General features: G+C 50.9%; 99 protein-coding genes, 3 tRNA genes and 1 pseudogene (1 of these 103 running past the window's edge). 53 read left to right on the top strand and 50 right to left on the bottom strand.

All coding sequences use genetic code 11. The features are described 5' to 3' along the window. From FIM25_RS00510 to FIM25_RS00480, 7 genes are all read left to right on the top strand, one after another. Positions 1-242, top strand: the 3' end of a protein-coding gene (locus FIM25_RS00510) for an SLC13 family permease (protein WP_139445068.1). The gene continues 1222 nt to the left of window position 1, outside the view; 242 of the gene's 1464 nt are visible here — the last part of the coding sequence; the start codon falls outside the window, past its left edge; the stop codon is at positions 240-242. An 18-nt stretch (positions 243-260) separates the two neighbouring features. Next, a complete protein-coding gene (locus FIM25_RS00505) occupies positions 261-518 on the top strand; it encodes a hypothetical protein (RefSeq protein WP_139445066.1) in 258 nt (85 codons plus the stop codon). A 163-nt stretch (positions 519-681) separates the two neighbouring features. Continuing rightward, positions 682-1125 (top strand): response regulator, encoded by a 444-nt coding sequence (locus FIM25_RS00500; protein ID WP_139445063.1) that lies wholly within the window; start codon positions 682-684, stop codon positions 1123-1125. Positions 1126-1389: 264 nt separating this feature from the next. After that, the gene (locus FIM25_RS00495) at positions 1390-3390 is read left to right on the top strand and encodes a diguanylate cyclase (protein ID WP_139445061.1); all 2001 of its coding nucleotides are present in this window, start codon (positions 1390-1392) and stop codon (positions 3388-3390) included. Positions 3391-3689: 299 nt separating this feature from the next. Next, positions 3690-5777, top strand: coding sequence for a methyl-accepting chemotaxis protein (locus tag FIM25_RS00490; RefSeq protein ID WP_139445059.1), 2088 nt, complete (start codon positions 3690-3692; stop codon positions 5775-5777). A 52-nt stretch (positions 5778-5829) separates the two neighbouring features. Next, a complete protein-coding gene (locus FIM25_RS00485) occupies positions 5830-7116 on the top strand; it encodes an EAL domain-containing protein (protein ID WP_139445057.1) in 1287 nt (428 codons plus the stop codon). 59 nt (positions 7117-7175) lie between these two features. After that, positions 7176-8444, top strand: coding sequence for a PAS domain-containing protein (locus FIM25_RS00480; protein WP_139445054.1), 1269 nt, complete (start codon positions 7176-7178; stop codon positions 8442-8444). Here FIM25_RS00480 and FIM25_RS00475 read toward each other — a convergent pair. Both FIM25_RS00475 and FIM25_RS00470 read right to left on the bottom strand, forming a co-directional pair. Continuing rightward, positions 8428-8847: a type II toxin-antitoxin system VapC family toxin gene (locus FIM25_RS00475; RefSeq protein ID WP_139445053.1), complete on the bottom strand. Its 420-nt coding sequence runs from the start codon at positions 8845-8847 to the stop codon at positions 8428-8430. The two genes, FIM25_RS00480 and FIM25_RS00475, sit on opposite strands and share 17 nt — an antisense overlap. Further along, the gene (locus FIM25_RS00470; protein WP_139445050.1) at positions 8844-9098 is read right to left on the bottom strand and encodes a type II toxin-antitoxin system Phd/YefM family antitoxin; all 255 of its coding nucleotides are present in this window, start codon (positions 9096-9098) and stop codon (positions 8844-8846) included. The genes FIM25_RS00475 and FIM25_RS00470 overlap by 4 nt, the downstream gene beginning before the upstream one ends. A gap of 198 nt (positions 9099-9296) precedes the next feature. Here FIM25_RS00470 and FIM25_RS00465 point away from each other — a divergent pair, with 198 nt between their 5' ends. The 9 genes from FIM25_RS00465 to FIM25_RS00425 all read left to right on the top strand — a co-directional run bounded on the left by FIM25_RS00465 (position 9297) and on the right by FIM25_RS00425 (position 21389). Then, positions 9297-10055, top strand: a complete 759-nt coding sequence (locus FIM25_RS00465; protein ID WP_139445048.1) for a hypothetical protein — start codon at positions 9297-9299, stop codon at positions 10053-10055. Between the two features lie 319 nt (positions 10056-10374). After that, positions 10375-12243: a methyl-accepting chemotaxis protein gene (locus FIM25_RS00460; RefSeq protein WP_246051929.1), complete on the top strand. Its 1869-nt coding sequence runs from the start codon at positions 10375-10377 to the stop codon at positions 12241-12243. A gap of 438 nt (positions 12244-12681) precedes the next feature. Continuing rightward, entirely contained in the window at positions 12682-13080 is a 399-nt protein-coding gene (locus tag FIM25_RS00455) for a hypothetical protein (protein ID WP_139445046.1), read from the top strand. Positions 13081-13083: 3 nt separating this feature from the next. Further along, positions 13084-14880: a sensor histidine kinase gene (locus FIM25_RS00450; protein ID WP_139445044.1), complete on the top strand. Its 1797-nt coding sequence runs from the start codon at positions 13084-13086 to the stop codon at positions 14878-14880. Between the two features lie 23 nt (positions 14881-14903). Continuing rightward, on the top strand, positions 14904-15338 hold the full coding sequence (locus FIM25_RS00445; protein WP_139445041.1) for a response regulator: 435 nt from the start codon (positions 14904-14906) through the stop codon (positions 15336-15338). Beyond that, the gene (locus FIM25_RS00440) at positions 15338-15712 is read left to right on the top strand and encodes a response regulator (protein WP_139445039.1); all 375 of its coding nucleotides are present in this window, start codon (positions 15338-15340) and stop codon (positions 15710-15712) included. Before FIM25_RS00445 ends, FIM25_RS00440 begins: the two co-directional genes overlap by 1 nt. A gap of 4 nt (positions 15713-15716) precedes the next feature. After that, complete coding sequence (locus tag FIM25_RS00435) at positions 15717-16880, top strand: sensor histidine kinase (protein ID WP_139445037.1); 1164 nt, start codon at positions 15717-15719, stop codon at positions 16878-16880. 70 nt (positions 16881-16950) lie between these two features. After that, positions 16951-19002: a SulP family inorganic anion transporter gene (locus FIM25_RS00430; RefSeq protein ID WP_139445035.1), complete on the top strand. Its 2052-nt coding sequence runs from the start codon at positions 16951-16953 to the stop codon at positions 19000-19002. A gap of 809 nt (positions 19003-19811) precedes the next feature. Next, a complete protein-coding gene (locus FIM25_RS00425; protein WP_139445033.1) occupies positions 19812-21389 on the top strand; it encodes a SulP family inorganic anion transporter in 1578 nt (525 codons plus the stop codon). A gap of 448 nt (positions 21390-21837) precedes the next feature. On the opposite strand, the gene FIM25_RS00420 is transcribed toward FIM25_RS00425, so the two are convergent. The 9 genes from FIM25_RS00420 to purE form a co-directional block, all read right to left on the bottom strand. Next, positions 21838-22704, bottom strand: coding sequence for a thiamine pyrophosphate-dependent enzyme (locus FIM25_RS00420; protein ID WP_139445030.1), 867 nt, complete (start codon positions 22702-22704; stop codon positions 21838-21840). 1 nt (position 22705) lies between these two features. Further along, the gene (locus FIM25_RS00415; RefSeq protein ID WP_139445028.1) at positions 22706-23878 is read right to left on the bottom strand and encodes a transketolase C-terminal domain-containing protein; all 1173 of its coding nucleotides are present in this window, start codon (positions 23876-23878) and stop codon (positions 22706-22708) included. 122 nt (positions 23879-24000) lie between these two features. Beyond that, on the bottom strand, positions 24001-24189 hold the full coding sequence (locus tag FIM25_RS00410) for a 4Fe-4S binding protein (RefSeq protein WP_139445026.1): 189 nt from the start codon (positions 24187-24189) through the stop codon (positions 24001-24003). A gap of 2 nt (positions 24190-24191) precedes the next feature. Next, positions 24192-24881: a 2-oxoacid:ferredoxin oxidoreductase subunit gamma family protein gene (locus tag FIM25_RS00405; protein ID WP_218961206.1), complete on the bottom strand. Its 690-nt coding sequence runs from the start codon at positions 24879-24881 to the stop codon at positions 24192-24194. Continuing rightward, positions 24878-25732: a thiamine pyrophosphate-dependent enzyme gene (locus FIM25_RS00400; RefSeq protein ID WP_139445024.1), complete on the bottom strand. Its 855-nt coding sequence runs from the start codon at positions 25730-25732 to the stop codon at positions 24878-24880. The genes FIM25_RS00405 and FIM25_RS00400 overlap by 4 nt, the downstream gene beginning before the upstream one ends. Beyond that, positions 25729-26871 carry a transketolase C-terminal domain-containing protein gene (locus tag FIM25_RS00395; RefSeq protein ID WP_139445022.1) on the bottom strand — a complete coding sequence of 381 codons (1143 nt, stop codon included), beginning with the start codon at positions 26869-26871 and terminating at the stop codon, positions 25729-25731. Before FIM25_RS00395 ends, FIM25_RS00400 begins: the two co-directional genes overlap by 4 nt. After that, positions 26868-27452, bottom strand: coding sequence for a carbon monoxide dehydrogenase beta subunit family protein (locus tag FIM25_RS00390; protein WP_139445020.1), 585 nt, complete (start codon positions 27450-27452; stop codon positions 26868-26870). Before FIM25_RS00390 ends, FIM25_RS00395 begins: the two co-directional genes overlap by 4 nt. Continuing rightward, complete coding sequence (locus tag FIM25_RS00385) at positions 27449-28594, bottom strand: 5-(carboxyamino)imidazole ribonucleotide synthase (protein WP_139445017.1); 1146 nt, start codon at positions 28592-28594, stop codon at positions 27449-27451. Before FIM25_RS00385 ends, FIM25_RS00390 begins: the two co-directional genes overlap by 4 nt. Continuing rightward, positions 28591-29106: a 5-(carboxyamino)imidazole ribonucleotide mutase gene (purE, locus tag FIM25_RS00380; RefSeq protein WP_139445015.1), complete on the bottom strand. Its 516-nt coding sequence runs from the start codon at positions 29104-29106 to the stop codon at positions 28591-28593. Before purE ends, FIM25_RS00385 begins: the two co-directional genes overlap by 4 nt. 212 nt (positions 29107-29318) lie before the next feature. On the opposite strand from purE, the gene FIM25_RS00375 reads away from it, so the two are divergent. From FIM25_RS00375 to FIM25_RS00360, 4 genes are all read left to right on the top strand, one after another. Continuing rightward, the gene (locus FIM25_RS00375) at positions 29319-30245 is read left to right on the top strand and encodes a LysR family transcriptional regulator (protein WP_139445013.1); all 927 of its coding nucleotides are present in this window, start codon (positions 29319-29321) and stop codon (positions 30243-30245) included. 593 nt (positions 30246-30838) lie between these two features. Further along, positions 30839-31336, top strand: a complete 498-nt coding sequence (locus tag FIM25_RS00370; RefSeq protein ID WP_139445011.1) for a SulP family inorganic anion transporter — start codon at positions 30839-30841, stop codon at positions 31334-31336. Next, positions 31231-31563 (top strand): STAS domain-containing protein, encoded by a 333-nt coding sequence (locus FIM25_RS00365; RefSeq protein WP_139445009.1) that lies wholly within the window; start codon positions 31231-31233, stop codon positions 31561-31563. The genes FIM25_RS00370 and FIM25_RS00365 overlap by 106 nt, the downstream gene beginning before the upstream one ends. Before the next feature lie 565 nt (positions 31564-32128). Then, complete coding sequence (locus FIM25_RS00360; RefSeq protein ID WP_139445007.1) at positions 32129-33418, top strand: L-lactate MFS transporter; 1290 nt, start codon at positions 32129-32131, stop codon at positions 33416-33418. Between the two features lie 110 nt (positions 33419-33528). On the opposite strand, the gene FIM25_RS00355 is transcribed toward FIM25_RS00360, so the two are convergent. Then, positions 33529-34347, bottom strand: coding sequence for a DUF4198 domain-containing protein (locus FIM25_RS00355; protein ID WP_139445005.1), 819 nt, complete (start codon positions 34345-34347; stop codon positions 33529-33531). A gap of 685 nt (positions 34348-35032) precedes the next feature. Here FIM25_RS00355 and FIM25_RS00350 point away from each other — a divergent pair. The 6 genes from FIM25_RS00350 (at position 35033) to FIM25_RS00325 (ending at position 42301) form a co-directional block, all read left to right on the top strand. Then, entirely contained in the window at positions 35033-36262 is a 1230-nt protein-coding gene (locus FIM25_RS00350) for a DUF4198 domain-containing protein (protein WP_139445003.1), read from the top strand. A gap of 70 nt (positions 36263-36332) precedes the next feature. After that, positions 36333-37352: a 4Fe-4S binding protein gene (locus FIM25_RS00345; RefSeq protein WP_139445002.1), complete on the top strand. Its 1020-nt coding sequence runs from the start codon at positions 36333-36335 to the stop codon at positions 37350-37352. Next, a complete protein-coding gene (locus FIM25_RS00340; RefSeq protein ID WP_139445000.1) occupies positions 37349-38725 on the top strand; it encodes a 2-hydroxyacyl-CoA dehydratase family protein in 1377 nt (458 codons plus the stop codon). The genes FIM25_RS00345 and FIM25_RS00340 overlap by 4 nt, the downstream gene beginning before the upstream one ends. 88 nt (positions 38726-38813) lie before the next feature. Further along, positions 38814-39614 carry an acyl-CoA dehydratase activase gene (locus FIM25_RS00335; protein ID WP_139444998.1) on the top strand — a complete coding sequence of 267 codons (801 nt, stop codon included), beginning with the start codon at positions 38814-38816 and terminating at the stop codon, positions 39612-39614. Continuing rightward, positions 39611-40258 (top strand): urease accessory protein UreH domain-containing protein, encoded by a 648-nt coding sequence (locus FIM25_RS00330; RefSeq protein ID WP_139444995.1) that lies wholly within the window; start codon positions 39611-39613, stop codon positions 40256-40258. Before FIM25_RS00335 ends, FIM25_RS00330 begins: the two co-directional genes overlap by 4 nt. Positions 40259-40453: 195 nt before the next feature. Next, a complete protein-coding gene (locus FIM25_RS00325; protein WP_139444993.1) occupies positions 40454-42301 on the top strand; it encodes a TonB-dependent receptor plug domain-containing protein in 1848 nt (615 codons plus the stop codon). Positions 42302-42538: 237 nt separating this feature from the next. Here the strand turns inward: FIM25_RS00325 and FIM25_RS00320 are convergent, their stop codons facing one another. From FIM25_RS00320 to FIM25_RS00300, 5 genes are all read right to left on the bottom strand, one after another. Next, a complete protein-coding gene (locus tag FIM25_RS00320) occupies positions 42539-43261 on the bottom strand; it encodes a nucleotidyl transferase AbiEii/AbiGii toxin family protein (protein ID WP_179953059.1) in 723 nt (240 codons plus the stop codon). Positions 43262-43362: 101 nt separating this feature from the next. Then, the gene (locus FIM25_RS00315) at positions 43363-43959 is read right to left on the bottom strand and encodes a type IV toxin-antitoxin system AbiEi family antitoxin domain-containing protein (RefSeq protein WP_139444989.1); all 597 of its coding nucleotides are present in this window, start codon (positions 43957-43959) and stop codon (positions 43363-43365) included. A gap of 207 nt (positions 43960-44166) precedes the next feature. Further along, on the bottom strand, positions 44167-44706 hold the full coding sequence (locus FIM25_RS00310; RefSeq protein WP_139444986.1) for a bacterioferritin: 540 nt from the start codon (positions 44704-44706) through the stop codon (positions 44167-44169). A 170-nt stretch (positions 44707-44876) separates the two neighbouring features. Next, positions 44877-45695 carry a phosphate/phosphite/phosphonate ABC transporter substrate-binding protein gene (locus FIM25_RS00305; protein WP_139444984.1) on the bottom strand — a complete coding sequence of 273 codons (819 nt, stop codon included), beginning with the start codon at positions 45693-45695 and terminating at the stop codon, positions 44877-44879. Between the two features lie 48 nt (positions 45696-45743). Then, positions 45744-46736 carry a HAMP domain-containing protein gene (locus tag FIM25_RS00300; RefSeq protein ID WP_139445676.1) on the bottom strand — a complete coding sequence of 331 codons (993 nt, stop codon included), beginning with the start codon at positions 46734-46736 and terminating at the stop codon, positions 45744-45746. A 313-nt stretch (positions 46737-47049) separates the two neighbouring features. Here FIM25_RS00300 and FIM25_RS00295 point away from each other — a divergent pair, with 313 nt between their 5' ends. Continuing rightward, positions 47050-48003, top strand: coding sequence for an AraC family transcriptional regulator (locus FIM25_RS00295; protein ID WP_139444982.1), 954 nt, complete (start codon positions 47050-47052; stop codon positions 48001-48003). A gap of 198 nt (positions 48004-48201) precedes the next feature. On the opposite strand, the gene FIM25_RS00290 is transcribed toward FIM25_RS00295, so the two are convergent. The 3 genes from FIM25_RS00290 to FIM25_RS00280 form a co-directional block, all read right to left on the bottom strand. After that, a complete protein-coding gene (locus tag FIM25_RS00290; protein ID WP_139444980.1) occupies positions 48202-48780 on the bottom strand; it encodes a cysteine hydrolase family protein in 579 nt (192 codons plus the stop codon). A 67-nt stretch (positions 48781-48847) separates the two neighbouring features. Then, positions 48848-49462: a DUF4276 family protein gene (locus tag FIM25_RS00285; RefSeq protein ID WP_139444977.1), complete on the bottom strand. Its 615-nt coding sequence runs from the start codon at positions 49460-49462 to the stop codon at positions 48848-48850. Then, on the bottom strand, positions 49453-50610 hold the full coding sequence (locus tag FIM25_RS00280; protein ID WP_139444975.1) for an AAA family ATPase: 1158 nt from the start codon (positions 50608-50610) through the stop codon (positions 49453-49455). Before FIM25_RS00280 ends, FIM25_RS00285 begins: the two co-directional genes overlap by 10 nt. Positions 50611-50941: 331 nt before the next feature. On the opposite strand from FIM25_RS00280, the gene FIM25_RS00275 reads away from it, so the two are divergent. From FIM25_RS00275 to FIM25_RS00255, 5 genes are all read left to right on the top strand, one after another. Then, positions 50942-51529 carry a hypothetical protein gene (locus tag FIM25_RS00275; protein ID WP_139444973.1) on the top strand — a complete coding sequence of 196 codons (588 nt, stop codon included), beginning with the start codon at positions 50942-50944 and terminating at the stop codon, positions 51527-51529. 158 nt (positions 51530-51687) lie between these two features. Further along, entirely contained in the window at positions 51688-55797 is a 4110-nt protein-coding gene (locus FIM25_RS00270; protein ID WP_139444971.1) for a hypothetical protein, read from the top strand. 576 nt (positions 55798-56373) lie between these two features. Further along, positions 56374-57891: a methyl-accepting chemotaxis protein gene (locus FIM25_RS00265; RefSeq protein ID WP_179953058.1), complete on the top strand. Its 1518-nt coding sequence runs from the start codon at positions 56374-56376 to the stop codon at positions 57889-57891. A 189-nt stretch (positions 57892-58080) separates the two neighbouring features. Then, positions 58081-59910 carry an ATP-binding protein gene (locus tag FIM25_RS00260; RefSeq protein WP_139444968.1) on the top strand — a complete coding sequence of 610 codons (1830 nt, stop codon included), beginning with the start codon at positions 58081-58083 and terminating at the stop codon, positions 59908-59910. Next, a complete protein-coding gene (locus FIM25_RS00255) occupies positions 59882-61246 on the top strand; it encodes a sigma-54-dependent transcriptional regulator (protein ID WP_139444965.1) in 1365 nt (454 codons plus the stop codon). The genes FIM25_RS00260 and FIM25_RS00255 overlap by 29 nt, the downstream gene beginning before the upstream one ends. Before the next feature lie 59 nt (positions 61247-61305). Here FIM25_RS00255 and FIM25_RS00250 read toward each other — a convergent pair whose 3' ends face one another. The 9 genes from FIM25_RS00250 to FIM25_RS00210 all read right to left on the bottom strand — a co-directional run bounded on the left by FIM25_RS00250 (position 61306) and on the right by FIM25_RS00210 (position 70774). Next, positions 61306-61878 carry a manganese efflux pump MntP gene (locus FIM25_RS00250; RefSeq protein WP_139444963.1) on the bottom strand — a complete coding sequence of 191 codons (573 nt, stop codon included), beginning with the start codon at positions 61876-61878 and terminating at the stop codon, positions 61306-61308. A gap of 50 nt (positions 61879-61928) precedes the next feature. Beyond that, entirely contained in the window at positions 61929-62504 is a 576-nt protein-coding gene (locus FIM25_RS00245) for a manganese efflux pump MntP (protein WP_179953057.1), read from the bottom strand. 177 nt (positions 62505-62681) lie between these two features. After that, positions 62682-63764, bottom strand: coding sequence for an ABC transporter ATP-binding protein (locus FIM25_RS00240; protein WP_139444960.1), 1083 nt, complete (start codon positions 63762-63764; stop codon positions 62682-62684). Further along, the gene (locus tag FIM25_RS00235) at positions 63761-65455 is read right to left on the bottom strand and encodes an ABC transporter permease (protein ID WP_139444958.1); all 1695 of its coding nucleotides are present in this window, start codon (positions 65453-65455) and stop codon (positions 63761-63763) included. Before FIM25_RS00235 ends, FIM25_RS00240 begins: the two co-directional genes overlap by 4 nt. Further along, positions 65419-66456: a thiamine ABC transporter substrate-binding protein gene (locus FIM25_RS00230; RefSeq protein ID WP_139444956.1), complete on the bottom strand. Its 1038-nt coding sequence runs from the start codon at positions 66454-66456 to the stop codon at positions 65419-65421. The genes FIM25_RS00235 and FIM25_RS00230 overlap by 37 nt, the downstream gene beginning before the upstream one ends. Before the next feature lie 40 nt (positions 66457-66496). Further along, on the bottom strand, positions 66497-67684 hold the full coding sequence (locus FIM25_RS00225; RefSeq protein ID WP_139444954.1) for a pyridoxal phosphate-dependent aminotransferase: 1188 nt from the start codon (positions 67682-67684) through the stop codon (positions 66497-66499). A gap of 31 nt (positions 67685-67715) precedes the next feature. After that, on the bottom strand, positions 67716-68837 hold the full coding sequence (gene tgt, locus FIM25_RS00220; RefSeq protein ID WP_139444952.1) for a tRNA guanosine(34) transglycosylase Tgt: 1122 nt from the start codon (positions 68835-68837) through the stop codon (positions 67716-67718). Between the two features lie 421 nt (positions 68838-69258). Continuing rightward, the gene (queA, locus tag FIM25_RS00215) at positions 69259-70317 is read right to left on the bottom strand and encodes a tRNA preQ1(34) S-adenosylmethionine ribosyltransferase-isomerase QueA (protein ID WP_139444950.1); all 1059 of its coding nucleotides are present in this window, start codon (positions 70315-70317) and stop codon (positions 69259-69261) included. A 268-nt stretch (positions 70318-70585) separates the two neighbouring features. After that, the gene (locus FIM25_RS00210) at positions 70586-70774 is read right to left on the bottom strand and encodes a DUF2065 domain-containing protein (RefSeq protein ID WP_139444948.1); all 189 of its coding nucleotides are present in this window, start codon (positions 70772-70774) and stop codon (positions 70586-70588) included. A gap of 213 nt (positions 70775-70987) precedes the next feature. Here FIM25_RS00210 and gatB point away from each other — a divergent pair, with 213 nt between their 5' ends. Beyond that, positions 70988-72421, top strand: a complete 1434-nt coding sequence (gatB, locus tag FIM25_RS00205) for an Asp-tRNA(Asn)/Glu-tRNA(Gln) amidotransferase subunit GatB (protein ID WP_139444946.1) — start codon at positions 70988-70990, stop codon at positions 72419-72421. Positions 72422-72807: 386 nt separating this feature from the next. Here the strand turns inward: gatB and FIM25_RS00200 are convergent, their stop codons facing one another. Beyond that, positions 72808-74139 carry a hypothetical protein gene (locus FIM25_RS00200; RefSeq protein WP_139444943.1) on the bottom strand — a complete coding sequence of 444 codons (1332 nt, stop codon included), beginning with the start codon at positions 74137-74139 and terminating at the stop codon, positions 72808-72810. A gap of 297 nt (positions 74140-74436) precedes the next feature. On the opposite strand from FIM25_RS00200, the gene FIM25_RS00195 reads away from it, so the two are divergent. The 3 genes from FIM25_RS00195 (at position 74437) to FIM25_RS00185 (ending at position 78475) form a co-directional block, all read left to right on the top strand. Next, the gene (locus FIM25_RS00195) at positions 74437-75894 is read left to right on the top strand and encodes a hypothetical protein (protein ID WP_139444941.1); all 1458 of its coding nucleotides are present in this window, start codon (positions 74437-74439) and stop codon (positions 75892-75894) included. Positions 75895-76181: 287 nt separating this feature from the next. Continuing rightward, the gene (locus FIM25_RS00190; protein ID WP_139444940.1) at positions 76182-77549 is read left to right on the top strand and encodes an OmpP1/FadL family transporter; all 1368 of its coding nucleotides are present in this window, start codon (positions 76182-76184) and stop codon (positions 77547-77549) included. Between the two features lie 317 nt (positions 77550-77866). Beyond that, positions 77867-78475 (top strand): hypothetical protein, encoded by a 609-nt coding sequence (locus tag FIM25_RS00185; protein ID WP_139444937.1) that lies wholly within the window; start codon positions 77867-77869, stop codon positions 78473-78475. A 143-nt stretch (positions 78476-78618) separates the two neighbouring features. Here FIM25_RS00185 and FIM25_RS00180 read toward each other — a convergent pair whose 3' ends face one another. From FIM25_RS00180 to hisI, 4 genes are read right to left on the bottom strand one after another with little or no spacing between them, the layout of a single operon-like run. Further along, positions 78619-78924, bottom strand: coding sequence for an HNH endonuclease (locus FIM25_RS00180; RefSeq protein WP_139444934.1), 306 nt, complete (start codon positions 78922-78924; stop codon positions 78619-78621). 25 nt (positions 78925-78949) lie between these two features. Continuing rightward, positions 78950-79846, bottom strand: coding sequence for a GTPase Era (gene era / locus FIM25_RS00175; RefSeq protein WP_139444932.1), 897 nt, complete (start codon positions 79844-79846; stop codon positions 78950-78952). Between the two features lie 50 nt (positions 79847-79896). Next, a complete protein-coding gene (gene yihA / locus FIM25_RS00170) occupies positions 79897-80496 on the bottom strand; it encodes a ribosome biogenesis GTP-binding protein YihA/YsxC (protein WP_139444930.1) in 600 nt (199 codons plus the stop codon). Positions 80497-80515: 19 nt separating this feature from the next. Beyond that, a complete protein-coding gene (gene hisI / locus FIM25_RS00165; RefSeq protein ID WP_425456368.1) occupies positions 80516-80890 on the bottom strand; it encodes a phosphoribosyl-AMP cyclohydrolase in 375 nt (124 codons plus the stop codon). A 218-nt stretch (positions 80891-81108) separates the two neighbouring features. On the opposite strand from hisI, the gene FIM25_RS00160 reads away from it, so the two are divergent. Further along, positions 81109-83499, top strand: coding sequence for a penicillin-binding protein 1A (locus FIM25_RS00160; RefSeq protein WP_139444927.1), 2391 nt, complete (start codon positions 81109-81111; stop codon positions 83497-83499). 9 nt (positions 83500-83508) lie between these two features. Here the strand turns inward: FIM25_RS00160 and FIM25_RS00155 are convergent, their stop codons facing one another. The 7 genes from FIM25_RS00155 to tig form a co-directional block, all read right to left on the bottom strand. Then, positions 83509-84528, bottom strand: coding sequence for an elongator complex protein 3 (locus FIM25_RS00155; protein WP_179953056.1), 1020 nt, complete (start codon positions 84526-84528; stop codon positions 83509-83511). Positions 84529-84639: 111 nt separating this feature from the next. Further along, positions 84640-84716 (bottom strand) — tRNA-Asp (locus FIM25_RS00150). A 6-nt stretch (positions 84717-84722) separates the two neighbouring features. Next, positions 84723-84798 (bottom strand) — tRNA-Val (locus FIM25_RS00145). 81 nt (positions 84799-84879) lie between these two features. Then, complete coding sequence (gene lon, locus FIM25_RS00140; RefSeq protein ID WP_139444923.1) at positions 84880-87225, bottom strand: endopeptidase La; 2346 nt, start codon at positions 87223-87225, stop codon at positions 84880-84882. A gap of 146 nt (positions 87226-87371) precedes the next feature. Beyond that, entirely contained in the window at positions 87372-88625 is a 1254-nt protein-coding gene (gene clpX / locus FIM25_RS00135; RefSeq protein WP_139444922.1) for an ATP-dependent Clp protease ATP-binding subunit ClpX, read from the bottom strand. Next, a complete protein-coding gene (gene clpP / locus FIM25_RS00130) occupies positions 88626-89243 on the bottom strand; it encodes an ATP-dependent Clp endopeptidase proteolytic subunit ClpP (RefSeq protein ID WP_425456367.1) in 618 nt (205 codons plus the stop codon). Positions 89244-89332: 89 nt separating this feature from the next. Next, positions 89333-90679 (bottom strand): trigger factor, encoded by a 1347-nt coding sequence (gene tig, locus FIM25_RS00125; protein WP_139444920.1) that lies wholly within the window; start codon positions 90677-90679, stop codon positions 89333-89335. A 409-nt stretch (positions 90680-91088) separates the two neighbouring features. On the opposite strand from tig, the gene FIM25_RS00120 reads away from it, so the two are divergent. Both FIM25_RS00120 and FIM25_RS00115 read left to right on the top strand, forming a co-directional pair. After that, a complete protein-coding gene (locus FIM25_RS00120) occupies positions 91089-91772 on the top strand; it encodes an N-acetylmuramoyl-L-alanine amidase family protein (RefSeq protein ID WP_139444918.1) in 684 nt (227 codons plus the stop codon). A 72-nt stretch (positions 91773-91844) separates the two neighbouring features. Then, a tRNA-Pro gene (locus tag FIM25_RS00115) sits at positions 91845-91921 on the top strand. Positions 91922-91999: 78 nt separating this feature from the next. On the opposite strand, the gene FIM25_RS00110 is transcribed toward FIM25_RS00115, so the two are convergent. Further along, the gene (locus FIM25_RS00110) at positions 92000-92311 is read right to left on the bottom strand and encodes an STAS domain-containing protein (RefSeq protein WP_139444916.1); all 312 of its coding nucleotides are present in this window, start codon (positions 92309-92311) and stop codon (positions 92000-92002) included. Between the two features lie 90 nt (positions 92312-92401). On the opposite strand from FIM25_RS00110, the gene lnt reads away from it, so the two are divergent. From lnt to thiL, 3 genes are all read left to right on the top strand, one after another. Continuing rightward, complete coding sequence (lnt, locus tag FIM25_RS00105) at positions 92402-94006, top strand: apolipoprotein N-acyltransferase (RefSeq protein WP_139444915.1); 1605 nt, start codon at positions 92402-92404, stop codon at positions 94004-94006. 83 nt (positions 94007-94089) lie between these two features. Further along, positions 94090-95203, top strand: a protein-coding gene (prfB, locus tag FIM25_RS00100) for a peptide chain release factor 2 (RefSeq protein ID WP_179953055.1) whose coding sequence is annotated in 2 segments (ribosomal slippage) — positions 94090-94146 and positions 94148-95203 — 1113 coding nt in all. Because the reading frame shifts where the segments join, the coding sequence is not laid out codon by codon here. Beyond that, positions 95200-96708, top strand: coding sequence for a thiamine-phosphate kinase (gene thiL, locus FIM25_RS00095; protein ID WP_139444912.1), 1509 nt, complete (start codon positions 95200-95202; stop codon positions 96706-96708). The genes prfB and thiL overlap by 4 nt, the downstream gene beginning before the upstream one ends. 125 nt (positions 96709-96833) lie before the next feature. On the opposite strand, the gene FIM25_RS00090 is transcribed toward thiL, so the two are convergent. From FIM25_RS00090 to FIM25_RS00080, 3 genes are read right to left on the bottom strand one after another with little or no spacing between them, the layout of a single operon-like run. After that, the gene (locus FIM25_RS00090) at positions 96834-97772 is read right to left on the bottom strand and encodes a nickel/cobalt transporter (RefSeq protein WP_139444910.1); all 939 of its coding nucleotides are present in this window, start codon (positions 97770-97772) and stop codon (positions 96834-96836) included. Next, a complete protein-coding gene (locus tag FIM25_RS00085; protein ID WP_179953054.1) occupies positions 97769-98371 on the bottom strand; it encodes a DUF1007 family protein in 603 nt (200 codons plus the stop codon). The genes FIM25_RS00090 and FIM25_RS00085 overlap by 4 nt, the downstream gene beginning before the upstream one ends. A gap of 40 nt (positions 98372-98411) precedes the next feature. Continuing rightward, positions 98412-98897: a tRNA (cytidine(34)-2'-O)-methyltransferase gene (locus FIM25_RS00080; RefSeq protein ID WP_139444907.1), complete on the bottom strand. Its 486-nt coding sequence runs from the start codon at positions 98895-98897 to the stop codon at positions 98412-98414. Between the two features lie 165 nt (positions 98898-99062). Here FIM25_RS00080 and FIM25_RS00075 point away from each other — a divergent pair, with 165 nt between their 5' ends. The 7 genes from FIM25_RS00075 (at position 99063) to FIM25_RS00045 (ending at position 106545) form a co-directional block, all read left to right on the top strand. After that, on the top strand, positions 99063-99902 hold the full coding sequence (locus tag FIM25_RS00075) for an amidohydrolase family protein (RefSeq protein ID WP_139444904.1): 840 nt from the start codon (positions 99063-99065) through the stop codon (positions 99900-99902). A 178-nt stretch (positions 99903-100080) separates the two neighbouring features. Next, a complete protein-coding gene (gene hemC / locus FIM25_RS00070) occupies positions 100081-101016 on the top strand; it encodes a hydroxymethylbilane synthase (RefSeq protein ID WP_139444902.1) in 936 nt (311 codons plus the stop codon). A gap of 481 nt (positions 101017-101497) precedes the next feature. After that, positions 101498-102955, top strand: a complete 1458-nt coding sequence (locus FIM25_RS00065) for an aspartate kinase (protein ID WP_139444900.1) — start codon at positions 101498-101500, stop codon at positions 102953-102955. Between the two features lie 11 nt (positions 102956-102966). Beyond that, complete coding sequence (locus tag FIM25_RS00060) at positions 102967-103827, top strand: YitT family protein (RefSeq protein WP_139444898.1); 861 nt, start codon at positions 102967-102969, stop codon at positions 103825-103827. 188 nt (positions 103828-104015) lie between these two features. Then, positions 104016-104513 (top strand): diaminobutyrate acetyltransferase, encoded by a 498-nt coding sequence (gene ectA, locus FIM25_RS00055; protein WP_139444897.1) that lies wholly within the window; start codon positions 104016-104018, stop codon positions 104511-104513. A gap of 149 nt (positions 104514-104662) precedes the next feature. After that, positions 104663-105922 carry a diaminobutyrate--2-oxoglutarate transaminase gene (ectB, locus tag FIM25_RS00050; protein WP_139444895.1) on the top strand — a complete coding sequence of 420 codons (1260 nt, stop codon included), beginning with the start codon at positions 104663-104665 and terminating at the stop codon, positions 105920-105922. Between the two features lie 215 nt (positions 105923-106137). Further along, positions 106138-106545, top strand: a complete 408-nt coding sequence (locus FIM25_RS00045; RefSeq protein WP_139444893.1) for an ectoine synthase — start codon at positions 106138-106140, stop codon at positions 106543-106545. Here the strand turns inward: FIM25_RS00045 and FIM25_RS00040 are convergent. After that, the gene (locus tag FIM25_RS00040; protein WP_139444892.1) at positions 106463-107446 is read right to left on the bottom strand and encodes a hypothetical protein; all 984 of its coding nucleotides are present in this window, start codon (positions 107444-107446) and stop codon (positions 106463-106465) included. The genes FIM25_RS00045 and FIM25_RS00040 overlap by 83 nt on opposite strands. 144 nt (positions 107447-107590) lie before the next feature. On the opposite strand from FIM25_RS00040, the gene FIM25_RS00035 reads away from it, so the two are divergent. The 3 genes from FIM25_RS00035 to FIM25_RS00025 all read left to right on the top strand — a co-directional run bounded on the left by FIM25_RS00035 (position 107591) and on the right by FIM25_RS00025 (position 111749). Continuing rightward, positions 107591-108166 carry an ATPase gene (locus tag FIM25_RS00035; RefSeq protein ID WP_139444890.1) on the top strand — a complete coding sequence of 192 codons (576 nt, stop codon included), beginning with the start codon at positions 107591-107593 and terminating at the stop codon, positions 108164-108166. Continuing rightward, positions 108163-108396: a hypothetical protein gene (locus tag FIM25_RS00030; protein WP_139444888.1), complete on the top strand. Its 234-nt coding sequence runs from the start codon at positions 108163-108165 to the stop codon at positions 108394-108396. Before FIM25_RS00035 ends, FIM25_RS00030 begins: the two co-directional genes overlap by 4 nt. Positions 108397-108644: 248 nt before the next feature. Beyond that, complete coding sequence (locus FIM25_RS00025; RefSeq protein WP_139444886.1) at positions 108645-111749, top strand: hypothetical protein; 3105 nt, start codon at positions 108645-108647, stop codon at positions 111747-111749. 114 nt (positions 111750-111863) lie between these two features. On the opposite strand, the gene FIM25_RS00020 is transcribed toward FIM25_RS00025, so the two are convergent. From FIM25_RS00020 to FIM25_RS00005, 4 genes are all read right to left on the bottom strand, one after another. Further along, a complete protein-coding gene (locus FIM25_RS00020; RefSeq protein WP_139444884.1) occupies positions 111864-112910 on the bottom strand; it encodes a vitamin K epoxide reductase family protein in 1047 nt (348 codons plus the stop codon). Beyond that, on the bottom strand, positions 112907-113317 hold the full coding sequence (locus FIM25_RS00015) for a thioredoxin family protein (RefSeq protein WP_139444882.1): 411 nt from the start codon (positions 113315-113317) through the stop codon (positions 112907-112909). The genes FIM25_RS00020 and FIM25_RS00015 overlap by 4 nt, the downstream gene beginning before the upstream one ends. A 212-nt stretch (positions 113318-113529) precedes the next feature. After that, complete coding sequence (gene arsB, locus FIM25_RS00010; RefSeq protein ID WP_139444880.1) at positions 113530-114597, bottom strand: ACR3 family arsenite efflux transporter; 1068 nt, start codon at positions 114595-114597, stop codon at positions 113530-113532. Between the two features lie 66 nt (positions 114598-114663). Then, a complete protein-coding gene (locus FIM25_RS00005; protein ID WP_139444878.1) occupies positions 114664-115020 on the bottom strand; it encodes an ArsR/SmtB family transcription factor in 357 nt (118 codons plus the stop codon). 136 nt (positions 115021-115156) lie between these two features. On the opposite strand from FIM25_RS00005, the pseudogene FIM25_RS17255 reads away from it, so the two are divergent. Next, a pseudogene (locus FIM25_RS17255) lies at positions 115157-115343 on the top strand (IS701 family transposase); the annotation flags it as partial.

The raw sequence follows: 115343 nt of genomic DNA, 5'->3' as shown, positions 1-115343 counted from the left end.
CCATCACCCTGCCCATGGCGGACATGCTGAACATGTCTCCTGTGGCCGTAGCCCTGCTGGCCCCTGTGACCACCTCCTTCATTATGCTGGTCATCGGCTGTCCTCCAACCATCATTGCCTACAGCTCAGGCTATTTCACCCAGATCGACTTCATCAAGGTGGCCGTACCCTGGTGCCTGATCCTGCTTCTTGTATCCGTGGCAGCGGCCCTTCTCTACTGGCCTTTGATCGGCATACACTGATAAAAAAGGAGCTTACCCATGGGCAGAGATGCAGAAAAAAACTTGAAAGATTTTTCAGATGACGAAAAGAAAAATGATGAGAAAATTAAAAGCGAGGCAGATCACCTCTATGATCTCCTCCGTCCCCTGCATCATCTGCCCAGGGGTAAAAACACATGGAACCCTGCAATCATTAAAAAATCATGGTTCTGGCCCCTCAGTGTGGCCATTCTGATGATTCTTTATTATCTTTATCCACTGATCTGGGATTTTTTTGCCTCAGGCTCCGCTGGATAAAACGCAGGCTTTCTAAGGCCAGCTACTGCCCCCCCTTATCTCCCGGTGGCTGAGATTTTCAAAACCGGCAGCCGGGGTGAAGATTCAATTTAAAGTCACATTTAATCTCTGAAGCAGCCTTAAAAACAGACAGCCCAAAGGGCTGCACAGAAAGGAGACATCCATGGAACCCATCCGCATCCTTGTGGTGGACGATGAAAAGGACTTTACGGAAATACTCTGCATGAGACTCAACGCCGCAGGCTTTCAGGCCGACGAAGTCCATAGTGGTCAGGACGGCCTGAAAATGTTGGATACCCGGCCCTATGACGTGCTGATTCTGGATATCCGCATGCCCGGCATGGACGGACTTCAGGTGCTACGGCAGATCAAGACCGATCATATCTCAACGGAAGTGATCCTTCTGACGGGCCACGGCTCCACGGAAACCGCTGTGGAAGGCATGAAGCGGGGTGCCTTTGACTATGCCCTGAAGCCCTATGACTTCAAGGATCTGGTGGAAAAAATAAAAGAGGCCGCAGAAATCAAAAGGGCAAGGAAAGCCCGTATCCGGAGGGCCGAAGAGCGATCCCGGCTGGACAAACTGGAAAAGAGCATGCGGTTTTAGCTTATTCAGAATTTCCACCGCTGTAATTTCAACAGCTTCGTACCGCTGCAAGGCATCCTGGCTATTTGCAAGTGACATTGCAATCGTTTCGGATTCCGGCACTCAAGCCAAAAACCCAAAGCCTGCGATGAAAACAATGGGCTTTTGAAACTTGAGTGCCGGAGTGCGTCACGGGCAAATAGCTTGGGTGCCTGTGCACCTGTCTGACAGCTATTAAACCTAAAATTGTGCTGAACAATTACCATAATTGAAAGGAAGCCCCCCATGCTGCCGGGACCAGAAATGCGCCAGCGTATTTTCACGGGTATTGCCGCCCTGGCCATCCTTGCCATGGTGACAGGGGGCATGGCATTTTTCAACCTCATGCAGGTCCGCAGCCATGCGGAAATTCTGATGAAACAGAATCTGCCCCAGCTTCAGATCGGCCATCAGATCCATCAGGAAGTCTCCCACACCGGTTACCATATACTCAACTACATTCTTCACGCAGATGCGGATGCATGGGAAAGGGTCCGGCAATCCATCCTTGCCTGCGAACTGATTCTTGAAAATGGAAAGACCCTGTCCCACCAAAAAAATCTCCATGCATTTCAAAGGCAGATCCTTGAAATGGAAAAGGCCCTGAACAACTACAGCCAGGCCCTCTCCGACATCGGACATGCCATGGAAAGCATAGAGAAAAACCATCTTGCAGCCCAAAAAGCTTCACAGACCTTTGTCCAGAACATCCATGCCTACATGGACATGCAGTGGGCAGAACTGGACAGACAGATAGAATCGGTTTTCACAGGGACACCCCTGCTGCGGGAAGGACTGAACCTTTCCACGGAAGAAGAGCTGGTCATCCGCCAGCAGCGCCTTCTTGCAGGCTCCCGCATTCTGGACATGGGCCGGATGATAGAAAACGAGTTGTGGAAAGGCGAAGTCCACCGCAGCCCTTCCCTTCTGGCTCACCTTCTTCCCCGCATCCCTGTACTGCAGCAGAGCATGGCAGAACTCCTGCTTGTCACGCGGCAGCGCCATAATACGGAGCTGCTGAACAGGGCCATGGCATCCATGGAAGATACCAGCCTTGCCATAAAAAACCTCATTGAAATCAGAAAAAATGTATCAAAAACCCTGCATGATCACAATGCAGCCTATGGCGAGCTGTTCCGCCTTGCAGCCAGCATTGCGGACCAGGCCCATGAAAATGCCATGCAGGGTGGAAACCGCACCCGCACCATTGCCGACGGTTTTGTAAAAATTCTTGTACCTTCAGGATTTATAGGGATCTGCATCCTTTTTATTCTTTATGTTCAGGTGGCCCACCTTGAAAAACAGAGAAGGGAAATGAACCAGCTCAGCCTCCTTGCGGAAAAACTTCAGAAAGCTCCCACACCCGAGGCTGCGGCAGAATTCACCCTTGAAGGGTGCAGAAGGCTTTTTTATGAAGAATCCGGCATAGTAACCCTCATGGACGGGGATGGCGCTCCCCTGTGGCAAAAGGCCTGGGGGAAAAAACCACCGGACATTGCAGGCCTTGGCAGCAAGAAAAAAAACAAACAAAGGGATGCGGACACAAAGGGGATCTTTTTTCACTTAATTCAGCCCCAGGAAGGACTCTCAGCCTTCTTGGCAATCAGATTCCGCCACGGCTTTCCCATGCAGAGGCAGGCCGCAGGTGCAGCCCTTGCCAGAAACGTGGCGGACCACCTTACCGCCAGCCTCAATGCCCTGCATCTTATGGAAAAACTCCGCATGGAATCCATTACCGATGCCCTCACAGGCCTTTATAACCGCAGATACATGGAAGAAACCCTGCGCCGGGAATTTTTACGCTGCCATCGAAAAAACTGCTGCCTCAGCCTTCTTCTGCTGGATGCGGATCATTTTAAAAAGGTCAATGATACCCATGGCCATGAAACCGGCGATCTTGTACTCATGCATCTCGCCTCCCTTCTGAAACAGGATGTGAGGGCAGATGACGTGGCCTGCCGCATCGGCGGCGAGGAATTCCTCCTCATCCTGCCGGGCCTCTGCCCGGACTCAGCCCTTAAAAGGGCCGAAGAAATCCGCAGAGAGGTTGCCCTCAGACCCACAGAAACGGAAGATGGCAGGAAAATATCCATCACCGTTTCCATGGGCCTTGCCGTGTATCCCTATGATGCAGATGATCCAGAAGGGCTGATACGTGCTGCGGACAGGGGCCTGTATACAGCCAAGGCTTCGGGCAGAAACCGGGTCTGCCGTTATGCTGAAGAAGCAGCCACTGGCCAGATATAATCCTGTCCACTCTGGAAAGAGCCATGTCCGGTCAGAACAGCAACCCACGCCGTGCTGCGGCGCACATTTTTATTCATCAGGTCACTGCTGATTGCAGGGTGCCCCCCTGCAATCAGCCCCCCTTACACCATGTAAAAAAAACTGACTCCCCCCGCAAAAACCACAACCCTGAACAGCGTATTCCCCCGCCATCAAAGGCATCTTGTGCTTCTTCTCTGTGGAATACTTATTGCTAAGTCTTCATAGAAGCTTCCTTTAAGGAGGCAGATAACCTTGTTTTTTCCCCAGAGGAGGCAGTGATGCTAAAAACATTGAAATTACGCACCAGACTTTTTGCAGGCTTTGGCATTCTTACGTTCATCCTTTTCCTGATGAGCCTTGGTGCGGCCGTCAATCTTGGAAATATCCGCTCCCAGACAGACAAACTCATCCATGACAATCTCCCCCAGTGGTCCTCTGCCAACAGCATCTATGCCGAGGTGACAGCCACCGGCTATCACATGGCCGCCTATGAACTGAGCGGCAATGAAAACGATTTCAAGGCTGCGGTTAATGCCTCGGATCTGGCCATGAAAACCGTCCTGGAAGGAAGAAAAACCGGCCTTGAAAGAAAAAATCCTGAATTTTCAAAAAAAATGCAGGAGATGGAAAGCATTCTTTCCCGATATCAGGATTTAATGAAGCGCTCCCGGAGTGCTGCGGAAAGCATCAGTGAAAACCATAAGGCCGTTGCAAGATCCGCCCACCTTTTCATTGAAAACATCACCGCATACAACAGCATGCAGAAAGAAGCCATGGTGCAGCAACTTTCCTCAGCCTTTGGTGACAGGGGCATGGTCCGGGCGGGCCTGGATCTGGCTTCCGAAGAGGAACTGCAGATCCGCCATGACCGCATTCAGGCGGGCAGCAATATCTTAAGCAGCGGCAATGCCCTGTATGCGGCCCTCTGGAAGGCGGAATCCCGCAGAGACAGCGAGGCCCTTTATGCCCTTCTCCCCGAAATCCGAAGACTGCACCAAACCATGACGAAACTTGTGGAAGTAACCCGCCAGCCCCAGAACCTCAAACAGCTCAGGACTGCCATGGGTGCTCTGGATACCAATGTCAGCTCCGTTGAAAGCCTGATACGCCTGCGGCAGGGAGCCGTAGAAACGGCAAAGTCCCAGACCCTTGCCTATCAGGAACTTCTCAGCCTTGCCACGGCACTTTCGAAAGAAGCCCATGGACATGCCATGGAAGGCGGCGGGCAGACCAACCGCATTGTGCAGGGTTCCATGAAAACCCTCATACAAATGGCTGCGGCAGGGCTTGCGCTGGCCATCATCCTCACCTTCCTCATCATCAGGGCCATCACAAGGCCCATCCGGGAAACATCCCTTCTGCTTAAAAATATTGCGGAAGGCGAAGGTGATCTTACAAAAAGACTTGAGGTGAAAACCCGTGATGAAATGGGAGAAATGGCAGAATGGTTCAACCGTTTTGCGGAAAATATCCGTAAAATGGTTCAGCAGATCAGCCATAAATCAGCGGACCTCAGCACCACGGCTAAAGAACTGACAAGGCTTTCCGCCAGCATGGATGAAGAGTCCGTGCATACCCGCAGCCTTTCAAAAAATACGGAAATCTCCCTTTCCAGCACCAGCCGGGACATGCAGGATGTGGCCGCCGCCGTATCCCAGGCTTCGGGTAACCTTTCCACCATTGCTGCAGCCAGCGAGGAAATGACGGCCAGCATTTCAGAAATCGCCAGAAACGCTTCCAGTGCCAGTGACATTGCCAAAAAAGCCGCCATTGAGGGTGCTTCCGCCTCGGAACGCATGGCCAGCCTCGGAGCCTCTGCCCGAAGCATCGACAAGGTTACCGAAGCCATTGAAGCCATTTCCGCCCAGATCAACCTTCTGGCCCTGAACGCCACCATTGAGGCTGCCCGGGCAGGAGAGGCAGGCAGGGGCTTTGCCGTTGTTGCCAATGAAATAAAAGAACTGGCCAGACAGACCGGAGAATCAACCCAGGAAATCAAATCCCGCATTGAAGACATTCAGGAAAGCAGCAGAAACTCAGAGCAGGAAATCATCGGCATCACAAAAATCATCAACGAGATTGAGGATATTGTGACCAGCATTGCCGCCGCCGTGGAAGAACAGGCCTTTACCATGCAGGAGGTGGCCTCCAACATTGCCGAAGCCGCTGCGGGCATCTCCGAGGTCAATAAAAAGGTGGGAAGCTCCGCAGAGCGCATCAAGGACTCCAGCCATGAAACCACAGAGGTGGCCCAGGCCGCCACCCGCATGGAATCCGGCAGCCACGGAGTAAAAAAAGGAGCCGAAGAACTGGCAGGCCTTGCAGAATCCCTGAAGGCCATGGTGGGGCGTTTCAGAACATCCTGAAACGGAAAATCCGGATGCGGACAGGCATATTAAAAAGAGTGAGCGTACCGCCATGAATATCGTACAGCTGGACAATGACTATGTCGATAAAGACTCCTTTGAGCTGGTGGATATAGAACCCTTCCTTTATGAAAGGGATGACCGCTGGTATGCCCGTTTTGAAGGCTTCACCCTGTCATCGGTTTTTCAGCCCGTTTTCAGTCCTGCCCATCAGGCCTGCGTGGGCATGGAAGCCCTGGTGCGTGTACAGAACAGTCAGGGCAACCACATTCCTCCTCCCCAGCTTTTTGCAGGAAAAAACCGGAAACGCATTGTGCTGGCAGACCGTATCTGCCGCCTGCTCCATGCAAAAAATTATCTTTGCCTGAAAAGGGATAATTTCTGGTTATCCGTCAACATCGCCCATGAAGTGGCTGTCCATGGCCGCAGTTATGGACCCTTTCTTAAAGAAGTGTTCTCAAAACTTGCCATCCGGCCCGAGAATATTGTCCTTGAGATCATGGAACACCCAGTAGAAGACCCGCTTCTCCTTGATTCAGCCATGGCCTTTTACCGGGAAACCGGCTGCAACATTGCTCTGGATGATTTCGGTGCGGGCCGGTCCCATTTTGACCGGGTATGGCGTATTAACCCCCAGATAGTTAAGCTAGACAGAAATCTCATCGCCCATGCAAGGGAAAATTCCCGCATAAGGCATATCTTCTGCGGTATGGTTTCCCTGCTCCAGCAGAGTGGAAGCCTTGTGCTGGTAGAAGGAGTTGAATGCGAAGAAGAGGCTGTCATCGTCCTTGAGGCAGGAGCGGATCTGGTCCAGGGCTATTATTTTGAAAGGCCTGCATCAATCCCATCCTTTGATTTCAAAGGCTGGGGAAATCTTTACAGAAACCATCATAAAAATAACGCCTTGTCAGAAGAAAAAAACCACGACAGGTATGCCCTGCTGGGGGAAGCCTTCAGTAAAGGCTGTGATGCCATTGCCAAAGGAAGCAGTCTTATGGATGCATGCAAAAATCTCCTTGATCACCCCGATGTGCTTCGCTGTTTCTGCCTCACTTCCGAGGGACACCTTCTGGGAGAACCTGCATTCCCAGAAGCTGCATCCAAGGCTCCGCCTCCCTCCCTAATGCCCCTGATTCCCGGCAAAGCCAGGGACAATCTTTTCCGGCCCTACCTGAAAAATGCCCTGCGCTATCCTGGAAAAACCTGCCGGACCCGTCCTTACCGATCATTTTTTCAGGACGGACTCTGTGTCACCCTTTCGAGAATGATCAGCAATGACGAATCCGGATACAGCATCATCTTCTGCTGCGACATACGGGAGCCATGGCAGGATTCCTGAAAGAATCACCGGAAACCTCCTTTTCCAGCATCTGAAACGGGTAATGAAAGGAAAAGCCAATGAAACCCCTGTCCGACCGGTCTTCCCACGCCATCTGGGCCGTGGATTTCAAAACAACCCTCTCCTTTATTGCCATGGTCAGCATTATTCTCTGTGTGGGCATGGCTGGTTTTGGGGCTGTTTCCATGCTGCAGACATCCTTAAAAAATTTTGGAGAAAACCGCATACCGGATTTAAAGGCCCTGGCCATTTTGAACCAGCATCGCATGGTCATCCGCGGCGAGACCTTTGCTGTCAGCCTTCTCCTGCATCAGGAGGGTCCGGCAGAAGCCTTTGCCGATATCCGAAAGCATCAGCAACAGGCGTGGAAAAACATTGATGAAGCCTGGATAGCCTTACGGGCCAACCCCAGGCAGTCGGACAGGGGAAAGGAACTCCTTCAACAGGCAGAAAGCGATTACAATGCCTGGCGCAATGCCCATAAACGCATGGACAGCATTCTCCTGAAGCTGACAGACCCCGAAAATCATAGCCAGTATAATGAACTCCACCGCCAGTACATGGAACTAACGGCAGAGACCCTGCCCCTGTCCAATACCATATACCTGACATTCGATGCCCTTACGGACAACAATATAGCCAACACATCCGCCATGGTGGAACGCAGCCTTGGCATTGCAGGCATCCTGCAGAAAGGTGCCATCTTTTCCCTCCTGCTGGGTACGGGAATATCCATTTTTCTTTTTATACTGAGCCATAAAGCAAGGAATGAAGCAGCCCGGCAGAGGTGGAATGCCCATCAGGATCTTGAACGCAGAAGAGCCAATCTTCAGGCAATTTTTGATACGGCACCAGTAGGAATGATTCTTCTCAATGGGGAAGGAAAAGTCCGCCATATCAACCCCGTTGTTTCAGGCATAACAGGCATGCCGGGAAGTTCCGGAATGTTCAGGCAGATTGGGGAATTTCTGAACTGCATCCATGCCCATTTACCGGCAAAGGGCTGCGGATACAGAAAAGAAGGCCCCTGCGGCCAGTGCCGTATCCGGGCAGCCCTTGAGTGCGCCCTTGACGCCCGCAAGGAAATACGGGCCGTGGAAAGCGCCCATACCCTCAGCATACACGGAAGAACGGAAAATTTCTTTTTTCAGATCAGCGCAGCGCCCCTCTTTCTGGACGGCAGCAACCATGTTCTCCTGACCCTCTTTGACATCACAGGCCACAAGGAAACCGAGGCGGAACTCCGCAGCAGCAACATGATGCTGGAAAAAACCATCGCCCATGCCAGTGTTCTGGCCCGGAAAACCGCCCTCAGTCCCAGGGATTAAGCAATTCTACACCGCTGTTTTCCATATCCTTTATATTTCTTGTCACCACAACAAGATCATGGGATATCCCGGTAGCAGCGATAAGAGAATCCATGACGGGCAGTTTTTGTCCCGACCTTTCTGCCTTTGCCTGAATTTTACCCCAGATGGCTGCGGTCTTTAAGTCAAAATTTATTATTTTATGCTGAAATCTTTTTTTCAAATCAAAGGAGACCCACCAGTGAAGATCGTTTCGCTTTTTGCCTTCTGGCAGCTTTTCAATACCTCTGTACAGTTCACCAATGGTCAAAACACTGATGAATAATTGTATTTCTTCAACACTGGAGATCCATTGAACTACTTTGGAATCCGGATGCTTTTTGATCAGCTCCGAAATAACACATGTATCCAGAAGATAATTCATAGGTCCATATCCCTTGAAATATCCTTGCTCCTTGATAAATCAATATCTGCATCTGCCAGTGGTGAATTTTTAAAGAACTGCACCAGACTCGTTTTGGGTTTTGTAAGGCTTTTGTACTCTTCAACTGAAAGCACAACAACGGCTTCCTTTCCATGTCTGGTTACAATCTGAGGCCCTTTTTTTTGAGCAGTCTCTACAAGATGGCTGAATTTGTTTTTTGCGTCCTGGAGCTGCCAGTAATTTTCAATCATAATGTCACCTACTTACCCTTGTTAAAGCCACATGATCAAGCTAGACTGTCTAAACAATAAAGATCACAGCCCGCAAAGTCAATGCGGAAAAATCTTTGTCTTGACAGAACATCATTGCGCACAAACCGGATCAGACACCAAGCTTTTCACTTCCTGCAATACTGGGATTGAAAAAACATGAAACAGAATGGTTGAGCTATGATTATCACTCTGCCGGAACAGAAAACACATACTCCCCTGATAAGGCAGCCCGCCATTGCTGCACTGCTGATCCTCCTTCTTGCAGGAACCCTTCTGCTCACATGGTGGAAAATTCAACTCGCCGAAGAGAATTATCTTGACCGCCTGCTGGTACAAACAGAGCTTCTTGCGGAAACCATCAACCCTGAACGGGTCATGGCTTTATCGGGATCTGCTGACGATCTTAATAAGTCTGAATACCAGCGCATGAGAAACCTGATTGAGGATGCAGAACTCATCGTTTCCATGGACATGGCCGTCTGCAACGGCAAAGAAGGCTTTCTGTTCCCGGAACTCATGATAGAAGTGCAGGCTTTTCTGCCAAAGATTTCCATGGATATAGAGCTTTCCGGCAACCTTTCCCCAGGTCTTCTGAATATGGACAGGGAGCTTCTGAAAAAAACCATGGGAACCCTGATTCTCCTTGCCACCTCTTTTTCAAAAAATCGACAATGTGTAAAAATTTCTGTCACCGATACGGAAAATGGCATAGGGCTGACATTACCCATGAACACAATGAGGCTCAGCCAGAATCAGGCAGCGTCTTTTTTTGATCTCCCCTCCCCCGTCCGGGGCGCATCCCAGGCCCAGGAGCTGGGACTTGCACCTGTTGTGGCCCACAGAGTCATAGAAACCTTTGGCGGCAGCCTGCATATTGTCAAAACCGGGGAGCTTTCCGGTGAAATCCGGGGCTTTCTCCCCTACCCCAAGTGTTGACAGGACCGGAATTTGCATACCCTGCCTCCGTATATACTCCAAGCGGTCAACCGTGAAACATTAATGGGTTTTCTGTAGGGGCAACCCCCTGTGGTTGCCCAAAACCAGGGCAGGCACGGGGGCCTGCCCCTACAATATCGTTTCAAGATTGCCCCATGTATCAAGAATGACCATGCGGAGTATAACACCCTCTGATGTGCCCGTGGCTCCCGCAGAGAAAAACTCTGAAAGGCCGTAAAGATCAATGATTTTTACGTCTTAAAAGAGGGAGTCTGGACCCGGAAGACTTCTGTCAACTCTTTCAAAAAGGGAAAATTCCATGAAAAAATCCTGGACCATAGGAAAAAAACTCATCACGGCTTTCCTTTCCGTTTCCCTCATTACCCTCTTTGTGGGTCTTGTCAGTTTTGTCAGCATGTTCCGCGTATCCGGTGTGGCAGAAAACCTTGCCCAAAGCAGCGTACCCGCCGTAGCCGTGGCAAACGATGTGGAACGCATGGCCATGATGACCATGTATGCCTCCCGCGGATACGCCTATACGGAAAACAGGGAATTCCTTGGCATCGCAAGGGAGAGCCTTGCCCTCACCATGGAACACATCAGGGAAGCCAGTGCCCATGCCTCCGCAAGAAACATGGCCTTTCTTTCAGACAATTCGGACAGGGCGGCAAGGGCCACGACAGCCTACGGCCAGCTTCTGGACCAGACGGTACAGCAGACGGAAATCATTGGCAGGGCTGTCTTAAGTGCCGATGGGGCAGCAGAACAGTTCGTGCAGAGCATGGAAGCCTATCTCGGGGTGCAGGAAAGGGCCATGGAAAGCTTTCTTGAACAAAACCTTTCTACGGCAGAAAGGTCCATGAGCGAAGAAGGCCGCCGCTTCATCCGTGACGAGGTGTGGATACGCACCATCAGAATAAAGGCCGGCAACGACATTCTGGATCTGGGAACCGCCATCATCACAGACACATGGCGGGCCATTGCGGGCAGGGACGTGCAGCGGTTCAGGCAGACCATGGAGCGCTTTGACGGACTCAACCGCAGCCTTGAAGATCTGATACGGGTAACCCGGCAGGAGCACAACCTGAGGCTGCTCCAGACCTGCCTCAGGGCAGCTTCGGACTACCATGAAAACATGGAGACTTTTCTTAAGGCGTGGCTGGAGCGGGAAGCGCTGGGGGAACAGAGCAACAGGGCTGCGGAACAGGTGCTGCAGGCGGCTTCAGCTACGGCTGCCGCAGGCATTGCCGACACAGGCCAGGCCGCCCTTTCCGTGACCCAACAACTGAGCCTTGCTTCTACCATTATAAGCATTTCTGCAATTTTTGCCGTAGTGACGGCCATCGGCCTTGGCCTTATCATCACCCGGAGTATCAACAGGAACTTAAGCCGGGTCATTACAGGCCTCAGCGATGGTGCTGCTCAGGTGGCTTCTGCCGCAGGCCAGATCTCTTCGGCCAGTATTTCCCTTGCCGAGGGTGCCAGTGAGCAGGCGGCTTCCCTTGAAGAAACCTCTTCTTCCATGGAAGAAATGTCTTCCATGATCAGGCAGAATGCGGATAATGCAGGAGAAGCCAACACGCTTACGGGCCAGTCCCGTCAGGTTGTTGAAAGTGCCAATACATCCATGAATGAACTCACCCGCTCCATGACAGAGATCTCCAGAGCCAGCGAGGAAACATCAAAAATCATAAAAACCATTGATGAGATTGCCTTCCAGACCAATCTTCTGGCCCTCAATGCCGCCGTTGAAGCGGCCCGAGCCGGGGAAGCTGGCGCCGGATTTGCCGTGGTGGCAGACGAGGTGAGAAACCTTGCCTTGCGGGCTGCGGAAGCGGCAAAAAACACGGCAGAGATGATTGAGGGAACCGTAAAAAAAGTGACCCATGGGAATGAACTTGTTACACGCACCAACGAAGCCTTTACCGAGGTATCCTCAAGTTCTTCCAGGGTGGGGCAGCTTGTGGAAGAAATTGCTGCAGCATCCAGGGAACAGGCCCAGGGCATAGAGCAAATTAACAAAGCCGTTGCAGAAATGGACAAGGTAGTTCAGCAGAATGCGGCCAATGCCGAAGAATCAGCATCCGCATCCGAGGAAATGAGCGCCCAAGCCGAACAGATGAAATCCATGGTACAGGAACTGGTGGCCATGGTGGGAGGAAGGGCTGCGGGTCAGGGTATGGGATGAAAAAGGGAAAAACATTTCTGCTCCCACACCGGAGCATCCCTGAACAATGCCCTTACACCCGACCCTGCATATTGCCAAGTGAGCGGACAGTTCCCGCATTCTCCAAACACCCGAAACCCTTTGTTTTAAAGCCTAAAAAAGTAAAATAAGCCATGGCACTCCCCTTGCAAATGCAGGCCTCAGACAAAGACTGCCCGTTCCATCCAAAAAAACCGGAATCCCTGTCATTTTTTTTAACACCCTGTAAAAGAAGCCCGGAAAAGAAACCAGCACCCTGTAAAAAAACATGCCACCCTTCTTTTGATAACATATAAAAAATTCTTATTTTTACAGCCACAAGCCTAAGACATAAGACTCCGGCCCCGTATTTGCACAGGATACAGATGAGCTGTGCGGGGGGCCGTGGGACAGCCTCCCCAGCCAAAGGAAGGAAAAACCATGAGCCCGTGCCTATACATTCTTTTTGCGGACCCCAATCCCCATATATGCCAGCTTCTGCAGCGGGAGCTCCGCATGCTTCCCTGCAGGGCACTAACCTTCTGTACAGGATATGCACTCATGGAAAGAATTCAGCAGGATACCAGAAAAGGCACCATACCGGATCTTGTGGTACTGGATCCGGATCTGGCGGATATCCGCAGAGAAGACCTGCTGGCTGCCCTGCACATGCAGCTTCCCGCAACACCGCTGGTGCTGCACTCCCTCCATGCAGGGCAAAGGCACCGTATGGATATACCCCTGCCGCCCCTTCTGATTTTCATGGAAAAAAACAGCAGCAGCCACATCCGTATCCGCAGACTCATTGAAACCCGCATACAATGGCAGGGGGACCATTAAAATATGAAAAAAATAAAACATAATAACCTTTCCTTTGTTCCCCTGCCCTCTGCACATGGAGATGCCACAAAACCCCATGATGCCTATTCAAAGCTTGCCCGGCGCATGGTCATCACCTCCCTTTTCATAGGCCTTGCCCCCCTTCTCCTTGTGCTGGCCATTACCCTGAACCAGTATGACAGCACCACAAGGGAAAAAATATCCAATAACCTCAGTGCAATTGTGGAGCATAACCGGTCGGAAATTGATGCTTTTCTAAATGAGAAAACTTCCAACCTCCAGAGCCTCGTTCTTTTGTCCCCCCCGGAAGAGCTTCAGAAACCCGAGGTTCTGGAATCCCATCTCCGCAGAATGCGGCGGGTATATGGCCCCGTTTTTGAAGATATGGGACTGGTCTCCGCCACCACGGGCCGCCTTGTGAGTTATGCAGGCCCCTTCAGGCTGGGCGCTGCGGATTACAGTCAGGCAGAATGGTACCTGGAATTTCTTAAGAGCAATAAAACCCATGCGGCAAGCGATGTCTTCCTTGGCCTGAGGGGCATGCCCCACTTCATTGTCATGGTAAAAGCCAATGACAGTGAAGGCAAACCATGGATACTCCGGGCCACCATCGATTTTGAATCCTTTAACACCATTGTCCGCAATCTCAGAATAGGCGAACGCGGCTTTGTAACAATCCTTAACCGCCAGGGAGAACTACAGACCCGGCCCCTTCAGGATATTTCTCCCCATACCCAGGTTTACCAGAAACTTTTAAGTACCCGCTCCGGGGATGCCCTTATTTTTCATCAGGGCAAAGATAAAAACGGGCATAAGCAGATTTATGTGGCAGGCTTTTTAAAAAACGGAGACTGGATGCTGATTTCCCAGCAGCCCGAATCCGAGGCCTTTTACCATCTTATCCGGACCAGAAAACTTGGAATCTTCCTCTTCCTTGGCTGCGCTCTTGTCATTGCCTTTCTGGCCATCCGTTTTTCCAAAAAACTGGTGCATGCCCTCCAGAGAAAGGAAACGGAAAAACAGCTGATGAACCGACAGGTCATTGAAACGGGCAAACTGGCATCCATCGGTGAGCTGGCTGCGGGTATTGCCCATGAAATCAATAATCCAGTGGCCATTATGGTGGAAGAAGCCGGATGGATAGACGATCTCCTCGCGGAAGAAAATCCCGAACAAATCAAAAACATGCATGAATTCCGCACCTCCCTGAACCAGATCCGCACCCAGGGCCAGAGATGCAAGGAGATTACCCGCAAGCTCCTCACCTTTGCCCGCAAATCAGAATCCAGCAACGAAGCCCTTCTGGTCAACGAGATGATCCGGGAAGTGCTTCCCCTCTGCGAACCAAGGGCCCGCTATGCCCAGGTGAGCATAGAAACCCGGCTTGCTCCGGATCTGCACAGGGTCATGGCTTCAAGAACTGAGGTACAGCAGGTAATACTGAACCTTGCCAACAATGCCATTGATGCCATGGAAAACGAAGGGGGCAGCCTTTGCTTTGAAACGGTGAATCACGATGATTTTCTGGAAATACTCATAACAGATACGGGTCCCGGCATACCAGAAGCCAACCTGAAACGCATCTTTGATCCCTTTTTCACCACCAAACCCGTGGGCAAGGGAACGGGTCTGGGCCTTTCCATCTGTTACGGCATCATTGCCACCATGGGCGGAAAGCTTGAGGTGGAAAGCATGATGGGTGCAGGCACAACCTTCCGGATTCTTCTGCCTGCCATACAGGAAATAAAAGAGAGTGAAGAGCAGTCCTTCACGGACCATAAACAGAATCAAGACCTTTAACGCATCAGGCAAGGAGTGAAACCATGGCTAAAAGAAAAGTTCTTCTCACAGATGATGAAACCGGTTTTGTGGAAACCCTTTCCAAGCGCCTTGAAAAAAGAGATTTCCGACTGGTTGCGGCCTTTTCGGGAGATGAGGCCCTAAGAACCCTGGCGGAAAATCCATGGGTGGATGTGGTCATTCTGGATGTAAAAATGCCCGGCATGGACGGCATTGAGACCCTAAGCCGCATCAAGCTGGAATTTCCCCTGGTGGAAGTAATAATGCTCACAGGCCATGCCACGGTGGAAACAGCCATAGACGGCATGAAAAAAGGTGCCTTTGATTATCTCATGAAACCCTGTGACATTGATGTCCTCACAGCCAAGGTGGATGAGGCCTCCCTCAAAAAGCAGGCCCATGAAGAAAAAATCGTGACTGCCAAGGCCATGTCCATCGCCAACCAGAGGGGGGACTGATGCCAGAAAACCGCCGCCTGCTCCTTGTGGACGATGAAACCGGCTATGTCCGTGTTCTGGGCAACCGGCTGGAAAAAAGGGGCTTTTCCGTGCTTCGGGCCACCAGCGGTGCTGATGCCATACGTCTTCTCCGCCATGATACTGCGGATGTGGCCATACTGGATCTGAAGATGGAAGATATGGACGGCATGGATGTTCTTAAAATTTTCCGGCGCATGGCCCCGGAAACCGCTGTCATAATGCTGACCGGCCACGGCAGCGAAGAAGCCAAAATGGAAGCCCTGAAGACAGGGGCCTCGGACTACCTGACCAAACCCTGTGAACTGGAAACCATGCTGGAAGCCATCAACAGAATCCTTGAAATAAGGGGATAGCTCCATGCCCAACACCGGAAGACGCTACCATGATATTTCCCTTGTGCTGGTGGACGATGAACAGGCCTTCCGCGAAGCCCTGGCCAAACGCCTTGAAAAACGTGAACTGAAGGTTTACCCCACGGGTTCCGCCCGTGAGGCCATGGCCCTGCTGGAAAAGGAAAATGCCGACGTGGTGGTTTCCGACATACGCATGCCCGAGGAAAACGGCCTCAGCCTCATGAACCGTATCCGGGAGCTTTATCCGGACATGGAGGTGATTCTTCTCACGGGTCAGGGAGACATCCGCGAGGGTGTTGAGGGCATAAGGGCCGGAGCTTTTGACTACATCACCAAGCCTGTGGAGATAGACCACATAGAAAGCAAGATCTTTCAGGCTGCGGCTGCGGTACGCCGCCGCAGGGAAAGAAAGGCTGAAGGCGAAATCCGCAAAGAACTTGAAGAAAGGGCCCTTCAGGCGGAAAAGCTTGCCACAGTGGGCACCCTTGCCACGGGAGTTGCCCATGAGATCAACAATCCCCTTGCCATAATCAATGAGGCGGCAGGATGGATAGCCCAGGTGATGGACAGGCCTTCCATGCAGGATCTTCCGGAAAAAGCCAGCCTGAAACGGGCCTCGGATATCATACAGACGGCCGTGGAAAGGGCAAGGCGCATCACCCATCAGCTTCTGGGCATGGTCCGCAGGGAGGCGGAAGCACCAGGGGCCTGTGACATGCCGGCTTTTCTTCAGGAAGTGGCCTCCCTGAGCCGCACCATCCATCCTGAAAATGAAATTTCCATTGTGGTGGAAGAAAGCCCTGATCTTACCCTTTTCACCGATCCGCACAGACTTCGGCAGATCCTTGTGAATCTTGTGGAAAATGCCATACAGGCCACGCCCAAGGGGGGTTGCATCAGCCTTTCCGCCTTTTCACCGGAAAAGGAAAGAATTTCCATAGAGGTTAAAGACACAGGCCCCGGCATCCCTGAAAGCGTTAAAAAGCGAATATTTGACCCCTTTTACACCACAAAGCCCCAGGGTAAGGGTACGGGCCTTGGCCTTTACCTCTGTAGGGATCTGGCCCATCAGCTGGGCGGAGATATTGTGGTTTCCAGTCGGCCCGGAGAAGGAGCCTCCTTTATCCTCACCCTTCCCGGAGTACTGCCAAAAACTGCATCCACCTGACAAACCTCACCATCAAAAAAACACAGGGAGGTTTTCTTATCCCCTGAATAACGAAATAACCGGAGGATTTATGACTTCCACCTTATCCATGCCCCGCATCCGGGGTGATCTTTTCGGAGGGCTGACCGCAGGAGTTGTGGCCCTTCCCCTGGCACTGGCCTTTGGTGTGGCTTCGGGAGCCGGAGCTGCGGCAGGCTTATACGGAGCCATCATGCTGGGCCTAATTGCAGCTCTGGCGGGCGGGACGAAAATGCAGATCTCCGGACCAACCGGCCCCATGACCGTGGTTTTTGCAGCCATTCTCATATCCATGGAGGGAAACATTGCCATGGTCATGGGTGCCGTTCTTGTCTGTGGTGTGGTACAGATCCTGCTAGGCCTCAGCAAGACCGGAGCCCTTGTCAGATTTATTCCCTACCCGGTGGTATCGGGTTTCATGAGCGGCATCGGACTGATCATTATCCTTCTTCAGATTGCCCCACTGCTGGGCGCACCCTCACAGGCTTCACCCACGGGTGCAATTTTTGCCATACCTGCGACTTTAATGTCCATTAATTTTCAGGCGGCCTTTCTGTCCCTCCTTACCCTGCTCATTGTTTTCCTCACTCCCATGAGCATCAGCCGTATTCTCCCCTCTCCCCTGATGGCCCTCATCAGCGTAACCCTCATCTCCATTATTGCGGGCTTCAAGGTGCCTGTCATAGGAGAAATTCCCATGGGGCTGCCGGATCTCACCCTGCCTCTCTTCAGTATGGAAACACTGAAGCCCGTGATTGTTGCAGGCGTTACCCTTGCCCTTCTCGGCAGCATAGACAGCCTTCTCACCTCCCTTGTGGCGGACTCCGTAACGGGTACCCGGCACAACTCCAACCGGGAGCTTGTAGGGCAGGGCCTTGGCAACAGCCTCTGCGCCTTTGTGGGGGGGATTCCCGGAGCCGGAGCCACCATGCGCACAGTCGTGAATATCAAAGCAGGGGGAAGTACACGCATCAGCGGCGTCACCCATGCGGTTTTTCTTCTGATTCTTCTTCTGGGTGCCGCCCCTCTGGCCCAGAACATTCCTCTGGCCGTTCTTGCAGGCATCCTCATCAAAGTAGGACTGGATATTCTGGACTACCGTTTTATCAAGCTTCTTAAAACAGCCCCCAAAGATGATCTCATGGTCATGACCGCCGTCTTTGTACTCACGGTTTTTGTGGATCTCATCATTGCCGTAGGAGTGGGGGTTCTCTTTTCCATGGCACTGATCACCAAAAGGGTCAGCAATCAGGCCCGCGTCAGCATCTGGCCCGATGACGAGAGTGCCACCAGCCATATGCAGGGACAAGTAAGGGTACTTGAAATTCAGGGGGCTTTTTTCTTCGGATCCACCAGTCGCCTTACGGACAATGTGGATCAGGTACTGGGCACAAAGGTCATCATTTTCAACTGCAGTCGCATCCCCTTCATTGACCTGAGTGCCGTTTTTGCGCTGGAGGAAACCATTGAACGGCTCAAAGCCTCAAAAATCACATCCCTTGTGGTCATGCCCCCGCAGATCAGGGCACAGCTCATTAATCTGAACCATGAAGGACTTCCATCCCAAATAATATTTCCGGACCTTAAAAGTGCACTCATGGAAGCAGAAATCTTTACGCAGCCTGAAAAAAGCCCCAAAGCTCTGGTCCCCGGTGCCCGTATTCTGCTGGTGGATGATGAAAAGGACTTCACGGAAATGCTTGCTCTGCGCCTTGAAGAAAGGGGACACATTATTTCCCTTACCCACGACGGCAGGGAAGGACTGAACCTTCTTAGGGAAAAACCACAGGATGTGGTTGTACTGGATCTCCGTATGCCCGGGATGGGCGGACTTGAGGTACTGGCAGAGTTGAAAAAAGAGTTTCCCTCCGTAGAGGTTATTCTTCTCACAGGCCACGGAAGCGAAGAAAGTGCCGTTCAGGGTATGCGCATGGGAGCCTTTGACTACCTCCTTAAACCCGCAGAATTTTCAGAACTTCTGGATAAAATCAAGGCAGCCCGAAGGCGCAAGATCAGCCAGGAAGAGCGTATTCGTCAGGCAGAAGAAAGACTTATATCTCCCCGGACTTCCCAAGGTACAGGACTGCAGCATCAGGAAAACTAATCTTCAGACCTGCCGTTTCTTGAGTACCTGAGGCATTGCTCAAGAAACGGCACTGATTTATCGAAACAGGCCGAAGCAACTCAAAATACAATTTTTGCACTGTCCTGGTTTTTTACTGGAGTTTTCCGCATTTTTTCCTGCTTCCCTTCCTGCGATTTTCTCCGTCATACATTCCTCAAAGACATAATGAAACATGCCTGTTTCATGCACCATCCACCTTTACAGCCCGGGCCGTGTCGATAAAAATGAATACTGCAATACCCTTAGCCCTCAAAGACAAAACCCCATTCGCCTGTTCTGAACAGCATTTATAAAAAAAATAGACTTCCTTATTTTTCCGTGCTATCAGATTTTCCTACCTGATCATGAAATGTTCTTATCAAATTAAATATAGAAAGATAAGACGCTTCATATACAGATGAACTATAGGCATCTTTCCTTCAGAGGAAGCATGCCTGTATGTATTTTATTTCAACTTTTTTCAAAAGGAAACCTTGATATCTATGGGAAAAATCTTTTTAAACCAAACCTCCCCCACACAAGGGCGCAATTCTTTTCACAGAAATATTTGTATTCCCGAAATGCCATTTCCTAAAACCCAAGAAATGTCTTTCGGTAATTTAATCATTCATGCCTGAGCCAAAACCGCCTTTTTTGCCCCTTTCGTCAGGCCCGAATTTATCCCTTTCATGCCACTGTGCAAAATAGGATCAAAATTCCCGCCTCCCCTGAACGGAACAAAAAATCCTGGTTTTCATCCGGGCACCCTGTACTCATACAATATTGATGAAGGATTCGGAGAGAACACCATGACTAACACCTTTTCCATCAAAACCCTCCGGGGAGATCTTTTCGGCGGACTCACCGCCGGTATTGTCGCCCTGCCCCTTGCCCTTGCCTTTGGCGTCGCTTCCGGTGCAGGAGCCGCCGCAGGCCTTTACGGAGCCATCATGCTGGGTATGATGGCCGCCATTTTCGGCGGTACCCGTACCCAGATATCCGGTCCCACCGGACCCATGACCGTTGTATTTGCATCCATTCTCGTGGCTGTAGGCAGTGACCTTGCCACTGCAATGTCTGCTGTGCTCATTGCGGGACTTATCCAGATCATCATGGGCTGCGTAAAGGTTGGCGGCCTCGTGCGCTTTATCCCCTACCCTGTGATATCCGGTTTTATGAGCGGCATCGGCATTATAATCATTCTGCTGCAGATAGCCCCTCTAATGGGAACATCTCCCAAAACCTCACCCTTCCTTGCCATCATGACACTGCCCTCCACCCTTATGGCCGTTAATTTTCAGGCACTGATACTAGGTGGGCTGACCCTGCTCATCGTTTTTTTTACTCCCATGCGCATCAGCCGGATAATTCCATCCCCTCTGATTGCCCTGATCGCCATAACCCTTCTCTCTATGGGGCTGGGCTTCAAGGTTCCCGTCATCGGTGAAATTCCCCTTGGACTTCCGGAATTTATCATGCCAGCCTTCTGTCTCCAGGCATGGACCACCATCCTTGTTCTGGGCATCACCCTTGCCCTTCTGGGAAGCATTGACTCCCTGCTCACTTCCCTTGTGGCAGACTCGGTCACAGGCACCCGCCATAAACCCAACCGGGAACTGATCGGTCAGGGCCTGGGAAATATGATGTGTTCCTTTGTGGGTGGCCTTCCCGGCGCAGGCGCCACCATGCGCACGGTGGTCAACATCAAAGCAGGCGGACAGACAAGAATCAGCGGTGTCACCCATGCAAGCCTTCTGCTCATCCTTCTTCTGGGAGCCGCGCCCCTGGCCACCAACATCCCCATGGCGGTTCTTGCGGGTATTCTCATCAAGGTCGGCGTTGATATTCTGGACTACAAGCTTCTTCGCCTCATAAAAACCGCTCCCCGGACAGACCTTTCCGTTATGACCGTGGTTTTCGGACTCACGGTTTTTGTGGATCTCATCATTGCCGTGGGCGCAGGTGTTTTCATGTCTATGGGTATGATCATCCACCGCATGGTCCGGCAGGCCAACTTCAAAATTTACCCTCTGGATAACACCCGATCCGATGCCATGGAAGGCAGAATCCGTATCCTTGAAATAAACGGCCCCTTTTTCTTCGGTTCCATGAGCAAGCTTGTGGATGAAGTGGACACGGTACTGGATACAAAGGTAATTATTTTTGATTGCCGCAAGGTTCCCTTCATTGACCTCAGTGCTATTTTTGCTCTGGAAGAAATTATTCTCCGCCTTAAGAGTTCGCACATTCAAACCTTCATTGTACTAAGTGAAGTACTCAGAAATGAACTTGTGCATCTCCACGACAAAGATCTTCCCGAAGAAATTCTCTTTGTGGATTTTGAAAAAGCACTTGAAGAAGCAAAAAAAATAGACAAAGAGAAATAAACGCTTTATATTTTTTCTGAACCCTCATTTCAAAGTACGGAGCAGATCGTGCAAAATATGCACCCGGATATTCTGCCTTCTGCTCCGTGCGGGGCCTTTTTTGTACCGGCCTTTGAAGTCAGAGGGCTGTGGCAACAGAAATTATAAAAATTTATAAACAAAGGATAAAATAATAGAGACTACACACACCTGCCACATTCCCATGCATTGTCATTCTGCCTGAAAAAGAGATGTCTGAACCTGCCCGCTGGCCTTAGAAACATGGCCCTGTTTCTTCAGAAATTCAGCGGAGACCATCACAGATCCATCCAAAGTGGCCTGATACAGACAATGCACTGATGCGTGAAAGCACAAAACTCCGCACGCAACGGGAATGTGGCAGGTGTAGTAGCCGCATACTGGTGAGAAATCAAAAAAACTGAACTACGGACAGCAGGTACAAGGTAAATCAGTCCTGAATCTTACCCTGTTCACCTTCCATGACCGCTATCCTTAAAGCAGCTTCCTCCGTCATGAATTCCTCAAAGGCATAATGGGTGCTGCCCGCCTCCTTAGCTATCCGAATGGTGTCCGCAGGACTGAATTTCATGTTGGTGGGACAGGGCGTGTAAATCTGAACATAGGTGGGCCCCAGTTCCCGTGCAAGGAGAATGGCCCTGTTCACAGCCCTGCCAAGCCGCTTCGGGCTGGCAATGGTAACTCTTGCCCCATAAACACAACCTGCAGTTCTTGCCATTTCAAAAACAGGAATTTTCTTAAAATTCTTTCCCTTTGGAGCCATATGCAGCACCTGCCCTTCAGGAGACATCCCGCTTTCCTGACCGCCGGTATTACCGTACACCTCATTGTCCAGCATGATGGTGCTTATCTTTTCCCCCCTGAACCAGGAATGCAGGGTCATGTCCAGACCGATATCGGCAATACCACCATCTCCGGCCATCACCACCACGTCCTTATCCTTATCCGGATACCGGATGGACAGCATGCGCTTCAACCCTGAGGCAACGGAATTCTGATTACCAAAAGCGGTATTGGAATAATTCACTGCCGTCTGGGAAAGGGCAAAGAAGGAACATCCGGGAGTACCCACCACAAGAGTATCTTCCGGGGCGGGCAGTGCGGCAAGGGCCAGACGCACGCCCAGAGACACGCCGCACCCGGCACAGTGGGGGTGTTCCTCGGTAATTTCCTTGAAGCTGCCCAGATCTTTGATACCCACAGATTTTCCGTGGGGACCCTTTTCCACCAGATCCCTGTAATCCTCCGGCAGAATATGGGCCAGAGATGCTACGGGAGTAATGATCTTTTTTGACATATCAGCACCCTCCCCTGCTTTGTCCGGCCCCAAGGGCCTTTTTGACTTCTTCCACAATCAGCCATGGGGGCATGGTCATGCCACCAAAAACCCTTGGCGCACCGATGACACGGTGATTCCGGTCGATGGTTGCCCTGATTTCCCGTGCAAGCCACCCGCCTGCATTGAATTCCGGCACCACAACCAGATCTGCCGCTTCCAGTGCCTTAGACAGTTCGCTGCCCGGAAAGGGACGGATGGATTTAATTTTAATAAGGCCCACATCCATTCCCTCAGCCTGCATCATACGCAGGGCTTCCCGTGACTGGGATACGGCCGTTCCCGATGCGGCAATGAAAATTTTTGCGCCGGGGTTTTCCACTTCCAGCAGTCCGCCCATGAAATGTGCGATATGCTTTCTGGCCCGCTCCGCTGCTGCCAGCACTTCCTGATGCCAGCTGGCATTGGCGTTGCCACTGATGAAATTACTTTTATTCAGCAGGGGATCACGGGTGATGCGCATGGGAGGGGTTTCCATATCAAATACAGGCACCGGGGCAAAACCCGGATCATAGGGAGGAAGACAGCAGTCCTCCGGTGGCAGCAGCATTTCCTCCCTTGTGTGGGTCACAAAAAAACCATCGGCAAAGACCCCCACGGGCAGGTGAACATCGGGCTGTTCCGCCACCAGATAGGCCTGAAGGATCATATCGAAAAAATCCTGACCATTCTCGGCGTGAAGCATCAGCATGCCCGTATCCAGCAGCATCCCCATCTCAATATTTTCCGGTTGAATGGATGGAGGCAGGGAAACGCCACGGCACATAAAGGCACAGACAATGGGCTGCCTGGCACCGGCCCATACCGGAAACATCTCCATGGCCCGGAGGGTGCCCGGTCCGCTTGTGGCGGTGAAGACCCGACCGCCACCTAAGGCAGCACCATGCACCGCTGCCATGACGGCAAACTCGTTTTCCGCCCTGTAATAATCCTTGATATGCCCTTTGGCGAAAAGCTCACCCACCAGATGCATGCTTTCCGACTGCGGTGTAATGGGATAGGCAATGGCCATATCAACATTGGCCCGCTTAACGGCCTCGGCAACGGCTTCACTGCCGGTGATGAAGGCTTTATTGCGCAAACCGTGGAGCAGCTCTGCAATGGTATCCCTGTTCTTCTTTTTTTCTGAACACATTGTAAGTCTCCTGACCCGCACTGCTCTGATAAAGGCAGAGACGAATAATTCTGCATTTCACTTTGGAGGACAAAATTTCTGCCCCCCAAAGCAAATAATATCACACAGGAAAAGCAGCCAGATCAGCCGATTTTCAGGGCTTCCTTCGCACAGACCGTTGTGCAGAGTCCGCAGGCCTTGCAGCGGCTCTCATTGACTTCCACAAGCTTTTGCTCCGGCAAAAAAATAAATACATTGGGTTCCGGACAACTGGTGATGCAGATTTTGCACCCGATACATTTTTCCTTATCCACTCTGACTGATAAATACATAATCACTCACCTCCCTTTGTTCCCGGCAGAGGGAACTCCGTCAAAGCGGCCCCGGCTGCATCAATCAGTTCCATATTTTTCTCTATCATCTGACTGACCTTAGCAAATTTACCCGTAACAGCATCATCCAGTGCAGCCGTTGTTCCCGAAGCAACAAACTTTCCGCCACCAAAACGCTCTATCATGGATTCCTTCAGGGCTTCCATGGAGGTGAGTTTCCGCATGGCGTAAAGGCCGCCGAGCATGGCAATGTTGGTTGAAAGCTCTGAACCTGCGACTTCCGTGGCAACCCTTGTACCCGGTACATAGTAGATTTTTGCATTCAGATCAGAAAGACGCTTCAGATCCTCATCACTGATGAGGGGTTCATCGGAGTTTATGAGAATGGAGCCTCCTTCCTGCAGTCCGTCAAAAAAGGGCATGGTGTAGCACTTGCCCATGGTGATGACGTGGGGATGAAAGATCATAATTATGTTGGGATACAGCACTTCCCCCTTTTCATAAACCTTCTCTGAAGAAATACGAACATAGCTTTCCGCAGGCGCAAGGCGCTTTTCCGCACCGAAAAAGGGATTGACTGTACTTTCAAGGCCGTCCTTGTTGGCAGCACTTCCAAGAATATGGGCGGCTGTTACTGCACCCTGCCCTCCAAGGCCGGACATCCGGATAAAGACTCTTTCCATTGCATTCATTTTTTCACCTCAATACTCTCCAGAAACGCCTTGGCTTCCTGTGAAATATACTCTTTGCTCTGATAAAGCCCATCCTTCTCCCGCTGCTTGATCAGGGATACGGTCTCTTTGGGGTTGAACTTGTAGTTTGTGGGACAGGGACTGTAGAGCTGCACATAGGTGGGACCAATCTCCCTTGCCACCAGAATGGCCCGCCTCACAACCTTTGCCAGCTGCTTGGGTTTGGCCGGTGAAGCCGCAGCCACATAGGCGCAGCCACAGGTCTGGGCAATCTCCGGCAAAGAAAGCTTGGGAAACTTTTTCCCCGTAGGTGCCATGTTCAGAACCGCACCCTGCATGGACATGCCGCTTTCCTGACCACCGGTATTGGCATAGGCCTCATTGTCCAGCATGATGGTGGTGATTTTTTCACGGCGCAGCCAGGACTGCATTACCATATCAAGGCCGATGTCGGCGGTGGCACCGTCTCCGGCAATGACCACCACATCCTTTTCCTTATCCGGGAAGCGCAGTTTCAATGCCCGTTTCAGTCCGGAGGCAACGGCATTCTGATTGCCGAACAGGGAGTGGATATTGTGCAGTGCCACCTGGGGGAAAGCCAGCGCACTGCAACCGGTGGAACCGACAATCACCGTATCTTCCGGCATGGGAAGGGATGCCAGTGTGAGACGCAGGGAAAGGGCCAGACCACAGCCGGCACAAAGGGGGTGTTCTTCCAGAAGCTCCTTGTAAGATCCAAGGTCACCGATGCCGTAGTTTTTGCCGTAGGGACCATTATCCACCAGCTCCCGGTATTCCGGCGGCATGATATCCTCAAATCCGGGAGATATTTTCAGCATTCCGGTTTTCATTGATGGATCCTCCTGATTTCTGCAAGAATAAGCTCCGGTGGCATGGTCATACCGCCAAAAACCCTGGGCCCCCGGACAACCTTGCGGGGTTCATCAATCACATTGCATATTTCCTTGGCAAGCCAGCCCACGCGGTTGAATTCCGGTACAATGATGCCCTTTGCCCGGGATGCCAGGGCACAGATCTCTTCCCGGGGGAAGGGACGGATGCTTTTAATCTTGATGAGGCCCACATTAATTCCCTCTTCCCGGGCAATGGCAATGGCCTCACGGCTCTGACTCACAGCCGTACCCGAGGTTGCAATAAAGATATCCGCATCCTCGTGTTCCACATCAATCAGGCCGCCAAGGTAGTGATTAAGATATTTGCGGGAACGTTCTGCGGCCGCATCAATCTCCTGCTGCCAGGAAGCATGGGCAGCATAGCTGATGAAGTTACTCTTCATAACAAAGGGATCACGCATCTGCCGTACCGGTACATTTTCCATATCCATAACCGGAACCGGAGCACTATAGGGATCATAGGAGGGGAGCTTGCAGTCTTCGGGGAGCATATTCACCTTGTCCCGGGTATGGGTCACGAAAAACCCGTCTGCAAAGACTCCCACAGGAATATGCACGTCCGTTTTTTCTGCCACCATGAAGGCCATGAGGAGCATGTCATGCAGATCCTGGGAATTTTCCGCATGCAGCATCAGGATGCCCGTTTCCAGCAGATAGGCCATCTCAATGGTGTCCGGCTGGATGGTCAGGGGGGAGTTCACTCCGCGGGTCATGAAGGCACAGACAATGGGAAGACGGGCACCGGCCCAGGTGGGGAACACCTCAAAGGCCCGCATGGTTCCGGGACCGCCCGTGGCCGTAAAAACACGCACCCCGGCCATGGATGCACCCGCAACCGAAGACATGACGGCAAATTCATTTTCACCCCGGAAATATTCCTTCACATACCCCTGGGCATAAATATCTCCAACCAGATGCATGCTTTCGGACTGGGGTGTAATGGGATAGGCAATGGCCATATCAACGTTGGCACGTTTTATGGCCTCCCTGACAGCCTCGCTGCCGGTGATGTACTCACTGGTGCGGGGGGCTTCAAACAATAGATAATCCGGATCAACAATCTTCTGATCTATCATTGGTTCTTGCCACCTTTCAGTTCAATTACAAGTTCCCGCAATCGCTGCAGTTCGCAAAGACCGGCATCCCGCAGGGAAATCATGGCTTCCTCATGACCCGCCTCGGCGCATACGGCAATGGTGTAGCAGTCGGTTCCGCCGCGGATGATCTTCAGGGCAAGATTGGCATAGTGACAATGAACACCGATAAAAAGGCAGACATCAATCTTGTTGTGCCAGATGGTAAGATTCGGGTGGTTGGGGTTGACCTCAATGGCCGGGTTGATCATCGGATACTTGGGCCGGTAGTCCGGCATGGGAATCATCTTTGCCCCAACGGCTTCTGCAAGCTCTTTGAGGGCTGTGGCCTTTTCCGCCACGCCGGGTTTCCAGTCCCAGAGGATCAGCGGACCGGGGAAGAAAACCGGATTTCTGGCTTCAATCAGTTTCCGGGCAGCCGCCCGCAGGGCGATATCCCTGTCCACCGACTCCCCTTCCATGATCGCCTGACCGGGATCGGGAAGCATCACCCCCATTGTAGCGGCCGCAGGGGGCAGATAGCCCTCCGGACCGGGAAGCACTTTGTAGCTTGACTCTCTCATGCACATCCTCCTTGTTTCTGATTCTGATAATGGCCAGCTTCGGCCACGGCAGACACCGCTTCAGATGAGAACAGTCCTGACAGATCCGATAGGATCTGATTCAACTGCTTCATGCTGTCGGCGCATACCGTTACGTGGCCGAGCTTGCGACCTGGTTTACAGGCCTTGCCGTAAAGGTGCAGACAGGTGTTGGGAGTTCCAAGTATCCGGGCCATATCCGGCACGGTACCGATGAGGTTGATGGTGGCGGCAACCCCCCGAAGAGCAGTTGAACCCAGCGGCAGTCCCATGATGGCCCGCAGATGATTTTCAAACTGACTTGTTGCCGCTCCCTCGATGGTCCAGTGGCCTGAATTATGGACCCTTGGTGCATATTCATTGGCAAGCAGGTGGTCACCTGCCTGAAAAAGTTCCAAAGCCAGCACCCCGACATAATCGAGCCTGTCAAGGAGCCTTTGGGCATAACGCTCGGCCTGCGCCTGCATGGAATCATGGGGCTGACTTACGGCAAGGCGCAGTATGCCATGGTGATGGGTGTTTTCGGAAAGGGCATAAAAGGCCGTTTCCCCGGATGCGGCACGTACGGCAATGACGGATATTTCCCGGTCAAAATCCACAAGACTTTCCAGAATTGCGGGCTGCCCACCCAGAAGCTGCCAGGCCGGAGCCATTTCATCCATCTGCCGTATAAGGGTCTGACCCCTGCCGTCATATCCCTGCCGTCTCGCCTTGAGAACGGCGGGCAGACCTATGAGTGCCGCTGCCCTGTGAAGATCTTCCAGAGAATCCACTGGAAAAAAGGCCGCACAGGGTATGTCCAGCTCCGTGAAAAGTTCCTTTTCATGGACACGATCCTGGGCCAGCCTTAATGCTTCCGGCCCGGGACGGACAGGTAAATGGTCCGCAAGAAAATCCAGTGTCCGGACAGGAACATTTTCAAATTCAAAACCAATAACATCAGAGCTGGCCGCCAGATCCATGAGAGCTTCTGCATCGCTGTAATCATAACAGCATGAGCGTCCCAGTGGCGCAGCGCAGGCCTCCCGGTCCGGGGAAAAAATGGTAAATTCACAGCCAAGGGGAATACCGGCCAGAGCCAGCATTCGGGCCAGCTGCCCGCCTCCCAGCATCCCGATTTTCATGGTGTCTGCCTTCGCGGATCCGGCTGCGCCAGAACGCTTTCCGTCTGGCTGCGCCTATAGGCAGCCACGGCCTGACGAATCTGAGGGTAGCGGATGCCCAGTATACTTGCGGCCAGCAATGCGGCGTTAATGGCTCCAGCCCGGCCAATGGCAAGGGTGCCAACGGGAATACCGGCTGGCATCTGTACAATGGAAAGAAGGGAGTCCATGCCATTGAGTGCCCTGGACTGCACGGGAACCCCCAGAACAGGCAGGACGCACTTTGCCGCAACCATACCCGGAAGATGGGCCGCGCCACCGGCTCCGGCAATCACAAGCTCAAGACCCCTCTCCTCTGCGGATTCGGCATACTGAAACAGCTTATCCGGTGTTCTGTGGGCCGATACCACTTCCACCTCGTGGGAAACGCCCAGCTCATCCAGCATATCCGCCGCATGACGCATGGTTTCCCAGTCCGAGCGGGATCCCATGATGATTCCAACCAAAGGACATTCAGTTTCGGCTGTTTTCATGGCGTTCGCATATCCTTTCCAAAAGGGATCTTTCCTTGGTTCATAACATAAAACCATGATGACAGCTGCCCGGTGCAATTCTTAAAACAGCTCTGCCGCAGCCAGTCTTAACTTAAGAAAGACGGCATACACCTTGCCATAACCAAAGAAAAGTCGTATTATTTTGATTTATTGTTCGAAAAAAACTGATGATTGTTGAACAGGAACCGGGGATGATAAATTACAAACAGCTGTATTATTTTTGGAATGTTGCAAAATCTGGTGGTGTGACACATGCTGCAAAGCAACTGAATATAACGCCACAGACCATCAGCCACCAGGTAAGCGAGCTGGAAACATCTCTGGGGACAAGACTCTTCAGGCGGGTAGGTAAGCGCATGGAACTGACCCAGGCAGGGGAAGTGACTCTCTCCCGTGCGGATGAAATCTTTCAGATAGGCAATGAGATAGAACTGCTCGTGAGGGACCGGGCCATCAGCGGTGGTTTTGTTTTCCGGGCAGGCGTCGTGGATACGGTTCCAAAATCCATCGCCTATCAACTGCTCAGTGCCACCCTGAACCTCCCGGAACCAATCCGGCTGGTCTGCCACAGTGATAAGCCCGAACGGCTTTTTGGAGAGCTGGCCATTCACCGTCTGGATCTGGTGATTGCCGACCAGCCCCTGCCAAGGGAACTGGGAGTCAAGGCCTACAGCCATGAACTGGGACAGTCCGGAGTGACCTTCTGTGCCAGCCCCTCCCTGATCAGCTCACTGAAGGGCAGTTTCCCCGACTCCCTTCATAATGCTCCTATGCTTCTGCCCTCCCAGGGCACATCTCTGAGGTCGGCAGTAAGCCAGTGGCTTTCAAAAAATCAGCTCCGGCCGCAGATTGTGGCCGAATTTGCCGATACTGCACTTCTGAAAGCCTTTGGCCACACGGGGCTGGGAATCTTTCCCGTGCCTTCGGTCACAGCCGATGAGGTTGTCAGGCAGTATAACGTTAGGATCATTGGTAAATCTGAGGGGGAAAGTATCAGGTTTTTTGCCATTTCCCTTGAACGACGGCTGAAGCACCCAGCCGTTCTGGCAGTCAGAAAAATTGCCAGCGGCCTCTTCTCCACGGATGTTTCCAGCATGACACCGGAACCTTTCCTTTAAACCTCACCCCTTCATAAAATAAAAAACAGCCCGGACAGTACACAATAAAAGCATTCTGGCAGTGAGACTTCAGATCCTTCGAAACTCCTTATTCCTAAAAAAAATGGACAAGCAAAAATTACCATGCTATCAGACCTTCTCTGTTTGATCCGGAAGGGGTCGCATGAATTCTTTATTCTCAAAAATATAAGGTATTTCATAGACAGATATTACATGGGCATCTTCCCTTCAGAGGAAGTATGCCCGTATGTGTTTATTTTTAACTCTTTTAAGAAGGAGATCATTACAGCAATGCAAAAAACATCTTTTACGCAGGGCTGGCCCATCCGAAGGCCCTGTCCTTTCCACACAGGTTTTTATATTTCCGGAATTCCGCCCTGTAAAACGACAGGGAAGTATCCGGCAATACAATATCACGCCTGAGCCAAAACCGCCTTTTTTGCCCCCTTCGTCAGGCCCGAATTTCCACCCTTATTCATTAAACTGGAAAAAAGGTAAAATTCCCGCCTCCCCTGAACGGAACAAAAAATCCTGGTTTTCATCCGGGCACCCTGTACTCATACACCAATGATGAAGGATTCGGAGAGAATACCATGACTAAAGTCTTTTCCATCAACACCCTCCGGGGAGATCTTTTCGGCGGACTAACCGCCGGTATTGTCGCCCTCCCCCTGGCCCTGGCCTTTGGAGTCGCTTCCGGCGCAGGAGCAGCCGCAGGCCTTTACGGAGCCATAATGCTGGGCATGATGGCCGCCATTTTTGGTGGAACCCGTACCCAGATATCCGGTCCCACCGGACCCATGACCGTTGTTTTTGCTTCCGTTATTGTTTCCGTAGGCGGTGATCTTTCCATGGCCATGGCTGCTGTACTCATTGCAGGACTCATCCAGATCATCATGGGCTGCCTGATGGCCATGATCATCCATCGCATGATCCGGCAGACAACCTCTGCATTCATCCCCCGGATGACAACCGCTCCGATGCCATGGAAGGCAACATACGTATCCTGGAAATCGACGGACCCTTTTTCTTCGGCTCCACGAGCAAGCTTGTGGATGAGGTGGACGAGGTGCTGGGTACAAAGGTGGTGATTTTTGACTGCCGCAGAATTCCCTTCATTGACTTAAGTGCCACCTTTGCCCTAGAAGAAACCATTCTTAGGCTTAAAGGATCAAAGATTCAATCCTTTGTAGTTCTGACTGAAGCACTTCGAGATGAGCTTGTGCACCTCCATGACCGGGACCTGCCAGAAGAAATTCTGTTTATGGATTTTAACAAGTCATTGGAAGAGGCAAGAAAACTGGATCCGCGCAAATAAGCATTTTACATTTTTTTCCGATTCCCATTTAAATAAACCGGAAAGCACAGCCTGCCCCGTGGCCCTGCCCTCTGAACCCTGCCAATATTCAGCCCCGGCAGCCTTTAAAGTCATATCATTTTTTTCTCTTCCCTCCAGGCATTCAGAAATCACAGCTTGCCTAGCCCCTTTGAAGCATACTTTGCACACCATACAAACCTGAGATCAGCCATATTCTATGACGGAGATTCATTCCGCCAGGCTCTGAAGATGAACCTGAAAGGCTGTGAATTTTATCCGCCAGTACACCAATCTGCGGCAGCCACTCCTGTTTTATTTGGAAAAAAAGGGCCAGCCTGTTTTTATGCCTGAAAAAACAATCAAAAAAAATACTTTGTTTACAACAAAATCATGGTATACCCATCAGAATAAGGGTTCAGGATGCCCAGTCTGTATTTGACAGCAAGAATCGAAAACATTAAAGATATGCGTAACATGAAAACATCCCCGTTGATACCGATGTCGGTAATTCATCCGGCCGGTATCATACCCGGGGCGCAAAGCATTATATTAAGGAGGACGTACAATGACTGAAGGTAAGGTCATGAACCGGTGGCTGGTGGTTATGGGTGCCATCATGGTTCAGATGTGCCTGGGCGCAATCTACGCCTGGTCCGTATTCACGGGAGCGTTGCAGGATGCCGGTTGGACAGCGGCCCAGACCCAGGTGGTCTTTTCCGTGGCACTGGTTTCCTATGCCCTGTCCATGGTGGGTGCAGGCTTCAAACTAAATACGGTAGGCCCCAGGAATATGGCCATACTGGGTGGCCTGATTCTTGGCATCGGCTATGTAATTGCCGGACTTTTCGGCGGCACCAGTTTCTGGATGCTGCTGATCTTCATCGGCATTGTGGGCGGCACCGGTATTGGTGTGGGCTATGTGGTACCCATTGCCGTGGGCATGCGCTGGTTTCCCGATAAAAAGGGGCTTATCACCGGACTTGCCGTAGCTGGCTTTGGCCTCGGTGCCATGCTCTGGGTAAAACTGGCAGGAAGCATGGGCAATCTCATTGCTAATTTCGGCCTGGGCACCACCTTTGTCATTCTGGGTATCACCTTTGCCGTCTTTGTAACCATAGGCGGGATGTTCATGGTCTTCCCCCCCGAAGGCTGGCTGCCCGCAGGATACACACCTGAGACCAGCACTACCGGAGGAACCAGCAGTGTAGCTGCAGAATTCGGTGCCGGTGAAATGGTAAAAACCCCGCAATTCTGGATGATCTTTTTCACCTTTGCCTTCCTTGCCAGTGCTGGTCTCATGAGCATCGGCCTTATGCAGCTTTACCCCATGGAAGCTCTGATGGCCAATGGCATGGACAGGGCTTCGGCCATGGCCGTTGCCGGAACCGCCATGGCGGTTTTCTTCTCCATTGCCAATGCCGCAGGCCGAGTAGTATGGGGGATTATATCAGATGTTCTGGGCCGGAAAAACTCCATGGTCATCCTTGCCTTCTCCCAGGGTGCCGTAGTCATGGCCTTTACCTCCATGGCCGGAACCCCGGCCCTCCTCTACCTCGGTGCCACCCTCATCGGCTTTAACTTCGGCGGTGGTCTTGCCCTCTTTCCAACACTGACGGCAGACACCTTCGGTTCCCAGAGTGTGGGCAGAAACTACCCCCTTATCTTCCTTGCCTATGGAGCAGGCGCTCTGCTGGGCCCCAATCTGGGTGGTATTCTGGGTGGCATGGGCAAATTTGGTATGGCCTTCACCATCTGCGGCATCCTCTGTATCATGGGTGGTGTTCTTACCATGATGCTGCGCGCCCCTGAAAAAAAAACGGATGAAGCCATGGATGCCGAAATGGAAGCCGCATAAAAAGGGATTCTCCATATAAAAAAATATGAATAAGACCTAAAATAAAACTGCCAGTCCCCCTGAGGAGACTGGCAGTTTTATTTTATAGAGAAAAGAGGAGGCCTTTTCCTTTAATTACCTCTGATATAGGGCAAAGCAAAGGTCATGGTGGCAGTGTAACTGATACTCTCACATTTCAATGCCTTTTCCCCTGTTGCGGGAAAACTCCGGCTGGCCTTCACTATCCATGGACCGTAAAATTCTTCAAGAACAAGACTTCCCATGCCAGACTTATCGGTCCGGGTCTTCACTTCCTTCGCATTGGCAGCAAAAAGGCTGCTGGCTGCCAGTTCATAATCCGCAGCAGGCTTCCCATCCACCAGCACCCTGACCTCAAGGCTGTCCCCCGGCTGCAGCCGGTTGGGATTAACCATGGGCACAATCTCCACCTTATGTCCTATGGGTGTTGCAAAGGGATTGCTGTCCGGCCCGTCCAGGGGAAGGGTTCGCTGGGGCAGCACAGAAACCAGAGCCTTGGCATATTTTTCATAATAGATCTGGTGAAAATCCTTTTTCCCTTCCACAGGCCCATAATAAGCTGGCTTTGTATGGGCCGCAAAAACCCTGGCACCGGGGGTATGCATATCCACACGCAATGCCCGGAAGCCCTCCGTTCCCACTTCCATGGGAATACGACTGCCATCGGGCTCTATGCGCTCCAGTCCTCCCCATACCCTGTCAGAAATAAAATCCGCCATGGGATAACTGTGACCCCATCCGAAATAAACCACTGTCTTGGCCCTTGCCGTTGGCGCATACTTGGCATGCTGCCAGAGGGCAGGAGTATATTCCGTCATATTCACCCACAGATCATGGGCAGAAACCTGGGATACCAGTAAACCCAACCCCAAAATTGCACCGGTGATAATCTTTCCTGCTTTTTTCTTCATCACTTTCTCCCTTTTTTAGTTTAAACGAAAAATCTAAAGCAATGCCTACATTTCCGTTTTTTAAAAGTCAATTTGTTTTTAAATTGTAAAAACAAACTTTACAAAGACAAACTTTTTTGACCCATACATCTTAAGCTGCGGGAACCTGAATCAAAAAAACAAGGTAACCTTTCAGCACATTTTTCTAAAAACCATAAGCGTCAGGCAGATGCAAAGACACCCAGGCCATTTGTCCGTGACGCAATCCGAAACGATTGCAAGGTCACTTGCAAACAGCGAAGGTGACTTGCAACGGCTTAAAGCTGTTAAAGTTACAAGGTTGAAATCTCGGAATAAAATGAGCTGAACAATAGCAAAATACCAAAAACAAGCTCTGTGCCCTCAATGGGCACCCGTAGAGGGTTCCCCTTTCCCATATCTTCCGGCTCTCCCTTCAATGATTTTGTAAAGCGCATCTTTACATTGCTAAAGATTCTTTACAGGCATAAACTGGTTTAGTCTTGGCAAATTTTATTCTTGACTTCACAGGAAAGCCCGACTATCTCTTCCCGAAATAACGCAGGGATTTTCAGCTCCCACTTTTCCAGGGCTGAATACGGACTAAAAAAATACAAAAAAAAATCCCTGACTGTTCAGAACATCACCCAGAAAACTATACATAATTTTTAAAAGGTTTTTTTTACCCATGAAGAAGCGTTCCTCGGCCATATGCATTCTGCCCATACCCGAACCCCGCAGAGGGACATGTTTTTTTCCACTGCTCCTTACTCTTCTTTTTTTCCTTCCCATGACAAGCCCTGCAGACCCGGGCTTTCTTTTCCTTGAACCCGGCCCTGAAATGCGACGTTCCGGTGGCGGCAATGCCCATGGAGGTGGTCATGGTTCAGGTGCTGGCACACAGAGAAAAAAAGAGGGGCAGGATACATCAGAAAATGAAACACACTCCGGCAGCAAAAAAACAGGAATGAAGGAAAAGGGAGAAAAAAGCCCCATGGAATCCCAGGGAAAGGGGCATCCCGGATCAAGGGCTTCTGAACCGGAAAAAGGAGAAAAAAAAGAACGGGAAAAAAGAGCTGCCATGTCCCACCCCGCCCACTATACCCTGCTTCTGGGCTGGCCGCCTGCCATTAAAGCCGAAGCCTCAAAGGAGCTTCTCAGGGCAGAGACTGCCATCCTGAGACCGGACCTTTCCAGAGAGATTCTTGCACCAGAAAAAGAAGGTCCTGCCATCCGCATCCGGGATGCGGCCCTGATTCAGGGAACCTACCACATCAGCGCAGCACTGGAAAAAACCGACGATGTGGGCAGGATATTCAGGCTTTTCACCACGGCTTCCATGCGCAACACAGGAGAAAAGACAGACCCCCCCGAAAAAAATCCGGAAGCTGCCCTTGACGTCCATCTGCCATGGTTTTCCATGGAAGACCTGAGTCCGGATCCGGGCAAAAACTTTGCAAGAGTCCACAGAAAATACACGGGCGACACCCTGCCCCTGAGAATCCGGCTGGGGGGCATCCCCGTACCGGACCTTCCCGTTACCCTCACCACGGCAGAGGGCTGGCAACAGACCCTGAACACCGATGAGGCCGGTCTGGTCACTTTCGTCCTGATCAAAGAAAGGTTCCATGGCAAAGGTGTAAACAAAGCACCCATCACCTTTTATGCAAGGACAGAACTGAACAGTGATTACGAAGGGCACCGGCAGCTAATAAAAAAGGCCCGGGCTAAAACAGGTGAAGAACACCCTGCTGGAAAATCAGAAATTCTCCGCACATCCCTTGCCCTGCCCGTTCATCCCACCCCCCTGGACTGGGAAAGCCGTGCCGCAGGATTTTATACCCTCATTCTCACGGGCCTTGCCATCGGACTGGGTACGGCCATCCGGAGAAGAAAAAGGAGGGGAAGATGGTTCTGATACTACCACCCTCAAGCACTAATATCCGCAAGGAAACACCCGTTTTTTCGACAGTCCGGAGGAAAAAACCATGCGCATAGACCGTATCCGACTCTTTGTTCAAACCCTGTGCTTTGTTTTTCTCATATATGGCGGCCTTAGCGTATTTTCCATTGGCAGTGCCATTCCCACCATGGCCTGTATTTATGCGGAAAACCGGGGAGGCTCCTGTTTTCTTTATCCATTCCAGCGTTTTCTTTCCATGCCCTGGGCCAGCCTCTTCGGCAGCGCTGCCATCCCCTTCCTTGTCTATCTGGGCACCTTTTTCATCTGGGCCTTAGTTTTTGGCAAAACCTTCTGCGGCTGGATATGCCCCTTGGGTTTTCTTCAGGATATGATCACAAAAATCCGGGAATGGGTGGGCATTGACGGCTCCCGCTTTGCATGGAAAACCCGGGACCGCTTCCAGTGGGTTAAATACGCCCTTCTAGTGCTGCTCATTCTTTTACCCATGGGCATAGGAAACAGCCTCATGGGACTGCCCCGGTTCACAGCGGATCTGGCAGTCCCCTTCTGCCAGATCTGTCCGGGTAAACCCATCATTCCCCTTTTTGCAGGCGACACCAGCCATTTGATCATTGATTTTTCCAGTGCCACCAAGCTCATTCTCTCTAGCCTTTCCATGCTCATTGCAGGACTTTTCCTTGTGGGAGGCTTTGTCAAACGCCGCTACATCTGCGCCTTCTGCCCCATGGCTGCCCTGCTTTCCCTCTTTGACCGCATCGGTCTTGTGGGACTTAAAAAAAAGGGGGAAGCCTGCACCTGCTGCGGCAACTGTTTCAGGGCCTGTCCCATGGAAATCCGGGAGATCGCAGAGCTGCGGGACAAAAAACACATTGTCACCCAGGACTGCATGCTCTGCATGCGCTGCATTGAAGTATGCCCGGAAAACAAGGCCCTGACGGCCACCATCATAGGACTGCCCGTTTTTTCCGCATCCGCCGAAGGCTTCCTTAAACGTCAGGCAAAAACAGCTTACGCAGCCAAGGCCCATGATGATGCCAAGGTTCTGCAAGATTCCGTCACAGACCCAGAAAGTGCTTCCAGATGAAATCTGCCCTTATCCAGAAACTATCGGCCATTTCCGGAAAAATAAAAGCTGCCGGAACCCCTGAGGTCCCAACAGACCCGAAGGAATCTTCAAAAATCTCTCCCGAAGACCGTGTGGCCAGACGCCTGTCCCTGCACATGGGCATGGCCGTGCGGGAAATCTTTGACAACATTGCCCTGGAAAAAAACCGGCCCGCATCCATGGCCCCCTTTGACACGCTTTTTAAAAACTTTGCCGATGCACCGGAAAAAATTCTGCCCCCAACACGCAGAAAAAAAATCGGCATCTACTGCATGGCCGTACCTGAAGAACTGATCTATGCCGCAGGTGCCCTTCCCGTAAGGCTCTGTGCAGGCAGCGGCGATGCCGCAGAAGCCGGAGAAGCTCTTTTTCCCGATGTCTCCTGTCCCATGGTCAAAGCAGCCACGGGCTTCACCCGCACCGGTGTTCTGCCCATGTACAGGGAATGCGATCTCATCATCATTCCCACCACCTGCGACTGGAAGGTCAAGCTGGGGGAGCTGATCTCCCGTCATGTTCCGGTCATGATGCTCTCTGTCCCAAAATTCAAGGCTGCGGAAAGCTCCCGCAGGTTCTGGTACGCAGAAATCCGCAGACTTATGCATGCACTGGAAAAGATTACCGGAAAGCGCATCACCAGAAAAAAACTGAGGGCTGCCATGGATATGATGCACAAGGCCCAGCAGGAATTCAGAAGGCTGCAGACCCTGCGCATGGATGACCTTTCCCTTATCCGGGGCAGGGATGCGGCTGCCGTAGCCAATGCCTGGTTTTATATGGATGCGGCGGACTGGACCCTTGCTGCAAAAAATCTCAATGAAGAGCTTCTGGAAAGAAAGAAAAAAGGCCTTGGCACAGCTCCGAAGGCGGCCCCCCGCATTCTGCTCACCGGCTCCCCTGTGATTTTTCCCAACTGGAAAATACCGGATCTCATTGAAAATGCTGGTGGCACCCTCACCTGTGACGAATTGTGCAGCTCCGGCAGGCTGCTCTGGGACATGGCCTGCATAGACGAACCCCTTTTTGACGATATGCTGGATGCTCTGGCGGACCGCTGCCTCCTGCCCTGCACCTGCCCCGTGTTCACGGACAGGGAAGACCGAAAAACCAGACTTTTCAGAATGATAAAGGATTACAAGGTGGAAGGCGTGGTGCACCATGTACTGAAGGGGTGTCATCCCTATGACATGGAGCTGCGCCCCCTGGAAGCGGAGCTTGCTGCGGCAGGGGTTTCACAGCTCAAAATAGAAACGGACTACAGTCCCGAAGATACGGAACCCCTGCGCACCCGTGTGGAAGCCTTTGTGGAAACCCTTAAAGGCAGACGGATGCGCATGGGAAAAAGCGCATAGACAAATTTTTTGCCCCCGCCTTCCCTGAAAAAGATCATTTTAGCTTTCAGGTCAGAAGCTGGGGCGTCCCTATGGGAAAGGAGGATATATGGATCTTTACCTTGGCATAGACATCGGCTCCACCACCACAAAAATAGCCCTCATGGATACCGAAGGCCTTATGGGAAGCAGGGTGCAGCCCACGGGCGTACACTGCGGAGACACCGTGGAAACAGCCCTGAAGGATCTTCTCCGTGAAACCGGCCTCCAGCGGGAAGACATCCGCAAAACCGTGGCAACGGGCTATGGCCGCCGCCTGATTCCCTTTGCCGATGAGGTGATCAGTGAAATCACGGCCAATGTCCGGGGAACCTCCTGGAGCTGCACGGATCTTGAAACACCCGTGCGCACCATCCTCAACATCGGCGGTCAGGACAGCAAGGTCATTAGCGTAGACAGCTTCGGCGTTACGGAAAACTTTGCCATGAATGACAAGTGCGCCGCAGGAACCGGCCGTTTTCTGGAAACCGTGGCAAGGATTCTGGAAATCAATATGACAGACTTAGGCCCCCTTTCCATGGAAGCGGAGATTCCTCTTAAAATCAATGCCACCTGTGCCGTGTTTGCTGAATCGGAAATAATCTCCCTCATTGCCCGTAAAAAAGCCCCATCGGAAATCGCAGCAGGGGCCCATTATGCCATAGCAAGGCGACTTTCCCGCATGGCACGGCGGGTGGGCGTAACGGAACCCGTGGCCTTTGACGGCGGACCTGCCCTGAATAAAGGCCTTGTAAAGGCCATAGAAGATGAACTGGCCCTGGATATCCATGTCCCGGCCTGGCCGCAGATAACAACGGCCATCGGTGCTGCCCTGCTGGCAAGGGATGCCCACATGGTGGCCGCCGCATGAGTGGTCTGCCTGCGCTTCCCCTGGAATTTCCAGCCCTCTTTCTCGCGGGGCTGGCCTTTGGCCTTGGCATCTGCAGCACCTCCTGTCTTCCACTGATGGGAACCTGCATTCTGGGTAACAGCCGGAAACCTTCGGACGGCATACTGGCCCTGCTAAGCTTTATTTCCGGCAGGCTGTTCACCGCAGGACTTCTCGGTGCCATCTTCGGCGGGCTGGGGCAGGCAGCCATGGCCCGGTTAGAAACACCGTCCATGACTCTGGCTTCCGGCCTTTTCACCCTGCTGGCAGGACTTTTTCTCCTGTTCCGGCCAAGGTGCAGCGGATGTGCAAGCAGAAAAAGGGCCGCTGCCCCTCCCCTGCTGCTGGGCCTGGCAAGCCCTCTGGTGCCCTGCCTGCCCTATGCGGCCATGATGGCGGCAGCGGCAGCCTCGGGTTCCGCCATGAAGGGTGCGGGTCTTGCCATGGTTTTCACCCTTGGCACCAGCCTTTCTCCCCTGATTCTGGCCTGCATGGCCATGGGCTGGGTAGGGGCGGGCATGGCCGGGAAGCTCCCCCGGCAGATTGAAGGCTTTTCCAGGGCTGCAGGTCTGGTGGTGGCCATTTTCGGTATCAAAACCCTGATACTGGGCCTGGCGATGGCCTGAGTGCAGGAGTAGTGATCCTTGCGGCCATGGAAGTTCATACCCTGCATTGAACAGTCATTGCCGCTGTTTTAGTCAAGACTAAACCATTAAGCATAGCAAAATTATTTTACATAAAATCTTTAACCTTTCTGATGACCAGCAAAGCTCAGACTGCGTGGTATCAGATTCACTTTTAAGACTCAAAGGAGATGTGAAATGCATTGCAGCAGTTTGAAAAAAACCTTCTTTCCATTTCTGGCAGCAGGCCTTCTGACCCTGCCAGCCCAGGCCTTTCACCCACCCGAAAGCGAACTGGAGCAGATTGTGGTCAGCGCCAGCCGCAGTGAGCAGCGGGTGGAAGACGCCATCAGTCAGGTTTATGTCATCACCGCAGCGGATATTGAAGCCCGGCAGATTAAAAGCGTTCAGGGGCTTTTAAGGGATATCCCCGGCGTTCAGATCAAACAGAACACAGGCTCCTGGGGCGATGGCGGCAATGTGCGGCTCATGGGCATGAACCCGGACCAGACCCTCATCCTTGTGGATGGTCAGCGCTTCACCGGTGGGCACGACAGTGTGGATATTTCCTCCATCCCCGTGGAAAACATTGAGCGCATAGAAATCGTAAAAGGCCCCGGCTCAGCCCTTTATGGGTCCGACGCCATGGCCGGTGTCATTCACATCATCACAAAAAAAGCAGGAACAGGAACAGACTTTCGCACCGGTCTCAGTGCAGGCAGCCGGAACCGATCCCTTGCCACGGCAGGGATGAATACGGGCAATGAAAACATGGGACTGCGCCTGGATTACTCCCACAGCCGCACCACCGGCGTTGATAAAGATAAAGACACCGTGGAAAATTCAACCCTTGCCGCAAGCCTCGATTACCGGCCCACAGATAAGGTGGCCCTGCGCATCCAGCCCTTTTTTTCCCGTCAGACAAATGAGGTTACAGGAAAAGCCAACCGCATTCAGGAACGCAGCCGCCTCAATGCCAGTGCGGATATCCGTCCCGATGCCCTCTCAAAAATCCAGGTCCGGGGCAGTTATTTTTCCCATGACCACAAAATAAAGGACAAAAGTTTTGATTCCGTGTCCACCCTCCATGAATTTGAAACCGGGTATTCCCGCATGGTGGGCCTTCACACCCTGAGCGCAGGCTATGCCTATTCAGGCGAGTCCATTGACGACAAGCATAAGGATTACACAAAAGATTCCCAGGATACCCATGCTGTTTTTCTACAGGATGAAATGGACTTCGGCAGGCTTTCCCTTACTGTGGGAGGCCGTGTGGATCACCATGATGAGTGGGGCACAGAGGCTCATCCCAGGGCAGGCATTCTTTTCCGTGCAACGGACAATCTCCGGCTCAGGGCTTCCGCAGGCACGGCCTTCATGGCCCCCACCCTTTTGAAACTCTATGCCGATGGCTGGCGCATGGGCCACTGGACCATGAATGCCAACCCAGACCTCAAGCCTGAAAAATCCCTCTCCTATCAGGCAGGCATGGACTATCAGATCCATGAAAGCCTTCTGGTACGGGCAGGTTTCTTCCGCAATGAAATCGATGATCTCATTGAAACCTTAAGAAACACCCAGGCAAGCACCATGACCTTCCACAACGTCAGTGAGGCAGTCACCCAGGGAGCAGAAACCAGCATAATCTGGCGGCCCGTATCATCCTTTGCCGCCACCCTTGGCTACACCTGGACGGATACGGAAAACAAAGATACGGGGAAAAACCTTCTCGACCGGCCCGAACACAGGGCAACACTGGATCTGGATTACCATCTGACACGGCCCGACCTGCGTTTCCGCCTTACCACGGCCTGGACAGGGGAACGGGATTATGAAGAACAAATGGCCGGGCAGCACGGTCAGACCCAGGCCATAAGAAAAACCCGCAGTGCCTACACCATGGTGGATCTGGCCATTACCCACCATGTCACGAAAAATCTTGAAATTTTTACCCGCCTTGAAAACCTCACCAATGAAAAGAATGTGGGCGATGAGCCGGACATCGACGGTAGCGAATGGATGGCGGGCATGAATTTCAGATTCTGATACTAAAAAATCAGACCCGAACCAGCACCCCAAAAACACAAAAGGGCTGAATCCCGAAAAACTAGCGGGACTCAGCTCTTTTTCTTCTTCTATCCCCTTCCTAAAAAAAAATGGATCAACCTTTCTCCTCCGGTCTTCGTTCCTGCGACCGGAAACACCATCCCCGATCAGGCAGCCATGTCTTACCCATAGGTAAGTGGGATTGCAGGCTTTCAATGACAGGTGCAAGAAAAACGATTATATCAGTGATAACGACAGACAGTTCACCAACAGGAATATCGGGCTTTGATCTTTTGACAAAGGCTTTCCACTGTACTTTCTTCTGTGGATCTTCATAAAATGCAGGAACAAAGGCAGGCGGTGTTGATACCGGAAAAGTTGTACGTCGCCGCTCGAAGATATTCTCAAGGGCTTGTAACAAAAGACTCCCATCAAAAAAAAGAGCTTTGAGACCAGCCAGATATCATAGAAATCCTTCATCCGGCTGTTCGCCATGCCAAGCCTTACCATTGCTTCAACTTTTTCGGCCACCAGCGTATATCGAGGATAAGCTTTCAAAACAGGTGGCGGACTATCAAAAATAGTTGGATATTCGATCTTTTCTGGAGCTGGAGTTACAGCATCCCCAAAACCGATATCAATCTGAAGGGGAATCCGGGCCTGATTGAGCAAGCCAACCAGACTGATTCTTACCCCATCGTATTCCTGATTATCACGTATCCCTTCCGCATTCAGGGACTCAGGTAAATAAATCATGCCATCGTCCTGAAATTCAATACGGCAGATCTCGGAAAATTCGTCTGCAAGCTGCCGTATATTGGAACTACCGAATCCAAGAAAATCCACATCACGGGTCACCCGGTAGTTCTGACCTTTCCAGACAAGAAACAGGCTGGCTCCTTTCAGAACAAACCGATCGCTGTGGGGCGAAACGCTGAGCCTGTAAAGGAAGCGCTCCATACCATACCTGGAAAGCAGAAGGTTAAAATCAACCCTGTTGATTCGGGCAAAGTTCAGAAGCCGCTGAAAAACTGAATGGGCAGGATTCTTTCTGCTCTGGTTCATACAACCGCCTCCAGATATGGACGCATAATTTTCGATACCCTGTCCACTCCGGCAGCTTCCACCAGCTCATCCATGGTAACTTTACGTGAACGCCATGCCTCCCTGAGTGCTTCAATAGCAACATCCAGACCAACCTTACTTCGAAACTTGAAACAGTCGGCCACCGTCTTTGCAGGACTGTAAATTCTAACCGACACACCATTTATGACATGCTCCTGAATACCGAACGAATAAGCCAGACCAGAAACATAGGTCAGATTAACTGGCGGATAGTCCACATGGGGAAGCCAGGACGCTCTGGGAATGGTCAACCATATCTCATGGGGAATCTGGGTAGTAAGTCCATGGTAGCTCAGGGCGGAAACAAGACAGATAACCGCACGGGGCAGCCTCTTTGCAATCTCTGCCAGATAAAAATTCTCGTTTACGGGAGCTTCCGTCAACTTGTAGAGACCAACGGCACATCTCTCCAGAAGCCCTGCTTTATGCATCCGATACAGATAATTTCTTGAAATTCCAAGCGCCTCTACATCCATAGCCCGGATAATCCCTTTCTCCCTGGCTAACTCAAGTATTTTTTTCTGCTGCCCCATGGAGCCTCCTTTTTTGCAAATACTCTTCACATATATACAACTGAATAGAATTTGCAATACTTGTCTACGAATGCCCCTACGAGACCGCTTAACAAATGTGATAAAAAAAAGCTGAACCTTAGAAACACAGCTTTCCATGGTTCAGCTTTTTTCACTTCATACCAGAGGTTTCCGAATACTCAAGGGGGAAACCCCTAAAAAAAAAGATCAGGCTCCGCCCTGTGCGCCGATAAATCCGCCGGACATGGCGCCCGTTTCCGCAGGTGTGCCTGCAACACGGGCCAGATAGGAAGCACCCAGCTTTTTAATGTGATCATTTACATTATCAAAATAATTGAAATGGGCCTGCTCTTCCTCAATAATGGTCTCAAAAAGCTTCATGCTAATGGCATCGCCGTTTTCCCGGCAGACCAGCAGGAACTGATTGTAAGCATCAAGGGCTTCATCTTCCTTGTCGGCGTCAAAGGCAAAAACCACTTCAACCTCCTGACCCCTTTCCACGCCGCCTGCGGGTGTAACAGTAGGCTCACCACCCAGCTCCTTGATGCGTTCTGCAAACATTTCAGCATGGCGCATTTCATCAATGGCAATGAGCTTCAGCTTGGCCGCCAGCTCCCCGAAATCCCTGTCATCCAGATTGTAGTGCTGATTCATATACTGGTGAATGGCCTGCAGCTCCATGGCCCGAGCCTGATTCAAAACCTCAATCACCTTTGCCCGTCTTTCTTCCTTGGTGCCCTCTACCATATCTTCCTCCAGAATTAGGGTTCAAAGCCGTTCCTGTGCAAAAAAACATCACGAAGGGGAGCATAGCATGAAGCCGGAAGAAAAAAAACTTCAACGGAACTTCCGGCTGAAACAGCTCTTCCTTACCTGAACAGCCCCCCTTCATATCTGATAAATAATTTGGATACCGGTTATCGACCCGCAGCCTCTCTTATTACATCAAAAGCATCATCATCCACAGGCTGAAGTCCTGTTATATAAAGACTTTTGAATACCGGATCTCCCGGTCGTATTTCCGCCAGCGCCTTACGGATGTCCATCCTGAACTTTTCAGGAAGATTCCTGTTCACAGAAATACAATAATTTGGAATCCACTCCCCTTCCGCAAGTACCCGGATACGCCCCCGAGGAAGATAGGTATCTGCCATATGAAGGGCTGACTCCCTGATGAATCCGGCATCAACCTCATTCAGATGAACGGAGAAAATCACATTTTCCTGGGTATTGTCCGTTGCCTCAACAACCCGGTAATCCCTGCCTGCTTCAAGCCCGGCTTTCTGCAGAGTCAGCCTTGGCGAGAGAAAACCTCCTGTAGAAGTCTTTCCAACAATGCCGATAGTTTTTCCCCTCAGATCGGACAGTGACTGCACAGGACTGTCTGACCTTAGGATAACAAGTCCCCTGAACCGGCTTCCGCCAATACCATCTTCTGCAAGGAAAAGAGGCTCATGCATATCTGATATTTTAATATAAACGGAAGGATTCTGATATCCTATAGCAAGCTCTCCGGATAAAATCTTACTTTCATATTCAGCATAATCCCTATACACAACGGGTATAATTTTTTCACCTGTCCTCAGGCTCAGATACAGTGCCAGGGGAGATATTCTATCCATAACTTCCTCGGGACTATGCAGCGGAAGCATGGAAAGCCTGTAGACCGTTCCGGCTGCAGCAAAAGAAAGGCTGACAAAAAAGAAAATAAAGGCAACACTCAATGATAATCGCATATCATTATCCTCCCGAAAAAAATTTCTGTTACGGGGTTACTGGCAGATTTACTGACGGTTTTTCAGCCGGGTAATGGCGGATTTAATGGCGATACGCATGGATTCAACGGCAAGGGCCAGATCCATAATCTCCCCCTTACCATGAATCTGAACCTCCTTGTCAAAGTCACCAAGGGCTATGGCCTCTGTGGTTCGAGTCAGTTTTTTCAAAGGCCTTGAAAGGCTACTGCTGACCCACCAGATCCCCATAGCTCCAGCTACAAAAATTAAAACAATTACTGCGACAAGGGGTCTGAGGCTCCGCATAATGGCCGCATCAATATCATCCATGAACAGACCTACATGTACCACTCCTGAGTTACCCCGAACCGCAACGCCAATGTCATGAATTTTACGACCTCCTACGATAATATTACTAGCAGAGACTGTTGCTTTTTCCGGTATGGGGTTCATATGAACTATCTCTACAGGAAAACCCCGGGCAAGAACATCCCTTGCAAAGTTCTGGTCAAAACGGTCCATACTGCCAAACAGGCCCGTAACAAGACTTCCATCCCTGCTCTGTACCGAAACATAGGCAACGCCCGGAAGTTCAGCATAAAGAGCGGCAGACTGATTGACGGCCAGATAGTTACGAAGTACAAGGGGCTGGGATATGGCAGAACTTAAGGTCCTAGAAAGGGCAAAGGCCCGTTGATTAATCTGATCTTCGATAAGCTTTGGCACAGAAAAAAAATAAGAATATAGAATACAAGATGTCACAGTCAGAACCACAAGAATAAATGGCATAAACAAGCGGAATACAATACTTCCACCAAATGAGGCTGTATTCTTTAAAAAAACCCTTTCTACTGCTGATTCTGATTTTTCTCTAAAGGTTTCATCTAATTCAGATTCCTTATGCTTTTTCTCGGGCAACCTTGATGCAGACAGAGGCACCGAGGCTTCACAGTAAGGACAACGGACACTGACAGCACCCTGCGGGATTCTGTTATCATTCACAGAATAACGCTTTCCACACTTACCACATGATATAAGCATGTTACGGCTCCTTTTTTTAATTCCAGTCCAACAGATATACGAATTCTATAATACCGGACCGAATATAACGCAAAAAGCAGGCCGTCTTGCCAATCCAAAAACAAACCCTTATTTTAAAAGCATTTTATATACAAAAAAGCAATTACTGATATTGTTATTTTCTTTTTACCATGTCCATAAAATTATCATCCTGTTAAAAGAACTGAAACATTCAAAACACCCTTAAAATCAAGAATCTTACCTCAGGCATCACATTGGTCAGTCATTGCCACAGGAACAATATCCACAAAAATATTCCTTAAAGGTTATTTCCATGGAACAAAAATCCTCCCTTTCCACAGCTCCGGTGACACTCATGGATTACCGCAGGCGTATCTGCGAAGCCATGAACTATATCCACCGCCACCTGGACCGTGAGCTGTCACTGGATGAGATCGCAAAATCTGCTGCTTTTTCTCCCTTCCATTTTCACAGAATCTTCACCACCCTCACCGGAGAAAGTGTGGCCGCCTTCACCCGGCGCTTACGTCTGGAGCGGGCCGCAAACCGACTGCTTCAAAAACCTGAGGAAAGCATCACTGACATTGCCCTGGACTGTGGTTTTTCAAGCTCCCAGAATTTTGCCAAGGCCTTTCGCCAGTCTTTTTCCATGAGCCCAACGGACTACAGAAAAAGCAAGACAGGAAACACTTGCAGCAAGCCAGGAAAAGTCTTTCATCCGGAATTCGCCTATTCTGCGGACATGCTGCCTGCAGGCAGTCCATTTTTTCAAAACCTGAAAAAAAGAAGGGAGTTGAGTATGGAAGGAAGCATACAGCAGGTGCCCGCATACAGGGTGGCCTATATCCGAAAGCTTGGTGTCTACGGACATGAAACCTGTGAAAAAGCCTTTGGCGAGCTCATGGCATGGGCAGGCCCTAAGGGATACCCTGGATCAGAAACTGTTTTCGGTGTGTACTGGGATAATCCCGAAGTCACTCCGCCTGAAAAATGCCGCATGGATGCCTGCATTACCCTGCCCGAAGGAGAAGAACCCGACGGAAGTATCAGTGTACAGAAACTTCGCGGTGGCCCCTACGCCGTCTGCCACTTTGAAATTTCAGACGCTGACTTTCCCAAAGCCTGGGATGAGGCCTTCAGGTGGTTCATGGAAAAAGGATACGCCTGTGACGACAGTCCCTGCTTTGAACGCTACCACAACAATCCCGGAAAACACCCCGAAGGAAAGTGGATTGTGGATATCTGCATCCCGCTGAAACCCGCCTGAAAAGCTCTGCCATGAAAATGAAGTCAAAGCCCCACCCGTAAATAAAGAACCGGGAAGCCCGTAAAAAGGCAACCCGGTTTTATCTGGACAAAATCCATAAAACGGGTGGTATGGCACCTGAAAAAACTGATTTTCAGGTAAAACAGACCCCCTTACCGAAAGTCGCCGCAAAGCCCTTGGCTTTAGCCATGGGGAGGTTCAGAAAAGGCAGTCCCGGATAAAGCTGTTCACCTCAAGACAGGATACTCCCATGGCCTTAATATCCCGGATATTGGCCTGAGCCACCTCTTCACTGCTGGCGGACGTGGCATCCACAATGCTGGTGACTCCATAACCAAGTGCCAGAGCATCAAAAATCGTGGTGCGGATGCATACGGGCCACTGGGTACCGCAGACCACAAGATGATCTACTCCAAGTCGGCGCAGAATAAAATCCAGCTCCGTCTGCATGAAGGCACTGAAACGCCGCTTCACCAGCACATACTCATTTGCAAGGGGAGTCAGTTCATCAACAATCTCCGCACCTTCCGTTCCCGGTACGGCAAAGCCCGGACCCTCGGTGAAATACTTCTCCCGGATGCCTTCCACGTCCACGCCATCGGCCCTGTGATGACGGATCACATGGATCACGGGAAGCCGCCTGACACGGAAAGCCTCCAGAAGCTCTCCTATGCGGGGCAGGGTTTCTGCGGCACCGGCAATGCATAAAGGTGCATCCGGCAGAACAAAATCCTTCTGCATATCAATGATCATAAGGGCGTATTTTTCAGAAAGCATTTCTTACTCCTTAACAAGACTGTCTCCGGTACGGCATGGATGCCTGACATTAGGACAGTAATCATTCTCATACTTCCAGCTTCTGTAACATCACCTGAAGGCGCTGATGTGCACGCCCAAGACTTTCCGAATGAATAACAGCTCTCTCAAGACTCCAGCTTTCCTGAACAAAAGCCATCAAACGCTGATTATAACCCACGCCTACCTTTGCCCGAACACCCTTTGCCGGAACAATGTCCTGCCAGACAGCTCTGGAGGCATAGCGTCTGGCTATTTTTAAAACTGTCTCTTTGGGATCAGCCAGAAAATCCGGATTGGCAGGAACCTGCTCAAGGGGGGCACCCATAAAATCTGCCATTCCCTTTCTGTCTGCAAGAAGCCAGCTTTCAACTTCCCGAACAGCCACCCGAAACAGAAATTTTTCCGGCAAAGGGTTCTCTCCCAGCCATTGCTGTATCAAAAAAGGAGCACATGGCTTCTGGTCCAGATCCGTAAGAAGAAAAACCGGACAATGGGCGGCAAGGCGTATAAGTGCAGGAAGGTTTTTCTTCAGATGACCAAATCCCGAAGTTTTCAAAGCCTCAAAGACAAAAGGCCCTGTGCCTGTCTGTTCCACCACCTGTATTACAAGTGCCTGACTGATGGGATCTTCCGTTGCCAGATAAAAGGGCATCACTCCCATAGCACCATCTGCTCCACACCCTTTGGCCGGGTCTTGGGAAAAACCACATCGGCAATGGTCAGGCCTGCATCCAAAGCCCTGTCTTCATTCTCACTGACCTTCCGGATCGTGCTGCCTTCCGTTCCCGGCTCCAGAACCATGATCCCACCGGCATCAACACCAGGATTTCTCAGCAGAGCCTCACTGTGGGTACTGATAAATATCTGACGTTTTTTCCCGGATCGATCCCGCTGTGCACGATCCAGAAAAAGAGGAATCTGCTCCACAATGGCCTCGTGCAGGGACAGCTCCGGCTCCTCCAGAAGCAAAAGCCCCCTTCCCTCCAGCAATACCCACAGGATACCTATCAAGCGCAGTGTTCCGTCGGAAAAATGCTCTTCGGACTGCCAGCCCGCATTGGGCCGATGGTGTGCATATAAGGCTTCCAGGTGGGGATGCCCCAAATTATCCTTTATGAAACGAAGATCCCTGAACTGTGGAACGGCAAGGGCAAGCACTTCTTTAATTTTACGAAGCCTGACATCCCGTGTTCTTTTCTGGCAGGTGGCAAGGCGTTCCAGAAAACCCTGTCCAAAGGGATCTTCTTCAAGTCGATTACCACCAATCTGATCGCCGTATCTCAAAAGCTGAGGAATCAGGTGCAGGTAAGTAATCTCCGAAAAAAAATCAGATATGATTCTAAATTCCCGGTTGGCAAGGGTCTGTTCCAGATGGGTTTCCGTCAGCAGCAGGCTGTCTTCACCATCATCTGTATTGGGCCTTTGGAGTATCAGCCGCCCTTTACACCAAACCTCTTCCCGACTGACAAGAAGCCGCTGGGCTCCTTTGCCTTCAGGCCTGAAGGCAAGTATATATTTCCAGTCGATAAGATCGCTATCCTGTTTTTCGGAAAATCCGACCTCTACGCTCACCTCCGTATCCCGTCTGTGATGAAGGCAACGGAGTTTCTGTATGCCACCGCGATCTTTTACTGCCTTCTGAAGGCCACCCCCGTCGGGCCTGCATATATCCCGCATAAACCGGAATACATCCATGAGGTTGGATTTTCCGGAAGCATTGGGACCTATCAGATAAGAAATCTGTGCAGGAAATATTTCCGCTTCACGGAAGTTCCGCCAGTTTTTAAGTTTGAGATTTTTCAGGTACATGGGGCCACCATTTCCGTTTCCACCTTAGCGGACAGAATAAATTCCTACATTTTTTCCAAAGATTACATTGAACCTGCAGACAATCCTGAGCCTGTTTCCCATCGGTCAGATTATCGTTTTTATCTGAAAAAATCTTCGCACACTCCTCACCTTACTGCAATCCCTGAAGGTGTTAAAACACCCCCCGAAGTCTTTACAGCCCTTCCAATATTCGCATAAAGTCAGCAGAACTAATGATTGCCATGGCACACCTTTCAGATCCCAAAAAGACTGAACACAAAAAACCAGATAAAAACGCTTTATCCTGCGCCATACCTTAAGGAGAAACCCCATGACCTACACCCTGCGCCTCTTCACAAAGGAAAAAAGGGTTCCTTCCATCCCGCAACTCCAGCAGAATATGAATTCGCTCTTTCCAGCCATCCCCCTGATTCCGGAAAATCCCGGCCAGTACCCCTGGGAGCAGATCCTTGTCCGCGATCCCGAAAACAGGGATCTGGCCCTTTTGTGCCGCATCCCCCTGACGGACAGCCCCCTGGCCGAAGCCAGAAAAGAAAAACTCAAAGAAGAAATCCGCCACGGCCTTCCCCTTTCCGGGGCCCGCTGGCTTGAAAAATACTTTAGAAAAATCAACATGCTCTATGAAATACATCCCATGGAAGAGGTGCAGTCCCATCAGGGATGGGAAGTTCTTCTGCACCTGCGACTTTCCCTATGGGAACAGGTAAGGGGCATCTTCCACACCAGAGATGAGGGTTTTACCAATCCCCAGGGCGACCTGATTTTATGGGAATATCCGCCATCCGCCACAGGGGTTGTACCCGCCGCAGTTTACCGTTTCGGACAGTTCCGCTCCTTTTCCCTCAATCTTGCCAGCCCTTCACAGAGGGCCGCTTTTCTGAAGGGCAATATACCTTGAAACACATAACAAGTACCGATTCCAGTCTCAAAAACGATCTTTATCCTTTCAGTTCAAGGTTTTAAAAAATATAAAAATATCATATCCTGACAGTCAAATTTTGAATTCATTCCATAAACTCTCCGTAGTCCCACCGGATTCTTTTAAAGGAGAAAACCATGCACACCTGCCCGTCCCAAAAAAGCCCTTTCCCCATCTTCCTTTTCTGCCTTTCCCTTTCCATGCTTGTCTTTTTTCCCTTATCCGGTGTGCAGGCCCGCAGCCCGGAAAACATCCCGGAAGCCCTGAAACCCTGGGTGCCATGGGTGCAAAAACAGGACAGAGCAAGCTTCTGTCCCCAGACTGCTGGAAATCCGGCTGAAACCCTCTGTATCTGGCCCGGTCCCCTTAGCCTTAAACTGGAAGAAAAGGGCGGCCATTTTACCATTGGCTGGGATGTATTGTTTGAAGGTGCCGTACCCCTTCCCGGAGACGCCGCAGAGATGCCCCGAAGGGTGATGGTCAATGGAAGGGAACAGCCGGTGCTTCTGGAAAAAAACCGGCCCGTCATCTACCTTGAGCCGGGGAGCCATATTATAAAAGGTGAGTTTGCATGGCGTACCCTTCCCGACACCCTGGCCCTGCCCCATGAAATATCCCTGATACAGGTGCAGAAAAACCAGAAAACCCTCCATAAGCTGCAAAGGGATGCCAGGGGCAGGCTCTGGCTGAAGGCCCCTCCGGCTGCCAGAGAAGAAACAAATCAGGGCCAGACGGAGATGCGCATCTTCAGAAAGCTTAAGGATGGTCACCCTCTGGAACTGGAAACACTGATACAGCTGGCTGTTTCAGGAAGCCCCCGTCAGGAGAAACTGGCCGTGTCCATGCCGGAACACGCCTCCCTTGTATCTGTGGACAGTCCCCTGCCCCTGAAACCGGGTATGAAAGAGGGCCTTATCATGGATCTTCGGCCCGGCAATTTCACCATCCGCCTTGTGCACCTGATATCCGGATCGGATACAAAATTACGCCTGCCCGGTCGCACGGAAGACGAACTCTGGGTTTTTGTTCCAGCACCGGAACTGAGGGCCGCAGAGCTTATGGGCGGGCAGTCCGTAGATCCCAGACAGACCCCACTGCCCGATGCCTGGAAACACCATGCCGCCTACCGTATGGCAGCAGATGCCAGCCCCGGACTTGCCATCCGGGAAACCCGGCAGCAGCCCGCAGAGGACAGGATCAGGCTGAAACGGGACATCTGGCTGGACTTTGACGGAAAAGGAGCCACGGTGCGGGATCAGCTCACGGGTACCCTCAATACCCGCCGCTATATGGGCATGGATACAAAAGGCCCGCTCCTGCCGGGTCTCATCACCCTCAATGAACAGGATCGCATGATCACCCTGCAGGACAGCCTGCAGGGCATTGAACTGCCACCGGGTCCCCTTTCCCTTACGGCCCTAAGCCGCATGGATGAAAAACTCTCCGGCACTCCCCTTTCTGGGGGATGGCAGCACCGACATGAGCAGACGGATATCACCCTGCATCTGCCTCCGGGCTGGCATCTGGCAGGCATACAGGGCGGAAAAACAGCCATGGACGACAGCTTTACTTCCCGATGGACCCTGCTGGATCTCTTTTTTCTGGTCATGCTCTCCGGCGTGGCCCTGCGTATCTGGGGCATGACCTGGGGCATTGGCTTCGGCCTTGCCATCGCCCTCTTCCACCACAGCTTTCCCCTGCCCCTTTTCTTCTGGTTCGGCCTGGCGGCCACGGCAGCCCTGGGAAAATACGCCCTTGCCCGGAAAAACATACCACCCGCAGGCCTTGTGATTCTCTCGGGAATCCATGTTTTTCTGCTCCTTACGGCAGGCCTTGTGGCCCTCCCCTATGCTGCGGATCAGATCCGTACGGCCATCTATCCCCAGCTGGAAAGGCTGGATAAGGCCCCTTCCACAAGGACAGGCCATCAGGCCCCCCTCAGAACATTGAGAAGCGAAACCATGACACAGGAAAAAGCCATGGTAGCCGATGCCCTTCCCAACCTAGCCATGGAGGCAGGAGAAGCCCCCATGCAGGCCTTCAGCAGACAGGATACGGGAAAACAATATTATGCGCAGGAACCTGCGCCCAAAGCCCCGGCCGTCACCCAGACAGGTCCCGGTGTTCCTGCCTGGCAATGGCGGAGCATCCCTGTACATACTGGCTTTAGCGGATCTTCCCACAGCCTTGTTTTTTATCTGATACCGCCCCTGGCGGCTTCCCTTGCGGCTCTGCTCCGGGTCGGCTTTGTCCTGCTGGTTCTGGGCCGTCTGGCTGCTGGATTCCCCTATAAAATATCCTCTGCGGGTAAAAGTGCGGCCTCCCTTCTTTTTCTTCTGGTTTTCATTCCCGCCACGGGAGTCAGGGCTGAATTTCCTCCGGAATGGATGCTGGAAGACTTAAAAAAAAGACTACAGACGGAAAACCTCTGTGATCCCCACTGTGCCAGAAGCGGTCCCGCAAGCCTTGTACTGGATCATCCCGAGGCAGAAAATCCCGGGTTTGTCCTGGAAATGGAAATCCATGCGGGTAAAAAGCTGGCCTTTCCCATACCCGCCACCGATGAAAGCCTTCCTTCCTTTGAAACCCTGCTGAACGGGGAAAAAACCTCCCTTCTGCTCTGGCAGGGAAAAAATCACATTGCCATGGAAGCGGGTATCCACAAGCTCCGCATTCAAGGGGCATTGCCGGAAAAACGATTCCGCATACATTTTCCCATGCCGCCGGACAGCCTCATGCTTAAAGCGCCGGACTGGAACATTGAAGGACTGGATGCCGCAGGAAGGGTGCGTGGCAGCCTCACCTTCACGCCCGCACACAGCAGAGCCGAAGACATCCCTGAAGATGCATCCCCGGAACTGAAAGCCTTTGTGCAGGTGAAAAGAATCATAAGCAGAGACCGCTACTGGCAGGTCAGAACCGAAGTCATACGACCCTATCCAGGCCTTGTTTCCGGCAGTATGCGCATTCCCCTGATCTCCGGAGAAACGGTAATCAGCGATGGTTTTACCGTACGGGACGGGCATGTGGAAATTCCCATCCCCCGCCACAGGCAGCGCATTGTCTGGGAAAGCCGCCTTCCCGAAGAAGACAGCATTAAGCTTTTTGCAGCAGAAACCCTTCTTTTTTCAGAAACATGGGAAGTACACGGAGACACGGACCGACACCTTTCATGGTCCGGAACCCCGGCGGCACCAAGACCCTCGGGCAGAGGCCTTGTATGGACGCCCCTTCCCGGTGAAAGCCTGATCCTTTCCCTCACTGCCATGGAGCCTGCACCCGGTCCCACACGCACGGCGGAGAATGTTTTTCTGAAACTTGAAGACGGCAGGGAGCGCAGGAGACTAACCCTGGAAGCAGCGATCCGTTCCGGCAAGGCCTTTTTGCATCCTGTAAAGAATCCGGAAGGGGCCATAATCAAAGAAATCCGCATCAACGGAGAACAGCAGCCCCTTCCCGGAGAAAAAGAAGGCCTGCTGCTTCCCCTGACACCGGGCACCCACAGAATTCAGCTGATATGGGAAATGGAAGAGCAGAAAAAAAACCTGTGGCGGCCACGCATTCTTTCCATGCCAAAAATGGACATGGCCATGCCCACGGCCAACATTACCCAGGAAATCCATCTGGAAAGAAATCAGTGGCTGCTCTGGACCTATGGTCCGCTTCTGGGACCGGGAGTCCGCATCTGGGGCTGGATTTTTCTGGTGCTGACGGCAACGGCCCTGCTCAGCTTCAGACCGGAAAAATCACCACTCAGAACAAGGGACTGGCTGCTTCTGGGTCTGGGAATCGTTTCCCTTTCCCCCTTTGCCGTGCTGATTCTGGGTGCAGGCTTTTTCATCTTTGACTGGCGCAGCAGGCAAAACGTTCCCATGGGATCGCTGCACAACCTCTGGCAGTGTGGTCTGGGGCTTTTGCTTGTCACCATGGCCCTGCTGCTTCTGGAAGGGGTCCGCAACGGTCTGCTGGGCATCCCAGATATGCAGATTGCAGGCAACGGTTCCCACACAGGGCTTCTGCGCTGGACGGCAGACCGCAGTGATGGCCTCCTGCCCTCAGCAGGCGTTTTCACCATGCCCATCTTTTTCTGGCGTGTGCTGATGTTTGCCTGGGCACTCTGGCTGGCTGGCCGGATTCTTTCCTGGGCGCCGTGGGCATGGCAGGCCCTGACAACAGGGGAGCTATGGCAGAAAAAGGCAAAGCCTCCTACAGATACGGGGCTGCGTCTGGATATAGACAGGGACTAAAAGGATGGGTCTGTGAGACTACAAAAGAACGTGACTGTTCAGCACAGTTTATTCTGAAATTCTAATGCTGTAATTGCAGCAGATTCGAAGTGTTGCAAGGCACCCTGGCTATTTGAAAGTGACGTTGCAATCGTTTCGGACCAAAGCTTTGCAGGCCTGTGCGAAAGAAGCGGCAAACTGTCTGAGCCGCCACAAAGGCAGCGTGTTCAAGCCTGCTATAGTAATAAAAAAGCTTACCCTGCCTGTGGCGGCGAGTTTTTGCCGCTTCCGCACAGGACAAAAAGCTTCCGAATAAGATTGCGTCACGGGCAAATAGCTTGGGTGCCTGTGCATCTGTCTGGCAGGTATGGTACCTGAAAAATTATGCTGAACAACTACAAAAGAACTTAACAGGAGCAGACCTTGCGTCTGTGTGCGGCCCCGTACTGGGCTTCGAAAGCCGGTGGCTGAGGCTCCCGAAGCCCAGGCCTTGCCCCTGCCCGTAAACCAACCATTCAATAAAACCCTTGCCCTGATATGACGAATTTGCCATAAGGCTGCATTCAAACAATGAATGACATATCAGGAGACAAGAAAATGAACGATTCAGCAAATACGGAAAAAATCAGCAGATCTTTTAAGGAAAAGCACCGGCGGGAAGCCGATCTGGAACTGGCTGCCAGATCCAGATCTTCCATTGCCGCCTATCCCATGGGTCTGCTTCTCTTTTACTTTCTTACCCCCATCAATCAGGATCTGCCTGCTTTTTTCTGGATGCTCACCGCAGGGGTTGTTCTGATAACACCCCTTCGCTTCATCGTATCCAGAAAAACAGCGGAATCCTATGACAGCGCACCAGCCCTGTGGCACAGCCTTTTTCTTTTCGGCAATTACAGCGTCGCTTTTTTGTGGGGCCTCCTGGGATTCATTTCCCTCCAGCACTACGGCATTGAATGGGTATCCCTCCTTGCGGTGCTGTCCCTCTGCGGGCTGGCTTCCGGAGCCACCTCATCCATGTCCCCCAGACTGTCTGCTGCCCTTATTTTTGTTGTGCTGGTCATTGCGCCCAGTATCCTCTGGGGCCTGATCCACGGGGATTCCGTGTCCCTTGCCTTTGCCATCTTCCTTGGCTTTTTTTCCGCCATGCTCCTCATGGTGACCCGCTCCAACCACAGCTGGTACTGGACAGGTATCAAAGACAAGACACAGATAGCAGAGCAGGGAAAACAGCTGGAAAAAATTTTTGAAGCCATGAAGGAAAAGGCCGAAAACCTTGGCCATGCGGCCATGGAATTAAAGGATATCTCCGGTGAAACAGCAGAAGACACTGAAGCCCTTTCCAGCAAGGCTGAGAATGTCACCTCTGCCACAGAAACCATGGGGGAGAATATCCAGAGTGTTGCCGCAGCCATGGATCAGGCCACGGCCAACCTCAGCTCCATCGCCTCAGCCGTGGAAGAAATGACCAGCACGATTCAGGAAATTGCCCAAAATACCCAGGGAGCCAGCCAGGTTACGGAAGAAGCGGTAAAAAAAGCCTCCCTTTCCACGGAAAAAATCAGAGCACTGGGTCATGGGGCTGAAGCCATAGGAAAAATCACTGAAGTCATTACGGAAATTTCCGAACAGACCAACCTCCTTGCCCTCAATGCCACCATAGAGGCTGCCAGAGCCGGTGAGGCAGGCAAGGGCTTTGCCGTTGTGGCCAATGAAATCAAAAATCTGGCCAGACAGACTGCCGATGCCACCCTGGATATCCGCAGGCAGATTGAAGAAATTCAGAATGCCACCAATGTAAGCATCGCCGACATCCGGGAAATTTCCACCGTTGTCCACGAAGCCAACGAAGGGGTCTGTGCCATTGCCTCCGCCGTTGAGGAACAGTCCGTGACCATGCAGGAAATTGCCGTTCACATCGGCCAGGCCACGGCAGGTGTGGAAGAAGTGAATGCAAGGGTGAGTCAGAATGCCCGGAATGCTGCCTCCATTACGGATAATATACGGGATATCCGGGAAACCAGCCGCAAGCTGGCTGAAAATGGTCAACTCGTAGATGCCCGCGCCGGTCAGCTGACAGACATCTCCCTTTCCCTTAAAAAACTGGTGGCATCCTGACCCCTGAGCCACGCCTCGCCATGGATACAAAATAGCCACAAAAACCCTTTCCAGGGATGCTTGTGGCTATTTTATATCCGAAGCATTCTATAAAAGTACCGTATTTCCTGTATTTTCCCATGGTCTGATTTTTGCTGCCTTCAGAAAGGCTGCTGAACGCAAACAAAAGACCGACGGGATTGAATATATATGAGTAAAGAAATGCTGTCCGGACGATTCTGGGCTTCTCTGCCCCCGTGGGTGGTTGCCGGAGCCTCCCTCGTTCTTTTCCCCCTGGTGGGATTTGCCACCTTCAATACCATACAGAGTCAGAAGGAAAGTGCCTACCGTCTGCTTCTGGAAAAGGGGGCCGCCCTGATCCGGGCCTTTGAAGCAGGCACCCGTACGGGCATAGCCACAGCTCACTGGCAGGGATTCAGGCTGCAGCATCTTCTGGAGGAAACCGCAAAGCAGCCTGACATTCGCTATCTTTTTGTCATCCGGGAAAACGGCAGCATCATTGCCCACAGTCAGCCCGAAAGGGTGGGCATGAAAATTCAGCAGGCCCTCCTGCCTCCCTCCCCCGAGATCCGGAGCGAAGGGATTGAACATCCGGACAGTACCCGTAATATTCTCTACTGGCGCATTCTCCAGAACGGAGACAACCCCCCGGTTTTTGAGGTGTACCGGCCCTTTCTTCCCAGCCCCAATGAAGACAGCCTGATCCAGCAGCGTCTCCGCATGCTGGCCAGTATGGACCCGTCTCTGGGTTCCCTCTCCCGGCTGAATCAGGAAAACCTCATGATTTTCATCGGACTGGACATGCATAATGTGGAAAGGGCCAGAACCTCGGACATGTGGCACTCCCTGCTCATGAGTGGCATGATGCTCCTTGTGGGCTTTGCTGGCATTGTTTTTATCCTTTTATTCCAGAGCTTTCAGCTGACACGTACCACTTTGTCCAGGGTAAGGGCCTTTTCCAACCACCTGGTGGAAAACATGCCCATGGGGCTGCTGGCCTTTGATGAAAAACTAATGCTTAAAACCCTGAATCCCTTTGCAGAAAAACTGCTCTGCATTGATCCTCCCCGACCGGGCACACCTGCAAAAAAGGTACTTCCTGCACCCCTTTTTGATTTTCTTGCCTCTGCGGACTTCAGCTCCCCACTTATGGACGGGGAAGGCTTCTACCGGGAAATACCCTGTACACTGAAGGAAAAAACACTGCATCTGGAAGCAGGCCTTTCGAGAATTTATCCGGATACGGAAGAAGAACCCGGCGGCATTATGCTTTTGCTCCGGGATCTCTCGGAAATAGATGCCCTGAGAAAGGAAATACTGCGCAACCAGCGCCTGGTCACCGTTGGCAAACTGGCAGCAGGCGTTGCCCATGAAATCCGCAATCCCTTAAGCTCCATCAAAGGTTTTGCCACCCTTTTCCGCCAGAGACAGGGAAATAATCCGGAAGAAAGCGGAATTGCCGACATCATGATACAGGAAGTGGACCGCCTGAACCGGGTAGTAGGGCAGCTGCTGGACTTTTCAAAACCCGTTGTACTCTCAAAACGCTGTATCCGTATTCGGGACCTTGTCGAAGCCACACTGCAGCTGGTCGGCTCCCTTGCCGCCGATGCAAAACTTGGCACGGAAAACCGGATTTCCAAAGATCTTCTCATGTCCCTTGACGAAGACCGCATCCGGCAGGTATTCTTGAATCTCTTTCTCAATGCCATGGATGCCATGAAAGACACCGGGGGAACCCTGACCGTCACAGATATTATTCTGGATGGAAAAGTTTGTATAGAAATACGGGATACGGGTATAGGTATTGACGAACATGCCCTGCCCCATATTTTTGACCCCTATTTTACCACCCGGTCTTCAGGCACAGGCCTTGGCCTTGCCATTGCCCACAACATCATGGAAGCCCACTGCGGAAAAATCGTGGTTTCTTCCATACCCGGGCAGGGCAGTACCTTTACGCTGATTTTTTCCGGAAAGGATCTTCAGGATGCGTCCTGCCATCCTCATCGTGGATGATGACCTTGCCCACAGAACCATGCTTGAAACCATGGTAAAAAGCTGGGCCTATGAACCCCATACGGCCGATGACGGGGATACGGCCCTGGCTGCTGTGGAAAAACGGGCCTATGACCTCATTCTCATGGATATACGAATGGTGCGCATGTCAGGCATTGAAGCACTCGATGCCATACAAAAGGTCAACCCCGCCATTCCCATAGTACTAATGACGGCCTATGCATCCGTGGATACGGCCGTAGAAGCACTGAAAAAGGGCGCCTATGATTATCTCACCAAGCCCCTGGATTTTGAAAAGCTTAAAATCACCCTGATCCGGGCCATGGAACATGTGCGCCTGAAGGATGAAAACTACAGGCTTAAAGCCCAGGCAGGAGAGCTCTTTGATAGCAGAAACATTGTGGGCAAAAGCCCTGCCATGCGTCAGCTTCTGGAAACCCTCACCCAGGCCGCCCCTGCGGAAGCCACGGTTCTGGTCACAGGGGAATCCGGCACAGGAAAGGAACTGGTGGCCGGAGCCATCCATTACAACAGCCCGAGGAGAAACGGGCCCTTTGTTAAAATCAACTGTGCCGCCATCACGGAAACCCTTCTGGAATCCGAGCTTTTCGGCCATGAGCGGGGCTCCTTTACCGGTGCGGACAGAAGAAAGGAGGGCCGACTTGTCCAGGCCCAGGGTGGCACCCTTTTTCTGGATGAAATAAGCTCCATGCCCATGAGCATGCAGGCCAAGCTTTTACGAGTTCTTCAGGAAAGGGAACTTACACGGGTAGGGGGAGAGGATGTGATCAGGCTGGATGTCCGGGTGGTGGCTGCAACCAACATACCTCTGGAAGATATGGTAAAAGAGGGCAGTTTCAGGGAAGACCTTTATTACCGCCTCAATGTGGTAACCCTTAAACTGCCGGCCCTGCGGGAAAGGCGGGAAGACATCCCTTTGCTGGCGGATCGTTTTCTTAAGGATTTTTCTGAAAAAAACAGAAAAGATATCAAAGGCTTCTCTCCCCAGGCCATGGACCGCATGCTTCGCCACGGCTGGCCTGGTAATGTACGGGAGCTGATGAACAGCATAGAGAGGGCCGTTGTCCTGTCCACGGGTGCCTATCTTGAGGCAGGTCTCATGCTGCCGGATTTCTTCGATGAACAGCCCCTGCCTCCCATAATAGAACCTGAGGCCATTCTTCCCCTGGAAGAAGTGGAAAAGACGACCATCATCAGAACCCTGCATGCCCTGAACGGTAATAAAAGCGAAACAGCAAGGCAGCTGGGTATCACCCGGAAAACCCTGCATAAAAAGCTCAAAAGCTATGGGCTTATGCCGGAGAGTTCCGGATAATCCACAACAGGTTTCAAGGAGGCAGGCCTCCCCTCCTGCCTCCCTGAAACCCCATGGTTCTAAAAAATTTTGGTGTGTTCCATGACAATGCGCACGCCTATCCCCATAAGCACAAGACCTCCAACCACCTCAGCCCAGGCACCGATGCCAAAGCTTTTTGCCATGCGGTAACCCCAGACAATACCCAGAGCCGTCATGAGAAATCCCACACTGCCAATAACCAGAAGGGGGAATGTGGCGGAAATTTCCAGAACGGAAAGGGAAATGCCCACGGCAAGGGCATCAATGCTGGTGGCCAGAGATAAAAGCAGCAGGGTAACGCCGCGTGTAGGATCGGCCACATCCCGGACCTCTTCTTCTCCGAAAATACCACAGCGAACCATGTTCAGGCCCACCAGCCAGAGAAGACCAAAGGCCAGCCAGTGATCCCATGGCTGTACAAAACTCCGCAGCCCCAGCCCGAAACTCCAGCCTATGCCTGCCATACCAGCCTGAAAAAAACCAAAATGCCAGGCAAGACGCAGAACATCCCTGAAACCCAGCTGCTGCATCCGGACACCAACAGCAAGGGCCACGGCAAAGGCATCCACAGCAAGGGCCAGGGATATGGCAAGAAGATGGAAAAATGTCATATAAAAACTATCATTCAGAGGGCTTATCCGCCCGTTGCCGGTGATACCACTTACATCAGAAAAAAAGGAAGAACGGGCATGGAGCGGAAAGCCAGTGCCAGAATAAAAACTCCACCTGCACACTCGGAAAGATTTCGCATCCAGGGAAGATCGCCCAGGAACCGCCCCAGAGACATCCCCGTAACAACCATACCCATGGTGGAAAGAATGACAAAGCCTGTAAGAACTGGCATCACAGCAGAAACCAGCCCCAGACCAAGACCCACGGCAAAAGCGTCAAGACTCAGAATCAAAGCAAGGGTCCACAAAGACATGCTACGGCAGCAAAGCACCCGCCGGGGAGGATTACCAATGCTGCGCAAACCGCAGCGGATACGGCTGCATCCGATGAAAACAAGTATGCCAAAAACCAGCCATGGATACCAGCCCGAAAACCAGATCCCGGCAAAAAGCCCGACAGCCCACCCAATAAGCAGCATCCCGCCCTGAAAAACCCCGAGAAAACCGCCAACCCGTAACATACGCTTCCAGGAAAGACTTTCTATCCTAAGTCCCCGGGCCAGGGAAAGTACGAAGGCGTCCATGGCAAGGATCATTGATATGAGGAGTATCTGTACGGGACACATGGGGAACCTCCCCTCTTTTGGATTATCCGGTCTGTCCGACATCCTGGAAAAAGGTCTCCATTGACGGACAGTCCTTTTAGTTCCTGTACCCTTTTTCGGCACTCTGGACCCAAAGCTTGAAAAACTATCCCTTCAGGGTTTAAGGCCAACCTTTACTCATCTCCTTGGGAAGGTCTTTCATCGGTCTCTCTGAACACTGTTTAAAGCAAAAAACATGCCTTCTTTCAAAACCAGCTCCACCTCTGCTCCCTCTTCCGGCGGCACCATTGATACGGGAAGCCTTGCGGTGAGGACAAAGCCCCCGCCAAAGTCCAGCTCCACCCGGAAAAATGCGCCAAAAAACCGGCGTTCCTTCACATGGGCCGACAGAAAAGCGGCATCTTTTTCCCCGACCAGGGACTTACAGGCTCTGCCGCCCCCTCCCTCCGCCGGAATAAAAGGCAGCAGCCCTATGCCCTCGGGCCGTATCAGAACAGCCCTTTCATCGGAAAGATCCCCAAAATACCCCCGGAGACCTGCAGGCAGCTCCTTTATGGTAAAAACATTGGGTTCTCCCAGAAAACGGGCCACAGCAGGGCTTCCCGGATATGCGGAAAGGGCTTCAGGCCTATCCATTCGTTCCAGACGACCATCCAGAAGGACGGCAATGCGGTCCCCCAGTGAAAAAGCCTCTTCCTGATCATGGGTGACAAAGACAGCTGTAAGCTGCTGTTTTTTTAAAATAGTCCTCAGGTCTCTGGCCAGACGTTCCCGCAGATTGCGGTCCAGAGCTCCCAGTGGTTCATCCAGCAGTAAAAGCCTTGGAGAAGGAGCCAGACTCCGGGCCAGGGCCACCCGCTGACGCTCCCCACCGGAAAGGCCGTCCACACGCCTTTTTTCCATACCGGAAAGCCCCACCAGTTCCAGCATTTCAAAGACACGGTGCTGACTTTCCTTTTTTTTCATCCCTGCCATGCGCAGACCAAAGGCCACATTGGCTTCCACATTAAGATGGGGAAAAAGGGCCGCATCCTGAAAAACAAGCCCCACCCCCCGCCTGTGGGGCTCCACAGGGGCCAGATCCCTGCCGTCCAGACAGATCCTCCCCCTGTCCGGATTTTCAAGGCCCGCAAGGATACGCAGTAAAGTGGTTTTACCGCCTCCGGAAGGCCCTAAAAGGGTGAGGATTTCTCCCTCTTCCAGACACAGGGAAATTCCGTCCAGGGTTTTCAGCAGGCCATGCCATTTCTCAATATTTTCAACCTCAAGAAGGCTTTTCATTTTTCATCCTGTGTACTTCGGGTCTTCATAAGCCCCATGAGACGGGAAAGCAGCCAGAAGCTGCCTGCTGTCATAAGCATCAGCCAGACGCTCATGGCCATGGCCTTGGGATAATTCAAAGCTCCGGGATGGGAAAGGTAGCGGTAAATGCTCACGGGCAGGGTGGCAAACTCAGGCCGCACGGCAAAAAGGCTGGCTCCGAACTCCCCAAGGCTGATGGTAAAGGCAAAAATGGCGGCAGCACCAAGGGCTGGCAGTACCAGCGGAAATAAAATAAGACGCCAAGTCCGGGCCGGAGAAGCTCCCAGAGTCATGGCAGCTTCCAGAAGATTTTTTGGCACGCTGCGGAAGGCGGGCAGCAGCACCCGCATCACAAAGGGAAAGCCCACAAGGCTGTGGGCCATAACAATCAGAAAGGGCGTCCCCCTCAGATCAATGGGCCAGTGCAGGGCCAGTATGAAACCAAGCCCCAAAGGCACGGCAGAAGTGGCAAGGGGCAGCATGAAAAAGGTTTCTAAAAGATTTCTGCCCCGCAGATCAGAACGGGACAGAAAAACCGCCGCACAAAGACCCGTAAGCAGTGCAAGGGACATGGATGCCAGGGCAAAAATCAGGGAATGGCCCATGGCTGCTGCCGGAGAAATCAGGAAAAGACCGTCCCCGGATTCCCGAAAAAGCTGGGTGTAGGCGGCAATGGACCAGTTATCCCCCACACGGAGAGATGCCAGCACCATGGCGCCCAAGGGCAGGGCCATGATACTGCCGGACACAAGGGCCACCATCAGGGGCAGTCTTTTTTTTCTGTTGGGAGAAGGATTTTCAGGTCTTCGGGAAAAGGCGAGTGCGGTCTGAAATCTTTTTTCAAGGCGACCCTGAACAAAAATCACAGCAAAGTTCAAAACCAGCTGAACACAGGCCAGCATGGTTGCTACGGGCAGCTGAAAGAGATGCAAAGCCCTGCGGTAAATTTCTGTTTCCAGGGTGGACATGGCGGGTCCGCCCAGCATAAGAATGATGCCGAAGCTGGAAAAGCAGAAAAGAAAAACCAAAAGCGATGCCGATAAAAGGGCCGGTGCCAAGAGGGGCAGGGCCACATACCAAAAAGAACGGAAGGTGCCAGCTCCGAGAATCCGGGCCGCCTCCCAGACGGACTCAGGAATTCTGGCCCAGAATCCGCCCACTATACGAAACACCACGGCATAATTGAAAAAGCCATGGGCCATGAGAACCAGTATCAGGGAATCTTCCAGATAAAGGGGGCGGCCGAACAGAAAAGAGGATAGATCCGCAAGAATTCCCGATGGTCCCAGAAGGGAAAGGAAGGCCGCTGCCACCACCACAGCAGGCAGCACAAAGGGCAGGCTCACCACAAGGGCAAAAATCCCTCTGCCCGGAAAACGGTATCGGGCCCAGACCCAGGCTCCGGGCAGGGCAAAGATAAGGGTAAGAAGGGTTGATAAAAGTGCCTGCCAGAAGGTAAAGGCCAGCACCGAAATAAAATCCCTGCTGCCAAAAAAACGGGCAAGCCCCGGATCTCCGGCCCACAGACCGGAAAAACCGAGACCTGCCATACGAAGCAGGGGATAAAAATAAAAATAAGCCAGAAAAAGAGCAGGGATGAGAAAAAGCAGGCCCTTGAAAGAAACAGCCTTTCTCACCTCAGAACCGCCCGTGTCCAGGAATCCATCCAAACTTCACGCATGGCATGAATCCGTTCTGCGGAAAGTCCCCCTTTTCCCTCCAGCTTGACGGCATGGCGCTGAAAAACCTCCGGAAGCTCTGACTTTTCATTGGCAGGGAACATGAACATGGAAAGGGGAATGGCTTCCTGAACAGGCTTATCCAGCATCCAGTCCAGCCACAGGGCCGCCAGTTCCGGCAGCTCTGTTCCTTTGAGGATGCCTGCAAACTCCACCTGACGGAATCCGGTGCCTTCGGCTGTAATGGCTGCGGTGGGGCTTTCTTCGGGCTTGTTTTCTGCAAAATGAACCTCCGCCGCAGGGCTGGCTCCGTAACTCACCACCAGAGGCCTTTTTCCTTTGGATGCCGCCGTAAAATGACCCCAGTATGCTTCTTTCCAAGAAGCCACCACACGGACATCATTCTTCCGCAGGCCCTCCCAGAAGGCAAGCCAGCCATCTTCACCAAAGGTATCCACCGTGGCCAGCAGAAAACCCAGCCCCGGAGAAGATGTCGCCGGATTCTGTACCACCAGCAGACCCTTATATTCGGGTTTAAGCAGATCCTTCAGGCTGGCCGGAGGCTGAAGCCCCTTCTTTGCAAACCATGCCTTATCATAATTGATACAGATATCACCATGGGCCATGGGTGTCAGCCTGAAGGAAGGATCCAGCTTCAGGTAATCCGGCACATTCTCCAGAAGAGGCGATGCATGGGGAATAAAAATATCCGCCTCCAGTGCCCTGCCCATAAAGGTATTGTCCACCCCGTAAAAAACATCGGCCATGGGTTTTCCCCGGCTCAGGATGGCCTGATTCAGTGCAGCCCCGGTTCCCGAAGCCTTTAAAAAGCGCACCTTGACGCCGTGGGCCTCTTCAAAGGCCCTTACATGGGCAGCATCCATGCTGAAGCTGTCGTGGCTCATCACCCGCAGGACCCGCTCTGATGCCATGGCAGGAAAAGCCATGGAACAAACCAGCAACAGACCAGATATTATTTTATAAAACCCCATTACATACCCCTTACATTCTCATGGCTCAGGATCGTGTTACTTAAAGATCCTTCGCCTTTTCCATGGCCCTTCTGAATCCGGGCATGGCCCCTGTGATGGTGGCGTCGGAAACACAATAGCTCAAACGGATGTGACCGGGACCACCGAAACCGGAACCGGGTACGGCCAGCACCTTTTCCTCCTGCAAAAGCCGGACAAAGGCCACATCATCGGCTATGGGGCTTTTGGGGAAAAGATAGAAGGCACCGCCGGGAACGGTAAATTCATATCCCGCATTCTTCAGGCCGTCACAGAGAAGACTGCGCTTTCTTGCATACTCTCCGATATCCACGGTAACTCCCTGCAGCTCACCCACCACCCGCTGCATCAGGGCCGGTGCATTCACAAAACCAAGAATCCTGTTGGCAAGGGCCATACCCCCGAGAAGGGCATCTCTGGCTTCCGCCGCAGGACAAAGGGCCACATAACCAATGCGCTCTCCGGCAAGGGAAAGATCCTTGGAATAAGAGGTGGTTACCATGGTGTTGCGGTAACAGGTGAAAAGCCCCGGAACCTCAATTCCATCATATATGATTTTTCTGTAGGGCTCATCGGAAATCAGGTAAAGGGTCCGGCCAAGGGCCGCACTTTTTTCCTCCAGCATACGGCCAAGGGCTTCAAGGCTTTCACGGGAATAGACCTGACCTGTAGGGTTGTTGGGGGAGTTGATCAGAACGGCACGGGTCCGTTCACAGATGGCAGCCTCAATGGCGACCAGATCCAGAGAAAAATCCGGTTTTGTTTTAACCGCACGGATGCTTCCGCCGTGATTATCCGCATAGAAGTTGTATTCCACAAAATAGGGAGATGGTACCACCACCTCATCCCCTGCATCCAGAATGCTTTTAAAAATAACATTCAAGCCACCCGCAGCACCGCAGGTCATGAGAATTTCATCCCCGCTGACTTCCATTCCCTGTTCCAGACTGACCTGGGCCGCCACCTTGGCACGCACAGCAGGGTATCCGGGATTGGGCATATAACCATGGATCATCTCGGGATTATCCGCAGCAACGGACATCAGAGTCTTCTGAAAAAGCTCAGGTGGGGGTACATTGGGATTGCCCAGACTGAAATCAAAAACATTTTCCGCACCATAAAGCCCCTTCAGGCGGGCCCCTTCCTCAAACATCTTGCGGATCCAGGATGATTTTTCAATGAATCCTTCCATTTTTCTGGTAATGCTCATATCCCTTCCTTTCATGATCTTATGTGGTCATTTAAAGGCCCCGGGCCCGTTCTTCCCTAAAGGTGCTGCGGAAAGCGGCAAAGCTGTTTTCGAGAATTGCAGAGCGCATATTCCGCATTAAATCCAGATAATAATGGATATTGTGCAGGGTGTTCAATCGGTAGGCCAGAAGCTCCCTGGTTTTGTAAAGATGCCGAAGATAAGCCCTGGAATAGTATCGGCAGGTGTAGCAGGTGCAGGTCTCATCCAGAGGCTTTTCATCCATACGGAAACGGCTGTTGGCAATATTGATATCACCATAACGGGTAAAAAGCTTGCCGTTTCTTGCATTGCGGCTGGGCATGACACAATCAAACATATCCGCACCATGGGAAACCAGTTCCACAAGGTTTTCAGGAGTTCCAACACCCATGACGTAACGGGGCTTGTTTTCCGGCAGCAGGGGCAGGGTAAAAGACCCCATTTCATACATCAGCTCCGTGGGCTCCCCCACACTTAAGCCACCAATGGCATATCCCGGAAAATCAAGATCCACAAGCTCCTGGGCAGACCGTTTTCTCAGATCCGCAAACATTCCCCCCTGCACAATACCGAAGAGACTGTTTCTGCATTCCGTTTCCTCCTGCCAGGCTTTTTTGCAGCGCTGTGCCCATAGGGTGGTGCGCTCAAGGGCCTTTTCCGCCAGAGTTCGGTCAGCAGGATAGGGAATGCACTGATCCAGACACATCATGATATCGGAACCGATAACATCCTGCATGGCCACCACGGATTCCGGTGTAAAAAGATGACTGGAACCATCTATATGGGACTGAAAACGATACCCCTCATCCGTAATTTTAGAAAGGGCTGCCAGGGAAAAAACCTGAAATCCTCCGGAATCCGTAAGCAGAGGCTTATCCCAGTGCATGAAAGAATGCAGGCCGCCAAAGCGAGAAAGAAGCTCCGCCCCCGGTCTCAGGTACAGATGATAGGTGTTGCCCAGAATAATCTGGCTGCCGCAGTCCAGAAGGTCTTCGGGAGTAAGGCCCTTAACCGTGCCAAGGGTACCCACGGGCATAAAAATGGGGGTTTGTATTTCTCCATGGGCCGTGTGGATTCTTCCGGCCCTGGCCGAAGAGTCTGAAGAGCTGTTTTCCAGTTCAAAGGTCAGCATGTTATTTATAATTTCTTTTCAACAGGTTCAAGGGGAAAAACGGTTACAGACATACCTCATTATTTCCTGCCATTTTCGTTTGGTATCGGCAATTGCTGCCCGGCAGGTGCTGAGGCACCCATACTGTTTACCCGTGACGCAATCTTATTCTTAGAGCTTCTTGCCCTGTGCGGAACCGGCAAAAACTCGCCGCCACAGGCAGGATGAGCTTTTTGATTACCATAGCAGACTAAAGTTCGCTGCCTTTGTGTCGGCTCAGACAGTTTGCCGCTTCTTTCGCACAGGCCTGCAAAGCTCTGATCCGAAACGATTGCAATGTCACTTGCAAACAGCAAGGGTGCCTTACACTGGAACCGAACCAGTGAAATGATAGCCTTGTCAGTTCAAAAAATATGCAAACCAGCTACAAAACCCACAGGAATCAAATCATCAGCATGGCATCCCCATAGCTGAAAAAGCGGTACCTTTCGGCTATGGCTTCACCATAGGCCTTTCTGATATTATCATAGCCTCCGAAGGCAGAAACCAGCATCATAAGCGTTGTTTCCGGCAGATGAAAGTTGGTGAGCATGGCATCCACAACCCGGAACTCAAACCCCGGATAAATAAAGAGATCACAGAAGCCAGCCCCCGGCTTCAGCCCGCCATCCTGAATGGCCGCATATTCCAGGGTACGCACACAGGTAGTGCCCACGGCAATCACGCGTCTTTTTTCAGCCTTTGCCCTGAGAATGGCATCTGCCGTTTCTTCACTGATCTCAAAACGTTCACTGTGCATACTGTGGCTTCGTATATCCTCCACCCGCACTGGAGCAAAGGTGCCATAACCCACATGCAAGGTCAGATGCCGCAGCTCCACACCCTTTGCCTGCAAATCCGCAAGCAGGCCATCCGTAAAGTGCAGTCCGGCCGTAGGTGCAGCCACAGCCCCTTCCCTGCTGGCATATACGGTCTGATAATGGACGGCATCCTCAGGGTCTTCCTCTTTTCTTTCAATGTAGGGTGGCAGGGGCAGACTGCCAGCATCCATGAGGGCCTGGGGCATGGGATCTTCCGTATGAAAGGACAGGATGGCCGAGCCATCCCTTTCCAGCGTTTCCACCCGGACCCGTATACTATCCCCTATGAAAAGATCACTGCCCACAGCTGGTCTTTTGGATGCCCTCACCAGACAGGAGCACTGAAAAACCCCCTCCCTTTCAAAGTGCAGGCAGCCCCCCACATAATCCAGCAACAGAATTTCCACCCTGCCACCCGTAGCTTTCACACCATGGAGGCGGGCCGGTATCACACGGGTATCATTGACAACAAGAAGATCTCCGGGCTGAAATATAGTTTTTATATCTTTAAAATAGCGATGCGCCACATCACCCCTGCTGCGGTCCAGCACCAGAAGACGGGAAGTATCCCGCTCCGGAACCGGGCGGTCAGCTATAAGCTCCGCAGGCAGATCATAGCCATAATCCGAAAGGCTGAACATGAAAAACCCTTTCAAACAAAAAGTAGGACCTCATCGTATTTATACTCCAGATGCCCATCTGTGAAACATCTGAAAATTGGATTGTTATTCTGATTTATTTAATGAGACCCTCACCCCAACCCTCTCCCAAGGGGAGAGGGAGCCTTGAGAATGGCTGCTTTTCTCCCCTCTCCCTCCGGGAGAGGGGCCGGGGGTGAGGGAAGAAAGTAATAAAACCAAAATGTTCATCATTTTGTTTCAAAAATGACCGTGCGGAGTACAATAACCACTAAGCTCCCCGCCCAAGATAAACCAGAGCCAGCCCCACCATCATGAGAACAAAACCAAAGCGCCGCAGCCTTGCCGAAGGAAGCTTTAGCATCTCGGCCATCATGGCCTTCATCTTATCCGGAAAGGCAAAGTAGGGAATGCCTTCCACAATCATGACCATACCAATGACACAGAGAAAAAAAGCCACAAAAATCCTCCTCAATAAAGATCAGGCCGGGAATACCGCTGCAGACGCATCAGACACAGTGGTTCTTTTCCAATTTTTTCCGCTGCCTGTAAAGGATAAAAGAAAAACTTTCTATACCTGAAACACGCAAGAAGATTGACACAAAGGCTTCTGCATACTAATTTTTCTTTCCTGACTGAATACACACAGCTTACCCCAAATGAGGATGTTTACATGGATTTTGAAACGGTCATCGGTCTTGAGGTGCATGTACAGCTCAAAACCGCAAGCAAAATATTCTGCAGCTGCTCCACAGCCTTTGGTGCCGGTCCCAATGCCCATACCTGCCCAGTGTGCCTGGCCCTTCCCGGCAGCCTCCCCGTGCTCAACCAAAAAGCCGCTGAAATGGCTGCAAAGGCAGTTCTGGCCACCAACTGCACCCTGAACCGGGAAAGCCGCTTTGACCGGAAAAATTATTTTTATCCGGATCTTCCCAAGGCCTACCAGATTTCCCAGTTTGCCATGCCCATTGGCGAGCACGGCTGGCTGGACATCGAGGTGGAAGGCAGGCCGGAAAAAAAACGCATTGGCATCACCCGCATTCATATGGAAGAAGATGCGGGCAAATCCAGCCACGACCCCTTTCGTCCGGCCAGCCTTGTGGACCTGAACCGGGCAGGCACCCCCCTCATCGAGGTGGTCAGCGAACCTGACATGTCATCCCCGGCCGAAGCCGTGGCCTATCTGCGCCAGCTCCATGCCATTGTCCGCTATCTGGATATCTGTGACGGCAACATGGAAGAGGGCAGTTTCCGCTGTGATGCCAACGTGTCCCTCCGGCCAAAGGGAGAAACAAAACTGGGTACCCGTGCGGAACTTAAAAACCTCAACTCCTTCCGCTACATTGAAAAAGCCATTCATTATGAAATAAAACGACAGGAAAGCATTCTCCGCAGCGGCGGAAAAATCATTCAGGAAACCAGACTCTGGGACAGCGTGAAAAACCAGAGCTTTTCCATGCGCAGCAAGGAAGAAGCCCACGACTACCGATATTTCCCGGACCCTGACCTTGTACCTCTGGTGCTAGATGAAGACTGGATAGAAGATCTGAGAAAAAACCTTCCCGAACTGCCGGAAGTCCGCAAAGCCCGCTTTGTGGAAAGCCTTGGCCTTAAAAATGATGATGCTGCCACCCTGACCGCCTCCCGTGAACTGGCGGACTACTTTGAATCCTGCCTTGAAAAATGCGCCAATGTCCGACGCTGCACCAGCTGGGTGGCGGTTCATCTGCTGGGACTTCTCAATGCCAAGGGACTTTCCATTGAAAACACCCCTGTATCCGCCAAAGCTCTAGGAGAACTGCTGCAGCTTCTGGAAAAGGGGGATATCAACGATAAAATTGCAAGGGAAGTCTTTGAAGACATGGCGGAAACCGGCAGGTCTGCGGATATCATCATTAAAGAAAAGGGCCTTTCCCAGGTTTCCGACACATCAGAGCTGGAAACGGCGGTGCAGAAGGTGCTGGAAGAAAATCCAGCAGAGGTGGAAGCCTATAAAGGCGGCAAAACCAAGCTCATGTCCTTTTTCATGGGCAAGGTGATGAAAGCCACAAGGGGACAGGCCAACCCCAAGGTGGTGACGGAGCTTTTGCAGCGTATGCTTGAATAAAAAGCTTTACCGTAATAAAAACAAATCGTGGGTTCCGGAATATTTTTTCCATTCCGGGCCCTTTTTTTATTGGAGAATCGCCAGAGACAGGTGATGTTTTTTCAGGTCTTACAGATGAAAGCCATATTTGGAGGATCATGGGCCTGCAGCATTGTCCATCAACGGGCAACCCATCAAAAGGCGGGCACAAGGATAAACCTACGAATGATTTTTACGGCCCTGTTTTACAGTGGCACCCTTTTACGGGTGCCCGCTGACTTGCGTAACCTGCAATTTTCCTGTGGCTTGAAAATCGTGAGATTAAAAAAATGAAAAAGTCCGGAAGACTTTTGTCTCCCGGACTTTTATTTTATTTTCTATTTTACCTAAAAGAAGGGAAGATCAGATTAGAAGCTAAGGGCAAGACGAGTACCCACAAGGTAGGGGTCATCCTTGCCTGTAGCATCGCCAGCAAAGAGATAGGCACCTACAACATCCAGGGTCAGATTATTAGTCACCTTGTAAGTAGCCTTTAAATTAAGCTCTGTTCCCAGCTCTTTTTCCCATTTTTCAACACCATTAACGGTACCAATATAAGCATCTTCTGCCAACTCTGCGTACCAAATGTCAGCGGTAACGGTAAGTCTTTCCATAGGAGACATAGATGCCCCCAAATTAACAGCCATTATGTTACCAATCTGATCAGCAGGAGATCCGTGAGAAGCTTGATTATCAAAGATTCCGAAACCCATAATTTCAGACCAGTAATAAGACTGACCATAGGGCTGCACGAAAACATTTATATCATCACCGTCTTTCCAACCTTTCTGATCCTGCCCGGAAGCATAGAACATTTGGCCATGGATACTGAAAGGATCAATATTAACTTCACCACCCAAGGCTACAAGGAAAGCACGAACATCATCGCTTTTAGTAGCACCTGTTAAACCTGTTTCATAAGAGTCTATGCTACCAAACTGATAAATCCCTGTAAACCACGCAGAACCCATGCCAAAATCCATATCCGCATTCATACCAAGATACAGCAGGGCAATTTCAGAAGAATACACTGTTCCAGTATTGTAATAATTTTTGTTATCACTAAGCATGAAAGAACCTTCTTCATTCATGCCAAGCTTAGAATCATCTGAATACAGTCCCATTAAAACAGGGTTTATATTAATATTAGGAGCTACTTCAATATTGGGGGATACGATGAGCATATCCACATCCTGCTTGTTCATGTCTTTTCCACGACCACCTTCAACGGCTTTCACCCACATAACTGGAACGTCAAAACCATTCCCAACATAGGTAACATTGACACCGGCCATTTCATCGTCAAAGAGGAATCCCCTTGCAACTGTTGCAGGCTGGATACCAATTTTTACATTGAAGTCACCAAAACCAGCATCCAGATAAGACCTTCTTACCTGAACATCATTACTGCCCTTACCACCAACTTTTCCATAAGTGTCCTGGTTTGCTTCATCACCCCAGACAGCATTCATCTGGAATACGTTCACAAACTTAAGGTTGTCGGAAAACTTTGCTGTGTAATTAAGTTGAGTACGGGTATCTACACGGGAAAGATCCTGGGATCCGTCAGCACCGAAATCTCCCTGGGTAAAGGCTCTGGTTCTCCAGTAACCACCAAACTCATTTTCAAAGGCAGATGCCGGAAGGGCAAGACCAAGCATGGCCAAACCCGCAACGGCGGAAACAAACAGCTTTTTCATGGGCATTCTCCTGATTTTCAGATTAATGATTAGGAAATACAACATGCTCCTCCGGAGGCCTGACCCTTCTCCTTCCAAAGGAAAAATTCAGGATCATGCTTAGCAAGGCAACCAGCTAAAGTCAACCCGTAAATTTAACCTTCATTTTTTTGCAACCCTCCCCTTTGCATCCTTTAAAAAATTGCTTATAGGTATTCTTTATATTTTTTTAATGATAATTTACAGGCCTGCTATCGTAAATATACTAAACCTGCTATTCTATAACAAATCCTGTAAAAAAACTTAAGGAGCCTTTCCATGCAACGGCCCATCCTTTTTTCCATTCTCTTTCTTATTTTTGCAAACCTGCAGTCACTGCAGGCTAAAGAAACTGTATTTATCTCCCCACCTCTTATCCACGCATCGGAAGATCTTTCTTTTCTGGCCGACGGTATACAGTCCCTTCTGGATGGACAGCTGGATTCTGAAGGATGGCTTAGCCGAAATACAAAAGAAGCTTCTTTTGAAATCCGTACCCGCATAACCGCCTTTGGCGGCACAATGATCACAGACTTTGCCCTGGTACAAAAAAGCACGGACAAAATACAAATATCACAAAGAAACAGCACCGGAAATGATGCTGCTCTTCTTCCTGAAGTTACGGCTTTTGGAGATAAAGTGCTGGCTTTTTTACAGAAGACAGAAAGCCCTGCGGAAACCATAATCTCCGGCAGCAAAAAGCTGGAAGAGCAGTCCACAGCGGATGAAAAGACCTCCTTTGAGGTTCTCCACATCAGCAACCCATATAAAGGAGCCGTGGTGGCCATGGACGCAGGAGACCTCACGGGAAACGGAGAAATGGAAATTGTCCTTGCGGACCGAAGGCTTATCCGCATCATGGACGCTTCACTCCAGAACACCCTTGCCTCCTTCTCCCTGCCCCACTATGAAATTGCCCTTCAGATGCATGTGCTGGATACCAACAAAAACGGCCAAGCAGAAATATGGCTGACCGCTGTGAACCCCGGCAATCAGAGAATGCGCTCCAGGGTAATGGTTCTGGAAAATGACAAAATTCATGTCATAGCAGGTCCGGGAAATCGTTTTTTTGCCAGGGGACGTAACTCCAAAGGAGAAGATGTCATACTGACCCGTCTGCGGGGGTTCAGGGAGAACCTCTTTTCCGGACCGGTCATGGAAGCCCGTGTTACTGAGAAAGGCATCAACCTGGCAGAAAGTTCCCACCCCGAAAATAACCTGTTTGACGCCATCCCCCTTAGTGTCCGCGACAATGATCCAAAGGACCGCCTCTATATGGCAGAAAACGGAACCCTTTCCCTTGCTTCTGAAAATGGTGAAACTTTCTGGGAAAGCCGGAATTCCTATGGGGGAATTCCCGTATCCATGGATTATTCCGGAAGCCAGAGCCGCCATGATGAAAAAAACAGGTATTATTTCTACGGACGTACCCGTTTTCTTTCCGAAGATGGCGGTACGGAAAAAATCCTCGCCCTGCACAACAGCGAAGCGGCAGGCGGCCTTTTCCAAAGGCTGCGTATCTTCCGCACGGGCAGCCTCCACCTGCTCTCATGGAATGGCTATGAAATGGAAGTTACGGCCAGAACCCCTGAATTTGACGGTTATATTTCGGATTTTATTCACATACCTGCCAAAGACCAGGAACCTGCCAAAGTCATCCTCGCCCTTGTAAAAGGAGGAGGAGATCTCTCACTGTCCCCTGAAACCCGTTTTGTAAGCTGCGCCCTTTTCCGCTGAACCAAAATCCATCAAAGGGGGGCTTTTCCCCCTTTTCCATCCTGACTACTTCCTTTTTTCTTGACTTACCCATCTGTCTCCGCTAAATCTGAAACACCGTTCGCTTTTCACAATGTATATTTCAGGCAAAAAACCAGATAAACCCGGACCAACATGGGTCTCAACAAAAAAATCCATGTATGAAATTAAGCTCCATCAAAAACAGGCGGATGTGTTTTTCAGATCCGAAATTTTTTATGCAATGCTTGTCTAACCATAGTTTTAAAACCACCATCAAGGAGGCCTACGTGAAAAAGCAGATTCTTTGTCTGGCGACAGCTTTAGTCCTGGGTGCAGGTACGGCCTATGCCGGCTGCGTTGACACCTTTGGCATAGGAGCCAAAGCAACTTCCATGGGCGGCGCCTACGGTGCCTATGCCGATGATCCCTTTGCCGTTTATTACAATGCAGCCGGTCTTACCCAGATCAAGAGACCCACCCTGGCTGGCGGCCTACACATGATAGACCCCACAATCAAGATGAAGGACTTCTATATTGAAGGGTCCAGTAACCCTGACTTCCCCCGAAGTAAAAATGAGGCCATGAGCTTTTCCGATTCTTCGGAAAACCTCTATGCCCCCCATGTGGGTTTTGCCATGCCCCTTTCAGAAAGGCTTTTCATGGGTGTTGCCATCTACTCACCCTTTGGCCTTGAGGTGGAATTCCCCAGCGACCCAAAGGTGAATCCCACGGCATACAGCTCATTCCACTCCTATTACTTCCGTAAAGTCATCAACCCAGGCCTTGCTTACAAAGTAAATGACAAGCTGTCTCTGGGCTTTGGCGTTTCCATAGGCCAAACCAAATCCGCTGCAGAAAAAATATATTATGTTGGCGCCAAAGATCTCACCAGCGAAGGTACTGTACCAGACATGCTCCGCACCCTGGACGGCGCCCACCTGAAAATCGAGCTTGAGGACGAGCTGAACTATTCCTTCAACCTCGGAATACAGTACAAACCTGTGGAAAACCTTACCCTGGGACTTACCTACAGAAGTGAAACGGACGTGGATTTTGAAGGCGATGCCTATGTAAATGGCATCAAAGTAGCCAAAGCCACCCTGGACTACAACCATCCCCAGCAGATTCAGGCAGGGATTCGCTATACCCCCCATGACCGTTTTTCCATGCAGATGGATCTGGTATGGACAGAGTGGTCCATACTCAAAAACCAGACCGAACCCATCACAAGCATTGAAAACAGTCTTGGAATTGACCTTGTAGCCCTTGGTAAAAAAGAAATCTCATCCCCTCGCAACTGGGAAAACACAAGGCAGCTGCGCTTTGGTGGCGAATATATCATGAGCGATCTTGTCACTTTACGTGCCGGCTACTTCTATGACCCCACCCCCATTCCCGATGACACCCTGGACACCATGTGGCCGGATGCGGACAAGAAAACCTACTCCTTTGGTGCAGGCTTTAACTTTGAAAAATTCACCATTGATACGGTTCTCCAGTACACGGCCATTGAACAGACCCGCATTGTTGGTGGAGAATCCGTCAACCTGAACAAGGTATTTGCGGGAGAAGTTTCTCCAGACCCCACAAGGGTTCACGCCAAAGCTGAAGGCTACCTTCTGGGAGCCGGAATCACCGTATCCTATCGCTTCTAAAAAACTGCTGATTTTTCATAAATCAATTGTACTTCAATAAAAAACGGGTCAGAATGAAAATTTCATTCTGACCCGTTTTTTATACTGCTACGAAAGACAGGGGGCATAAGCCATGTCTTGATCAGAAAGGGCTTATTTATTTTAAGAAAAAAGCAGATTTGACATCTTTCATTATCTGATATATCAATACGGGAAAATTTGATTTTTTCTTCAAAGGAAAAATACTTACAGATTTTAATGTATTTTTAAAACTCCGATGTTACAGTGGAGACATCACTTCTTATCGCCAGAGTGCGAGCTTATAACAGGATATCCTAATGAATGATTTTCTTCAGAACCTCCGGAACCAGTCTGCGGCAAAGGAACGCCGCTTCAACAAGCCTAACAAAGGCAGCCACGACAACAACCCAAACGCTCCCAGTCATACGGAAAGAAGAACCGGCCAGGATCGCAGGACACCCCGCGTACCTCAGGCACAGACTCCTGCCATCCGCGAAGAAACCCTCCTTGCTCTGCAGGCTTCTCTGGAAAACCTCGTAGAGACACAGCGGGACCGGATATTTATGGAAGATCGTAAGGCAGAAGCCGAAGAACGCAAGGCAGAAGCCTTGGAACGCCTTGCAGACAGCCTCGACAGACTGCTGGATAACCTGTCGTCTCCTCCGGCGACACAGACTGCCACGCCAGAAGAAAAAAATGATGCACAAACCAGAAATAATCATGTCAGAGACCCTGAGTTTCTTGACACCACGGAAGATGATGTAAGAAAAACCAGCCGCAAATACATCCTTAAGCTAATTGAAAAACTCAGAAAAGATAACATGACCTATGAGCAGATTGCGGCCTATCTGACGGACAATGATTACCCCACCTTCTCCGGCCGTGGGCGCTGGCATGCCCAGACCATACACAGGCTATGCAGATAAACCTTATAAAAACACCGCCTCTGGTTCGCATCCTTATTTTCACAAGGACAAACCAGAGGCGCAGTATTTTTAGAGACAGGGTGAATAAAATATCTCCATTTCAGGAAATCAGCTAAAAAAAACCCCGCTTTAAACGAAAAGCCTCAGCCCTTTCCCCTGCCTTCTTCAGCCTGAAGAAGCCATACTTCCCATTCCAAAGGCAGCATCTGTTTTTTCTTTGTATTGCAGGCCTTGCACGCCGTCACCACATTACCCTTTGTACTCCTGCCGCCCCTTGCCAGGGGAACCACATGGTCCATGGTGAGATCAGCGGCAGCAACGGAGCGACCACAATAGGAGCAGCTCCCTTTGGCACACTGTCTTTTCCACCACTCGGTCTGACGCAGCTCCCTGGCTTTCTGCCTTTCTTTTTTTACAAAAACATCATCTTCAAACCACTGATATTCCATAAAGGGAAACTCCTCAGGACTCCGGTCAATACCCGAACCTCTCCATGGCCTTGGTGTCCCGGGTCCAGTTCTTCTGCACCCGCACAAAGAGCTTCAGAAAAACCTTTTTCCCCACAAGCTCTTCAATATCCCTGCGGGCATCGGTGCCTATCTCCTTTAAACGACTCCCGCCCTTCCCTATCAGAATCCCCTTCTGGGAATCTCTGTCCACATGAATGGCCGCATGAATCTCCGCCTTTTCTCCGGGACCGCCCTCCTGAAAAGACTCGATGGTTACGGCAATGGAATAGGGAATCTCTTCACCCGTACGACGCAGTACCTTTTCCCGTATCAGCTCGGCCACAATAAAACGCGTGGACTTGTCCGTCAGGCTGTCTTCGGGGAAAAGCGGTGGTCCTTCGGGCAAATATTTTTCCAGCACATCCAGAAGAATGTCCAGCTGATCCCCCACCATGGCAGAGACGGGAATAATCTCCTGGAAAGAAAAACGATTATTCCAGCGTTCCATCCACTGGAGAAGCTCAGGTCTTGCAACCAGATCTATCTTATTCAGAGCCAGAATCACCGGCTTTTTGCAGACCTGCAGATGCTTAAGAATCAGGTCGTTTTCCTCTGAAAAGGATCTGCTGACATCCATCAGCCATAGAACCACATCCGCATCGGGAATGGCGCCAAGGGCTGCTTCCACAATCCGCTGGTTCAGTATTTTACCCGCCTTGTGAACACCCGGCGTATCCACAAAGGCAAGCTGACACAAAGGCCTGTGAACAATGCCCAGTATTCTGTTCCTCGTGGTCTGGGGTTTTCTGGATGTGATGGCAATTTTTTCACCAATCAGGCGATTCATCAGGGTGGACTTTCCCGCATTGGGTGCACCGATAATGGCCACAAAACCGGAACGGAAAGACGGGCTTTCTGACATGGATTCTTCCTCTGCTGACTGTTTATACTGCACAAGATAAACTTTTTACATTACACCGAAGTATCATAAATTCCTGTCATGGATGACACAAGGCTCCAGACCTCATCCCGGCCCTGACGGGTAACAGATGAAAAAAGCAGCAGATCATCCTTTTCCAGCCCTGTCTGCTCCAGCAGTATTTTAAAGCGGTTCTGGGCTGCAGACCGGCTGAACTTATCCGCCTTGGTCAGAACCAGACGCACAGGAAGCTTTTTTTCCATCAGCCATTGCAGGATTTGTCCTTCTTCCTCTCTGGCATCCCTGCGGATATCCATAAGAAGAAAAAGCCCGCAAAGATTGGGTCGCTGAGAAATATAGGTTTCAATCATAGGTCCCCACTGCTGCTGTACAGATTTTGGAACCTTTGCATACCCGTAGCCGGGAAGATCCACAAAGCGCATGCACCCGTTAACCAGAAAAAAATTCACCAGCTGGGTTTTTCCCGGTGTCTGACTGGTTTTAACAAGACTCTTGCGCTGAACCAGACAATTGATCATGGAGGATTTTCCCACATTAGACCGGCCAACAAAGGCAACTTCCGGCAAATCCGGCGGCGGGTACTGGGAGGACTTAACAGCACTGGTAATAAATTCTGCTGACTTTATATGCATGGACCTTCCTTACACTTTATTATTTTCCATAAACATCTTTAGGATCAAAAAGGGGAACACCCACGGTCTCCAGACTGCCATCCTCTGCCACCCGCCGATGAAAACAGGAAGCATGACCCGTATGACAGGCAGCGCCACCCCTTTGAACCACACGCAAAAGCAGAGTATCCCCATCACAGTCCAGAAGCACTTCCCTCACTTCCTGCTCATTACCGGAAGTCTCCCCTTTTACCCAGAGAGCTTTTCTGGAACGACTGTAATACGTAGCTTTACCCGTTTTAAGGGTCTGTTCCAGAGCCTCCACATTCATGTAGGCCAGCATCAGCACATCCCCTGAGTTCACATCCTGTGCAATTACAGGGATAAGCCCCCCGCATTTTTCAAAATCTATCACAATTTCCCTCCCGAACCCATGCATAATATGACAAGTAAAAGAACTTCTTCATTTTTTTCAGGCTTTATCTACGCTGCCTTTGCCAAAACTGTCAAACCCTCCGGCATTTCAGGAAGCTTATCTTGCCCCCGCAGGCTGAATCTGCTACGAAAACAGACATCAGAGGATACAAATCCCTGACAGGGAATCTTCAGGCATCCATATATAGAGAGTAAAAAATGACATCCCCTTCCCCCAAAACCAAAAACCCGGCTCCCAAAAGTCTTTTCAAAAAAATTATAAAATTGTTTTTCTTCGGTCTGCTTTTTCTTATTTTCGGAGCCTCTGCCGTCCTTGTATCTGTTTATCTCTATTTTTCCAAGGGCCTGCCATCCGTAGCCAGCCTAAAGGCCTATAGTCCTCCAGCAATTTCCACAGTCTATGCCCAGGACGGCACCGTTGTTGCTGAATTTTTCAGGGAAAGGCGCATTGTCATTCCCCTCGAAGAAATGTCGGAGTTGCTGGTGCAGGCTTTTCTGTCTGCGGAAGATTCCCGTTTTTTTGAACACAGGGGCATTGACCCCATGGCCATTACCAGAGCACTGGTCAAAGGTATTCAGGCAAAGAACATCACACAGGGCGGCAGCACCATCACCCAACAGGTGGCTAAAAATTTCTTCCTTACTCCGGAACGGAGCTATGCCAGAAAAATCCGTGAGGCCATCCTTGCCTACAGAATTGAAGCATCCCTGGAAAAAGAAGCCATCCTTCATCTTTACCTGAACCAGATTTTTCTGGGCCACGGAGCCTACGGCGTTGAAGCTGCTGCCCAGAACTATTTCGGCATATCCGCAAAGGACCTTTCCCTGGCCCAGGCCAGCATACTGGCAGGCCTTCCCCAGGCTCCCAGCCGTTACTCCCCCTTCCGTCACCCGGAACGGGCAAGGGAACGCCAGCTCTATGTTCTTTCCCGCATGGTTCACGATGAAGTAATATCACAGGAGGAGGCAGAAAAAGCCCGGCAGGAAAAACTGGAAATCCACCCCCGCCAGAATATCTATATTGAAATGGCCCCCTATTATACGGAACATGTCCGCCAATATGTACTGAACCGATATGGAGAAAAAGCCCTCTACGAAGACGGGCTTCAGATTCATACGGCACTGGATCTTTCCATTCAGAGAAATGCGGAAAAAGCCATTCACAAAGGCCTCAATGATCTGGACAAACGACAGGGCTTCCGCGGCCCCCTGCGCCATGTCGGAATCACGGGCATTGAAGCGGCAGTAGCTTCCATCGGAGAAAACCTTGAAAACCCCGATCCGGATACAGTAACCCATGGCATCGTTGTGAATGTAGACAACCAGAACGGAAAAACCATGGTACGTTTTGGAAAACACACAGGGGAAATCCCTCTATCCTCCATGCGCTGGGCCCGCAGGCCTGACCCTGAAACAGCCTATTACAATACCCGCCTCCAGCGCCCCGGTCAGGCCCTGAAAACAGGGGATGAAATTCTGGTCCGGCTAGTAAAAAAACAGGAAAACAATCTCTGGGAGCTGCGCCTGGAACAAATCCCCAAGGCCCAGGCAGCCCTCCTCTGCATGGAAGTTGGCAATGGCAAAGTCAGGGCCATAATGGGTGGCAGAGATTTCAGAGCCAGCCAGTTCAACAGGGCCATACAGTCCAGAAGACAGGTGGGGTCGGCTTTCAAGCCCTTTGTCTACGCTGCAGCACTGGATAAAGGATACACCCCGGCATCCATAATTATGGATACGGCCTTTGTTTTCAGAGATCGAGAAAGGGATTTCACCTGGAAACCCAAAAACTATCAGGACACCTTTTATGGTCCCACCATGCTAAGGGAAGCTCTCAACAAATCCAGAAACGTCATTACCATCAAGGTGCTGCAGGATATCGGCATAGATTATGCCCTGAGCTATGTCCGGAAACTGGGACTCACCTCACCCATTAACCGGGATCTTTCCATTGCCCTTGGATCCTCCGGACATACTCTGCTGGAAACTGTCAATGCTTACGCTGTCTTTGCCAATCAGGGGAGACTTTCGGATCCCATCTTTGTTACGGAAATCAGGGACAGAAACAACAAACTTCTGGAAAAAAACCGCCCGTTCAGCGAAAAGGTTATTTCCGATGAAACAGCCTTTCTGATGACCAGCCTGCTGGAAAGCGCAGTAACCAACGGTACGGGATGGCGTGCCAGGACGATGATTCAGAAAGGCTGGCCCGTTGCTGCCAAAACCGGCTCCACCAACAATCTTCAGGACGCATGGTTTGTTGGCTACTCTCCAGCTTACATAACAGGGGTCTGGGTAGGAATGGATGAGGATGGTGTACTGGGTGAAGGGGAAACCGGCTCCAGGGCGGCAGCCCCCATATGGGTTGATTTCATGGAAAGCATCCATAAAAACCAGAGTCCAAAAAGCTTCCCGCCCCCACCTCCTGGCATTGTCACCGTTAATATAGATGCGGAAACCGGGCTGCTGCCCATTGCAGAATCCAAATCCACCACCTTTGAATATTTCCAGAAAGGCCATGAACCTGTAGATTTTTCACCAAGGTCCGGGCAGATTGAAGATGAAAAGGATTTTTTCAAACAGGGCCTTTAAAAATCAGCCTTATGCGTATTCAATGACCCAGAAATCCGGCTCCTGATCTTTTTCCGTGACAATGGAAAAGGGGGCCGGAAAAAATGCCCGCTCAAAGCGCAGGAAATTGCTTTTTCCCATGCCCTGCATACGGCTGCGCAAGTTCAGAGAAACCCTTATACGCAAAGACTTTTTTATATGGTTTCCTTCCATGCGACCGAAGGCCTCCAGAACCTCATCACCAAGAATCCTACCCCGCACCCACTCCCCCATGGAAGGATGATGGGGACCGGTCAGCAGGCTCTCCTCCAGATGTGCATCCGTCTGAAGACCGATGCGCAGTACAGGAACCCCTCCCTTTTCCAGAATATTCACATAGGCCGCCGTCCGTTCCACAGCCTCAGAAAATTCCATGGGTCTGTACTTTCCTCTTACAAAAAGCTTTTCCAGCCCACTGCCCTTCAACACCAGAGTCGGCGCCACTCGAGCAAAATCCGGCCCCAGAGAAACAAGCCTTTCCGCCGTATCCAGATCCGAAGACCCAGAGGCTCCAGGAAGACCTGTCATCATCTGAGCCCCCACACTTATCCCGGCCTGCCTCAGCTCCTTAAATGCCTCCACAACCTCATCCACGCCATGCCCTCTGGCAGAAAGGCGCAGTACCCTTTCATCCAAAGACTGAATCCCTAACTCCGCAGTCATGAAAAGACCCGATGCGCTGAGCAGCTCAAGGGATGCCCTGCTTACCGTATCCGGGCGGGTGGAAAACCTTAAGCCTGCATCGGGAATATCTTTAACCAGCTCAATACAGGCATTTATATCCTTTTCCGGAAGTCCCAGAAAGCTTCCCCCAAAAAATGCCAGCTCCACAGGCCGCTGAAGATCCCTGGGAAATGCCAGCCAGCGATCCATCTCATTACGCAGCGTGGAAATATTTTTTTTCCCGCTTTTCGGGTGCAGAGTATTCTGGTTACAGAAAATACAATGGTGGCGACATCCGGCATGGGGCAGAAAAAGGGGGATAATAAAAGGTTTTTGAGCAGGGATCAAAAATAGCTCCTTTTCAAACAAAAAAACAGCTGAACAAGCGTATTAAGCAAAAACTACTCCAACAACAAAAAAAGGACCTACAGGATCAACCCGTAAGTCCTTATTTTTTGTTGGCGGGAGCGACGGGACTCGAACCCGCGACCTCCGGCGTGACAGGCCGGCGTTCTAACCAACTGAACTACACCCCCTTGAGGTGGTGGGCGAAACAGGGATCGAACCTGTGACCTACGGCTTGTAAGGCCGTTGCTCTCCCAGCTGAGCTATTCGCCCATTTTGTGACAAGCTTTCCATCACAAAAGCGAGATCTATCTACCAGCATGTGTTTTTTCCGTCAAGCAAAAAAACACGTTTTTATTTTTTCTTCTTACTTTTTTTCTGCTGCTCCGCCGGAAGGAGGGCCAGCTCCAGCACCTCATCCATATGACTGACCGCTATCATGCGGACCTTCTTCAAAACAGAAGCAGGTATCTCTTTGATATCCTTTTCATTTTCCGCAGGGTACAGAACCCGCACAATCCCTCCCCTGTGGGCAGCCAGCACCTTCTCCCTCAAGCCGCCAATGGGCAGCGCCCTGCCCCGCAAAGTGATTTCTCCGGTCATGGCCACGTTCCTGTCCACTGGCCGACCCGTAAGGGAAGAAACCAGTGCCGTGCAGATGGCAATACCTGCACTGGGGCCATCCTTGGGAATGGCACCTTCGGGAAAATGAATATGCAGATCCTTTTCCTTATAGAAATCAGGATCAATACCAAAAGATTCACTCCTGAACCGCACATAACTCATCGCTGCCCTGGCGGACTCCTTCATCACATCCCCAAGCTTACCCGTCACGGTAACCTCACCCTTGCCCGGCATTAATACCGTCTCAATGGTAAGAAGCTCTCCGCCCACCTGAGTCCAGGCCAGTCCTGTGACCGTGCCCACCAGATTTTCCTTTTCCACAGAACCGAAACGGTACTGATCCACTCCCAGATATTTACGCACCGCAGCCACATCAATGGAAAAAGGCGCCTTCCCCCTCTCCCGGACCAGATCCCTGGCCACCTTACGGCAGACAGCCGCCAGTTGCCTTTCGAGATTCCTTACCCCAGCCTCCCGGGTATGGTAACGGATAATATGATAAAGGGCATTTCTGGTAAAATGTATCTGGGAAAGCTCAAGGCCATGCTGTGAAACCTGCTTGGGAATCAAATGTTCAATCGCAATATTGTACTTTTCTATCTCCGTGTAACCGGGAATGCGTATGATCTCCATACGGTCCTGCAGAGGCAGGGGGATATTGTGCAGGGTATTGGCCGTGGTAATGAAAAGAATTTCAGAAAGATCACAATCCAGATCCAGATAGTGATCACTGAAGGTGGCATTCTGTTCCGGATCCAGCACCTCCAGAAGAGCAGCCGAAGGATCTCCCCTGAAATCCATACTCATCTTGTCCACCTCATCCAGACAGAAAACCGGGTTTCTGGTACCCACCTTTTTCAGACTCTGAATAATCTTACCGGGCATGGCACCGATATAGGTACGCCTGTGCCCCCGTATTTCCGCCTCATCCCGGACCCCACCCAGGGAAAGACGCACATATTTGCGGCCTGTGGCCCTGGCAACACTTCTGGCCAGAGAGGTCTTACCCACACCCGGAGGCCCCACCAGACAGAGAATGGGTCCCTTGATCTTCTGAACCAGAGTCTGTACTGCCAGATATTCCAGGATGCGCTCCTTGGGCTTTTCAAGACCATAGTGATCCTTATCCAGTACCCCTTCCGCGGCATCAAGATCCGAGGAAAGCTCAGAAATCTCGTTCCACGGCAGAGCCAGAATCCAGTCCACATAATTGCGCACCACCGTCGCTTCCGCTGACATGGGGGGCATCATCTTCAGCTTACGAATTTCTGACCGAACCCTGGCAACGGCTTCTTCAGGGGGCTGTTTTTCTTCAAGCCGCCTTTCAAAATCCGCTATTTCCTCAAGAATATCTTCGGCATCCCCCATCTCCTTACGGATGGCCCGGATCTGCTCATTGAGGTAATAATGTCTCTGGTTTTTCTCCATCTGCCGCTTCACACGGGTACGGATCTTCTGATCCATTGAGAAAATTTCAGCTTCTGTACGGATCAGATTCACCAGAAGCAGCATCCTTTCCACAAGATCTTCCGTTTCAAGGAGCTGCTGCTTATCGGCAATCTTAAATGAGAACTGGGCAGACACGGCATCACTGAGGTGAGCAGGATCCTGAATCGCCGCAATGGCATCCAGGGTTTCTGCAGAAGTTTTTCTATTCAGATTTGCGTATTCCCTGTAACTTTCCATAATAGCCCGCATAAGTGCCTGGGCCTCGGATGGCTGCACACCGGTTTCCATGAAAGGCTCTACCTCAGCACGGCCATAATCCTCCCTGCTTTCATCACAGACAAGCATACGGGCCCGGCCTTCCCCTTCCACCAGGGCTTTCACCGTTCCATCGGGCAACCTAAGAAGCTGCAAAACCCGTCCCACACAACCTATTTCTGCCAGATCCTTTTCTTCCGGATCATCCACATCGGCCTCGGTCTGGGTTATAAGAAAAACCCGCCTCTCCTGCTCCATGGCCGCAGTAAGAGCACGGATGGATTTTTTACGCCCGACAAAAAGGGGCGCAACCATGTGGGGAAAAAGAACCATATCCCGGAGGGGAATCAGGGGAAGCGTCAATACCGCCATAGTGTCATCCTCGGATTAGAAACATCCGGAAAAAAGCATCTCTCCCGGAATATAAATAATTGACCACGCAGATATTAAAAAAGGGCTCAGGCCACAGTCTAATAAAAAGCCCTGCGACCCAAAACCCTTTACTGATATTATCGAATCTATGCCTGCTGCTTGGACTGCGCATACAAAAGAATGGGCTCTTCCTTATTCAGCACAACTTCTTCACTGATTACACATTCCTTAACGTTTTCCAGGGATGGAATCTCGTACATGATATCCAGCATGATATTCTCAAGGATGGCCCTCAAGCCCCTTGCACCGGATTTTCTGCGCACCGCTTCTTTGGCAACGGCCTCCAGAGCACCATCCGTAAAGCGCAGACTCACGCCTTCAAAGGCAAAAAGCTTCTGGAACTGCTTAACCAGAGCATTCTTAGGTTCCTTCAGAATTTTTACCAGAGCGTCTTCCTTCAACTCCTCAAGGATAGCAATCACCGGCAGACGCCCGAGGAATTCCGGAATCAGACCAAACTTCACAAGATCTCCTGCCTCTGCAAGGTGCAGCAGTTCAGAAGCTGACTTGTCACCGGGCTTGGTAACCTTAGCACCAAAGCCCATGGCTTTCTGACCGATCCTGCGCTGCACAATCTTGTCCAGCCCCGTAAAGGTTCCCCCGCAGATGAAAAGAATCTTGGAAGTATCAACCTTCACGAAATCCTGCTGTGGGTGCTTACGACCACCCTTGGGCGGCACACTGGCCGTGGTTCCCTCAATAATCTTCAAAAGGGCCTGCTGCACACCTTCCCCGGAAACATCTCTGGTAATGGAAGGATTGTCGCCCCGGGATGCAATCTTGTCTATTTCATCTATATAGACAATGCCACGCTGGGCCCGCTCCACATCATAGTCGGCATTTTGCAGAAGGGAGAGGATGATATTCTCCACATCTTCTCCCACATAACCGGCTTCCGTAAGGGTGGTGGCGTCCGCTATGGTAAAGGGGACATCCAGAAAGCGGGCCAGGGTCTGAGCCAGAAGGGTTTTACCACTGCCCGTGGGGCCAATGAGAAGGATGTTGCTTTTCTGAATTTCCACATCATCATGGACATCCATACTGGCAGCAGACTCAAGCCTGCGGTAATGATTTCTTACCGCAACTGCGAGGGTTTTTTTGGCCGCATCCTGCTCAATCACGTAGTCATCCAGCTTCTTTTTCACTTCCTTGGGTGTCAGCAGATGCTCAGGGGCCTCCGGAGACTTGTCTCCTTCCTCCTCTATGATCTCGCTGCAAAGCTGGATACATTCGTCACAGATATAGACCGCAGGACCTGCGATGAGCTTCCGGACATCCTTCTGGCTCTTGCCGCAGAACGAGCAGAAAAGCTTGTCTCCGGTCTCGCCGTTATCCGTCATTTAGCCCTCCGTTTTCTCAATAATGGCCGCAAGGTCATCCCGGCTTGCCACCACATGATCGACAATACCGTAGGCCTTTGCTTCCTCACCACTCATAAAATGATCCCGATCCGTATCCGCTTCTATGGATGCCAGATCCCGCTTGGTATGCCTTGCAAGGATATGATTCAGGGTATCTTTGATCCTTAAGATTTCCCGGGCCTGAATCTGAATATCCGATGCCTGTCCCTGGGCACCACCCAGGGGCTGATGAATCATAATACGGGAATGGGGCAGTGCATAACGCTTGCCATCAGCCCCTGCAGCCAGGAGCAAAGCTCCCATACTGGCGGCCTGACCGATACATACGGTCACCACATCCGGCTTGATGTACTGCATGGTGTCGTAAATGGCCATACCGGCCGTTACCACGCCTCCGGGAGAGTTGATGTAAAAATTAATTTCCTTTTCAGGATCTTCGGACTCCAGAAACAGCAACTGGGCCACAATGAGATTGGCAATCTCGTCATTTACCGGGGAACCAAGAAAAACAATTCTATCCTTGAGAAGCCGCGAATAAATATCGTATGCCCTCTCGCCTCTGCTGCTTTGTTCCACAACCATGGGAATCAGCGGCACGACGAACCTCCCTTTTTCTCCTTGTTTGGCCCGACATCTGCATTTACGGTCCGGAAGGAAAACCTTCCACACAGACAACGCATCAGGCTTCAGACAGTCTGGTCTTCCGTATTTTCCACATCTTCAGCGGCTTCCGGAGAGACCTCTTCAATCAAACTGTTATCCAAAATAAGCTGAATCGCCTTTTTTTCAAGCATGGTGTGCCTGAAAAATTCAAGCTTTTCAGGATTGCTTTCATAAAAGCCCTTGATAAGGTCCACGGGCTGATTGAAATTTCTGGCCAGCTCTTCAAAGCCGGCAATGATCTCGTCTGCATCCAGATCCAGTTTTTCCTGGTTAATGATGCTTCCCAGAATCAGATGGCGGCGTACCTGCTTTTCCGCAAGGCCACGGTATTCTTCCGCCAGCATTTCTCTGGTCTGCCCCAGCTGCTCAAAGGTAACTCCATTGGCGGAAAATGCCCGCTCCGCCTCTTCCAGAATACCTTCCAGCTCATAGTTTACCATGACATCGGGAACCTCAAAACTGGTTTTTTCGATGAGGGCAGAAAAAATCTGTTCATTCACTTCCTGCTCAATGCGTTTGGCATAACCCTGCTGAAGGTTGTCACGGATTTTGATCCGGATATCTTCAACACTTTCAAAATCCCCGAAATTTTTTGCAAAATCTGCATCCAGCTCCGGAAGAATCTCTTCATGGATACCCTTCAGAGTCACCGTAAAGGAGATGGTCTTTCCTGCAAAGGCCTTATTGACATACTGCTCATCATAGCTGACATCAAAGGTACGGGTTTCCCCAATATTCATACCTTCCAGATTTTCATCAAAGGCAGGAGAAAGGGTATTCCTGCCAATCAGATAGGCATGATTTTCAGTTTTTGGAGTACCGTCAAAGGGCTGTCCTTCCACAAGGCCTTCATAATCCATAAGAATAAAATCTCCGGACTGTGCGGGCCTTTCCTCTGCAATGGGGACCTTTCTGGCAAGATTCTTACGCAGCATTTCAATCTGCGTATCCACGTCACCCTCACTAAAAACGTGAAGTGTTTTTTTAACGGGAATACCCTTAAAATCAATCTCACCTATCTCCGGACGTACTTCAAGGGTAACCCCAACCTTTAAGGGTCCCTTCTCATCAAAGGCCTCAAGATCCGGCAGGTTCATGTCCGGCGTTCCTATAAAATTAAGATTCTCCTTCCGGACCGCATCCACAAAGGCATCCTGAATAAGCTTCTGGGATACATCTGCGTGAACATCCTTCTTATAAATGCGTTCCAGAACGGAACGTGGTGTTTTACCGGGACGGAAGCCCTTGATCTTCACGGTTTTTTTCAGATCCTGATATGCGGCATCCACTGCCTTTGCCACTGTTTCACCCGGAATCTCTATGTGCAGGGCCTTCTTGACCGTGCTCAGATCTTCTACCGTAACTTGCATGATGATCCTTTCTTCGTAAAAACCTTAAAAGCCCATGGGGGGTCTATGGTAAGCAAACCAAACATCCATTCTTTTCAAATTATCAGAACCTGTCCCGACATACAGGCCCATAAATACCGGGAATGCCTTTAACATAAAAAAAAAGAAAATACCCAAAACATTTATTGTTTCTAAGGATTTTTACATTACAGAAACCATCCCTTTTCTGCCTGTTGGTGTCCTTATGGTATCCCTGCCCTGCTTGACGGAACCCGAACTTTTCCTTTAAAGTCTTTTCTTTGCAGGGTACTCCGCCGACACCGATTTCATCGGACAAAGCACGAAGCAATCTTTTAAATTTAATCATGCCGTCTATATGTGTCAAGAAAAAACCCATTAACAGACCAATACAGTTACCGGACATACAAACATGCGAAACAAATATGCTTTTTTTCTTTCCCTTATCCTGGCAAGCACACTGGCATGCGCCTGCACAGCGTCCGGCTTTCAGGACAGAAAGGCCATCATCATGCTGGACCCCGGACACGGTGGCAATGATACCGGGGTAAAGGGACCAGATGGCAGCACGGAAAAGAGCATCTGCTTTCTGCTGGCAAAAAAAATTTCAAAAAAACTCCGGGACAACAACAGGATTCTCCTAACCCGGGAAGGTGATCACAATCCGGATCCGGTGCAGCGCACAGCCGCAGCCAACAGAGGAAAAGCCGATCTTTTTGTCAGCCTTCACACCGACGGCTCAGCACCACAGATCTCCGGCATCATAAGAATTATCCACCTGCCTCCCCATATCAGCCAGCATACGGATTCCGGCATCTGGGATGAAGGCCATAGGCTCCATAGGGAGCAAAGCATAAGACTTGCAAACAGCCTTGCAAAGACCATGGAGAATAAAAATCTTCCCCAAAGAATAAGGATAATGGAAGCCGACCTTTTCCTTCTGAAACCACTGACCATGCCCGCCGTTCTTGTGGAAACCGGTAATCTTCGGTCCCCCCGGGATGCCCTCTGGCTGGCAGACCCCGACAATCAGAATACCCTGGCAGAAGCCATTGCAAATGGCATAGACAGATTCATCGATTCCATGGTCCATTAAATCAGAACTCTAAAATAAAAAAGAAGCCCTTGCACTATCCTAAGAAGCGTGCTAAACATTTTTTCTCTTTATCGGGGTGTAGCGCAGCCTGGTAGCGCGCCTGCTTTGGGAGCAGGATGTCGGAGGTTCGAATCCTCTCGCCCCGACCAGAAAAACTAAAAAAACGCCCTGCTCATGACAGGGCGTTTTCTTTTTTGAATCAAGCGCCATCTCAAAAATATTAAGGATCAGGACCCGATGGATTCTACGGAAAAATGCCGGTCCAGACGCATGGTGCTGAACAGACTGTAAATATCTTTGGCCACATTGACAACCTTCAGCTTACGCCCCTGGCGGTTCAGGGAATTATGGGTAGCAATAATAACGCCGATACCAACAGAATCCACCATTTCCACACCAGCAAGATCCAGCTGGATATCCCCGCTGCTTTCCTGAATAAGATTCTGAAGTTCCGTACGAAAATCATTGGCCATGGACGCAACAATATCCACGCCGGGAATGACAGTGGTCCAATCCTGCTCCTTTACAATCTGACTCATGGCTGCACTCCGTGTATTATAGAAAAAGAGATGCCGGGGTTCCGACAATGGGAATACCTGAAAATGGCGGGATTTCATAAGGGGCCTTAAATGACAAAACAAAAAAAACATAACACAGGGCTAAAGGAATCTCAATGTGAATCTGCTCCTTTGACCGGAGAAAATACTCCCTTTAGCCTGCCACCTTCGGCCACAGCCGCCCTCTGTGGTACAGCAACCTTTGCCGCCTTCCCGCCCCTTGGACTATGGCCCATCCTTTTTATCACCCTCATCCTTCCCATACGAAACGCCGCCACCATGGACAAGGGTGGCAGGGCTTTCCGCCTTGGATTCATCTTCGGGTTTTTTTTCTTTTCAGCAACACTGCACTGGCTGGCTTACACCGTACAAACCTTCGGCGGCCTTCCCTGGCCTGCAGCCCTGGGAGCCCTCGGACTTCTGGCTTCCTACATGGCCCTTTATCCGGCCTTTTTCTTTCTTTTCGTCCACCACCTTTACCGGAAGAAAAAAAATATTCTTATCCTTGCCCCAGCTGCATGGACAGCCCTTGAGTTCATACGGGGTCATCTTTTTACAGGTTTTCCATGGGCACAGCTGGGCCATGGCCTTGCCGATGTCCCCCTTCTCATACAGTCAGCAGACATAGGCGGAGCATATCTTCTTTCCTTTGCCATTGTCATGGTAAATCTGACCCTGGCCTTTCCCGGAAAAAAAGGGGAAAATTTCATCATCCCCCTCTGCCTCTGGCTTTTACTCGGAATTTACGGACATTTCCGCATCAAAGATATAGATAAAACCATAGCCCTGGCTCCAGCCATTGAGGTTTCCATCCTTCAGGGCAACCTTCCACCGGATCAGAAATGGGACCCTTCCTTGCAAAAGGAAACCCTGAACCGTTACCACAAACTAATGAAAAAAGCCCCTGAAGGCGAAAACCGCCTTTTCCTCTGGCCGGAAACAGCCACCCCCTTTTATCTCTTCACGGACATGGCTCCCACCCGCCAATTTCTTTCCCAGATCAGGGAATCCGGTGGATATCACCTCACCGGCTCACCCGTCTATGAAACAGATTCCAGCGGGAAATATCTTTTCTTCAATACCAGCTATCTCATCAGCCCCGAAGGAGATATTCTTGCACGCTATGACAAACGCCACCTGGTACCCTTTGGCGAATACATCCCCCTGAAACGCTATCTGCCATTTCTTGATCAGTTCATTGTTCCCGCAGGAGAATTCACCTCCGGCATACATCCGCCCGTACTTGCCTTTCAGGATACGTTTATCGCCCCCCTGATATGCTTTGAAAGCGTGTTTCCTTATATTGCAAGGGAAGCTGTAGCAAAGGGGGCTGAACTCCTTGCCGTCCAGACCAATGATGCATGGTTCGGGAACACCGGCGGCCCTGCCCAGCACCTCGCCTTCAGCCAGTTCCGCGCCGTTGAGTTCCGAAGAGCCGTCATACGTAGTGCCAACACTGGCATCAGTGTCCTTATCCTGCCCACTGGACGCATAGTGGAAAAAACAGCCATGAATACCACAGAAATCCTCAACGTCCGGGCACCCCTTTTCAAAGAAAAAAGCATCTATGCCCGGATCGGGGATTTTTTTGCATGGACCTGTCTCTTTGTGATAGTATTATATTTTATGGCATCAGCCCTGCCCCTTCATAAAAAAGCGGCGGGCAGATCTGCCTGAGAATAAAAAAAATCTGATTTTTTCAGAAAATTCCGTTTCCCCTGCATGCAGGGGGTTTCATTTAATTTTTTAAGGAGAATACCATGTCCGCAGAACTGAAGCAGCGCACAAAGGATCAGCGCGCCCAACTCCTTCAGTTAAAGGGGTGTCTTTGACCTCGAACACCTCAGCTACCGCTTAAGTGAAATTGAATCCATAATAGCCAACAAAGATTTCTGGGACAACCCCGAAGCCGCCAGGCCTGTTCTTCAGGAACGCACCCTCCTTTCAGGCAAACTGGAAAGCTATAAAAAAATCGAAACAGCCATTGATGATGCGGAAATGCTTCTGGAAATGGCCGTGGAAGAAGGGGATGAAGAAACCGTAAAAGATGTGGCCCTTCAGATGGATGGGGTGGAAGAAAGCCTTAGTGATCTTTCCCTAAAGCTCATGCTGGACGGAGAAGATGATTCCGCCACAGCCATCATGTCCATCAATGCCGGTGCCGGAGGCACGGAAGCCCAGGACTGGGCGGAAATGCTCTTCCGCATGTACAGCCGCTGGGTGGAGCGCAAGGGTTTTTCCATGCAGATGGTGGATTATCAGCCCGGAGACGAGGCGGGTATCAAAGGTGTAACCTTCACCGTAAGCGGAGAATTTGCCTTTGGCTATCTCAAAACCGAATCCGGAGTCCACAGACTGGTACGCATTTCCCCCTTCAACGCCAACGGCAAAAGACAGACCTCCTTTGCCTCGGTTTTTGTTTATCCTGAGGTGAATCAGGCAATCGAAATTGACATCGAAGATAAGGATCTGCGGGTGGATGTATTCCGGGCTTCCGGTGCAGGAGGTCAGCATGTGAACAAGACCAGCTCCGCCATCCGCATCACCCATCTGCCCACAGGCATTGTGGTCTCCTGCCAGCAGGAAAAATCCCAGCACAGAAACCGGGAAATGGCAATGAAGGTTCTGCAGTCCCGCCTGTATCAGCTGGAAAAACAAAAGCAGGATGAAAAAATGCAGGAAATGCATGACAGCAAGGGAGAAATTGCCTGGGGTTCCCAGATACGCTCCTATGTGCTCCATCCCTACCAGATGATCAAGGACCACAGAACCAACCATGAAACGGGCAACAGTCAGGCCGTGCTGGACGGTTCTCTGGACGGCTTCATTCAGGCGGAACTGCTCCGCAGAAGCCACGCAAAGGGCAAGGCATGAATCCAAAGATCCTGACAATTCTGGATCATTATTATCCCGAAGGCCACCCTGCAAGGGAGATTCTTTTGCAGCACTCCCGCATGGTGGCCCGCAAAGCACTGGATGCGGCTTTGCAAATCATGGAAGAAGGGCCGGATCTCAACTTTATTGCCGAAGCCGCCCTTCTCCATGATATCGGCATCGGCCTCACCCATGCCCCGGGCATCGGCTGCCATGGGAAAGATGCCTACATCTGCCACGGCTTTCTCGGCCACGACATACTGAAAAAAGAGGGCCTGCCCCGCCACGCTCTGGTCTGTGAGCGCCACACGGGAACGGGCCTTTCAAAGGAAGAGATTCTGAAAAAAAAGCTGCCCCTGCCCCAGCGGGACATGCAGCCGGTCTCCCTTGAAGAGGAAATCATCTGCTATGCTGATAAATTCTTCTCCAAAAATCCGGGGGAGGCTGGCAGGGAAAAACCCCTTGCCATCATACGAAGTCAGCTGGCCCGTTTCGGAGACCATCAGCTTGAACGCTTTGACAGCTGGCACAGTCGATTTGGTGGGACAAAAGTAAAATCTGCGGGAAAAGCCTCATGGAATGAATTTGACCTTATCCGAAAACTGACAGCAGACAAAAAAGACCCCGTCATACCCGTGGGCCCCGGAGATGATGCAGCCCTTCTGCCCTGCCTGCAAAGGCCAGTCATATCCACCGACACCCAGAGAGAAGGCGTTCATTTTTTAAGAAACTGGATGTCCTTTGAAGAGCTGGGCTACAGAGCCGTCATGGCTACTGCCAGCGACCTTGCCGCCTCCTTTGCAAGGCCCGTTGCACTTTTTGTAAATCTGGGTCTGCCCCCCGGAGAAAGAGAAGTGGATATCCTTGCCCTGCAGCAGGGTATGCTTCAGGCCTTGGGAGAAACGGGCGGGAGCATTGCCGGTGGTAATATCTGTAAAGCGGAAGTGCTGTGCGTGGATCTCTTTATGATAGGGGAAGGAGGAGAAATCTTTCCCCGCAGGTCCCTTGCAAAAACCAGGGAGGGGATTTATGTGACAGGCTTTTCAGGCGATGCCGCCGCTGGCTGCCATGCCCTTCTTTCCGAAAACCGCAAAGGTGCAGAAGTCCTGATCCGCCGCTTTATCAAACCAAAAGCCCGCTTCGATGCCGCAGCCCTTCTTTCGGATGCGGGCGTCCGCTGCCTCATGGATATCAGCGACGGCCTTGCAGGTGATGCTCTGCATCTGGCAAAGGCATCTCGCCTCACCCTTGCCCTTAATCCTGACGACATCCCCTTGTCTCCGGATCTTCTTGGCTACGCCAGCCGCTGCGGAAAAACCCCCCTTTTCTTTGCCTTAACAGGCGGAGAAGACTATGAGCTTCTTTTCACAGCTGAAGATAGCGTAGCTGAAAAACTGAGCACAAAGCTTTCCGGCATCACACGCATCGGTACCTGTCTTGGGGCATCCGAAGGGAACATCACAGGGCTTCCGGAATGGGCGACCCATGGTTTTTCCCATGGATAAAAAGCTTAAAGGCATTAAGGGCACAGACCAGAGAAACACAGACATACAAAGACTTTCAAGGACAAACAAAAACAGACAACAACCCGTGACAGTCCGTAAAAAGCCCGTGGCTGCCCCTATACCCCCTACACAGGACTGAAAAAAAGCAAGGCTCCCATCCCAGTAATGCACAAAGCCCCCACAAGGACCGGAACCTGATACCACAGGGGCCTCACCCGCACACCGGAACCCATGGTGGCAAAGGCCCTCCTTACATAAAGGGAAAGCACACCAAAAGTAATCGTAGTCAGGGAAAGACCCGCCGCCAGAAAGACCATGGCCAAGACCCCTGCCAGCAGAATATCCAGAGAAATGGAAAAAAAGAGTATGAGGGCCGCACCAGGACAGGGAACCATGCCCACAGCCAGACTTAAGGAAAGAAAACTCCGGCTGTCTGAAGCAGGCGCACAGCAGGAACAATTATCCCCTTCACCATGACCGTGAACCATGCTGCGGAAGGACTTCCAGACCATAAAAATTCCCACAAGCACAATCAGCCCGGCACTGAATTTTTGTATCTGTGAGCCTGCACCGTCCATGGCACCCGGCCCCCCCGCCTTCAATACAAAATAAAGTATGAAAACCAGCACAAGAGCCGAAAATACATGGAGAAAACCCATGAGCCCTCCCATGGTAATGGCCTGGGCCAGACTGCCCTTCCGACTTAAAAACCATGTACTCACAAAGACCTTGCCATGCCCCGGTCCCAGAGCATGGACGACCCCATAGGCAAAGGCCAGCCCCATATAGGACCAAAAAGCCTTACCCCATGGATTTTCACGGATCTGGCGGGCATAGCCCCCTGCCTTCTGGCGAAGCTGAACCTGCCAGACAAGAATCCTGCCCATGGCTTTGGAACCGGCATCACGGACCCATGAGGGCAGAAGGTCTGCGGGTTTGAAAGAAGATTCTTTTTCCGCAGGTGCAGCCTGAGCAGACCGCTGGAAGGGACTATTGGCAAAGGCCTCTCCGGCCAAAGCCAGAAACAAAAACACAAAAATAAGCCATCCGATTTTTCGCATCATTGCCTTTCCACCTCAAAACGAAGAGCCACAGGCGTCATGAATCCGTAATAGTAAGCAAGGTCCGGTCTCTCCTCAGGGGCGGACACCACCTTCCAGCCATGCTCACTTCCCCGTATTCCCACATTTTCCGGCGGGAAAAAAAGATGACAGAAAAAAGACTCGTCATAAACCGCTATATAAAATTTTGAAGTTCCTTCTTCCGGAGAAACGGCAAAGGGGATAAAAAAAGAATAAACCGCATGACCATCTTCTATCTCTACTGAAAAATGCTCTATCTTTTTAACAGGAATCATCCTGCCATCCTTCAGAATTCTCGTAAAAAAACCGAAGTTTTCAAGATTCTGAAAAGTTTCCTCATAAACTATCTTCAGCTCCTTTTCACAGAAGACACCATCCTTATTCTTATCAAAGTCTTCGATGACCCAGGCACTGAAATATTCATCAAAGGCCCATCTCTGCCATATACCCCGCACACCCTTTTCGTCCAGCTCCAGCTCCAGGGCCGTCTGCATAAAGACATGGGGATGGGCCAGCGCCTGCGCCCCCCATGAAAACCCCGTGAAGAAAACGAGAATCATCCAGCATCCAACCCTTATCATAATTCTCCTGCCGTTTTTTCTCATATAAACACTGCCTCCCCTACCATCCATGCCCCGGATCCCTTCCCTTCAGACTCTCAAAAAGACCGATTCCAACGGCCGTGGAAAGATTCAGGGAACGGATGCTGTCATGGATGGGAATATGCACATGCTGCCCCGTAAAGGAAGCCAGAATTTCCGGTGGAAGTCCTTTGGATTCAGAACCGAACACAAGAATCATCCGGTCCAGAGGAGTGATCTCCCTGAATGTCCGGCTGGCGGTTTTAGTAAAGAAAAGAAGTTCTTCCTCAGCGGGTTTCATAAAATCCATAAAAGAGGCAAAATCAGGCCACACCTTTAAAGAAACCCTTGGCCAGTAATCAAGGCCCGCCCGCTTTACCTCTTTTGCGTCTAAGGAGAATCCCAAAGGCTCCACCAGATGCAGTGTGGCCCCCACTCCCAGACAGGTCCGGCCCACACAGCCCGTATTCCATGGAATTTCCGGATGAACCAGTACAATATGACGTTCTGAGCTGACCCTCTTCATTTTCTATACCTGTTTTTTCTTTCCTGAACTGCCTGTAATTTTTTAGACTCAGATCGGCCTCACCTAAAGATCATGGAAATAAAAATCCCTTTAGGTCATACTTGAGATCCGGTACCCGAACACTTACCAACGGCACCCTTTAATCAGAAAACCCGGAAAAAATCCATGCGCATCGACTGCCACACCCATATTTTTCCTGAAATAGTTCAGAAAAACCGCAAAGAGTTTCTGGATGACCAAAGCTTTGCCCTGCTGTATGAAAATCCAGCATCCAGCATTCAGGGTCCAGAGGCCCTCCTTGCATCCATGGATGCAAACTCCATACAGATCTCCCTTGCCTGCGGATTCCCCTGGCGCAGCAGACAGCGCCTTAAGCAGCACAACAATTTTCTCATGGAAACCAGCCGCAGATATGAGGGTCGCATCCTTGCCCTCTGCTGTGTCAACCCGGAAGATTCATGGGCCGCAGATGAAACAGAACGCTGCCTTCGGGCCGGTGCCTTGGGCATCGGCGAGCTGGCATGCTATCACAGGGATTTTGATAAAGATCTTCTGGAAAAACTCAGCCCCATCATGGAGCTGTGCAGAGAGTTTCAGGCCCCCATCCTCATACACACCAACGATCCCATAGGCCACAGCTATCCGGGAAAAGCTCCCATTTCCCTTGAAGGCATTGAAAAGCTCCTGCTCCGTTTTCCCGAAAACCGCATGATTCTTGCCCACGGCGGCGGAGGATATCCCTTTTACAATCTTATGAAAAAAGGAATCAACGGAAAAAAAGACCTTGTTGCCTATGACACGGCAGCCTTTCCCTATCTCTATAAAAATGACGCCTATTCCTTTTTACTCAAGAGATCCGAAAATCCTCTCCTTTTCGGCTCAGACTGGCCCCTCCTGTCGCCTGCCCGCTACTTCAGGGACATGGAAGAAGCAGGCCTTTCCACAGAAGAGATCCTGAACCTCTGCGGAAAAAATGCAGCCCGCTTTCTCTGGCCCCACACTTAGCCTCGTCAGCCAAAAGCATAAAAACCTGTGGAAAATAAAGGATGCTTTTGATTTAGCGCTTATTTCTGTTATAGAGCCATGGTATCCGGCATGTATTTTTACCATAACCGGAAGAAAGCACCCATTAAAAACAAATATCTGGCAATCCGTTCAAATACAGATTCCCCAAGGAGTTCCGATGTCCCCCATTCGCATAGGCACCCGAAAAAGCAAGCTGGCCCTCTGGCAGGCAGAATACGTTGCTGATCTTCTACAGAAAGCTGGCATGGATACCGAGCTTATCCCTCTGGAAACCAAAGGTGACAAAATACTTGATGTCTCCATTGCCAAAATAGGTTCCAAGGGTGTGTTTACCGAAGAAATCGAAGCTGCCCTGGCCTCCGGCGAAATGGACATTGCCGTACACAGCGCCAAGGATATGCAGTCCGTTCTTCCCGAAGGCTTTGAGCTTATTGCCTTCACAGAGCGGGAATATCCCGGTGATGTCCTTGTAAGCCGGAAAAAAGATGCCAGCCTCAGCAATACAGAGATCCCCCTGACCGTGGGAACATCATCGGTGCGGCGGGTGGCCCTGTTAAAACATCACTTCCCCCATATAAAGGTTGTGGATATGAGGGGCAATCTGCAGACCCGCATCCGCAAAATGGACGAAGGTCAGTGTGATGCCCTTATCCTCGCCTTCGCCGGTGTCCACCGCATGGGCTATGATGAGCTGATAGCAGAAAAACTCCCCTTAACCCTTTTCATTCCTCCCGTAGGTCAGGGATGTATTGCCATTGAAGCCTTTACCCACCTTGATCCTGAGCGCAGAAAGAAAATACGCACAGCCCTCAACCACCTTCCCACGGAAACACGCCTTCTGGCAGAACGGGCCTTTCTGCGACGTCTCGAAGGGGGATGCAGCATTCCAGCCTTTGCCTTTGCCGAGCTTGAAGGAGACAGTCTCTGTATTTCTGCCGGTATCATTGATCCCATGGGAGAAAAGCTTATTCACAGAAAGCTTGAAGGCGAAAACAAAAATGCCGAAAAAATGGGCCACAGCCTTGCGGGTGAAATCCTTTCAGCAGGGGGCAGAAGCATTCTGGATGAAATTCACAGACAAAAGAATATCTGATTATCCTCATCTTTCAGCCATGAGCATAGGCACCCATAAAGGTGCCTATGCAAAATAATAGCCTAAAAAGACTTAACGGGTACAGACCTTGTGCCTGCCCGCGTTCAGATTTCAGCCCATAGCCCGATGGCAAGCGAGCCAGAAAACAAAGGAAAAGCAAGGCCAGCAATCACAAAAAGCACCGCAACATACATTGCATCCTTTAAATACTACCCCCGGAAAAGCTCCCTTGTCACGTCATTATTTTGACGTTTTCCTTGACAAGCTCCCCTCACGCGGCTAATCTTTTTAAGATGTTACCCTGACAGCCGTATCAAATATTTATCTGGAAAAAATGACATGGAATAAGCAAGGCACATGATCAGGCATCCAGCCGGATACCGACCCACCCGGCCACAGGCTTCCCATAAAAATTCCAGAACAAAAATAGGGATCTCTTCAGGCAAAAAGAGAATCTTTCAGGAAACGCAAAGGAATAGCAATGAAAACAAAGCATACCGTTGAAAAAATAGGGGGCACATCCATGTCCCGTTTCAGCGATGTCCTGCAGAACATCATCCTTGGTCAGCGCAACCCCGAAGACCTTTACAATCGCATTTTTGTGGTCTCTGCCTATGGTGGTATCACCGATCTGCTGCTGGAACAGAAAAAAAGCAGAGAACCCGGCGTTTACGGCCTTTTTGCCAATGACGATGCTTCCTGGGCATGGGGAGATTCCCTCAACCGTGTTGCGGAACGTATGATTGCCATCAATGCAGAACTGGCCCCTCTGGGACTGGATCTCATGACCGCAGACCGATTTGTGCGCGAACGCATTGAAGGTGCTCGCAGCTGCCTGCTGGATCTCACAAGGCTCTGCTCCTTCGGACATTTCCAGCTGGAAGAACACCTCATGACAGTCCGGGAAATGCTCAGCGCCGTAGGAGAAGCCCACAGCGCCTTTAACACGGTTCAGATCCTCCAGAACTACGGCATCAACGCCCGGCTTGTGGATCTTTCCGGATGGATGGAAGAATGCGCCCTGCCCATTGATGAAAAAATCCAGTCTGTTTTCGCAGAAATTGATGTGGCCCAGGAAATGCCCATTGTCACAGGATACACCCGGTGCAAAGAAGGCCTCATGGCCACCTTTGACCGGGGCTATTCAGAAATCACCTTCAGCAAAGTTGCCTGCATTACGGGCGCCAGCGAAGCCATCATCCACAAGGAATTCCATTTAAGCTCAGGAGACCCCAAACTCATGGGTCCGGAAAATGTGGCACCCATGGGCCGCACCAACTATGATGTGGCAGATCAGCTCTCCGATCTGGGCATGGAAGCCATACATCCACAGGCGGCCAAAGGCCTGCGACAGGCAGGTATTCCCATCCGTGTCAAAAACACCTTTGAACCGGAACATCCGGGTACGGTTATAGACGGCGGATACAAAAGCAAGAAACCCTGCGTGGAAATCATTGCCGGCAGGGAAAACGTTCTGGCCATAGAAGTTTTTGACCAGGACAGGGTAGGCTATTACGACAGAGAGGCGACGGTCTGTGATGTTTTCCGAAGATTCAAAATGCGGTCCATTGGCAGAAACCTGAACGCCAACACCATCATTCATTATGTGGACAGCTCTTTAAAAAGGGCCAACCGGCTCACGGAAGCACTGGAAGAAACTTTTCCCGGAGCAGAGGTCACCATACGCAAAGTGGCCCTAATTGCCGCCATCGGCAGCAATATGAAGGTCCCAGGATTTCTCGCAAAGGCAACAGCGGCGCTGCATGAAGCAGGCGTCAATATTCTTGCACTGCAACAATCCATGAGACAGGTTGACATGCAGTTCATAGTAGCGGAAGAAGACTATGCAAGGGCTGCCAAAGCCCTCCACAAACGTCTTGTGGAGGACGAAGCCCACAAAGAAAACGCAACAACCGGGGCCGATGCCATGGCCTCATAAGTGGAGCCTGCATGTTCTTCAAACGCGACGTCAGCTACACCGTATGGTGGAATCTTATTCTCATAACCTTCGGTGCCATAATGTACGCCATCGCCATCAAAGGCATTGCCACACCCCATGCCTTTGTACCCGGCGGTCTTTTTGGACTGGCATCTCTGACCTACTACCTTACCGGCCTCCTTGAACCGGGCATCATCTTTCTTGTGCTCAACATCCCCCTAATGATTGTAGGGGGAATGCTTCTCAGCAGACGATTTGTCCTCTACACCATCTGGGCCATCCTTGTGACCACAGCGGCCTTTGCCCTTTACCCTTACACCATACCCATTGAAGATCAGCTCTATGCGGCCATAAGCTGTGGTGTCATATCCGGCATGGGTGCGGGCATAGTTCTTCGCTCCCTGGGTTCCAACGGCGGCCTGGACATTGTTGCCCTGCTATTGCTGCAACGCTACAATATCGGGCTTGGCAAATCCTATTTCGCCTTCAATCTCATTTTATATTTTATAAGCTTCATCGCCTTTGACACCGACCTTGTCATAGCATCCATTATTATGGTTTTTGTGGCCTCCGCCACCATGGAATACAGCCTTTCCATGTTCAACCAGCGCAAGGTTGTTTTCATTATATCCAACGAAGCCGACACCATTGCCCGCAGGGTCATTGATGAGCTGGGCATGAGCTCCACCCTCATCCCTGCGGTTGGTGCCTATCTCCGTACGGAACGCCAGGTGCTCATGACCGTCATCAACAACGTACAGCTTAAAAAACTGGAAGAAATCGTTTTTACGGAAGATGAAAACTCCCTGTTCATAGTGGAAAATACATTCTCTGTAATGGGAGCCTCCTTTTCCAAACGAAAGGTCTACTGAAACTCCGCAAACAGTCAAAAACTTGACAGACAAATCATAGCATGCTATGGTTTGTCTGTTTTTATCTAAACACGTCAGCCATAGAATCTGCTTTTCCCAAAGGGAGCAGAGACACTTTACTTTTATACAATCAAACCCAAGGAGGAAAAGAGCCTCAGAATCTGCGCTCTGATCAAACGAGGCCGATGATGAAACCCGACAGCACCCCCTATACATTCCGCCATCCCGAAGCAAACGACGGAGGAACCCTCTGGCAGATGGTCAAAGAAACACCGGCGCTGGATCTGAACTCCGCCTATTACTATATATACTTCGGCCATGCCTTCTCCAAAACATCCCTTATCACAGAAAAAAACGGGCACCCCGCCGGTTTTATTACAGGACTGACACCACCCGATGACCCGGACTGCCTTTTTATCTGGCAGGTCTGCGTGGCTGCATCCTGCAGGGGAGAGGGACTGGGCCTTGCCATGCTCAGTGAGCTGACCCGGAGGGTAAATCCCATTCGGGTGGAAGCAACGGTAACTCCGTCCAACAGGGCTTCCATTGCTCTTTTTACGGCACTGGCCAGACAGTATGGCGCACCATGGATTTTTGAAGATGAAATATTTCCGGCTTCCTGCTTTGGAAAGGCTTCCCATGAGCCGGAAATTTTGTTTCGCATTGGCCCCCTCACACCGGAATGAAAGAGCTTTTTCCAAAAAACCATATAAAAAAAGTCACAAATCAAGAGGGACTGCCATTAATCCTGAAATTTGAATTTTTCAGGATGCCGATCCAGACCCTGACATATGAATAAAAAATTCTTCCACAATAATTAAAACAGGAGAACAAAATGAGAATATTTGAAGCCCTCGAATCCCAGGTCCGCGGATATATCCGTTCATTTCCCACCATCTTTGCCACCTCAAAGGGTGCCATTCTCACAGATGAGAACGGGAAAAACTACATTGACTTTTTTGCCGGCGCCGGAACCCTTAATTACGGACACAACAACGAAAAAATTTCCAAAGCCATGATTGAATATATTCAGTCCGACGGTATTATCCATGGTCTGGACATGGCCACTACAGCCAAGCGGAGTTTTCTGGAGAAATTTTCATCCACCATTCTGGAGCCCCGCAATATGGATTATAAAATCCAGTTCACCGGCCCCACGGGTACCAATGCCGTGGAAAGCGCCCTGAAACTGGCCAGAACCGTAAAGGGACGCTCCAATGTGGTTTCCTTCACCAATGGTTACCATGGTCTTTCCATGGGTGCCCTTGCCGTAACGGGCAACACCTTCTACAGAGACGAGGCCCACATCAGCCGGTCCAACGTCAGCTTCATGCCCTTTGAAAACTATTTCGGCGACAGCGTGGATTCTCTGGCCTGCCTGAGGAAAATGATTGAAGATACAAGCTCAGGCCTTGACCTGCCCGCTGCCGTCATCGTTGAAACCATACAGGCCGAGGGTGGCATCAACGTGGCTTCCGCAGAATGGCTGAAGGGGCTTTCCGATCTCTGCCGTGAATTTGATATTCTTCTCATCATTGATGATATTCAGGTGGGTAACGGCCGGACAGGCAGCTTCTTCAGTTTCGAGTTCGCCGACATCAAGCCGGACATCATCACCCTGTCCAAGGCCATCGGCGGCGGTCTTCCCATGGCCATTGTTCTGATGCGGCCAGATCTCGACCAGTGGAAACCCGGTGAACATACAGGAACCTTCCGCGGCAACAACCTGGCCTTTGTGGCCTGCACCGAAGCCCTGTCCTACTGGGATAACAACGCCTTAAGCGAGTCCATACAGTACAAGGGCAATCTCATGTATGAAGGTCTTGATGTCATCCGGACCAGTTGGCCGGAGCTTGAAGCGAACATCCGCGGCAGGGGTATGATCTGGGGACTTGAAATACCTGAGCGCGGCATTGCAAGGGCGATTTCCCAGAAATGCTTTGAAAAGGGCCTTGTCATGGAGCTGGCGGGTGCCGAAAAGCAGGTTCTCAAGCTGCTGCCGCCCCTGCTTATCGAAGAAGAGCTTCTCAAGGAAGGTCTGGCCATCATTGCAGAGAGTGTCAAGGATGTTCTCAAAGAAAGAGAAATTGCTTAAAGAACCGTAAATGTTCAGCACAATTTTCAACTACCATATCTGCCAGACAGATACACAGGCACCCAAGCTATTTGCCCGTGACGCAATCCGAAACGATTGCAATGTCACTTGCAAATAGCCAGGGTACCTTGCCGCAGTACGATGATGCTGCAATTACAACACTGAATTTTCTGAATAAACAGTGCTGAGTGATTACAAAGAAGCAGGAGAGATTTATGATTGTTCGTACCTTAAAGGAAATCACAGGAACGGAGCGGGATAAAAAGGCTGCCAACGGCAACTGGGTCAGCCGCCGTTTTCTTCTGGCAAAAGATGGCATGGATTTTTCTTTCCATGAAACCACCATCTTTGCCGGTACGGAAACCCGTATCTGGTACAAAAACCATCTGGAAGCCGTCTATTGTGTTGGTGGCAAAGGTGAGCTGGAAAGACTGGACACCGGAGAAATCATCCCCATATCCGATGGCACCATGTATGCCCTTAACGGACATGAGCCCCATCTTTTAAGGGCTTCTGAAGATATGCGCCTTGTCTGTGTTTTCAACCCTGCCCTGGTGGGCACCGAAGATCACAACAAGGATGGAGTATACGCAACACCGGAAGAGGAAACTGGCAAAGGCTGATTCCAGCGGCAGTCAGACTGTGGGCACCGTAACTGCCCTCCCCGGAAACAAGGCCCTCCACATCCCCAAGACGCCGGAAACGCACCAGCTCCAGAGGCTCTCTGGTAAATACGGCAATGTAGGTGTCCAACTGGGCCACGCCCTGCTCAAGGATGGCGTTGGTGAAAAAATCCCAGGCCTGTTCCGGCACCCTGAGACTGCCCGGCCCTGCGGCAAGGTTGTCTTCCATCACACTGACCCTGCCGTCGGGATAGAGATTGAAAAGGGAAAACCATCCGGAAGATGGCAGACCGTCCATGCGGAAAACCACCTGCTCTCCGTGTCGCAGACGGTTGGAAAGGCGTTTTCCCGAAGGGGCTTCCATGAAAAGCCTGCTTCTACCCGAACCATATACGGAAAAATCAAATAGTCCCCTTACTTCCGCAAGGGGTAAAGACTCCCTGCAAAGGCTTAGAATCCATAGCCCATCCTTTCTCTCCAAAGAAAGGGGCAGCACCCTCTCCCCTTCCCCATGGGGGGATGAAAGAAGACTTATCAAACGCACGGCAAGGGGACCCGATGTCAGGGCTTTCAGCCCGTCAAAGCAAAGATGGGCTGGCATGGAAAGACCCTCAGAAATCCAGATGGATCTCATGCGTCCGGCAAGAATATCCGCATCGGGCCTTATATCCACCTCCATGGCCACATAGTGTATCCCATTAAGCAGGGCATGGTGGGTACGCCTTGCCCGCTGCATCTGTCTTCCATTCTTGAGATGCACCTCTGCGGCCACACGCCTTGACACACTGTCTCCCTGCTGCGTGATCCTTGTACTGATTTCAGAGGATTCCTGCACCTGCATTTCCCTTGAAATGGCAGACAGACAACTCCGCTGCTGTGATTCGACCATCTTTGTTGGCATCCGCAGGCCCACCTTTTTCAACTGGCATATTTTTATTCCCGTACATTTTCATTCCCGCCCCAAGCTTGTTCTGCTATGTTTTTTTCACGGGGAAAGCGCCCCTTAAACAATAGAAAAAAACCAGAGGAAAGGAATCATGAGACAATGAAGCCTGTCTGCTGGATCATCGCCGGACCCAATGGGGCAGGGAAGACCACCTTTGCCATGGAATACCTGCCCCGGATGGCAGGATGCACACACTTTGTGAATGCGGATCTCATTGCTGCGGGACTCTCTCCCCTTGCACCGGAGCGGGAACTGCTGACCGCAAGCAGGATTTTTTTGAAAGAGATTGAGGCCCGTATCCAAAAAAGTGAGGATTTTGCCTTTGAAACCACCCTCGCAGGGCGCACCTATCTGGCTCTGGTGGATCGTTTGCGGCAGGAGGGCTGGCTGATTAAATTGATTTATCTGGCCTTACCAGATGTTGAGATATCAAAATTACGGGTTTCCGAACGGGTCGCCCATGGCGGGCATCCCATTCCCTTGAAAGACATTGAGCGGCGTTTCCCCCGGAGCCTGCGTCTCCTGCTGCTTGATTACAGTTACCGGGTTGATACATGCAACTGCTTTATGAACATAGGGGACAGCCCTGTTCTTATATTTGAACAATGCGGCAGCAGTCGCACCGTAAATCATGGAGACTTTTATCACCTTCTCATCCGGGAGGCCGGACTATGAATATAAAGCAGGAAAACAAGCCGTCCCTTGAAGCCCAGCAACAGCTGGAAGCCCTGCGGACGGCCGTGGGAAAAGCCCTGGAAAAAAAACGACGGCTGGGCCAGTATGCGGTTTTCTGGGAAAATGGCAGGCCGGTTCTAGTGGGCGAAGATGCGCCCCAAACAGAGGAAGAGGAGAAAAACAGGGGCTGCGCCCCATCATTTTCACCTTATCAGCTCCCTGATTTCTGAAATTCAACTTATGGATAAAAATGAGCCCGGAGGGAAAGGGAACGCTTGCTGAATAATTACCGGTTTTTTATTTAATGACCTTCTCCTGTCCTTTTTCTTTACAAAGACCCAAAAATACCGACAGACAAATGCAGCAGAAACGGCCATAAAACAGGAAAATCCTTCAGGCATGTTTATTGCTATTTCAGGTCTGTTGGCACATATCTTCTACTGTCAGGCACCAGTCCTTTTTTTATCCGGGAAATCTTATGGGAAAAAACTTCGAAAAACTCATGTTTGATGAGGCAGATTATCACCTGCTGGAAATCATCAGAGACATCCGGACCCGCCAGAAAAAGCAGAAACATCTGCGCCAGCGTGTCGGGCCCTACCTGCATCCCAGAGGCATCAAGGAAATGGCTGCGCCAAGGGAGCTTCGCATGGCCTATGCCATTGCCCATCTTCTGGACAGTCTGGATGAGGGAAGGGTGGAAGACCGGCTGACAGCCCTGCAATCCCTTGTGGATGAAGTTATGAATTCCAGCGAGGGTAACCTGCGTAAAAATACGGCCAGGGTTCTTCTCCAGCTGATGAAGGAACTGATCCGATGTGATGAAAGGGATACCCGCCGTCAGCTGGCCCTTGCCCATGATTTCAGAAGGGCTGCCGGGGGCAGACCCAGGGTAATCCGCAAACTCCTCAGCCACTATCATCTCCTTGAAATGCCGGAAGAGTGGAATCAGGTCAGCTTTGACGACCATGTCCACGATGCCAACACCAAGGGCCGTAAAAACCCCTGTCATCTTATCATGGACGCCTGGATAAAAGGCATACGGGAAATCCGGGTTATTTATTACAACCACATCCCAGAACAGGCATTATCCGAACTCATGAACGCCGCAGCCATCATGGGTATTAAAGCTTCCATAGGCATTGAATACGAAGTTTTATTCCGGGGGCGCATGGTTTCCTTTATCTGGGCACCTGCGGGACTGGATACGGCAGAGGCCATGGCCAGACTTTTCAATCTGCCGGAGGTGGATGCCTTCATGGAAAAGGGCCGGGCCGTTTCCTCCCACAGGGCTGATCTGGTACTGAAAAAACTGAACCATTTCGACCGGGTCCATCGGCCTGCCATGGAAAAAGATCTGGCCATCAGCATACCCGAAACCAGCACGGATGATTTTCTGGCCATGGTGGGGCTGGGCCAACCCTCCACCCTTCACCTCTCCGCCTACCTCCACAGGCTTTTAAAAAGTGCCATATATGAGGCCTTTTCCGGGACTGAATCACCGCCGCAAGAACTCCCTCAAGCCAGTCCTCTCCCTCAAGGAGACAAAGGATCTTCCCCTCTCAACAAAGCACCTGAAACTCTGCGTCCGGCTTCCGGAGATACGGATATTGAATCTTCGGCAACAAGCCTCCTGGCAAAACGCAACGCAGCCCTTGAAAGGCTGACTCCGGAAATAATCGAAAAAGACTATCTTCTTCCTGAAATACAGCGATATCCTCAGCTTACTGAAAGCGAGCTGCCGGAACTCCTCACCCTTTCACCTGAAGTGCTTTGCGAAAAACTCTCCGACCTGCACCCCTCCTTCTCCCTGACCCTCAACCTCAAACATCTGAGGGTGGAAGATGTGGCGGAGCTGCTTTTTCTGGGCAGGGGCAGAATTACCCACCTTGAAATTTTCAATCTCAAAGATCAGGCCATGGGAAAAGCCCTGGCCTACAAAGAGATCAACGCATTCCAACTGGCACTGAATCAGGGCAACATCATCAGCCTGAAACGAATGCTCACGGACTGCCGTCAAAGGCTTCAGGAATGCGGGAACTCCTATGCCCTGAATCAGTCCGCAGCCCTGGAAAGCATCATCAGACAACTGGGCCGGATGGTTTCCCCCTACGCTCACCGCCCCCTGAAAACCCGGATCGGAACGGATTCAACGGGTAACTCCCCCCGTTTTTTCGGAATGGGACTGGTGCTCCGGGATACCCTGCCCTTCCGCAGCAGACACTATCTGCACAAAAAAATGGGTGTCCACCATCACAGACCTGGAATACGTATCCCTGTTCTGCCCCATATCACCTGGATACCCAAAAAGCCGCCCTTTCCAAAACTGGCCCCCCTGATGTACCGCCTTCGTTATGCAAAAATACTGCGGCCCTTCACCCACAGCAAACATCAGGACTATATAATCCGGAAAAGTGCAGTGCGTCTGGAACCAAGGGGCAATGTCATTACCCTGGGCGGTACCATGAGCAATGATCAGACAAAAAAAACATCCAGCAAAAACAAAAAAGAAATCTTCCGGTTTCATCCGCTGGCCTATCTCAACACCTCGCTCACCCAGTTTCTGAAGGTGGCCATCGGCTTTATTCCTGCTTTTTTAACCTTTGCCCTGACAAAGGACTGGTGGCTGCTGGCCTATTTCGGTGCCGTAATCTGGTTTGTTATTACGGGGCTGCGCAATATCCTGCAATCCGTGCTGGGCGGAGGCGGCATTCGCCGTTCCCCCCTTCTGAAGTGGCACGACCATGTCCGCTGGAGCCGTGTGGCAGACTCCCTTCTCTTTACAGGCTTTTCCGTTCCCCTGCTGGATTATGTGGTCAAAACCAGAATTCTTGACGAAACCCTTGCCATCACCACGTCCAGCAATCCCATTGCCCTTTATGCCTGCATGGGACTTGCAAACGGCATTTATATTTCCACCCATAATTTTTTCAGGGGGCTTCCCAGAGCGGCTGTGATCGCTAATTTTTTCAGAAGCCTTCTCGCCATTCCCGTCGCTGTCCTCTTTAATGGTATCTGCGGCCAGATCCTTGGCAGTATGGGCCACGGCACTCCGGACGAAGCACTGCAGAAATGGGCCGCCATCATATCCAAAACCGCATCGGATACCGTTGCAGGAATCATCGAAGGCATGGCGGACCGCTTCCACAACCTTGGGCTGAGGGCCCAGGACTACAGAAAAAAAATGAGGCAGGTCTTTGAAACCTGTATGGAGCTGGAACTGGCCTTTCCCGAATCCGACATTCTCACCCTGCTTTCAGAACCCGAAAGTCGCATTCTCCCGGAAAATCATCCCCACTCCGGACTCAGCACAAAGGTGATCATCAATGCCTTGGATTTTCTTTACTTTTTCATGTACCAGCCCAGAGCAGGTGTTGCCCTGAAAAAAAGACTTCAGCGCATGTCCGAGGAAGAACGCCGGATTTTTTATGCCTATCATCTGGTACTGAAAGAAGAAAAATACGTGAGTACACTACTGATAAACGGGCTTATCGGTAAAAACTTCGGGACTGGCCTTTCCTTTTATCTGGCAAACTACCGTCAGTATCTTCAGACCCTCAAGCATTGGATACCTGAAAACTGAACCATCACCCCGGCCCTCCCCAGAGGGATGCGGGGACAAAAGGTATCTTCATCAAAACCATCAGCCCTGATTTAAAACTCTTGTTTCGGGCACAAGACAGACAAAAAATCCCTTTCAGAACCCGCAGACGCCGCTGCCTGAAGGTGTCCCCGTGGAAGGACACAGAACCGTATCCCCGCTTGGCAGGCGGTTATGAAACCAGTCCGCAGTTCCTGCGGGACGGCCTCTGTCCGGCATAAGTGCACCCAGAATTTCTGCTATCTGATCCTGATTCCGGGCCGTCCAACCGGTAAAAAAGCGGACATCATCGTCACGCACGAGGCGGATCATCGGGGTCTGCAGCTGGCCTCCCTGAATCTCTGCCAGCTCTTTTTCATTCTGCATGATATAGCATTCCGCCATCTTTAAAGCCGCTGACGAAAGATCACCATAAATTCCCATGGCAACATTCTCGATGGCCATGCGCCTTGACTGAACATTCAGCCCCACATGCTTGATGCGTATGGATGCCTTAAGATTCTTTTCATAAAAAATACTGGAAAGGTAGGAAACCGCAGCCTCACAATAGGGGCAATCCGGAGAAACAAACACCTCTATGCGAAGGAGATCTGAACCGCTCTTTTTTTCCGTAAGGCATATGGGCAGGCCTTCAGCAAGGATTCTCTCAGGAAAAAAGGGTGGAAATAAAACCATATGAAGAACCAGCATAAAAACAAAGGCAGGGAATAATTTTAAAGGCAGCTCCCGAATAAGGACAGGAGGCTTCAGGAAAAAATCCTGGACCAGAGTCAGGGCATAAATCATAAAAACCATGGCTGCAAAAATAAGACAGGAGGAGCAGAATTCCCTGAAATAAAAAAACTGCAGCAGAATCAGATAAAGCTCTGCTCCCACCATGGCAGACACAATCAAAAAGCCTGCTTTATCAAAACCTCTGATCCGTAAAATCCAGAAAACAAGAAGCCCCATAAAACCCAGCAGGGAAAGGGGAATACCGTATAAGATACCGATGCTGGATTCGTGCAGGGAGCTGCAGGCTGTTTCACAGCCAATCAGATCGGAAGGAGACAGAAAGGACATTGAAAACAAATCATTGACCGCTATCCATGCACTGAAAAAAAGAGCAGTTACAAGCAGCAAATGAAAAATCTTTTTTATCATTTTTCTGCATCCAGATTTTTCAGCACTTCAATAAACTCATCCGGCGGAAGATAACCTGATTTACGGGAAATCTCCTCTCCTTCCGCTGAAAAAAAGATGCTTGTGGGTACAAGGGTGACGCCAAGGCTTTCAGCCTGCGCTCTGTTCAATGAAGCATGCACTTTTGTGCTGACAAAACCTGAGTTGAGCAGGCTGACCACTTCCGGGTCCTCCAGGGTATTTTTCCCCATTATCTGGCACGATGGGCAGGATGGCGTATAAAAATAATAATATATCTTTTTGCCTTCCGCAGCAGCCCTTTCCACGGCCTGATCCTTTGACAGCCAGACAATACCTTCCCCGGCAAGGGTCGCTGAAGCAGTCCAAAACAGTAAAATAGAAACAATCATCATGCGAAAGATCTGCATACAAAGCCTCCAAGGGTTTATGGTTTACAGAATCTGCTTTCTACACACCCGGACCACATTAAAGAAAGAGCTGCCTCAGGTAAAGAACAGATTAAAAAAGGATACAGAGCTTCTCGTCTGCACCCTTTGTAAAATCTGCTTATCTCTTTTATTCTGCCATGCCTTTAATGTGTCTGCCCTCTATCTCCATGGGCAAAAAGCCATTAACAGCATCAGGCAATGGGTGCCTTTTCAGGCTCAGACGGGAAAAAGGCCTTGGTCCTGAGGCAGAAACGCACCAGAGCCAGCATGATGGGCACTTCAATTAAAAGCCCCACAACGGCAGCCAGGGCAGCGCCGGAGGTAACACCAAACATGGTGATTGCTACGGCAATGGCCACCTCAAAATGATTGGAGGCACCGATCATGGAAGTGGGCGCTGCGTCTTCATAGGAAATCCCCAGAAAACGGCAGACCACATAACCAAGGCCAAAAATGGCAAAGGTCTGAATAATAAGGGGAATGGCAATCATCACAATAACAAGGGGAGAGCGCAGAATGACATCGCCCTGCAGAATGAAAAGGGAAACAAGAGTTGCCAGCAGAGCAATAATGGAAACCTTTCCCCATTTGGCCACATAAACCGTATCAAACCACTCTTTTCCTTTTTTATGAATCAGATATCGCCTGGAAAGCCAGCCCGCCACAAGGGGAACGCCCACATAAAAACCAACGGTGAGACTCAGTGTGATAAAGGGAATGGGCAGAGCCACGCCAAGCAGCACACTTCCCAGAGGAGCATAAAGAACCAGCATGGTAAGGGAGTTGATGGCTACCATGACAAGGGTCAGGCCCATGTTGGCCTTCGACAGATAGCTCCAGACAAAAACCATGGCAGTACAGGGCGCAATACCTAAGAGCACCATGCCTGCAAAATATTCACTGGCCATGTCTTCGGGTATAAAAGGGGCCCAGATAAAAAACATGAAGATCCAGGCAAAAAAAGTCATGGTAAAGGGCTTGATTCCCCAGTTAATCACAAGGGTTGTCAGCACAGGCCGCGGTGTTTTCAAGGCCTGGGCAACCTGAGGAAAATCAATCTGAATCATGATGGGATAAATCATCAAAAAGAGCAGAAGCCCTATGGGAAGGTTCACCTGCTCTATGGACATGGCATTGATAACCTTGGCCATTCCCGGAAAAAGAAAACCAATCAGGATGCCTGCCACCATGCACAGGGCAACCCAGAGAGTAAGATACCTTTCAAAAAAACCCAGCGGTCTGCTGTCTTTGGCTGTCATGGGCTTCTCCTTTTAACGCAGCATTTTTTAAAGTTTTGTTTTCAGCATAAATAGTAATCCTCAAAACTACAGACAACATCCTTCTTCACATTCCATTTTTTCCAGAACACAGCTTCGGATAAACTCCCGGTCTGCACGAATCACTTCATTTTCCGGCATATGCAGCTGCATCCATGAGAGGATGGTGTCGGTCTTTAAATTGCCGGTGCAAAGGGTGTAATGGGTCCATTTTCCACATTTTCTGGATTCCACAAGACCGGCCTGCCGGAGCAGACCCATGTGGCGGGATACCGTTGCACCTGTCACACCCAGCATTTCCGTCAGGTGACAGGCGCAGAGATGGGGCCTTTCCGTCAGGGCCATGAGAACCCGAAGCCGATTAGCATCGGAAAGGGCCTTGGTAATAGCCAGCAGCTTTTCCATAGCTCCTCCACACTTTCATACTTAGCCAACAGGCTAAACGTAACAGCCATCTTCTGTTCTGCCAAGGATTTTTTTCATTCATTTTAGGAGTTACGCAGTTGATGTTTTTACCGGTTCCATTTAAGGTTTAAAGATTATGAATCCACCAAAATTTTCTGAATATGATTACATGGCTTTTTTGACAGCAAGTCCCAAAATTTTTACCTGCACAGAGGTTGAGAGAGTTTTACAGGAGCAAAAAAATGCTCCTGCGCATGATTCCATCAATCGACTTCTTCACAGGCTTACGCCTTCAGCATCGGCTCTTCGTAATGAAGCAATTC

This window comes from Desulfobotulus mexicanus, assembly GCF_006175995.1.
GTDB classification, from domain to species: Bacteria; Desulfobacterota; Desulfobacteria; order Desulfobacterales; family ASO4-4; genus Desulfobotulus; species Desulfobotulus mexicanus.
This window is presented reverse-complemented; position numbering and strand designations above follow the sequence as displayed.

Excerpts from the sequence above, each read along its gene's own strand:
- yihA (WP_139444930.1), bottom strand. The coding sequence starts at position 80,496 with ATGCATATAAAGTCAGCAGAATTTATTACCAGTGCTGTTAAGTCCTCC.
- FIM25_RS00020 (WP_139444884.1), bottom strand. The coding sequence starts at position 112,910 with ATGATAAAAAAGATTTTTCATTTGCTGCTTGTAACTGCTCTTTTTTTC.
- FIM25_RS00110 (WP_139444916.1), bottom strand. The coding sequence starts at position 92,311 with ATGAGTCAGATTGTAAAGGAGCAGGATTGGACCACTGTCATTCCCGGC.
- FIM25_RS00420 (WP_139445030.1), bottom strand. The coding sequence starts at position 22,704 with ATGTCAAAAAAGATCATTACTCCCGTAGCATCTCTGGCCCATATTCTG.
- arsB (WP_139444880.1), bottom strand. The coding sequence starts at position 114,597 with ATGACAGCCAAAGACAGCAGACCGCTGGGTTTTTTTGAAAGGTATCTT.
- FIM25_RS00375 (WP_139445013.1), top strand. The coding sequence starts at position 29,319 with ATGATAAATTACAAACAGCTGTATTATTTTTGGAATGTTGCAAAATCT.
- gatB (WP_139444946.1), top strand. The coding sequence starts at position 70,988 with ATGGATTTTGAAACGGTCATCGGTCTTGAGGTGCATGTACAGCTCAAA.
- era (WP_139444932.1), bottom strand. The coding sequence starts at position 79,846 with ATGTCAGAAAGCCCGTCTTTCCGTTCCGGTTTTGTGGCCATTATCGGT.
- FIM25_RS00260 (WP_139444968.1), top strand. The coding sequence starts at position 58,081 with ATGAGTAAAGAAATGCTGTCCGGACGATTCTGGGCTTCTCTGCCCCCG.
- FIM25_RS00305 (WP_139444984.1), bottom strand. The coding sequence starts at position 45,695 with ATGCGATTATCATTGAGTGTTGCCTTTATTTTCTTTTTTGTCAGCCTT.
- FIM25_RS00405 (WP_218961206.1), bottom strand. The coding sequence starts at position 24,881 with ATGAATGCAATGGAAAGAGTCTTTATCCGGATGTCCGGCCTTGGAGGG.
- FIM25_RS00240 (WP_139444960.1), bottom strand. The coding sequence starts at position 63,764 with ATGAAAAGCCTTCTTGAGGTTGAAAATATTGAGAAATGGCATGGCCTG.
- FIM25_RS00495 (WP_139445061.1), top strand. The coding sequence starts at position 1,390 with ATGCTGCCGGGACCAGAAATGCGCCAGCGTATTTTCACGGGTATTGCC.
- FIM25_RS00500 (WP_139445063.1), top strand. The coding sequence starts at position 682 with ATGGAACCCATCCGCATCCTTGTGGTGGACGATGAAAAGGACTTTACG.
- FIM25_RS00410 (WP_139445026.1), bottom strand. The coding sequence starts at position 24,189 with ATGTATTTATCAGTCAGAGTGGATAAGGAAAAATGTATCGGGTGCAAA.
- FIM25_RS00485 (WP_139445057.1), top strand. The coding sequence starts at position 5,830 with ATGAATATCGTACAGCTGGACAATGACTATGTCGATAAAGACTCCTTT.
- FIM25_RS00180 (WP_139444934.1), bottom strand. The coding sequence starts at position 78,924 with ATGGAATATCAGTGGTTTGAAGATGATGTTTTTGTAAAAAAAGAAAGG.
- FIM25_RS00075 (WP_139444904.1), top strand. The coding sequence starts at position 99,063 with ATGCGCATCGACTGCCACACCCATATTTTTCCTGAAATAGTTCAGAAA.
- FIM25_RS00400 (WP_139445024.1), bottom strand. The coding sequence starts at position 25,732 with ATGAAAACCGGAATGCTGAAAATATCTCCCGGATTTGAGGATATCATG.
- FIM25_RS00200 (WP_139444943.1), bottom strand. The coding sequence starts at position 74,139 with ATGAAAAAGCTGTTTGTTTCCGCCGTTGCGGGTTTGGCCATGCTTGGT.
- FIM25_RS00025 (WP_139444886.1), top strand. The coding sequence starts at position 108,645 with ATGGGAAAAAACTTCGAAAAACTCATGTTTGATGAGGCAGATTATCAC.
- FIM25_RS00090 (WP_139444910.1), bottom strand. The coding sequence starts at position 97,772 with ATGATGCGAAAAATCGGATGGCTTATTTTTGTGTTTTTGTTTCTGGCT.
- FIM25_RS00450 (WP_139445044.1), top strand. The coding sequence starts at position 13,084 with ATGAAAAAAATAAAACATAATAACCTTTCCTTTGTTCCCCTGCCCTCT.
- FIM25_RS00440 (WP_139445039.1), top strand. The coding sequence starts at position 15,338 with ATGCCAGAAAACCGCCGCCTGCTCCTTGTGGACGATGAAACCGGCTAT.
- FIM25_RS00340 (WP_139445000.1), top strand. The coding sequence starts at position 37,349 with ATGAAATCTGCCCTTATCCAGAAACTATCGGCCATTTCCGGAAAAATA.
- lon (WP_139444923.1), bottom strand. The coding sequence starts at position 87,225 with ATGGCGGTATTGACGCTTCCCCTGATTCCCCTCCGGGATATGGTTCTT.
- FIM25_RS00335 (WP_139444998.1), top strand. The coding sequence starts at position 38,814 with ATGGATCTTTACCTTGGCATAGACATCGGCTCCACCACCACAAAAATA.
- FIM25_RS00245 (WP_179953057.1), bottom strand. The coding sequence starts at position 62,504 with ATGTGTCCCGTACAGATACTCCTCATATCAATGATCCTTGCCATGGAC.
- ectB (WP_139444895.1), top strand. The coding sequence starts at position 104,663 with ATGAGAATATTTGAAGCCCTCGAATCCCAGGTCCGCGGATATATCCGT.
- FIM25_RS00195 (WP_139444941.1), top strand. The coding sequence starts at position 74,437 with ATGCAACGGCCCATCCTTTTTTCCATTCTCTTTCTTATTTTTGCAAAC.
- FIM25_RS00320 (WP_179953059.1), bottom strand. The coding sequence starts at position 43,261 with ATGGAGCGCTTCCTTTACAGGCTCAGCGTTTCGCCCCACAGCGATCGG.
- FIM25_RS00035 (WP_139444890.1), top strand. The coding sequence starts at position 107,591 with ATGAAGCCTGTCTGCTGGATCATCGCCGGACCCAATGGGGCAGGGAAG.
- FIM25_RS00060 (WP_139444898.1), top strand. The coding sequence starts at position 102,967 with ATGTTCTTCAAACGCGACGTCAGCTACACCGTATGGTGGAATCTTATT.
- FIM25_RS00270 (WP_139444971.1), top strand. The coding sequence starts at position 51,688 with ATGCACACCTGCCCGTCCCAAAAAAGCCCTTTCCCCATCTTCCTTTTC.
- FIM25_RS00430 (WP_139445035.1), top strand. The coding sequence starts at position 16,951 with ATGACTTCCACCTTATCCATGCCCCGCATCCGGGGTGATCTTTTCGGA.
- lnt (WP_139444915.1), top strand. The coding sequence starts at position 92,402 with ATGACAAAACAAAAAAAACATAACACAGGGCTAAAGGAATCTCAATGT.
- FIM25_RS00045 (WP_139444893.1), top strand. The coding sequence starts at position 106,138 with ATGATTGTTCGTACCTTAAAGGAAATCACAGGAACGGAGCGGGATAAA.
- FIM25_RS00365 (WP_139445009.1), top strand. The coding sequence starts at position 31,231 with ATGGAAGGCAACATACGTATCCTGGAAATCGACGGACCCTTTTTCTTC.
- FIM25_RS00290 (WP_139444980.1), bottom strand. The coding sequence starts at position 48,780 with ATGCTTTCTGAAAAATACGCCCTTATGATCATTGATATGCAGAAGGAT.
- queA (WP_139444950.1), bottom strand. The coding sequence starts at position 70,317 with ATGTTCAGCCTTTCGGATTATGGCTATGATCTGCCTGCGGAGCTTATA.
- FIM25_RS00185 (WP_139444937.1), top strand. The coding sequence starts at position 77,867 with ATGAATGATTTTCTTCAGAACCTCCGGAACCAGTCTGCGGCAAAGGAA.
- FIM25_RS00280 (WP_139444975.1), bottom strand. The coding sequence starts at position 50,610 with ATGTACCTGAAAAATCTCAAACTTAAAAACTGGCGGAACTTCCGTGAA.
- FIM25_RS00475 (WP_139445053.1), bottom strand. The coding sequence starts at position 8,847 with ATGAATTATCTTCTGGATACATGTGTTATTTCGGAGCTGATCAAAAAG.
- FIM25_RS00315 (WP_139444989.1), bottom strand. The coding sequence starts at position 43,959 with ATGGGGCAGCAGAAAAAAATACTTGAGTTAGCCAGGGAGAAAGGGATT.
- FIM25_RS00160 (WP_139444927.1), top strand. The coding sequence starts at position 81,109 with ATGACATCCCCTTCCCCCAAAACCAAAAACCCGGCTCCCAAAAGTCTT.
- FIM25_RS00275 (WP_139444973.1), top strand. The coding sequence starts at position 50,942 with ATGACCTACACCCTGCGCCTCTTCACAAAGGAAAAAAGGGTTCCTTCC.
- tig (WP_139444920.1), bottom strand. The coding sequence starts at position 90,679 with ATGCAAGTTACGGTAGAAGATCTGAGCACGGTCAAGAAGGCCCTGCAC.
- FIM25_RS00465 (WP_139445048.1), top strand. The coding sequence starts at position 9,297 with ATGATTATCACTCTGCCGGAACAGAAAACACATACTCCCCTGATAAGG.
- FIM25_RS00065 (WP_139444900.1), top strand. The coding sequence starts at position 101,498 with ATGAAAACAAAGCATACCGTTGAAAAAATAGGGGGCACATCCATGTCC.
- FIM25_RS00080 (WP_139444907.1), bottom strand. The coding sequence starts at position 98,897 with ATGAAGAGGGTCAGCTCAGAACGTCATATTGTACTGGTTCATCCGGAA.
- FIM25_RS00265 (WP_179953058.1), top strand. The coding sequence starts at position 56,374 with ATGAACGATTCAGCAAATACGGAAAAAATCAGCAGATCTTTTAAGGAA.
- FIM25_RS00460 (WP_246051929.1), top strand. The coding sequence starts at position 10,375 with ATGAAAAAATCCTGGACCATAGGAAAAAAACTCATCACGGCTTTCCTT.
- purE (WP_139445015.1), bottom strand. The coding sequence starts at position 29,106 with ATGAAAACAGCCGAAACTGAATGTCCTTTGGTTGGAATCATCATGGGA.
- FIM25_RS00345 (WP_139445002.1), top strand. The coding sequence starts at position 36,333 with ATGCGCATAGACCGTATCCGACTCTTTGTTCAAACCCTGTGCTTTGTT.
- FIM25_RS00295 (WP_139444982.1), top strand. The coding sequence starts at position 47,050 with ATGGAACAAAAATCCTCCCTTTCCACAGCTCCGGTGACACTCATGGAT.
- FIM25_RS00225 (WP_139444954.1), bottom strand. The coding sequence starts at position 67,684 with ATGAGCATTACCAGAAAAATGGAAGGATTCATTGAAAAATCATCCTGG.
- FIM25_RS00300 (WP_139445676.1), bottom strand. The coding sequence starts at position 46,736 with ATGCTTATATCATGTGGTAAGTGTGGAAAGCGTTATTCTGTGAATGAT.
- FIM25_RS00360 (WP_139445007.1), top strand. The coding sequence starts at position 32,129 with ATGACTGAAGGTAAGGTCATGAACCGGTGGCTGGTGGTTATGGGTGCC.
- ectA (WP_139444897.1), top strand. The coding sequence starts at position 104,016 with ATGAAACCCGACAGCACCCCCTATACATTCCGCCATCCCGAAGCAAAC.
- FIM25_RS00425 (WP_139445033.1), top strand. The coding sequence starts at position 19,812 with ATGACTAACACCTTTTCCATCAAAACCCTCCGGGGAGATCTTTTCGGC.
- FIM25_RS00015 (WP_139444882.1), bottom strand. The coding sequence starts at position 113,317 with ATGCAGATCTTTCGCATGATGATTGTTTCTATTTTACTGTTTTGGACT.
- clpX (WP_139444922.1), bottom strand. The coding sequence starts at position 88,625 with ATGACGGATAACGGCGAGACCGGAGACAAGCTTTTCTGCTCGTTCTGC.
- FIM25_RS00330 (WP_139444995.1), top strand. The coding sequence starts at position 39,611 with ATGAGTGGTCTGCCTGCGCTTCCCCTGGAATTTCCAGCCCTCTTTCTC.
- FIM25_RS00390 (WP_139445020.1), bottom strand. The coding sequence starts at position 27,452 with ATGAGAGAGTCAAGCTACAAAGTGCTTCCCGGTCCGGAGGGCTATCTG.
- thiL (WP_139444912.1), top strand. The coding sequence starts at position 95,200 with ATGAATCCAAAGATCCTGACAATTCTGGATCATTATTATCCCGAAGGC.
- FIM25_RS00285 (WP_139444977.1), bottom strand. The coding sequence starts at position 49,462 with ATGGGAGTGATGCCCTTTTATCTGGCAACGGAAGATCCCATCAGTCAG.
- FIM25_RS00470 (WP_139445050.1), bottom strand. The coding sequence starts at position 9,098 with ATGATTGAAAATTACTGGCAGCTCCAGGACGCAAAAAACAAATTCAGC.
- tgt (WP_139444952.1), bottom strand. The coding sequence starts at position 68,837 with ATGCTGACCTTTGAACTGGAAAACAGCTCTTCAGACTCTTCGGCCAGG.
- FIM25_RS00350 (WP_139445003.1), top strand. The coding sequence starts at position 35,033 with ATGAAGAAGCGTTCCTCGGCCATATGCATTCTGCCCATACCCGAACCC.
- FIM25_RS00435 (WP_139445037.1), top strand. The coding sequence starts at position 15,717 with ATGCCCAACACCGGAAGACGCTACCATGATATTTCCCTTGTGCTGGTG.
- FIM25_RS00455 (WP_139445046.1), top strand. The coding sequence starts at position 12,682 with ATGAGCCCGTGCCTATACATTCTTTTTGCGGACCCCAATCCCCATATA.
- FIM25_RS00310 (WP_139444986.1), bottom strand. The coding sequence starts at position 44,706 with ATGGTAGAGGGCACCAAGGAAGAAAGACGGGCAAAGGTGATTGAGGTT.
- FIM25_RS00505 (WP_139445066.1), top strand. The coding sequence starts at position 261 with ATGGGCAGAGATGCAGAAAAAAACTTGAAAGATTTTTCAGATGACGAA.
- FIM25_RS00325 (WP_139444993.1), top strand. The coding sequence starts at position 40,454 with ATGCATTGCAGCAGTTTGAAAAAAACCTTCTTTCCATTTCTGGCAGCA.
- FIM25_RS00445 (WP_139445041.1), top strand. The coding sequence starts at position 14,904 with ATGGCTAAAAGAAAAGTTCTTCTCACAGATGATGAAACCGGTTTTGTG.
- FIM25_RS00490 (WP_139445059.1), top strand. The coding sequence starts at position 3,690 with ATGCTAAAAACATTGAAATTACGCACCAGACTTTTTGCAGGCTTTGGC.
- FIM25_RS00030 (WP_139444888.1), top strand. The coding sequence starts at position 108,163 with ATGAATATAAAGCAGGAAAACAAGCCGTCCCTTGAAGCCCAGCAACAG.
- hemC (WP_139444902.1), top strand. The coding sequence starts at position 100,081 with ATGTCCCCCATTCGCATAGGCACCCGAAAAAGCAAGCTGGCCCTCTGG.
- FIM25_RS00395 (WP_139445022.1), bottom strand. The coding sequence starts at position 26,871 with ATGATAGATCAGAAGATTGTTGATCCGGATTATCTATTGTTTGAAGCC.
- FIM25_RS00370 (WP_139445011.1), top strand. The coding sequence starts at position 30,839 with ATGACTAAAGTCTTTTCCATCAACACCCTCCGGGGAGATCTTTTCGGC.
- FIM25_RS00005 (WP_139444878.1), bottom strand. The coding sequence starts at position 115,020 with ATGGAAAAGCTGCTGGCTATTACCAAGGCCCTTTCCGATGCTAATCGG.
- FIM25_RS00230 (WP_139444956.1), bottom strand. The coding sequence starts at position 66,456 with ATGGGGTTTTATAAAATAATATCTGGTCTGTTGCTGGTTTGTTCCATG.
- FIM25_RS00085 (WP_179953054.1), bottom strand. The coding sequence starts at position 98,371 with ATGATAAGGGTTGGATGCTGGATGATTCTCGTTTTCTTCACGGGGTTT.
- FIM25_RS00040 (WP_139444892.1), bottom strand. The coding sequence starts at position 107,446 with ATGCCAACAAAGATGGTCGAATCACAGCAGCGGAGTTGTCTGTCTGCC.
- FIM25_RS00355 (WP_139445005.1), bottom strand. The coding sequence starts at position 34,347 with ATGAAGAAAAAAGCAGGAAAGATTATCACCGGTGCAATTTTGGGGTTG.
- FIM25_RS00480 (WP_139445054.1), top strand. The coding sequence starts at position 7,176 with ATGAAACCCCTGTCCGACCGGTCTTCCCACGCCATCTGGGCCGTGGAT.
- FIM25_RS00255 (WP_139444965.1), top strand. The coding sequence starts at position 59,882 with ATGCGTCCTGCCATCCTCATCGTGGATGATGACCTTGCCCACAGAACC.
- FIM25_RS00385 (WP_139445017.1), bottom strand. The coding sequence starts at position 28,594 with ATGAAAATCGGGATGCTGGGAGGCGGGCAGCTGGCCCGAATGCTGGCT.
- FIM25_RS00120 (WP_139444918.1), top strand. The coding sequence starts at position 91,089 with ATGCGAAACAAATATGCTTTTTTTCTTTCCCTTATCCTGGCAAGCACA.
- FIM25_RS00415 (WP_139445028.1), bottom strand. The coding sequence starts at position 23,878 with ATGTGTTCAGAAAAAAAGAAGAACAGGGATACCATTGCAGAGCTGCTC.
- FIM25_RS00250 (WP_139444963.1), bottom strand. The coding sequence starts at position 61,878 with ATGACATTTTTCCATCTTCTTGCCATATCCCTGGCCCTTGCTGTGGAT.